We start from the raw sequence: 115,343 nt of genomic DNA, 5'->3' as shown, positions 1-115,343 counted from the left end.
GAACGGCGATCGCGCAGACATCGCCAACCTCCCCGTCCCCGACTCCTACCAAGCAGTTGTCGTACGCGAAGAGGACCAGCACATGTTCGACGGGCTGGCCAGCAAGGACAAGGATCCGCGCAAGAGTCTCCACCTCCAGGAGGTCGCCACCCCGGAACTCGGCCCCGGTGAAGCGCAGATCGCGGTCATGGCGAGCTCAGTCAACTACAACACCGTGTGGACCTCGATCTTCGAGCCGCTGTCGACGTTCAGCTTTCTGAAGCGCTACGGCAAGACCAGTGAGCTGGCTAAAAGGCACGACCTGCCGTACCACATCGTCGGCTCGGACCTCTCCGGCGTCGTCCTGCGCGTGGGGCCCGGTGTCTCGAAATGGAAGCCCGGAGACGAAGTCGTCGCGCACTGCCTCTCCGTGGAGCTCGAGGACCCGCAAGGGCACAACGACACCATGCTCGACCCGCAGCAGCGGATCTGGGGTTTCGAGACCAACTTCGGCGGGCTCGCGCACATGGCCCTGGTCAAATCCAACCAGTTGATGCCCAAGCCGAAGCACCTCACCTGGGAAGAAGCGGCCAGCCCCGGCCTCGTCAACTCCACGGCGTACCGCCAGCTGGTGTCCAAGAACGGCGCGGCCATGAAACAAGGCGACGTCGTCCTGATCTGGGGCGCCTCCGGTGGCCTCGGCTCGTACGCGACCCAAATGGCACTGAACGGTGGCGCCATCCCCGTGTGCGTCGTCTCCAGCCCGCAAAAGGCCGAGATCTGCCACAAGATGGGTGCCGAGCTCGTCATCGACCGTAATGCCGAAGGCTACAAGTTCTGGAAGAACGAGTCGACTCAAGACCAAAGCGAATGGCGCCGGTTAGGCGCCAAGATCCGCGAACTGACCGGCGGCGACGACCCCGACATCGTGTTCGAGCACCCCGGACGGGAGACCTTCGGCGCCAGCGTCTTCGTCGCCAGAAAGGGCGGGACCATCGTGACCTGCGCGTCTACCTCTGGTTTCCTGCACGAGTATGACAACCGCTACCTCTGGATGAACCTCAAGCGCATCGTCGGCTCGCACTTCGCCAACTATCGCGAAGCCTGGGAGGCCAACCGGCTCATCGACCGCGGCCTCGTGCACCCCACGCTGTCCAAGACCTTCTCGCTGGAGAACGCCGCAGAAGCCGCTTCGGAGGTCCAGCAAAACCTCCATCAGGGCAAGGTCGGCGTACTGTGCCTGGCCCCCGAGGAAGGTCTCGGCGTCAGTGATCCGGACAAACGAGATGCGGTTTACGACAAACTGAACAGATTCCGCAACCTTTAGGAATCTTTTGGCGGACCCGCCGCGCTGGACCATAGAGTGAATGCTGCCTGGGCAACTAGACTAATGGTTGCTCAGGTACCACCTTCTCGTGCGTTAAGGCAGCCAATATGAACTCGGACAACCCCCAAGATCTCATCCCTCTAGGCGCTCCTCCTATCGGCTTTGACGTAGTCATGCGCGGCTACGACCGCAATCAGGTCCAAGACGCAATCGGTCGACTCGAAGACGACCTACGGACCGTCGTCAGCGAGCGCGACCAGGCGATTTCGCGCGCTAACGACCTGCATGTGCAACTCGAACAGGCTTCGAGCGACGTGACGACGCTCAACAGCAAACTGCGTAACGCACAGGCTCCGACCTTCGAGTCGATGGGTGAGCGCATCGCGTCGATGCTGCGGTTGGCCGAAGAGGAGGCAGCCGAGATCCGCCGGGCGGCCACCGCCGATGCGGACGAGATCCGGGCCAACGCCGAGGGCCTCAAGGCCGAAGCCGACGAATACAACACCACGTCGATCGCCGCCTCTGAGCAGGCACTGGCCGAAGCGCGCGCCGAGGCCGACCGCGTTCTTGGCGAGGCCAAGTCCGAGGCCGCGAAGCACACCGAGGACCGCCATCGCGAAGCCGACGACCACCTGACCAAGGCTAAGGACGAAGCGCAGCAGTTGCGCACCTCGACGAACGAGGAGATCGCCGCTCTGGTCGCGCACTCCGAGAGCACCCGGGCACAGGCCGACGAAGACTTCGAGATCGCACTGCGCGAGCGTCGTACCGAGGCGCAGCGGATCGAGACTGAACGCGACCGCAACTCGCGCGCCGAAGCCGACAACCGGCTACGGGTGGCGAAGGAGACCGCGCACAACCTCGTCACCACCGCGCAAGATCGCTCCGCGACGCTGATCGCCAATGCCGAGGCGGAGGTACACCACATCAAGACGGTGCGAGCATCTGTCGCCGCGCACCTGGCGGAAATTCGCACCATCGTCGCCCAGGTTCCGGCCAATCTTGCCGAGTACCCCGATCCCCTGCCGCCTCGCGAGCTGACCGAACAGCGTGAGCGGGAGGCGGCCAGCGGGACCGGTGCCGATATCGAGCCGAGCACATCCCCGGCCGCGGACGAGCCAGCCCCAATCGACACCGCCGCAGGCGATGAGTCCGAAGACGCAATCGCCGACGAGCACACTGCCGACGAGGCCATCGAGCCCGACGCCAAGCCGGCCGACGTGATTGCCGAGGCCGGCGACGAGGCGGTCGCTAGCGAGACGCCGGTGCTCGACGAGACCACGAGCGCCGACGAGAGCACCGAAACCGGCGCGCCGGATGGCGTGGACGCGGCCACTGACGCCGACGAAGAGCCCTCGGAAGATGAAGCACAGCCGAAGCTACCGTCGATCGGCTCACGGATCCCGGATGAAGACATACCCGCGTCCGAACGGACCGTGCAACTGAGCACTGTGAAGGCCCGCGGACTGCGCCGCCGCTGAGCCTGGGCGCTCACTCACGACGGCCGCAGGTCGGCAAAGACCGGCCAATGGTCACTAGGCAAAATTCCCCACGGCCGGTCGAGGCGAATTCCACTGCGCACGACCGTCCATCCGGGACCGATGAAGATGTGATCGATGCGCTGCCGGTCGGTTGCTCCCGACCACCCGTGAAATGTGCCGCCGGCGGACGACGGCAGGGCGCTGCGCAGGCCGGCTTCGCGAAGCGCGGTAAGCGCCGGTGCACCGATACCGACGTTGAAGTCGCCCATCACCAACCAGCGACGCGACGCGTCCAGCCGGACGATATCGGCGATGAGCCGCGCGGACTCGTGCTGCGCCCTGGCGCCTCGATGATCGAAATGCGTGTTGATGATGCCGACGTCCCCACCACTGGCAAGGTGACGCCCACGCACTACCGTCGCCACCCTTGGGATCTTCGCGTCCCAGCCTCTCGAACCAACGGAGTCAGGGTCCTCAGCAAGCCACTTCGTCGACCAGTCATCGACGTCGATGGCGGCTCGCCGCACTACCAGTGGCGCTTGCTCACCTTCGTGAAACCCGTCCGTTCGGCCAACTCCATACCAGTCGTCATCATGTAGGCCGGCGGCAAGATATTCCCTCTGCTGGTTCATGACCTCTTGCAAACCGCACGCGTCGTAGCCGAGGGTGCGCATCAACTCGCGCACACCCCGCCGCCGAAGAGGCCAACTGTGTAGCCCGTCGCGCGCGGTTCCATAGCGAATGTTGAAACTTACAACGCGAAGGATGCCCGTCTCTCCATCTGCCACGATTAGCTACTTCGCTTATACGGGAGGTGTTCTGAGCGATTCAAGCTCGGCAACTTCCGCCGCCGTTAGGTCCCATTCGCCGGCCGCGGCGTTGGCCTTGACTTGGTCTGCCGTGCGCGCCCCAGCGATCACGCTGGACACGGCCGGTTGTTCGGCAAGACCGGCTATCGCGAGTTCGACGAGCGTATGCCCGCTGTCTTGGGCAAAGGACTCAAGCCGTTCGATCAAGTCCCAGTCGGCACCTTCATGCAGATCGGTACGCCGCTTCGCAATCCGACTGTCTGCCACGGGAGGTTCACCCCGGCGATGTTTACCGGTCAACAAACCGTTGGCGAGCGGGTAGAACGGCAGAATTCCGACGCCGTACGCCTCACAAGCGGGCGCAAGCTCGGCCTCGGCTTCGGGTTGGATCAGGCTGTAGTGGTTTTGCGCACTGATGAAGCGATTGGCGCCGGCATCTCGAGCCAGGAAATCTGCCTCGACCACCTGCCAGCTAGCGAAATTGGAGCTGCCGATGTAGCGCACCTTGCCTTCGGCGATTAACTCATCAAGCGCCCCAAGGGTTTCCTCGACCGGAGTGACACCATCTGGCTGGTGGTACTGGTAGAGGTCTATCCAGTCGGTGTCGAGCCTGCGCAGCGAGGCTTCGATCGCTTTGCGGATATAGCGCCGCGATCCGCGGGCACCCCAGTCCGGTCCGTTGGCACCCTCCATATTCATGCCGAACTTCGTGGCCAGCACGATGTCGTCGCGGCGTTTGCCGAGCACTTGGCCGAGCAGCTGCTCACTGGCGCCGCGCGTCGCGCCGTAGATGTCGGCCGTGTCGAACAGCGTGATCCCCGCGTCGATGGCCGCATCGACCACGCCGCGGGTCATCTCCAGATCCGAGTCGCGGCCGAAGTTGTTGCAGCCCAGCCCGACCACGGACACCTGCAAGCCTGAGTCACCGAGTGGCTGGTAGCGCATGTGCTCTCCTCACGTCAACGATCACGACCATAGCGCGGCGCGTTGCGGCTGCGTTGCACGCCCGGCGTACGCCGATCCCGCGACTGCCAGCAGGCCGCGTGCCAGTGGCGACGGTCGAAAACCGATGTGTCGTCCACCGGCCACACCACGACGTGCGCGAGCCCGATCGGGATCGTCTGGTCACAGCCCGGGCAACGATAGGTCTTGACTGCCGAGCTCCCGCTCATGCGCCGCACTCGCCAAGAGTCCCCCATCCATTCCTCGATCGAGCCGCTGTCGCCCAGCCGGAGTGGTGGTGCGACGGCACGTTTGGGACGGTTACGACGCCCCACGATCGCCACCTGCGCCGCGGCGTTTCTCAAGGGCAGCGCGAATGACCGAATGCGCAATCAGCCGCTGGATCTTGCCCGAAGGGGTCTTGGGAAGCGCCCCGATCGGCAGTACGACGACGACCGCAGGCCGGGCGCTAAGACGCTCGACGACCATGGTCGTCACATCATGCACGATCCGTCGTTCTGCCTCAAGATCGCCTGCCTCGCGCGACTCCACGCCAATCGCGAACGCCTCGCGCAACTGGTTGTCACCCCACCGAACGGCAACGGTGTTGCCCGCGCGCACTCCGTCGGCATCCTCGGCGATGCGCTCTACGTCGGTCGGGTAGATGTTTCGTCCGGCCAATATGATCAAGTCTTTGCGTCGGCCGCACACCACGATCTGGCGCGCGACGAGGTAGCCCTCGTCCCCGGTGTCGAGCCAACCGTCGGCGTCTTTCGTGCTCTGCGGCCCGCCGGTCGTCAGATAACTGTCGGTGATGGCTGTTCCCCTGATGTGCAGCACGCCGACTTCACGCTCGCCCAGGGAGTGCCCTTCGTCGTCGCGCACACTTACTTCGATGCCGTCGAGCGGCTCGCCCAGCATCACGAAGGTCGCTGTCCGCTCAGTCTGCTCGGTCGCGGGAACAGCCTGCCTCCGCTCACCTAGGGCGTGCGCGTCGACAACGTCGGTGCGAGCGCCGATCCCGGGTTTCGAGAAGGACACCGCCAGCGAGGCCTCTGCCATGCCGTACGCCGGAAGTACGGCGGCGGGATCTACGCCGTGCCTGGCGCCGGCATCGACGAACGCCTTTACGGCGCGCGGATCAATTGGCTCCGCACCGTTCATCGCGATCCGGAGGCGGTGCAGGTCGAGCGGTCCGGCCTTGTCCAGCGCCCGAGCGACGAGCGAGTAGGCGAAGTTGGGCGCGGCCGTTACAGATGCCTCGTAGTCGCTGATGAGCTGCATCCAGAGCAACGGTGTAGCGAGAAAGTCCGCCGGCGTTACCTTGACGAGCTTGAAACCGAAGGTCATCGGCACGGTCAAGAAGCCGATCATGCCCATGTCGTGAAAGACCGGCAGCCACGAGACCATCACATCGTCCGGGCCGAACTCACTTCGGTCGACCATGGCGCGCATGTTTTCCATCAAGCTGCGGTGCGAGATGCGCACAGCCTTGGGCTTCGAGGTCGATCCAGATGTCAACTGCAGCACGGCGTACGCGGACTCCGGCACCGTGTCGGGATCGACATTGAGGCCCGTTGTATTGGCGCACAGACGATCGACGGTAAGCGCGCGTATGCCGCCTCCGGGCGCGGCGTTACCGAAACTGTCCGCAAGCGTCGCGAACGGCTCGCCCACCACGACAACCTCGGCGCCGATCATCGCGAGCACTCCGATTGTCTCCGCGGCGTACCGACGCAGGTCGGTGCGCGGCGTCGGCTGGTGCAGCATAGTGACGCTCGCCCCGCACAACCACACGGCCTGGGCGACGACCGCGACCTCGCGCGGCGCGCCGATCAGCAGCGCGACGGCCGAGCCATTGCGCACGCCAGCCGATTGCAACGCATGCGCGCAGCGACGGGCTTCTTCGTGCACCTCGGACCACGGCCGAGTCGTCATATCGCCGGCGGCGGACTTGCTACAGAACCAGCCGTCCGCGGCCGACGATGTCGCCGACTCAACCATGGTCGCGAGGAAATCACTCATGGCGGTTAGCGGTAGTCGCGGAAGCCCTTGCGGGTCTTACGACCGAGGTATCCGGCCGTCACCAGGTGCTCAAGAAGTGGTGCCGGAGCCATCCCCGACTCGCGGAACTCCAAATAGAGTGTGCGCTCGATCGCCAGCGACACGTCAAGCCCGACAACGTCAAGGAGTTCGAATGGCCCCATCGGGTAGCCGCAGCCAACCTTCATGGCCGCATCGATGTCGTCGGAGGTTGCGTAGTGGCCCTCGAGCATCTTCACCGCATCATTGAGGTACGGGAACAGCAGCGCGTTGACGATGAAGCCGGCGCGGTCGGCGCAGTTGACCGGGTGCTTGCCGATCGCGTGCACGAGCGCGGTCGACGTGGCGATCGTCGCGTCGTCGGTGCTGACAGTGTTGACGACCTCGACGAGCTTCATGACCGGGGCCGGGTTGAAGAAGTGCAGGCCGATCACCTTCGACGGACGATCGGTGTGTGTGGCCATCTCGATGACTGGCAAGCTCGAGGTTGTCGTGGCGAGAATGGCGTCCGGGCCGACGATCTCGTCCAGGTTGGAGAACAGTGCCTGCTTGACCGTCAGATCTTCGATGATCGCTTCGACGACAAGATCGCGGTCGGCGAGGTCGTCCAGCCGCGTCGTACCCCGGATGCCTGCGAGGGCCTTGTCGCGATCGGCCTCGGCAAGTTTGCCGCGCTGGACCGCCTTTTCCAACGACTTGGAGATGCCCGCCTGTACCGTGGCAACCTTCTCCTCGCTACGCGCGACGTAGGTGACGTCGAAGCCGGACTTCGCGAAGACCTCCACGATGCCGGTGGCCATGGTGCCAGACCCCACGACGCCGATCTTGAGTGATCCGGGCGAGATCGCCGGCGTAGCTGTGGCGTCGTCCGCGGCCGGGGTGAGCCGATCCGGGACGACAACCGGCGAGCCTGGGCGGTCATAGGTGTAGAAACCGCGACCGGACTTGCGGCCCTTGAGTCCGGCGGTCATCATCTGGCGAATGATCGGCCGCGGCGCGTGCATCCGGTTGCGGCCCTGCTTGTACATCGTGTCGAGGATCTCGTACGCCGTATCCAAGCCGATCAGATCCATCAGCGCGAGTGGGCCCATGGGCAGCCCGCAGCCGAAGCGCATCGCCGCGTCGATGTCCTCGCGGCTGGCGTAGTTGTCTTGGTACATACCGACTGCGTGGTTGAGATAACCAAACAGCAGCGCATTGGCTATGAAGCCTGCGCGGTCTGACACGGTCACGTCCGTCTTGTCGATCTGCTTCGCGAGCGCCTCGACGTCCTCCACGACGCTGCGGTCGGTGACGACGGTCGAGATGACCTCGACCAGCTTCATGACCGGCGCTGGGTTGAAGAAGTGCATGCCGACTACCTTGCTCGGACGCCCGGTGGCAACCCCCAGCTCGGTCACCGACAGCGAGGATGTGTTGGTCGCGAGGATCGTGTCGCGTGGACAGATCTTGTCGAGCCGCTGGAAGATGTCGAGCTTGATGTCCATACGCTCGGGGACGGCCTCGATCACCAGCTCGCACTCGGCGAGATCATCGAAGTTGGTCGTCAGGTTGACGAGCCCGATGATCTTGTCGCGCTCGTCTTCGCTGACCTTGCCGCGCGCTAGCGCGCGTCCGGTCGAGTGCTCGATGTGTCCGCGGCCGCGCTTGAGCCCGACTTCGTCGCGCTCGTACGCGATGACGCGAATCCCGGACCGAGCCATTACCTCGGCGATGCCGGCACCCATCGTGCCGATGCCGACCACGCCCACTACTGCGAACTCACGCGCCACGAAATACTCCCAAGACTTTGGTTGACCGTTTCAGCGATCCTAGTCTGTGCCCCGAAACGCCTCCGCCGCGCTAGCCGCGAAAACGTCGGCGTACCGCACCCGCGGTAAACTTCACCGCCCACTTCGGTCGGGCGAAGCTGGTGAGCACCAACGGAATCGGGATGCGCAGCTTGGCTACCGATTGCGTGCGGGCGAACTCCCGGAGCCCGTCCTCGCCGTGGATCCGTCCAAATCCAGACGCCCCGACCCCACCGAACGGCAACGCCGGGATTCCCGCAAAGGAGATCACCGAGTTGATCGAGGCCATACCGCATCGCAGCCGCGCCACGATTTCCTCGCCGCGAGCGCGGGAGAAGACCGCCGCGGCCAAGCCGTAGGGCGTAGCGTTGGCGCGCTCGATCGCCTCGTCGATGTCGGCGACCTTGTTGACGATGAGCACCGGCCCGAACGTCTCCTCCTGCACCGCCGCGCTGTCCTCCGGTACGCCGCTGAGCACGACCGGTTCGACGTACGGGTCCTTGATCGACTCGCGGCCGCCGACGGTTGCCGTGCCGCCTCGAGTGAGCGCATCGTCGACATGGCGGCGGATTACGTCGAGCTGGCTCGGCATGGTCATCGGACCGTACGACGCATCCGGCCCGCTGCCCGCCGACAGATCCCTCGCGATCGCGCTGATCCGCCCGAGCACCTCGTCATACACCTTGGCGTGTGCGTAGACCCGTTCGGTGCCGATGCACGTCTGACCGGCGTTAGCCATGCCGCCCCAAACGGCCGCCTGCGCCGCGGCCTCGATGTCAGCGTCATGATCGACGATCATGACGTCCTTGCCGCCGCACTCGACGAGCACCGGAGTCAGGCTCTGCGCACAGGTCGCCATGACCTTTTGCCCCGTCGTGCTCGAGCCGGTGAATGCGAGCTTGTCGACGCCCGACGCACACAACGCGGCCCCGGTGTCGCCGAAACCGGTGATCAGTTGAAGGACGGGGCGTTCCGGTACGACCTCGCCGAAGGACTCGGTGATCCACTGCCCCACCGCCGGCGTGAACTCGCTCGGCTTGAATACGACGGCATTGCCGGCCGCGAGCGCATAAGCAATCGAACCCATTGGAGTGAACAGCGGGTAGTTCCAGGGACCGATGACGCCGATCACGCCGTATGGCACGCGGCGTACCGAGGCACCATGGTTGGACAGCAGCAGACCCGGTGAGACCGCCTTGCGACCGAGGACCCGCGCGGCATGCTTTGCGGCCCAGTCGATGTGCTCGACAGTGAGGGTGATCTCGAGGAGTGCGTCGTCGAGCGGCTTGCCACCTTCGCGGTGCATCAGTTCGGCGAGCTCATCCATCCGCGAGACGATAATCGTGCGCCACTTGAGCAACCGCGCCTTGCGCTCGGCGTACCCCAGCTGGGCCCACCATCCGCCGGCTTCACGGGCGTCCTCGACGACGGTGTGCACGGACCGCTCGTCCATAATCGGGAACGACGCGATCGTGTCCCCACTGGCCGGATTGAGGCTGGTAAAGGTGCTCATACGTCTCCCAAGCTGATGGCCGTGATCGACCTGTCAATCTTCGCAGAGTTCTGGTCGGTTTGCATTGCGCCGGAAGTGCCGGTCTTTGGTAGCGTCGACCCTCGTGAGAATGGTGATCGCTACGTGCGAGGTCGACTACGCCGGGCGGTTGAGTGCCCACTTACCTAAGGCGACCAGGTTGCTGATGGTCAAGGCCGATGGCTCGGTGCTCGTCCATTCCGACGGCGGCTCCTACAAACCGCTGAACTGGATGTCACCGCCATGCACGCTCATCGAGCGCGACGGCGAGTGGACGGTGAAGAACAAGGCCGGCGAGACGCTGGTCATCCGCATCGAGGAAATTCTCAGTGACTCGACGCATCATTTGGGCGTCGATCCCGGCCTGATGAAGGACGGCGTCGAGGCGCACCTGCAAGCCTTGCTGGCCGACCATCTCGATGTCATCGGAGCGGGACTTCGCCTGGTCCGGCGCGAATACCCGACACCGATCGGTCCGGTCGACATCCTTGCCCGCGAGGACGTGGGCACGGTGGCGATCGAGGTGAAACGCGTCGTCGAGATTTCGGCGGTCGAGCAGCTCACTCGCTACCTCGACCTGCTGAACCGTTCGTCGAAAATCGCACCGGTGCGCGGCGTACTAGCCGGCAACGTCGTCAAGCCACAGGCGAAGACTCTCGCCGAAGACCGCGGAATTACCTGCGTGACCACCGACTACGACGAACTACGCGGGCTGACCGACCCCACTGCCCGGCTCTTCTAACGAACCGGATCCTCACGGCGCGGTGCCGCGTCGCCCCCCATTACGTGTGACGGGCTTGTTAAACCGTGGTCAAACGTTCAAAATCATTCGTGATCGACCGTTTGCGTTATGGCCCGGGGGGTTTGGTATGCGGTACGAACACGACGACCTGTCCGATCAGCCGGTCACACCAGTAGCGAGAACCGGACCGGTGGCTGCGCCACCTCGGCCGCCCCACAGACCGTCATCGGAAGCGTCTTCTCGCGCGCCGGCCGCGACGCAGCCCGGCGATCTGAACTCGGAGTTGATCGACACAGACATCTGGACCGATGAGATGGTCGCGCGGGCGGGCATCCCGGTGATCGACGTCCCGTTCGTCACGGTGGGAGGCGGGATCGGCTCGTTCGTGACCGCCGACTATCTGCGCATCTACGGCGTACCGGCGACATCGATTGCCGTGCTGAGTGGCCTTGACGTGCCATGGCAGAGCTATGAGTACCTGACGCGCGTATCGCAGGTCCCTCGCGGTGAGCGGCTGCGCTCAGACTCCGCGTCCTGCCCGGACAACATCTGGGGCTTTCCGTCGTACGCCGTGCGGGAGGCATTCACCGCCAAGAGCCTCAAGGGTTTCCTGGACCCTCTCTGGAACATCCTTACCGAGCCGATTCTGCGCGACTACTACACGCCGCGGGCGGGCCATGTATTCAGTGCGATGGAGAAGGAGTTCGACCGGATCGGACTGCGCGATCGCACCTATAAGGGACAAGTGCGCATGGTGCGACGCCGTAACGAAGGCGGCTACTACACCATCCTCACTCCACCGGCAGGCGCGACAAGGACGAAACGAATCGCATTCCGCAGTCTTTACGCGCACATTGCAATCGGCTACCCCGGGCTGCGGCTACTGTCCGATCTGCAGCGTTACCGCGAAGAGCATCGCGACCCGTCGAAAGTCGTCAACGCCTACGAACCACACGAGCACGTCTATAAGCAGCTCGCGATCCGTCCCGGACGAGTCCTCATCCGCGGCGGCGGCATCGTCGCCTCACGAGTCCTCCAGCGACTCATCGACGACCGAGACAACCTGGGCCTTCAGACCGAGATCGTGCACGTTTTTCGCACGTATTACGCCGGACCGCATGGGAAGAACATCTTCAACCGCCGCCCAGGCTCTCACGGCTGGGCTTACCAAGGTTTCAACTATCCGAAATCCGTCTGGGGCGGACAGCTCAAATACAAGATCGCACGGCTCGAGGGCGCCGAGCGCGCCCAGGCCTACGAGGACATGGGCGGTACCAACACGCCGTACCGCCGCAACTGGCAGAAGCAGTTGAGCCGGGGCCGCAAGGGCGGGTGGTACCGCACGGTGCAAGGCAAAGTCGAGCATCTTCGCCCCGCTGGCACCCGCGGTGGGGTCATCACCACATTGACGACCGCACAGGGGCAGTTCGAGGAGTACGCCGACTTCGTCATCGACTGCACGGGCCTCGAGGCCGACATTCGCGAGAGCCGCGTGCTGGCCGATCTGCTCGATCATGGCGGTGCGGGCCGCAACCCGAAGGACCGGTTGGACGTCACTGCCGCGTTCGAGGTGATTGGAACCCGAAGCCGACCCGGGCGACTGTATGCGTCGGGAAGCTCGACTCTCGGCGGTCCGTTCCCCGGAATCGACACATTTCTGGGGCTCCAGATCGCGGCTCAGGAGATCGCCGACGATCTCAGCAAGATCGGCTTCTGCAAAAAGCTCGGTCCGCTTCGCTCCATCAGCCAGTGGTGGCTGTGGGCGAGAAACAAGAAGATCTAGGAGCCGATCATGACACCGACTCTGAGCGGGCGCATTCAGACTCGCATCTTCGTCACCCTCGTCATCGGCGCACTCTGGACGCTGATCATCACACCGCTGCTTCCCACGGGGGTCGGCGTCGGGGCGAGCTACCAGATCACCTTCATCATCCTGCTCACCGTGACCGTGCTCGGAGTCGTCTGGGAGCTGATCTACCACGCACTTCAGCAGTTCCGATGGGAGAAGGACTGGCCAACACCGTTTGGCCTTCTCAACGGCATCAACGAGGGCGTTCTGATCTGGTTCCTGATTGCCGCCGGGCTGGTTCCCGGAGTCGACGGCATCGGCGGCTGGGCGTTTGTCATCGATTTCGCAACAACCTGGGTTGTCATCTGGCTGACCGTCAACGGTCCGATGCGGATACCTTTCATCCGTTGGCGGTTCCGCGGAGGTCGGTTGGTGTGAGCGAGAACTTTGACGATATCCGCGCGGTGGTGCACGCAGGTAGCGACCTCATTGCCCGCCTGCCCGGCCTCGTCGCGTTCATCAAGATTGACCACGACACCGATCAGCCGAGTGTGAACGAGCTGCTGGAGTTAATTCGCACCGCATCCGGAACCGCGCCGCAGGCGCCAGGATCGGGCGTGGCTCGACAACTCTCGACCTGGCTGGGACGCGCTGACTCCGCCCCGGACTTCGGAACCGTGGCCGCGACCGCGGACGGTATCGCGCTTTTCCTGCATGGCAACGTCGCGGTCACCCGCATCCCTGCGGGCGGCGGACCCGGCACGACGATTAGCGGCCGCGAGGCCGCCTTCGCAGTCGACCGGATGCTGCCGTCACGGACCGACGCGCTGCTTTTGGCAGGCGGCGACCTCGACCTCAGCAGCGTGACGACGCCGATGCCGGGTATCCCCGACTGGGCTAGCTTCCAAGCCGGGATCACCGCCGGCGGCGCGGTGACCATTGGTCCGCCTGCGCCGTCCTCATTGCCAGCACCGCGCGAATCCGCGCCGTCGTCACCACCGACACCTCCGAAGCTCTCCGAACGGATCGCGGGCGGGCGTCCGGTCGAACCGCGTGAACCATTACCTGTCGCCGCGCCGCGGGCGCAGCAGAGTCAACGAGAGCGACAGGCCGAGGCGGACGAGGGAGTCAAATCACGACCCGGGGCATACGTCCGAGGCTTCAAGTGCTCGCGAAACCACCTCAACGATCCGCGAGTGTCCTTCTGCGCGGTGTGCGGCATCCGCATGGACCAGCTCACCGGGGTGCTGGTGCACGAACGGCGCCCACCCCTTGGGCTGCTCGTCCTCGACGCCGGATCGACATTCGTACTCGACGACAACTACATCCTCGGTCGCAGTCCGGAGGTCTCCACCGAAGTGCAGTCGGGTCATCACCGGCCGATCCGGGTGGATGACACCAGCGGGGCGCTGTCGCGGGTCCACGCCGAGATTCGACTGGAGGAGTGGGACGTTCAGCTGATCGACCGCGGTTCGGCGAATGGGACCTTCGTAGCAGGACCGGAACAGAAAGGCTGGACCCGCCTGGCGCCGCGCCAGACGTTCGTGCTGAGCCCGGGCACCCAGGTACGAATCGGCCGGCGCACCTTCACCTTCGAGTCCTCCGCAGCCCGGTTCTAACCACCTGCGCGCGCCGGTTTCGACACTCGCGGCCGGGCGCCGGCGGTCAGGAGGCTGGAGGGCTTGCTGGGACCAGTTTGCCCAGCGCCTCGCTCAGTTCGGCGTCGGCATCGCTCTGACCGGCCGACACCGTGATCGTCGGTGGTCGAGCCGCGGTGTCGGCCTCTGGGCCCACGGTGGACCCGTCGCCACTGTGGAATACCAGTCCACTCGTCGCCGCTGCCGATGCCACGTCCTCAACAAGGCGATAGCGCACACCTACGGCCGCCAACGGCGCTAGCGCCGCGATATAGCGCTTCGCAGCGCGACCCCCATCAGGAATGGACAGCAGCAGCTCGCTCTGGCGCGAGATCGCGGCCGCCGACGCCATCATCACGGCGCTGCGACCGTCAGCGCCGGCAGCGACGTGCACGAGCACGGCATCCCCCAGTGGTGTCGTCGAGCCAAGATCCACAACAGCAAGACTGAAGTCATGGTCTGTCCCGCGGTACCCGCCGTTTGGGGCAACGCCTGCGTACCAGTCGGTGTCCACCACGACAATCGCCGCGTCGGCCACGGCTGCTTGAGCGACGAGGTCGCTCCACGGATCGACGGAGAACCGGCACAGCACGCCGGTCCTCGCACCGGCCTCCCGGACACGGCTGGCCAGCGCGTTGAGGTCGTCCATCGTGGCGGCCATCTGGGACAAGTCCGGCGCGATGCCAGCCCCTAGCTCCACCACTGACGTGGCCCGGCGGACGAAACGCGTGAGCACCACCTTCCCAGGCCGGCCCGTCCCGATCAGGGCCGCGCCCACCGCAGCGATCCGGTCCGCGCGAGCCGGAGCATCCACCACGACAAGGACCCGATACGAATCGTCGACTCCGAGTAGTGCACGTTCTGCGGCATCGATGTCCCGTTGGATCATGCGGTCGGGATACACCGCCCGCAGCATCGGTCCGGTGACGATCGTGGTAATCAGAGCCATCAGGACCAGCAGCGTGAACAGCTCGTTGTCGAGGACTCCCAGCTCGCGACCGATCTGCAGGATGACGAGCTCCGTCAGCCCGCGAGTGTTCATGAGAGTGCCGATCGCGGCCGCCTGTCTACCGGAGACTTTCATGGCGCGCGCGGCGGCATACGCGCCGAAGAACTTGCCGCCAATTGCGACCAGCAGGATCAACCCGAGCTGCCACAGACCGGACAGCGAGATCCCGCCGACGTTGGTGCTCAGACCGGTGACGACGAAGAACAGTGGCAGCAGCAGAAGGACGCTGACTTGCTCGAGTCGTTCCAGGATCTCGCGCGTAAGCTGCTCGGCGTTCTTGCGCGGCATGACCGCACCGAAAATGAACGCGCCGAAAATGGCATGTATACCGATGATGTCGGTGATGAACGCCGATGCCATGACGCCGACGAGTACGACGGCGAGGATGTCAGGAGTCAGTCGACCGGCCGCTCGATGCCGGTCAAGCAGTTTGACGAGCAACGGTCGGACGAGGCCGAACATGAAGGCGGCGAAGACCACCGTCAGTGCAACGATCCGGATGACATCGGTAGGCCCGTTGCCTTGGACCAGCGCCACGACGAGCGCGAGGAGGGTCCACGCGAGGATGTCGTCGATGGCAGCACACGCAAGGGCGAGTACGCCGATTGGTGTGCGGTGCATTCCTCGATCGGTGAGAATGCGCGCCAGAACGGGAAAAGCGGTGATCGCCATTGCGACACCGAGGAACAGAGTCATGGCGTATAACTCGATCTCCTCGCCGTTGACGACCTTGTGATGCGGATACAGCACCACGGCAAGTAACGCTGCGAGCCCGAAGGGCAACGCCACTGAGGCCAACGAAATCGTTCCGGCGACCCTCTCGCGTCCGCGGATTAGTGCCATGTCCAGCTCGAGACCGACAATGAACATGAACAGCACAAGACCGAGTTGGGCGAGAATCTCTAGATATGGAAGGACTCTCGCCGGAAACAGAACGTCGTCGAGATCCCCTGGAAGAAGACCGAGAAGGCTTGGGCCCAGCGCGATTCCCGCCACGATCTCGCCGACGACCGGCGGCTGACCTACCGCTCTGGCGATCCTCGCGAACAGCCGCGCCGCCGCGATGATGATGGCTATATCGATGAACACGAGTGCAGCAACGTGCATCGGGATCCCCTTCCCCGCTCTACTCCCCTGCGCGACCGCGAACGATGGACTGCCACGGTAGCGTTCCGATAGTCTGTCACCCAGGTCTTCTAGGTCCAAGGTTTCTGAACCACGCGGGGTGGGAATGTCGCTTCAGGATGTGCCCGGACAACAACTGCCGCGACTTGCCGACTTCGAGGTCGTACGGCTCATCGGCGACGGCAACCACGGACGGTTCTATCTGGCTAGGCCGCCGGCCAGGCTCGGCATTGGCGACGAGTACGTCGCTGTCAAGATCTTCGCCGGAGAGTGCACCGAGGACGACTATCGTCGTGGTGCGCGCGAGCTTCGCGCCTTCGCCGCGGTGGAATCGCCGTACCTCGCCACCGTGTACGACGCCGTACTCGAGGACAGTTTTCTTTACGCGATGGAGTACTTCTCGTTGGGCTCGTTGGCCTCCCCGGCCCGCCCGTTAGAGCGTTCTGAGATCCTCCGCGCCCTCGAGCATGCGGCGCGGGCGGTCGATGCTCTGCACGAGGCGGGGCTCGCCCACGGGGATATCAAACCGGCCAACGTGATGCTCACCGACAGCGGCGCGAAGCTCTCCGACCTCGGCCTGGCGCGAGTGTTCAATGAGGGCGCCGCCATGACCGGCATGGCTCCGGAGACGTCGGTCGAGTACGTCGATCCGACCCTCCTTCTTGGAGATCCGCCGTCACGGGCGACCGACCTATGGGGGCTTGGCGCGACAATGCATCGCAGCCTGTCCGGTGCCGGGCTCTACGGCGAGATTCCCAAGCACCAGCCGTTGTTGGCGATCCGCAAGGTTCAATCGACGCCTCCCGCAATCGACAGCTCGCTGACCGATGGCGAACGCGCGATCGTCGCACGCTGCCTCGCCCCTCTCGGCGAACGCTACGAGACCGCAGGTGAGCTAGCGGACGCGATCGGCATGTTGCGCGCCTGAGCACGGCCGCACCCGACACCGCCGGAGCCCGCGTCGGTCATTTGAGCGCGATCACCAGAATCGCCACGACGACGAGCACGACCAGAATTATGATGCCAGCGGCAATGAACTTGCGATCGTTGTTAGCGGATGCGGGCTGCGGTGGTGGCAACGGAGCTGACTGTGGGTCGGCGCGCCGTAGTGGCAGCGGAGCTGACTGTGGGGCGGTGCGCGGTCGCGCCGGGGCGCGATGTCCGTCTGCGAAATGCTGGCTGACCGGAATGCTGGATAGTCGTCCCACCGGCATCGGTCCCGGAGATCGCACGCTGCCACTGTCGGGGCGCCGTCGACTGCCGATCGGCGGGATGATCTCGACCGGCGACCACGTCGACGAGGTACGCGTGGTCGGTGACGATGCCGTAGCAGGTGCGGCCGCGGTGGCGTGCCACGAGGTGATCTGCTCGATCCGAGCGATGAGCGAGTCGAGCTCGTGCGGGTGCCGCGCCCCCTGCCGCTCAAACCCGACCACTCGGGAGAGATCCCCGCTTTGCACGGTGATCTCGATAAGCACGTCGTTGTCAATCACCCGCTCGAGCGGAAGCCGCGGCGGCAGGTCGAAGAAGCGCGCTGCGCGTACCAGCGTCTCGAGGGCCCCGCGCTCGGCCGTGGATACCGTCACGGTGTCCACCGGTCCGAGCTCGAGCTTCGGTCCACCCCGCGACGCGAACTGGCGGACGATAAGGGTGTACGGCGGTCGCGGCCGTACGCCGGCCGAGTTGCGCACGACCTCATGATCGGTGTCAGCACGCAGCGGACTGGCGCGCAACGAAGGCTCGTCACTCACCTTGAGCGCTTCGCGTGCGGCGTTGCTGAGCTCACGGCACGACTGGTAGCGCTCGGCAGGGTTCTTGGCCATGGCCTTGCCGATCACCGCGTCCATGGCCTTCGGTACGCCGAAGACCTTCTCTGACGGGCGCGGAGGGTCGTCCTTCAGTTGCGCGTTCATGGTGGCGAACGGCGAGGTCGTCGGGAACGGCACTCGGCCGGTAAGCAGCTCGAACAGCACGCAGCCGAGCGAGTAGATGTCCGCACGATGGTCGACCTTCTCGCCCTCGATCACCTCGGGCGCGGCGTAGGCAAGAGTCGCGAGCAGGTTGCCTGCACCGGTGAGCGAGCTGCCCTCATGCATCGACTTGGCGATGCCGAAGTCGGCGAGCAGGACTTCTTCAGGGTCGGACCGGTCCGGCGCCGGGGCCAGCAGGATGTTGGCGGGCTTAACGTCTCGGTGCAGCAGCCCGGTGCGATGCGCGTAGTCCAGCCCCGCGGCGACTTCGGCAACGATGTGTACGGCGCGATCGGCGTGCATTGGTCCGTTGCCGTCACGCAGCGCCTTGGACGCGTCGGTGCCCGCGACGTATTGCATGGAGATCCACAGTTGATCGTCGTACGACCCACGGTCATATACCGCGACGATATTGCGGTGGATCAACTGCGCGGCGATGTCTGCCTCACGCTCGAACCTGGCGCGGTACGTCGCATCGGAGAACAGTGCCGAACTGAGCAGCTTCAGCGCGTCGCGACGCGGCAGCCGAGGATGCTTAGCCAAATAGACCGCGCCCATGCCTCCGGTACCGAGCACACCCTCAATGGTGTACCCGGCGAAGGAATCGCCCGCGTGGTAAGCCATACCTGCCCCCGCTAGTCACACTTAGCACCAACTATAGGCAGTCGCACGGCCAAACACACTCAGTTACGTTGCGCGGTGACCTGTGCTGATGCGCGAACGGCTCACCGGCGATATCCCTAGCGCGGCCAGACAGGCTTGCGCTTCTCGACGAACGCGTTGATGCCCTCTTGCGCATGATCGGTCTGCGACGCTGAGGCCATGACCTCGATCGCGTAGGTGTAGGCATCGCGCTCGGGACGATCGAGCTGGTTATAGATCGCCTGCTTGCCGAGGGCCTTGGCCGTGCGGCTTCCGCCGGAGAGGCGAGTGACCATGTCGGCGATCGCCTCGTCGAGCTTGTCGTCCGGTACGGCGTAGTTGATCAGGCCCCATGCCTCGGCGGTCTTGGCGTCGATCGTGTCACCGGTCAGCGCCAGTTCCATGAGGTGCTTGCGGCTGATATTGCGCGATACGCCGACTGATGGTGTGTGGCAGAACCATCCACCCTTGCCGCCGGGCAGCGCGAAGCCGGCGGACTCGACCGCGATCGCTAGGTCGCATGAGGCGGCGAGCTGGCAGCCACCGGCCGTAGCCAGTCCGTGGATTCGCGCGATGACGACCTGAGGCGTCATCTGGATCGTCTGCATGAGCTCGGTGCACACACTGAGCAGCCGGCGTACCTCATGCAAGTCACGGCCCTGGAGATCGGCGAAGTCGTGACCGGAGGAGAAGACCGGGCCGTCGCCGGCGAGCACGACGACCCGCGCGTCGGTGGTACCGGCGTACTCGAACCCGCGGATCAGCTCACGCATGTGATCCTCGGACAGCGAGTTGCGGCGGCGCGCGCGATCCATGGTGATCGTGATGACCTGATCGGCGCGTTCGACCCGGATGTGCTCGAACTGCGGAGCCTCGGCGGAGGCGGTATCAGCGGGGGTGGCGGCTACAGGTGCATCGGCAAGATCAGTCATACCGTCCACTGTAACCACGCGGTCACTCCTCCGCGAGTTCGACCGCCGCGAACCACTCCAGCTCGAGCTCTTCGCGCTGCCTATGGATCTCACGCAACTGCCCTTGCAGCGGCCCGAGCTTCTCGAAGTCGCTTGCGTGCTCGGCCAGTTGATCGTGCAGGCCGGCTTCTTTCTTGTCCAGAGTCGCCATCTGACGCTCGATACGGGAGGCGGTCTTGCGCGCGGTACGACGCTCCGCGGCGCTTATCTCACCCGACGAGTCAGCGTCCGGCCGTGCGTCCTCGGCATCCTGTGCGCGCGCGTCGGCCAGCACCCGCCCGGTGGTGATCGGATGCCGGGCGCGCCGGGTGAGGTACTCGGCAACCCCACCGACAAGGTGGGTCAGCTTGCCGTCACCGAGTACGGCGTACAGGTCGTCACACACCCGCTCGAGCAGAAACCGGTCGTGCGAGACGACGACCAGGGTGCCAGGCCATTCGTCGAGCAAGTCCTCGAGCGCGCTGAGGGTGTCGACATCCAGGTCGTTGGTCGGCTCGTCAAGGATTAGCACGTTGGGTTGGCGCATGAGCGTGCGGACCATCTGCAAGCGCCGCCGCTGCCCACCGGAAAGGTCGCGTACAAATCGCTTGTGCGTCGAGGCGGCAAAACCGAACCGCTCCAGCAACTGTCCGGCCGTCAGGTCCTTATCGCCGATCCGGATCAATGTCGCGAGCTCCGACACCGCCTCGATCATCCGCTGACCGGGGTCGAGCTCGGCAAGGCTCTGACTCAGATGCCCCACCCGCACGGTCTTACCGATCTCGCGAAAGCCGCTGGTCAGATCCTGATCGCCGAGCATCGTGCGCAGAAGCGTCGTCTTGCCGGCCCCGTTTGGGCCGAGGATCCCGTACCGCCCGCCGGGTGCCAGATGCCAGGTGAGCCGGTCGAGGATGACGCGTTCGTACGACGTACCGGAGTCAAAGGAGACCGTGGCGTCCTTAAGGTCGACCACGGTGCGGCCCAATCGGGAGGTCGCGGTCGCGACGAGCGAAACCCGGTCGCGTGGTGGCGGAACATCCTCGATCAGTGCGTTGGCCGCCTCGATCCGGAACCGCGGCTTCGACGTGCGTGCGGGCGGTCCGCGACGCAGCCAGGCTAGCTCCTTGCGGGCGAGGTTGCGGCGCCGCTCTTCGGTGACGTCCGCGACCCTGTTGCGCTCGGCGCGGGCGAATACCCAGTCGGCGTAGCCACCGTCGTACATGTTGATCTTCGAGTCCGTGACCTCCCAGGTGCGGTTGCACACCACGTCGAGGAACCACCGGTCGTGCGTCACGACCACCACTGCGCCGGAAAACCCGGCCAGATAGTCGGCGAGCCAGCCCACGCCTTCGATGTCGAGGTGGTTGGTCGGCTCATCGAGGATCAGCAGATCGACGTCGCTGACAAGTGCCGCGGCCAGGCCGACCCGTCGCCGCTCGCCACCGGACAGGCTGCCAACCGCGGTGTCGAGGCCGAGACCGAGCAGTCCGAGGCCCTCCACCACCTTCCGGACGCGCGGATCGCTGGCCCAGTCGTGCTCGGCGTCATGGGACGAACCCGGCACGACGAGCTCGCGGATCGTCGTACCGTCGTCGAAGTCATCAGACTGTCCGACAAACGCGATGTGCAGGCCACCCCGCATCGACACCCGGCCCGAGTCCGGCGTACTCCTACCGGAGATGACTCCGAGCAGGGTCGACTTGCCGGAGCCGTTGAGACCGACGACGCCTATCCGGTCGCCGTCGGCGATACCCACGGACACCGCGTCCAGCACCGGCGTGACGTCGTACTGGACGGTAACCGAATCGAGATTTACCTGGTTTGCCACAGAAAGACTTGGTCCTAAACGGGTTCGGGTACGTCGGCGAGCACGCCGTTGGCCTCGGCGACCACCGTGACAATGCCGTCCATGATTTCGTTGAGCTCGTAGTCCTTGGGAGTGAACACCCGGGCCACGCCCCCGGCAATCAGCGTTTTGGCATCTTCGTCAGGGATGATGCCTCCGACGATGACCGGGACGTCCTCCATACCGTTGGCGCGCAGTCCGGCGACGACCGCAGGAACCACCCCCATATGCGAGCCGCTCAGCACGGACAACCCGACCACGTCGACATCTTCTTCCACGGCGGCGGCGACGATCTGCTCCGGTGTCAACCGAATACCCTGGTAAATGACCTCGAAACCGGCGTCTCGGCCGCGGACGGCGATCTGCTCGGCGCCATTGGAATGCCCATCCAGGCCGGGTTTGCCGACGAGCAGCTTGAGCCGGCCGCCGAGCTTCTCGCTGAGCTCGTTGACGCGCTTGCGTACGGCACCGAGTGCCTCTCCGGCCTCGGATGCCGCGGACACCGACGAGACTCCGGTCGGCGCCCGAAATTCGCCGAATACCTCCCGCAGCGCCGATGACCATTCGCCGGTGGTGACGCCGGCGCGCACGCATGCGAGTGTCGCCTCCATCAGGTTGTCGGTGGTGCCGGCCGCGGACTTCAGCCGGGCGAGCGCTTTTCGCGCCGCGTCCTCGTCGCGTTCCGACCGCCATTTCTGCACAGCGACGATGGCGGCCGCCTCGACCGCAGGATCAACGGTCATGATCGCCGGCTCGGCCTCACCAGTCAGCGGGCTCGGCTCCGTGGTCTGAAACTTGTTGACGCCGACGATGACGTCGGCACCGGTCTCGATCCGGCCGCGGCGCTGGGCGAGCGAGTCGACCAGTGCACTTTTCATGTAGCCGGCCTCAACCGCGGCGACCGCGCCGCCCATCTTCTGGATCTGCTGCATCTCTTTGCGCGCACCCTCGGCGATATCGGCGACCTTCGCCTCGATCACGTGGCTGCCGGCCAGGATGTCGTCGTACTCGAGCAGATCGGATTCGAACGCGAGCACCTGCTGCATGCGCAGCGCCCACTGCTGATCCCACGGGCGTGGGAGGCCGAGCGCTTCGTTCCACGCCGGCAGCTGGATCGCACGGGCCCGAGCGTCGCGCGACAGCGACACCCCGAGCATCTCCAGCACGATCCGCTGCACGTTGTTTTCCGGCTGCGCCTCGGTGAGTCCGAGCGAGTTGACCTGCACGCCGTAGCGGAATCGGCGCATCTTAGGGTCTTCGACGCCGTACCGCTCCTTGGTGATCTCGTCCCACAGCACGCCGAACGCGCGCATCTTGCAGGTCTCCTCGATGAACCGCACGCCGGCGTTGACGAAGAAAGAGATCCGCCCGACAACCTTGCCGAACTGGTCGGCCGGCACCTGCCCCGAGTCGCGAACCGCATCGAGTACGGAGACCGCCGTGCTCAGCGCGAAGGCGACTTCCTGCACCGGCGTCGCGCCAGCCTCCTGCAGGTGATAGCTGCAGATGTTGATGGGGTTGAACTTCGGCATCTGCAGCACGGTGTAGGCGACCATGTCGGTGATCAGCCGCATCGACGGCGCCGGCGGGAATACGTACGTGCCGCGCGAAAGGTATTCCTTGACGATGTCGTTTTGCGTCGTACCGGCGAGCTTGCCGACGTCGGCGCCCTGTTCCTCTGCAACTACCTGGTAGAGCGCGAGCAGCCACATCGCGGTGGCATTGATGGTCATCGACGTGTTCATCTGCTCAAGCGGGATGTCCTCGAACAGCATCCGCATGTCACCCAGGTGCGTCACCGGTACGCCGACTCGCCCGACCTCGCCCTTGGCGAGCTGGTCGTCGGGGTCGTAGCCGGTCTGGGTGGGCAGATCGAAGGCGACCGACAAACCGGTCTGGCCCTTGGCGAGGTTGCGCCGGTAGAGCGCGTTCGACTCGGTCGCCGAGGAGTGCCCGGCGTACGTCCGCATCATCCAAGGACGATCGCGTTCGGGCGATGAGGGGTACGGCATATCGGAAAACCTCCGCAGGGATGGGAACCCTCATCGTACTGGCGAGTAGCTCGGCCGCGCGGTGGTGGTCGCCAAACCGCGTGTGGTTCTATACGTTGAAGGCCGACATCGGTTCACCAAAATGCGACAAAGGAGTTCTTATGGCAGAAGTCAAGGTATTCAACGGAGTCGACGATCTGAAGGCCAACGTCGGCATCGAGCTCGGCCCGACCGACTGGTTCGAAGTGACGCAGGATGCGGTAAACCAGTTCGCCGATGCCACCGGCGACCACCAGTGGATCCACATCGACGTCGAGAAGGCCAAGCAGGGGCCATTCGGCGGCACGATCGTGCACGGCTTCATGACGTTGTCGCTGTTGCCGATGTTCAGCCCGATGCTGTCCTCCGTCGAGAACGTGAAGATGGGCGTCAACTACGGCTGTGACAAGGTGCGTTTCCCGCACCCCACACCGGTCGGCTCCAAGGTGCGTGCCACGGCGAAGCTCGTCGAGGTCACCGATATCGCGATGGGCTCGCGCGCGACGTGGGACTGGACGATCGAGGCCGAAGGCATCGACAAGCCGGTCTGTGTCGCACGGATGCTGTCGGTCGTCGTACCGTAACCCGCTTTTAGCGCCACCTGCTTCGGCCCGCCATCACGTCGATGGCGGGCCGAAGTAGTCTTCGTCCGGTGCATGGATCCGTCGTACGTCGGCGCCCAAAGCGCTGAGCTGCTGCTCGAACCCGGGATAGCCGCGGTCGATGTGATGTACGTGCGCGACGTCGGTAAACCCGTCGGCAACCAGCCCCGCGAGCACCAGACCCGCACCGGCCCGGATGTCCGTCGCCTCCACCGGTGCGCTCGACAGCCGCTCGGTACCGCGAATCGCGGCATGATGGCCGTCAACCTGAATCGACGCGCCCAGCCGAATTAGCTCGTTGGTAAACATGAAGCGGCCCTCAAAAACGTTCTCCGTCACAATCGAGCTACCTTGGGCGATCGAGTCGAGCGCGATCGCCATCGGTTGTAGATCCGTCGGGAACCCTGGGTACGGCAGCGTCCGTACGTCGATGCTCTTGGGTCGATCATTCATCCGTACCCGGAACCCGCGCCCGTCGGTCAGATGTGTGTCGATCATTGCCCCACTGGCGCCCAACAGATCCAGCACGCGCTCCAGGTGCGCTGCGGTGGCGCCTCGCACGGTGACGTCGCCTCGCGTCATAACCGCTGCCATCGCCCAGGTACCGGCAACTATCCGGTCAGGCACCGTGTCGTGTTCGACCGGCTTCAACTGCGACACCCCGTCCACCACGAGCGTCGGGGTCCCCTCGCCTTCGATCTGCGCACCCATCTTGTTGAGGAACTGCACGAGGTCGATGATCTCCGGCTCGCGTGCGGTGTTGTCGATGACGGTGCGCCCCTCCGCCAAGACTGCCGCCATAAGGATGTTCTCGGTCGCGCCGACACTTGGGAAGTCAAGGCGGATGGTGGCGCCATGTAGCCGATCCGCCCGAGCAATGAGAAACCCGTGCTCGCTGTGCACTTGCGCGCCAAGCTGCACAAGCCCCGCAACGTGCATGTCGAGCCCGCGCGAACCGATAGCGTCGCCGCCGGGAAGCGCCACCTTCGCGTGCCCCCAGCGCGCAACGAGCGGTCCAAGAACCGCGATCGACGCGCGCATCCGGCGTACCAGTTGGTAGTCGGTCTCGGTACTGGGGTCTTCCGGCACGGCAATCGTCAAAGTGCCTCCGGAAAACCGGACCTGACAGCCCAGTCGGCGCAGCACCTCGGACATGATCGACACGTCGAGAATGTCCGGTGCACGGTTGATCGTCGTCGTTCCGGGAGTCAGCAGGGTCGCCGCCATCAGCTTGAGCACACTGTTCTTAGCGCCGCTGACGGTCACCTCGCCCTCGAGGCGCGCGTTACCGCCGACCCGGAAAATATCCATCCGACGATGATATTGGGCGGCGCGCCCGCGCGACGTACCCGGCTGCGACGATCGGGCCACATTCACCCCGGGTAACCTCAAGCGCATGGCCGTTCATCTGACGAAGATCTATACCCGCACCGGCGACGCCGGTACCACCGGACTCGGTGACTTCTCCCGAATTTCCAAGACCGACGAACGACTGACTGCGTACGCCGATGTTGACGAGACCAACTCGGTCATTGGCCTGGCGCTGTCACCGCTGTGTGCCGCGGATATCCCGGACCGGCTGCGCGAGGTACTCGTGCACGTGCAGAACGACTTGTTCGACGTTGGCGCGGACCTGTGCACCCCGCCGGCGGAAAACCCGAAGTACCCGCCGCTGCGGATCGAGCAGGACTACATCGACCGCCTCGAGGGCTGGTGCGACGAGCTCAACGAAGGTCTGGCCAAGCTGGACAGTTTCATCCTTCCCGGCGGTACGGCGGGAGCGGCCTACCTCCACCTGGCCCGCACCACGGCACGGCGCGCCGAGCGATCGATCTGGGCGGCGGTCGAGAAGTACGGCGACAAGATCAGCCCGCTGACGGCTAAGTACCTGAACCGGCTCTCGGACCTGCTGTTTATCGCGGGCCGCCTCGCTAACCCCGGCGGCGACGTGAAATGGATACCCGGCGGCGACCGCTAACCCGCCCCACAATCGGTCACGAATGTCCCGCGATCCGTCGCGTGCGACCAATTGTGGTGGCGTTCGCGCACGGCGGATCGTACATTTGTGCCATTTGACAGCAAGATTTCGCCATCAGCGCTGCAGAGCCATACATCTGTGTGCGGACGAGGTACGAAGTCACGGATCGCGCGGACTTTCTCAAGGATCGTGGAGGCTAGAAGTCGCTCAGGCCATTGCGGTAACCAGGCGGCACCGATTCCCACCACGACAGCAGACCGGTCGACGCGCTTTTGCTCAGTGCGATGGTCTGCGGGCCATGCGCCGACGTGCACTCGAAGATGACCGCGTCCGGCGGGATCCACGTCAACTCGTCCGCGCGTGGCGAACGCCGCCCGCTGATGCTGCCGTCGCTGCGGCTAAATCGCTCGGCCGGCCCAGGCCGCAGGGAAGCCAGCCGATACCACCGTAACTCGCCGCCGCTAAACGTCGCGACACCTAATGCCCATCCCCCGAATGGCCCGCGCCCGCGATGCACGCTCATCTCGATGGCACCACGGCTAGTGACCAGGACCCGCCTGCGCACGAGGAACGCGACCAGCAGCACGGCCATCACGGCGATCAGTAACAGCACATACCACGCAATATGCACTGGCCGCCCCTAAATTTGATTCTGTGGACCTGCAGATTCGATGCTGCCCGTCGGGCTCACCGGCCCGACGCTTCCCGCTAAAACAAGTTCGCACCCAGACAAATGCCTGGGTGCGAACTATTGTGAACTATCAACTTCTGGACTTCGACGCCGCGGTGAGTCTTGCGTTGGCCCGAGCGGCCGCGGCGGCCTGATCGGGGCTCTCACCGTCACCGGCCCGGTCGAGGGCCCGTTCGGCGCGTTGGACATCAATTTCGTCGGATAACTCCGCCGTCTCGGCCAGGATCGACACTCCCTCAGCGGTGACCGACAGGAAACCGCCGTGGACGGCGGCAATCAGATTCGACTCGCCGGTGCGATGAATCTGTACGACGCCTTGGTCTTCAGACAGCTGACCGAGCACCGGTGCGTGGCCCGGCATTATGCCGAGCTCACCCTCGGTGGTCCGGGCGATAACCATATCGGCCTCGCCGGACCAGATCAGCCGCTCGACAGAGACCAACTCAACCTTCAGTGGCATGAGGTTGGCGCTCCTTTCGATACCTATAAGAGTTTACTGAGCAGGTCGGAGTTACTTGAGCTTCTTCGCGTTGGCTTCGAGGTCCTCGATGCCACCGCACATGAAGAACGCTTGCTCCGGAAGGTGGTCGAACTCGCCCTTGGCCAGTCGATCAAACGCGTCGATCGTCTCGGCGAGCGGAACCACCGAGCCTTCCTGGCCGGTGAACTGCTCGGCGACGAGCAAGTTCTGCGACAGGAAGCGCTCGATGCGGCGGGCGCGTCCGACGAGGAGCTTATCCTCTTCGCCGAGCTCATCGATACCGAGAATCGCAATGATGTCCTGGAGTTCTTGGTAGCGCTGCAGGATCCGCTTGATCTCCTGAGCGACGCGGTAGTGCTCGTCGCCGACGATTGCCGGGTCGAGGATGCGCGAGGTAGAGGTCAGCGGGTCAACGGCCGGGTAGATGCCCTTTTCGGTGATCGGACGAGACAACTCGGTCGTCGCGTCGAGATGCGCGAAGGTCGTGGCCGGCGCCGGGTCGGTGTAGTCGTCGGCAGGCACGTAAATGGCCTGCATCGAAGTAATCGAACGGCCCTTGGTCGAAGTGATGCGCTCTTGCAGCTCACCCATCTCGTCCGCCAGCGTCGGCTGGTAACCCACCGCGGACGGCATCCGGCCGAGGAGGGTCGAGACCTCCGAGCCGGCCTGAGTGAACCGGAAAATGTTGTCGATGAACAACAGCACGTCCTGGTTCTGCACATCGCGGAAGTACTCCGCCATGGTCAGCGCCGACAGCGCCACGCGCATACGAGTGCCTGGCGGCTCATCCATCTGGCCGAAGACCAACGCCGTGTCCTTGATGACGTCGGCCTCGGTCATCTCGAGGAAAAGGTCGTTGCCCTCACGGGTGCGCTCACCGACACCGGCGAACACCGAGGTGCCACCGAAGTTCTTAGCGACACGAGTGATCATCTCCTGGATGAGCACCGTCTTGCCCACACCCGCGCCACCGAACAGGCCGATCTTGCCACCCTGGACATACGGCGTCAGCAGGTCGATGACCTTGATGCCAGTCTCGAGCATCTGGGTGCGGCTCTCAAGCTGGTCGAAGGCCGGCGCCTTGCGGTGGATGCCCCACTCTTCGCCAGACAGCTTCAGATCGGGTTCGTCGAGGCACTTGCCGAGGGCGTTGAACACGTGGCCCTTGACCTGGTCGCCGACGGGCACCGAGATGGCGGCGCCGCTGTCCTTGACCGGTGCGCCTCGGACGAGACCGTCGGTGGGCTGCATGGAGATCGCGCGGATCATGTTGTCGCCAAGGTGCTGCGCGACTTCGAGCGTCAACGTCTTGGCCATCGCCTCAAGGGTGATCTCGGCCGACAGCGCGTTGAACAGGGCCGGCATACCGTCGCGTGGAAACTCCACGTCGACAACCGGCCCGATAACCCGGACCACGCGGCCGACGGCGTTGCCGCCGACGTTCTTGGCCGCGGGCGCTTCAGTGGTTGCGGTCATTTAATCGTCACTTCCTGCACTGGCGAGCGCATCGGCGCCGCCGACAATCTCGCTGATTTCCTGGGTAATTTGCGCTTGTCGTGCCTGGTTAGCCTCGCGCGTGAGGTTCCTGATGAGGTCGTTGGCGTTATCCGTTGCCGACTTCATCGCCGTACGACGTGCCGCCGACTCGGATGCCGACGACTCGAGCATCGCGGCGTAGATGCGGGTGTTGAGGTACTTCGGCAACATCGCATCGAGCAGGCTGGTCGCGTCAGGTTCAAACTCGTACGACGGCGGCACCTTGCCCTCGTCGCGGGCCGCGTCGTCGGCATCGGCGTACTCGATGACCAGCGGAGCGACCCGGGTCGCCGTGGCTTCCTGGGAGAGCATCGACTTGAACTGGGTATAGACGATATGGATCTCGTCGAAGCCGACGATACCGTCCTTGCCGCCACCCTGCTCGTCGTCGTCCGCGCCTGCGACGAAGCCTTTCATCAACGCCGATGCGGCCTCGCGAGCGTCGTCGTACGAGGGCTGCTCGGAGAAGCCGGTCCACGAACCGGCGAGCTCGCGCTCACGGAACGTGTAGTAACCGACCCCACGGCGACCGGTCACGAACAGCACCGGCTCCTTGCCCTCGCTGCGCAGCAACTGCTGCAGCTCCTCCGCTGTGCGAATCGCGTTGGTGTTGTAGCCGCCGCACAGCCCGCGGTCCGCCGTCACCAGCAAGATCGCGGCCCGCTTCGGGTCGTCGCGTTCGACCAGTAGCGGGTGGTCGAGCGTCGCCGAGCCAGCCAACGCCGACATGACGCGAGTCATCTCGGAGGCGTACGGCTTAGCCGCGGCGGCCTTCGCCTGCGACTTGGAGATCCGCGTGGTCGCGATGAGCTCTTGCGCACGCGTGATCTTCTTCGTCGAGTTGACCGAGGCAAGTCGACGTTTCAGATCGCGAATGGAAGCTGCCATCTTCTACGCCGCCTACTTCTTAGCCTTGTAGACGGTGACCTTCTCCTGGCCGACATCGTCAGCGTCCATCGTCGCGGCCGGAGCGTCGTTGATCAGACGCTCACCCGCGTGCGTGACGAACCTCTTCTGGAACTCGGTGATCGCCGTCTCGAGCTCATCAGCGGCCGCGTCGGAAAGTTCGCGCGACTCCTTAATCGACCCCATGACATCGGGGTGCTGGTGCCGCAGGAACTCGTGGAACTCCGACTCGAAGCGGCTGACGTCCTCGATCGCCACGACGTCGAGATGGCCGTTGGTGCCAAGGTAGATCGAGACAACCTGCTCCTCGACCGCGAACGGCGAGTACTGCGGCTGCTTGAGGATCTCGACCAGTCGCGCGCCGCGGTCCAGGGTGGCCCGAGAGGTCGCGTCGAGGTCCGAAGCGAACGCCGAGAATGCTTCGAGCTCGCGGAACTGCGAGAGGTTCAGACGCAGCGAGCCGGCGACCTTACGCATGGCCTTGACCTGCGCCGAACCACCGACACGGGAGACCGAGATGCCGACGTTGATAGCCGGCCGAACGCCGCTGTTGAAGAGGTCGGACTGCAGGAAGCACTGTCCGTCGGTGATCGAGATGACGTTGGTCGGGATGTAGGCCGACACGTCGTTGGCCTTGGTCTCAATGATCGGAAGACCGGTCATCGAACCGCCGCCAAGCTCGTCGGAGAGCTTCGCGCAACGCTCGAGCAGCCGCGAGTGCAAGTAGAAGACGTCGCCGGGGTATGCCTCGCGCCCTGGCGGGCGACGCAGCAGCAGCGAGATCGCACGGTAGGCCTCGGCCTGCTTGGTCAGGTCGTCGAACACGATCAGGACGTGCTTGCCCTGGTACATCCAGTGCTGTCCCAGAGCGGAGCCAGTGTACGGCGCGAGCCACTTGAAGCCGGCCGGGTCGGACGCGGGAGAGGCGACGATCGTGGTGTACTCGAGGGCGCCTGCGTCTTCGAGGGCGGCGCGGACGCCGGAGATCGTCGAGCCCTTCTGGCCGATCGCGACGTAGATGCAGCGGACCTGCTGCTTCGGGTCGCCGGTTTCCCAGGCTTCCTTCTGGTTGATGATCGTGTCGATGCAGACCGCGGTTTTGCCCGTCTTGCGGTCGCCGATGATCAACTGGCGCTGGCCGCGGCCGATCGGTGTCATGGCGTCGATCGCCTTGATACCGGTCTGCATGGGCTCCTTCACCGGCTGACGCTCGACGACCGAGGCAGCCTGCAGCTCGAGAGCGCGGTCCTCTTCGGCCTCGATCTCGCCGAGCCCGTCGATCGGCGTACCGAGCGGGTCAATGACGCGGCCGAGGAACTTGTCGCCGACCGGTACCGACAGAATGCGTCCGGTGCGGCTGACCGACTGACCCTGCGCAATGTGCTCGTAGTCGCCGAGGATGACGGCGCCGATCTCGCGGGCGTCGAGGTTGAGCGCGACGCCGAGGACGCCGCCCTCGAACTGAAGCAACTCGTTGGTCATCGCCGAGGGCAGACCCTCGACGTGCGCGATGCCGTCGGCCGTGTCGCTGACTACGCCGACTTCCTCCCGCGACACGTCGGTCGTGTACGACGAGACGTAGCTGTCAAGGGCGCTACGGATCTCGTCTGAGGAGATCGTCAACTCCGCCATGGTTTTAGTCCCTGCTCTCGTTTGTTAAGAATTCTTAACCGGCGAACCGGCGTTGTGCGTCACTAAGACGGTTCGCAACCGTCCCGTCTATCAGGTCGTCGCCGACTTGCACGCGCAAGCCGCCGAGTACCGAACGATCCACATCGACCGAGATCGCGATTTCACGGCCATAAACCTTGCGCAGTGTTGCGGCCAGCCGCTGTTCCTGCTCCGCGGTCAACGGGACCGGCGAGGTCACGATCGCGACCGACCTGGAGCGCCGTTTTGCGGCCAGCTCGACCAGGCTTTCGACACCACCGAAGACGGACTGACCACGAGGAGTGGACACCGCCTTGGTCACCAATTGCTTAGTCACCGGGCTCACCTTGTCGACAAGTACGTCGTCAAGCAGCTTCACTCGAGTGTCGACGGGCTTGTTGGCGTCGCCGAGCGCCTGCTCCAGATCGCCGTTCGCCTCAAGGATACGTGCAAATCGAAACAACTCGTCCTCGACGCGGTCGATCAATTGTTCCTTCTCGGCGCCGGCCAACGCACTCTGACGTGCCGCCTCGACCACTGCGTCGACAAGGTCGCCGGGCACCGACCACGGCTGGGCCGCTGCCGACGTACTTACGTCGATCGCATTGTCGCCGACCTTGCCGGACAGGAGGCGCTTAAGGAGTTCGGCCCGCGCCGATGCCGGTGAGGCTGCATCGCCGAGAGTACGGCGTAGGCCGATCTCAGAGTCGAGCAACGATGCGACGGCGAAGAGGTCATCGGCTAGCTGGAGTGTGGCTTGCGTGTCCAGCGTGTCGACCAGCCGGTCGAGCGTGACACGCACGGTAGCCAGAGACTCGCGGCTTGTCGCCTGCATCAGTGCGGGTTGCATTACTTCTGCGCTCCTGTCGTGGCCGACATACCGTCGAGCTCGTCAAGGAACTGATCCACCGTCGCGTGCGCGTTGGAGTCGTCGGAGAGATTGGCACCGACGATCCGGCCGGCGAGGTTGACCGAAACCTGGCCCACCTGCTGGCGCAGCTCGTTGACGACCTGTTGGCGCTGCACACTCAGCGATTCCGCGCCGCGAGCGATGATGCGGTCAGACTCAACCTGCGCCTGCTGCTTCATCTCGTCGATGATGCGCTGGCCTTCGGCGCGCGCGTCCTCGCGGATCGTCGCCGCTTCGGTGCGTGCGCCTTCAAGCTGTGAGTTGTACTTGTCGAGCGCGGCCTTGGCTTCACGCTGTGCGGCTTCGGCCTTGGCGATGCCGCCCTCGATCGCCTCGGCCCGAGCGGCGTAAACCTTCTCGAACGCGGGCCACGCGAACTTCATCAGTACGAACGCGAGGATTATGAACCCAATGAGCCCGATGATGATCTCGCCAACTGGCGGGATCAGGGGGTTTGAGTTCGCCTCGGCAGCAATGAACGTCATGTTCATTCCATCCCATCTATTCTCCTGAGCCGCCCTCGCGGGTCAGGATCGAGCCAACTAACGCAGTGGTTACTTGGCTCGATTTACTTGAATACGAACGGGACGACGAAGCCGATGAGCGCGAGTGCCTCGGAAAGCGCGAAGCCCATGAATAGGTAGGTGCGGGTCAGGCCAGCCGATTCGGGCTGCCGCGCGGTCGCCGTAATGTACGAGGCGAACACGATCCCTACACCGATGCCGGGGCCAATCGCAGCAAGGCCGTAAGCGACAGCGCCAAGACTGCCGCTCATGGTGTTCGCTGCGGCGAGGACGTCAACCATCTGTGGTCTCCTTTTACGGTGTCCATGTGTATTTCACATGGATGTCGATTATGTGCGTGAGTACTTCTGGGTAATGCGGTGGTGCAAGATTGCGATGCGGCCGGTTAACACCCCAAATGTGGGGTTCTAGTGGCCACTGCCCGACGCTTCCTCAAGATAGGTAGCGGCGAGAAGAGTGAAGACATACGCCTGTAGGACTTCTACCAGTAGTTCGAAGAAGACCATGATGATCGCGAACAGAATCGCGAACGGGGACAGGACCTTAAGCCCGATGTGAGGCTGGGACAACATGTAGATACCACCCAGCGCGAACACGACCACGAGAAGGTGCCCGGCAAACATGTTGGCAAAAAGACGCACGGCAAGCGTGAACGGCCGGAAGATGAGCTTCTGAGCGGCCTCGATCGGGATCAGCATGAAGTAGAGCGGCCACGGCACGCCAGGGATGAACACGAGGTTCTTGAAGTAGGTCAGCAGACCCTGATGCTTGATGCCCACGCCGATGAACCAGACGTAGACAATGATCGACAGCAACAGCGGCAGCGCGAACTTGCCTGTGGGCGCCACTTGGGCGAACGGGATGATGCCCATCATGTTGTTCGCGAGAATGAAGAAGAAGAATGATGCAAGAAGCGGCGCGTACTTGACACCATGAGGGCCAATCACATCGCGGGCGATGCTCCCCCGGACGAATCCGTACGCCGACTCGCCCACGAACTGCAGTCTTCCGGGGACAATCTTCGGCTTGCGCGAGGCAGCCACAAAGAGAGCCACTACGGCGATGATTGCAACCCAGTTGATCAGGGTGATCCGGGTGATCGCGAACTCGATCCCGGCAATCGAGAAATCCCAGATCGGGGTCGGGTTGAATTCGTGGGTCGGATCCGGCGGTACAAAGCCCGGGTACGGGGCTGCCAGGACGGCGGCGTTCAATGCCGTCTCCTTTCACACGCTCATTTAGTCATGGTCGATTGCTCTACTGCGATGGTGCTCATTTTTTTCTGCGTCGCTCACTGATTGCCCAGTCGGGTTGCCTAGCCGGGCGCGCAGCCTTGCAGAGTGTACAAGGACGCTCTTCGCCCTTCGACACCCCCAGACCGAGGTTTTACGCGTTCGTGTGTGACTTTAATCTGGGTGTGATGTGGGTCCGGCCGCGAGCCGACAACGAGTCACTCATCCGGCAGGCCTTGCTTACGCTTGGTCGCCTCCGAGACGAATCTGCTGCGCTTCTGTCCCTTGCTGATATCCAGCAACGGTGGCGGGTCCCCGGCCTGCTTCACCACGAGGTAGACCCCGAGTGCCGCACCGAGAACCACACCGATCGGAAGGAAACCAATCCAATCGGTCCAGCGGCTCAGTAGCCACCCAATGCCGCCCCACACGACGATGCCTGCGAGGAGGGTACCGGTGGCCGTCCATCCGTCGTCCTGACCTCGAGTGGCTTGCGCTTTACGTGACCGTTTTGCCTCGGCACGGTTGATTTTCTCGGCGTCCGCCGTCGGGTCAGAACTCATGATGTACTCCGGACTCTATCAGGCAAATTTTACTTCTTTTTCACGGGTTCATCGATGTCCGCGCTTGGCGCGGCCGACTCGTCGACGACGTGAGCGGGCGGGGTGTAGTCGACGTAGAAGATCTGTTTCGACAACACGTACTTGATCTGGACGCCGGCCCACATAAGGGTGCCGACCAGCACGGTGATGGCCATCGCTCCGACATCGACCGGACCGTCCAACGGTATGGACACCAGCACGATCGCAAGGATGCCGATCTTGATGAGATAGCTGCCCAGCGCCGCCGGCAGTGTCAGCCGGTCGTCGTACTTCCCCGCTTTGACGACGGCCCACGATCCGAAGGCGAAAAAGATGGTGACAATCACCAGTCCGACAAGGACTCCGAAGGCGCCCTGCCAGCCACGGATCGCCCAGGCCAGCGGCGCACCGACGATCAGCAACACCAGTGACGCGATGAACCCGACCTTCAGGTGCGCCAGCGACCATGGGACGTCGGGACGCACCGGTTTCGGCGGATAGCGCGGGATCTGCACGAGCGGTGAGTCCTTTGTCGGGGATACGGCGGATGGTCCCGATGTGGACACGCGGGGTGTCCGATCATCTATGCGGGGCGCTTGGAGCCATCTCGTCGACGGCGCCGGGCCCGCGGGACCACACTTAGGATAATCGCAATGACGACCAGCGCTGCTGAGATACTGAGCACCAACGGGCCCTGCCCTATCGCCGCGCCGACACCGGCGAAGGCCAGCAGCGCAGACCAGAAGTACATGATCAGCACCGCGCGACGCTGAGTGTGGCCGATCTCCAGCAACCGGTGGTGCAAATGCATCTTGTCCGGGCTGAACGGCGACCGGCGTTCTCGCGCCCGGCGTACGACCGCCAACGTCATGTCGGCCAGCGGGATCGCCAGGACCGCGATCGGCAGAAGCAGCGGCATGAACAACGGGATCGCCGACGCGGCACTAGAGAAGCTTTGCGGGTCGGCATGACCGGTCGTGCTCACGGCGGCCGCCGCTAGTACGAGGCCGATCAACATGGAGCCGGAGTCACCGAGAAAGATCCGCGCCGGGTTGAAGTTATGTGGCAAGAAGCCGATGCAGGCGCCGGCGAGCACGGCGGTCATCAACGTCGGCGCGGAGAACACATCACCGTAGCCCTCGCGCGAGAACTGGTAGCTGTATATGAAGAACGCGATGGCCGCGATGATCGCGACTCCAGTCAGCAGGCCGTCCAGACCGTCAATGAAGTTCATGGCGTTGACTGCGGCAACCGTGATGAGCGTGGTCAGCAAGAACGACGTGTTGGGGTCGAGAGACACCGTCCCCAGGTCGCTGGCCGGAATGAAGATGAACGCCAGCTGCACCCCCATCAGCACCAGCACGCCAGCGCACGCGATCTGGCCAGCGAGCTTAGTGAACGGATCCAGGTCGAATCGGTCGTCGAGGGCGCCGAGTAGGCAGATCAGTCCCCCGGCCACGATGACCGCGGTCGTCTCCGACGAGCCGACGAAGGTCTGTTGAAGTCCCGGCAGCTGATGGGCGACAAGCATCGCCGCCAGCATGCCTATGTAGACACCGACGCCGCCGAGACGCGGTATCGGGATCGAGTGGACATCGCGGTCGCGCACCGCGGTCATGGCCCCGAGCTTGATCGAGGCCCATCGGACTGCCGGAGTGGCGAAGTACGACACGATTGCGGCGACGCACAGGACTACGGCGTATTCGCGCACGTGTGGACGTCTCCTGGATCGGGTCGATGCTGGCTGGGTCGGTTGCTGGGCAACGGTACTTACTGTACGTCGTACCGGGCGGGGCCAAGATGACGTTAACCAGCGGGCGTTAGTCGCGCTGGATTTGCGGTACGACGCTCGCAAGGTCGGCAAGCGTGAGCGCGCCTTCGCGTACGACGACGAGCCGGTCGCCCGTGCAGTCGACGATCGTCGAAGGTACGCCGTCCTGTATCGCCCCAGCATCGAGATAAACCGATACCGCGTCGCCAAGCTGCTCTCGCGCGGCGCTTGCGTCATGGCCGGGCTGGTTACCGTGCGTATTGGCGCTGGAGACTGCGAGCGGCCCGGTCCGGCTGAGCACGTCGAGCGCGACCGGATGGTCTGGCATGCGCACCGCGACGCTCCCCCCGGTCTGGCCGAGATCCCAGGCCAGCGTCGGCGAGTAGTGCACGATGATCGTCAACGGTCCCGGCCAGAATGCGTCGGCGAGTTTCTGCGCGTCGCCCGACACTTCCACAACCAGTCCGGCGAGTACGCCGATGTTTCCAACCAGCACAGGCACCGGGTAGTCGCGTCCTCGCTTTTTCGCGGCGAGTAACGCGCCCACCGCCTCGGGCGAGAACGCATCGGCCGCGACGCCGTAGACCGTGTCGGTCGGCATCACGATCAGCCGGCCGTCCCGGATCGCGCCGACCGCGGCGTCGATGCGTTCGCGGTACTCCCCCGCGGAATGGTCGGTATGGGAGACGTCGTAGATCGGTGTATCGCTCACAGGGGATGATGGTGCCATGAGCGCCGAGACCGATTGTCAGAGCCCGCCGCCAAATATCGATACGTCGACGTTGTTGCGCGCGGCGGCGCGCGCTGTCGACGGGCTGGACCTGACTGTCGAGTCCGCGCCGCGCGGCTCGACGCTGCAGTCGCTGACCGACGATCCGGCCGCTCTAGCGAGCGTTGTCGACCTCTACCACGAATATCACCTAGACACCTTCGGTCCGGACACTCGGCGCGACATCTCCGCACTGTGGCTGTTGCAGGACATCGCGTGGTTACACGCGATCATGGTTATCGGCCTGATCCCGTCCGCCGGCGCGTCCCTCGTGCCGAGTACGACGGCGATCGGCATGCATTTTCCTCGAGACTTCGCGTTTTCCGTGGAGGTCAACCCGGGCGGGATCGGCGTACGCCGGATCGACCCGGCTCGCCGCTACGCCGAACCACGGCGTGCACTGACCTCACTCCTCGCGCCGTTTGTGTCTGCGATGGCGGGCCACCTCCACGCCGGGCCGCGCGCGGCATGGGCATGCGTCACGGACATGGCCAGTAGCGCCCTGTCCACTGCCGCACAGCGGGCCTGCCTACAGGTGACCCACGAGCTGCAGGAGTTCAGCTCGTGTCCCGCAACGGATGCGGATCGGCTGCTGCACGGCCTCACGATGCGGTCGAGCCCGTCCGGACCTATCCGCCGGCGGCACGGCTGCTGCCTGCTGTACGCGATCGGCGGCATGGACGTGTGCTTCAGCTGCCCGCGGCTCCCCGACTCCCCCGCTTCGTAAGGTCGCGTGCACCCCAAAAACTACGCTTTGTAGAATTCCCGCCGTGATAGCAGTGCATCATTCTCCTGGCTGGCCGACGTACACAGGCGGTTCGATAGCGCAGGCCACACCGCGGAATCGTTCATTAGCGCGCCTGCTCGTCACCGCGACGGCTTTATGGTCTGCTCGCCGTGGTCGTACTGCATCTCCTCGGCGCGGCCCTCGTGTGGGTCGATGTGATTCGAGTGCTGGTGGATGCGCATTCCGCCGAACCGCGCACGAGCGAGCTCAGTGAGCGCGAGGAGCCCACACGGCGGAGGCGAACCGCGGTCGGCCAGCGAGGTCTCGATGGCCGCGCACCGACGAAAAGCCCGGCACCGTTTCGATAAGCGCGAGGAGTTCGGGCTGATGATCGTCATGATGCTCAATCAGGACCAGCCCACCGGGCACCAGTAGCGCCGCGATCACCGGCAACAGGCGGCGGATCACGTCGAGGCCATCTGCCCCGCCCCACAGCGCCAGTGCCGGATCATGGTCGCGCACCTCGGCGGCGACCGGTACGCCGATCGGCACGTACGGCGGGTTGCACGTCACGACATCGACCGGCCCGAGCGCGCGGACGGCTGCGAGATCCGTTGCGTCGTCGCACCGAACAGTCACGTCGAGGCCGAGCTCCTTGGCGTTACGCCGTGCCCACGATGCAGCCACCGGATCGATCTCGACCATCGCCACGTACGCCGCAGGGAGCCGATTCTTCAGTGCCAGCGCGATCGCGCCGCTACCGGCGCACATATCGACGACGCGGGGCCGATCGACTGCCGACAGCCTCTTTGCCGCGTACTCGACGATCAGTTCCGTCTCCGGACGCGGGGTAAACACGCCCGGCCCGACCGCGATCTCGAGACCGTCGAAATAGGCCACGCCGAGGATGTGCTGCAGCGGCTCGCGCGCCTCGCGGCGTACTAACAGTGCTTCGTACGCCGCGGCCTGCTCGGCGTCGAGATCGGCGGCCATCGGCAGCCGCAACGCCTCGGTGTGCAACACCTGCGCGAGCAACTCAGCGGCGTCGTACGCCGCACTCGCTACCCCTGCCGTAGCTAACCTGCGGGCGCCCTGGATCCGCGCGTGGTGCGGCGAACCCGGTTCGATCACTCCGAGTCGCCACGCAGGAGTTCGGCGGTCTCCATCTCGATCAGCGAGTCGACAACCGGATCCAAATCGCCGTCGAGTACGACGTCGAGGTTGTAGGCCTTGAATCCACTGCGGTGATCAGAGATGCGATTTTCCGGGTAGTTATAGGTTCGAACCCGCTCCGAACGGTCGACCGTGCGCACCTGCGAACGGCGTACGTCGGAGGCTTCGGCGTCGGCCTTCTCCTGGGCGTTTGCGAGCAACCGAGCACGCAGGATCCGCAGGGCAGACTCTCGGTTCTGGAGTTGGGACTTCTCGTTTTGACACGACACCACTATGCCGGTCGGGACGTGCGTGATCCGGACCGCGGAGTCGGTCGTGTTAACGCTCTGTCCGCCGGGACCGGAGGAACGGAATACGTCGATGCGCAGCTCGTTGGGGTCGATCGTGACGTCGATCTCTTCGGCCTCGGGAAACACCAGTACCCCCGCGGCCGAGGTATGAATGCGGCCCTGCGACTCGGTGACCGGCACTCGCTGCACCCGGTGCACACCGCCCTCGTGCTTCAACCGCGCCCAGATACCGTGCTCCTGCGACGCCCTCGCCTTGATCGCGATGGAGACGTCCTTATATCCGCCCAGATCCGACAGCGTCGCGTCGATCATCTCGAATTTCCAGTGTTGACGTTCGGCGTAACGCTGGTACATCCGAAACAGATCCGAGGCGAACAGCGCAGACTCCTCGCCGCCTTCTCCGGCCTTGATCTCCATGATGATGTCTTTGTCGTCGTTGGGGTCGCGCGGCAGCAACATGGTGCGCAGCTTTGCTTCCTGCTCGCCGATCGAGACTTCCAGGTCGGCGGCCTCCGCGGCGAAAGACGCGTCCTCGTCGGCGAGCTCTAACGCGGCCTCATGGTCGTTACGTGCCTGCGCAAGTGCCTTGGCGGCCGCGACAATGGGGCCAAGCTGAGCGAATCGCTTGCCGAGCTCGCGGGCTTTCGCCTGGTCAGCATGGACCTGAGGATCGGACAATTGCTTTTCGACGTCGGCGTACTCGGCCATCATCGAGCTCAGTGTGTCCAGGCCGTTGCCAGACTCGTTGGTCGCCATGTGCCACTCACCTTTCGAGGCTCCTCAGAAGTCCCTTGAATCAACAGAAAACGGCGCCCATCGGATTCCGACTGGAATCCGATGGGCGCCGTCTGAACAGCTAAGCGTCTGCTTTTGCCGTCTTCTCGCGCTTGCCGAAGCGGCGCTCGAAGCGGGCGACACGGCCGCCGGAGTCGAGGATCTTCTGCTTGCCGGTGTAGAACGGGTGGCATGCCGAGCAAACTTCGGCGCTCACCGAGCCGGCGGTGATGGTGCTACGAGTGGTGAACGAGTTGCCACAGGTGCACGTCACCTGGGTCTCGACGTACTCGGGATGAATGTCTTTTTTCACGGTGTGGCTTCTTTCGTTTTCGGCCGCCGGGTCGCCATGCGGGTGCAAGACGTGAACCGGTGCCAGAGGTCAACCTGTTAAGTGTGCCAGATGAGCACGGGTGGTGGAACGCCAAGCCGGTGTGATCTATTCCGGCTCGACGCGCCAACCCAACTTAGTCGTCCTGACCAGGCGTCGACTTTGCGATCTGCATCAAGAACTCGGCGTTGCTGCTCGACTTCTTGAGCTTGTCGATGAGCAGGTCGATGGCCTCGATCGGATCCAGCGCATGCAACACCCGGCGCAGCTTGATGATGATGCTGAGCTCGTCGTGCGACAGCAGGATCTCTTCCTTGCGGGTGCCCGATGCATCGACGTCGACGGCCGGGAACACTCGCTTGTCCGCGATCCGGCGATCGAGCTTGAGCTCGGCGTTGCCGGTGCCCTTGAACTCCTCGAAGATCACGGTGTCCATCGTGGATCCGGTCTCCACCAGTGCGGTGGCGATGATGGTCAGCGACCCGCCGTTCTCGATGTTGCGCGCCGCGCCGAGGAAACGCTTCGGTGGGTAGAGCGCGGTCGAGTCGACACCACCGGACAGGATGCGTCCGCTGGTCGGCGCGGCCAGGTTGTAGGCGCGACCAAGCCGGGTGATCGAGTCAAGGAGTACGACGACGTCGTGACCCAGTTCGACCAGGCGCTTGGCGCGCTCGATCGACAACTCCGCGACCGTCGTGTGATCCTGCGGCGGACGGTCGAAGGTCGAGGCAATGACCTCGCCTTTCACCGAACGCTGCATGTCGGTTACCTCTTCGGGACGCTCGTCGACGAGCACGACCATCAGGTGGCATTCAGGGTTGTTGGTCGTGATCGCGTTGGCGATCGACTGCAGAACACTGGTCTTGCCGGCCTTCGGCGGGCTGACGACCAGCGCGCGCTGGCCCTTACCGATCGGCATCACCAAGTCGATGATGCGGGTCGTGAGGATGTTGGGTTCGGTCTCCAGGCGAAGGCGCGTCTGCGGGTACAGCGGCGTCAGCTTCATGAAGTCCGGGCGACTCTTCGCCTCTTCCGGATCTAGCCCGTTGATCGTGTCCAGCCGTACGAGTGCGTTGAACTTCTCGCGGCGCTCGCCCTCGCGAGGCGCCTTGACCGCACCGGTAATCGCGTCGCCGCGGCGCAGCGAGTAGCGGCGCACCTGCGACAGCGACACATAGACATCGTTCGAACCGGTGAGATATCCGGAGGTCCGCACGAACGCGTAGTTGTCCAGTACGTCCAGAATGCCCGCGATCGGGACGAGGACGTCGTCCTCGTTGATCTGCGGCTCGTCGTTCTGGTACCGATCGTTTCGGTTGTTGTTGTTATTGCGACCGCCACGGTCGTTGCGGTCACGGAACCGATCGCGCCCGCGCCGGCGACGACGCCCACCGCGGTCGTTGCGATCATCGTCGTCGAAATCGCGGCTGTTGTTCTGGTTTTGGTTGCCGCGGTTGTTCTGGTTGTCGCGGTTGTTGTTCTGGTTTTGGTTGCCGCGGTTGTTCTGGTTGCCGCCGTTGTTCTGGTTGCCGTCCGTGTTGCGATCGTTGTTGTTGCGATCGTTGTTGTCGCGGCCGTTGTTCTGGTTGTTGTTGCGATCGTTGTTGTTGCGATCTGCCCGATTGTCGCCGCGCTCGTTGTTGTCGCGATTGTTGTTGTCGCGATTGTTGTTGTCGCGATTGTTGTTGTTGCGGTTACCTCGGTTGTCTTGACGAGTGTCGCCCTTGGCCGCCGCATCATCGCCCTTGGCCGCCGCCTCGTTGGCCGTGGCCGTGGATTCCTGGTCAGTCTTGGGTGCACTATCGGTCTTGGGTGCACTGTCGGCCTTGGGTGCACTGTCAGTCTTGGGTGCACTATCGGTCTTGGGTGCACTGTCAGTCTTGGGTGCACTATCAGTCTTGGGCGCACTGTCAGTCTTAGTCGCGCTGTCAGCCTGCGACGGCGCGGACTTCTGCTGGGCGCCACCGGCGCCTTGCCGCTCCTGGATCGCGGCGATCAGATCGCTCTTGCGCATCTTCTTGGCACCGGTGATACCGATGCCGCCAGCGATGCCTTGGAGCTCGGCAAGCACCATGCCGGCCAGCCCGGTCCCTTTACGGGCCCGCTTAGCTGGCGCCTTGGCGCCGTCAGCCTGGTCAGCGCCAGACTGCCCAGTCCCAGGTTGCCCAGTCCCAGACTGCTCGTTCCCGGGCTGGGAAGCGCCATTAGCGGCGCCTGTTGATTCACTCTGCGCGGAGTTCTTCGGCGCACCGGAAGCGGTGTTATCACCCGAGAACGGCGAATTGGCAGAGTTGGCTTCCACCGCAATAGTGGTGTCAGTCAATGGGGATTCCTTCCCACAGTTGGCATGCGAACTTGTGCGTTTGCCATGGATTTAGTGATTTAGCCGGAGCAGCGATAACTGCGTGAGACGTGTCGTCGATCAAGATCGGCGCCGAACTCCATCGCCTCGCACAAGTCGAGACACAGGTGGTTCGAACATCTGCGGCGTTGCCAGCGGGAGCGAGGATCAAATGGATTTGATTCGAGTCAGCCAGTCAAGCCCATCTACAGGACCTAATGGTTGATTCACTACGAGCTGAGAATGTCGCACTGCACGCTTAATGGGGAACACCCCGTGCGGCGGCTAATACACACATCGTAGACGCTTATTGCCGCTCGTAGCAAGGGAGGTCGCTTTTTCCTCGCCAGCGTGTCGTGGCGTGGCCCCGAACCGGCCATATCCGTGGCCGCATGCGCCGGCCTAAAGCACCCGGGCACCGGTGGTGTTGATCTGCGTGTGCGTGACCTGAAATCCGTGCGGATCCGACCTGGCGACGTCGGCAAGCACATCAACCGGGTCAGTCGTACTGAAGACAATCACCGCCGGACCGGCGCCAGACACCGCCGCCGCTAGTCCCCGTTCGCGCAGTTCACACACCAGCCGGTACGTGCGCGGGTAGGCCTCTCTGCGGTAACGCTGGTGTAAAAAGTCTTCTGTGGCAGGCAAAAGCAACGACGGATCCGTGGTGAAGGCATGTACCAGCAACGCGGTGCGCGCCGAGTTTCGCACCGCGTCCTTGTGCGCGATCATCGCTGGAATCAAGTCCCGAGCCGTCCGCGTCGACAGCACCGTGTCAGGTATGGCGAGAGTGACTCGGATGTCCGGGTGTGGAAGCAACTGCGCAAGATTCCAGCGACCGTCCTCATCCCACGAAATGTTCATACCGCCAAAAACGCACGGCGCGACGTTATCGGGGTGACCTTCCATATCGGACGCGATTTGGAACACATCGATACCGGAGACGTCCGCGCCCTGCCGCTGTGCGAACGTCTTGCCCGCGAGTAGCGCCGCAACGATTGCCGATGCCGAGGAGCCGAGGCCCTGACCATGGGGTATCTGGTTGACACACGACAGATGAAGCGGGCCAAAGTCCAGCCCCTCATCTCGGTACAGTTGCCGGATCGTGCCGAGGACGAGATGCGAGTCGTCCCGGGGCACACTGTCTGCGCCGGCCCCGACGACATCGATAAGGTCCGACGACCCTTCCGATCGTCCGCTCAGTGTCACTCGGTCGGTCAGACCTAGCGCCAGACCGACGCTGTCGAATCCGGGCCCGAGGTTGGCGGTCGTCGCGGGCACCTCGACGGTGACGGCCGCGTCTTGAACGTCCATCTACGCGAGGTCGAGCTGCGCAGCCGCCGCCTCGGCGTCGACCGGGATGACTTTGGGAGTGGGCGCGCCTGCGAGCGCGTTGTCGGGATCCTTCAGACCGTTGCCGGTCACCGTGCACACAATTCGCTGGCCGGAGTCGATGAGCCCGGCGGCGGCCTTCTTGAGCAGACCTGCGACGCTCGCCGCCGAGGCAGGCTCGACAAACACGCCCTCGGTCGCGGCTAAGAATCGGTATGCCTCAAGAATTTCCTCGTCAGTGACGGAGTCGATCAGGCCACCGCTGTCATCGCGCGCCGCGATGGCCTTCGTCCACGACGCGGGGTTACCGATTCGGATGGCCGTGGCGATCGTCTCCGGTTCGGTGACAACGTGGCCGAGCACTAAGGGCGCCGCGCCAGCGGCCTGGAAGCCAAACATACGGGGCTTCTTAGTCGATTTGCCGGCTTCGGCGTACTCGACGTAACCCTTCCAGTATGCGGTGATGTTGCCGGCGTTGCCCACCGGAAGGCAGTGGATGTCAGGCGCATCGCCAAGGTTGTCGACGATCTCGAACGACGCCGTCTTCTGCCCCTCGATCCGATCGGGGTTGATCGAGTTGACCAACGCCACCGGGTAGTCCTGAGTGAGTTTTTCGGCGAGTGCGAGACAGTCATCGAAGTTGCCGTCCACCTGCAGGATGCGCGCACCATGCACAATCGCCTGTGCCATCTTGCCCAGTGCGATCTTGCCTTGCGGGACGAGTACAGCGCAGGTCATGCCGCCGCGAGTCGCGTACGCCGCCGCCGACGCGCTGGTATTGCCGGTGGAGGCACAAATGACGGCCTTCGCGCCGGCCTGCTTGGCCTTGCTCATGGCCATTGTCATGCCGCGGTCCTTGAACGAACCGGTGGGATTGGCGCCCTCCACCTTGAGGTAGACCTCGCAACCGGTACGCCGAGAGACCTCGAGCGCCGGCACCAGCGGCGTACCCCCCTCAAGGAGAGTCACGACCGGAGTGTCCGAATCCACAGGCAACCAGTCGCGGTATTCCTCGATCAGCCCCCGCCAGGTTGGCGTTGCCATCAGGAGTCCTTTCCTTCTACGCGCATGACGCTGACGACCGCGCGGACGTATTCCGACGCGTGTAACTGCTCCACCGTCGCCGCCAACGCCTCGTCCGCGGCGGTGTGGGTGACAAGAACCAGAGTTGCCTCGTCGCCTCGTCCTTCCTGTCGCACCGTCGAGATCGAGACGTCGTTGCGTGCGAACTCGGTAGCGACGGCGGCGAGCACCCCTGCCTTGTCCGACACATCGAGGCTCACGTGGTAGCGAGTGGGCGTCTTGCCCATCGGTCGGATTGGGAGAGCGGCGTACGTCGACACGCCACCACCGGTGGTGGTCGCGACCTTGTTGCGCGCGACGGCGACGAGATCACCGAGCACGGCAGAGGCGGTCGGGTCGCCTCCGGCGCCCTTGCCGTAGAACATCAGCGGACCGGCGGCCTCAGCCTCGACGAACACCGCGTTGAAAGCGTCGCCGACGCTTGCCAGGGGGTGAGTACGCGGAATCATTGCCGGATAGACCCGGGCGGACACCGCGTCCTCGGAGGGGTTGTCAGGGTCGCTGACCCGCTCGCAGATCGACAGCAGCTTGATGGTGCAGCCCATGTCCCGGGCACTGGCGAAGTCACCAGACGTCACTGCCGAGATCCCCTCGCGGTAGACGTCATCGGTCGTCACCGGCGTGTGGAATGCAAGCGCAGCGAGGATCGCGGCCTTGGCAGCTGCGTCGAAACCGTCGACGTCGGCCGTCGGATCAGCCTCGGCGTACCCGAGATCAGTTGCCTCGGCGAGCGCTTCCGAGAAGCTACTGCCGGTCTCGTCCATCCGGGACAGGATGTAGTTGGTCGTGCCATTGACTATTCCCAGCACCCGGGTGATCCGGTCGCCAACCATGGACTCGCGTAGCGGTCGCAAGATCGGGATGGCCCCGGCGACGGCCGCCTCGTAGTAAAGATCGGCACCCGACTCGGCTGCGGCGGCGTGCAGCAAACCACCCTCCTCTGCGAGCAGGGCTTTATTGGCACTGACAACGGATTTGCCGCTGCGCAGCGCATCCACCAGCAGTCCCTTGACCGGGTCGATACCGCCGATGACTTCAACGACGATGTCGGCGTCCCCGTCAACCAGGCTCTGCGCATCGGTCGTCAGGAGCGATGCCTTTATGTCGGGATGCTTATCGGGGCGGCGTACGGCGATTCCAACAATTTCCAGCGGCGCGCCGATGCGCGCGGTCAGGTCTTTCGACTGTTCCTCGATCAGCCGCACGACCTCCGTGCCGACGGTGCCACAGCCAAGCAGGGCGACGCGGATTGGCGCGGCGCCGCGGGGAAGCGTATTGCTCACGCGAGTGATTCCTTTCCGCCGAGAGGCGATTCGACGGCCAGCGTCGTATCCAAAGCAAACAGATCGTCAAGGGTCTCACGACGTACCAGCACTCGCATGCCGCCGTCCTTGACCGCGACGACCGGTGGCTTGCCGAGCATGTTGTAGTTGCTGGCCATGGCGCGGCAGTAGGCTCCGGTTGCGGCGACCGCGATCAGGTCACCGGACTGGACGTCACCGGGCAGCCACACGTCTCGAACGACAATATCGCCGCTCTCACAGTGCTTTCCGACCACGCGAGCCGGTACCGGCTCAGCCGTTGAAAGCCGCGAGGCGAGCACACATGTGTATTCCGCGTCGTACAGTGCGGTGCGAATGTTATCGCTCATGCCGCCGTCAACGCTGACGTAGAGTCGGGCGGCGCCCTGCCCGACCTCAACCGGTTTGACGGTGCCGACCTCGTAGACGCTGATGGTGCCGGGACCGACAATGGCCCGGCCCGGTTCGACCGATACCCGTGGCACCTGCATGCCGTACGTCGCACACTCGCGATTCACGATTTCGCGCAGCGACGACGCCACATCATGCGCGCTCGGCGGATCGTCGTGCGGCAGGTAAGAAATGCCGAGACCGCCACCGAGATCGAGCTCGGCAGGTACGACGCCGTACTCCTTGTATATCTGCGCGGCCAGTTCGACCACGCGATGCGCGGCCACCTCAAAACCGGACGTGTCGAAAATCTGCGAGCCGATGTGGCTGTGCAAACCCAGGAACTTCAGCGCGTCTGAAGAGAGAACCTCGCGCACGGCCTCGATTGCCTTGCCTGCAGCGAGCGAGAACCCGAACTTCTGGTCCTCGTGTGCGGTCGCGATGAACTCGTGGGTGTGGGCCTCGACTCCAACGGTGACGCGCACCAGCACCGGCTGTACGACACCATGCTCCGCCGCGATTTGCTGCAGCCGGGCGATTTCCTCGAACGAGTCGACTACAACCCTGCCGACCCCAGCCGTAACCCCGTCCGTCAGCTCCGCGACCGACTTGTTGTTGCCGTGCATCGCGATCCGGGCCGCCGGGAACCCCGCCCGCAACGCCAGCTGCAACTCTCCCCCGGAGCAAACGTCGAGCCCGAGTCCGTCCTGGTCGAGCCACTGGACAAGCGCGCCGCACAGGAACGACTTGCCCGCATAGAAAACGTCCATACCGTCGAACGAACTCTGAAAGTCCCTGCTGCGGCCCCGGAAATCGTCCTCGTCCAGCGCGAAGAGCGGCGTACCGTGCGCTGCCGCTAGATCGTTGACCGAGACGCCGCCGATCGCCAGTGCGCCATCGACACGGCGCGCGCCCGTGGGCCACACGTTGGGCGCGATCGCATTGACGTCGTCGGGCCGGGCGCCGATATCTTCGGGAATCTGCAGGCCGCCGTGCAACGGGCCGGCCGGATGCGCTCTCACATCTGCTCCGGGGCCGAGACGCCCAGTAGCGCCAGCGCGTTAGCGAGTACGACGCGGGCCGCCTCGCTCAACCACAGTCGCGCGGTTGTCAGATCGGTCGCCGGCTCGTCGCCCATGGGCAACACCCGGCAGCTGTCATAGAACTTGTGGTACGCCGCAGCCAACGACTCGGCATACCGCGCGACCCGGTGCACCTCGCGCAGTTCCGCTGCCGAGGACACCACCCGCGGGAACTCGCCAAGCACCCCCAGCAGCGCCACCTCTCGCTCGTGAGTGAGCAGCGATGCGTCGTACGACGTGCCGCGCTTCAGCCCGAGGTCGGCGGCGTGCCGGGCCAGCGAAGCGAGCCGGGCATGCGCGTACTGGACGTAAAAGACCGGGTTTTCGTTGGACTTCTGGGTCCACACATCGAGGTCGATCTCAAGGGTCGAGTCCATGCTGGAGCGCGCAAGCGCATAGCGGCCGGCGTCGGCGCCGACTGACTCGACAAGGTCGTCGAGTGTGACGAAGTTGCCTGCGCGCTTGCTCATCTTGACCGTCTCACCGCCGCGCACCAGGTTGACCATCTGGCCGATCAGGATCTCCAGTGTCGCGTCCGGGTCATCACCGGTGCAGGCCACCATGGCGCGCATCCGGCCGATGTAACCGTGGTGGTCTGCGCCCAGAATGAGTATCGCCTTGTCGAAACCGCGTTGACGCTTGTTGACGTAGTAGGCGACATCGGCAGCGAAGTACGTCGGCGCGCCGCCACCTCGAATCAACACCCGGTCTTTGTCATCACCGAAGTCGGTCGTCCGCAGCCAGATCGCGTCGTCTTTCTCGTAGATATATCCCTTGGCACGCAACTGGTCGATCGCCGTGTCGACGCCTCCGGAGGTGTGCAAGTCCCGCTCGTTGAAGAACACGTCGAACTTGACGCCAAAATTCTCGAGCGTCGCACGCACTCCGGCAAACATCTTCTCGATACCAAGCACCCGGAACGTCTCGAGCGCTTCTGGTTCAGGCTGCTGGAGTACGTCGGGCGCTTCGCCGACTACGGCGCGCGCCACGTCACCGACGTACTCCCCTTGGTAACCGTCCTCCGGGACCGGGCGACCGTGCGCGGCGGCGTACAGAGACGACGCGAAACGGTCGATCTGAGAGCCGGCGTCGTTGAAGTAGTACTCCGCTGTCACGTCCGCGCCGCACGCGCGCATGATCCGCACGAGCGCATCCCCGACGGACGCCCAACGACCGGACGGCAGCGTTACCGGGCCAGTGGGGTTCGCCGAGACGAACTCGAGGTTGAGCTTCTGGTCGGCCATCGACTGGTTGGTGCCGTACGCCTTATCGGCCTCGACGACGGTCTTGGCCAGGCCGCCCATCGCCGCGGCCTGCAGGGTGATGTTGAGAAAACCGGGGCCGGCAACCTCGACGCGCTCGATCTGACTGTCTTTGGTGAGTTCCTCCGCGACAAGACTGGCCACCTCACGGGGTGGCCTGCCTGCGGGCTTCGCCAGCCGCATGGCCACGTTTGTCGCGTAGTCACCATGTCCTGACTGCTTCGGTCGTTCGACGGTAATGTCGCTCGGGACATCGACAGTCAACCTGCCGTCGCCGACCAGAGCGGTGAGGGCATGAGTAATGGCGGACGAAAGTTCTGCGGGAGTCACTAGTCAATCGTAGGAGAAGGCGCCAGAGTTTATTACGGTGGATGAGCTACACGGCCTGTGCGTCTGCGCACTTTGCGCACCGGGCCGACCGCCTTTGTTTATTTAGCAACTATTCTGGATCACCGAGTAGTGCCTCTGTCTGGGTGGCGCTCTGAGCACGTTGTCGTAGAACAAGCTGTCACCGAGTCGAACGGATACCGCACACCCGATGAGCAACAGCAAGAAAGCCGGCGGTTCAAGGCCCACTGCAAAGTCGTCCGAGAAGTCGGGCAGCTCCTCCAAGAAGTCCGCGAAGGTTGATTCGGCGATTCGCGGGGCACGCAACTCATCGGTCGTGTCCAAGTCGGGTCGGCCGTGGGCCCTGATCGGCGCGACCCTGGCCGTTGTACTCTTCGCGGCGTTTGCGGTGTTCTATGCCGTCAAGGCGACCAGTGACAAGACGGCCAAAGACGCCGCCAACGACCCCACGAAGATCTCGGGGCTACAGACGTTCGACTACACCAGCGCACAAGGCGCACACAGCAACGATCCGGTCACCTACAAGGAGACCCCACCCGTCGGCGGTACGCACAATCCCGAATGGGCCGACTGCACAGGCACCGTCTACTCGGTGCAGATCAAGAACGAAAACGCGGTGCACTCTCTCGAGCACGGAGCCGTCTGGATCACCTACGACCCAGCACTTGTCGACGCCGACGTGATTGCCCAGCTTGAAAAACTGGCCTCCGGTAAAGACTTCACCCTCCTGAGCCCGTATCCCAACCAGGGATCGCCTATATCGCTGCAGTCATGGGGACACCAGCTCAAGGTCGACTCCCCCACCGACAAACGCGTGAAGAAGTTCATCGACGGTTTCCGCCTCAATGCCGAGTTCACGCCGGAACTCGGTGCGAGCTGCCAGAACCCGACGTTCAAGGCCGATCCGAAGGTGCCCTCTGACACCGGCGTACCGGATCAGTCCGCGCCGATGGACCCGACCAGTACCGGGACTCAGGGCTAACGTATGCCCGCTGTCAGTGACGTCGCTCCACAGCGGCCGAAGTGGCTGTTAGCTCTGACCGCCGCGATCGTCGCCATCTCGCTGTTGGTCGCCGGCGGGGCACTTGCCGTCATCTTCCATCTCGGCACGAATACCGCGCAGCAGCCGCCTGGCGAAGGATCGGTGGACGTTGGTTTCGCTCGCGATATGAGCGCGCATCATCAGCAAGCCTCGGAGATGGCCAGCTACGTGCGCGACAACTCTGACGACCCGACGATCCGCCTGCTCGCCTTTGACATCGACACAACGCAGCTCACCCAGATCGGGCAGATGCAGGGAATGCTGCTGTCCTGGGGCCGGCCTCTTTACGGCGGCGTACCGATGTCGTGGATGCCGGCCGATGCCGGCCACGGATCTCACTCGAGCGATGGTCTAATGCCAGGGATGGCCACCAAAGATGAGATGGCGAAGTTGAAGTCGCTGACGGGTACGGCCCTCGACATCTACTTCTTGCAGTTGATGCTGCGCCACCACATCGGCGGCCTGCCCATGGCCCAGTACGCCGCAGACCACGCGCAAACCAAGGCGGTTCGCGCCGTCGCTAAGGGAATGGGCAAGGCACAGGCCAAGGAAGTCGTGCTCATGGAGCAGATGCTTCGCGACCGCGGCGCCGCCCCTCTCCCGACCAAATAACCGCACCATCCCTGGTACGCACCTACCGGCCGTGGCGACGGCGGCGCCGGAGCCCGACGTGGTTACTTCTGGAGCGGCGCCTTGTAGTCCTTGGCCTCGGGTGACTCGGTCAATTCCTGAACGATCTTCAGTCCGCCCTTGGCGTTCGGATCAGCCTGTTCGACGTACGTCGAGCGCGTCGACGGCTCCCCCGGATTGGAGAAGTCGAGCGGGCCGGTCAGCCCCTGCATATCGACCTTGACGCCCTGTGCTGCTTTCACGATCCCCGCGCGCGTCAAGTCCTTTGCCTTGCAGGCCTTCTCGAGCACTGCCTGATACGCGAGGCCAAACGCGTAACCGACATTGACGTTATCGCTCGGCAGGTCCGTGTACTTCGCGTCATACGCCTTCGCCATCTTCTGCACGATCGGCTTGTCGGCCGAGTACGGCGCAAACGACACCGACCGGTAGTAGTTGCCAAGCGCGTTCTTGGCCGGTGTATCGAGCATTGTCGGATCGAACGTCGGGTTATTTCCCAGAATCGGTAGGGCACCTAGACCCTGCGCCGCCATCGCGGTCGCCGCGGAGCTCGCCTGCGCCTCCGTCGTTGTGAGGACTACAGCCTTGACCCCCTGCGACTTGAGCTGCGTTATCGCCGGCGTCATATCGTTGTCCGACGCGGTGACCTTTACCTGGACAACGGTCTGGTTGTGCTTCTTGGCGTACGCGTCCGAACCGAGCAGCCCGCCCTTGCCGTACTCGCTGTCGATATAGAGATGCCCAATCTTGTCGCCGTCCTTGATCAGACCCTTCCCCTGCAGGTACGAGAGCCCGTTGAGGATCTCGATGTCGTATGTCGCACCCACCATGAAGACCTCTGGGGCGTCGAGGTTGGTGGACGCCCACGATGCCGGGATACTGAGCATCTTGTCCGAGACCAATGACTGTTTGAGTGCAGCGAGCGGTGGCGACCCGTCCAATTGCACAATTCCCGCCACTTTGTCCTTCATCGACGCATACAGAGTCACGGCCTTGTCAGCTTGATACTGCATGTCCTTGATGTCGAGCTTGATCTGCCGTCCGCATATCCCACCGCTTGCGTTGACCTCATTGGCCCAGATCTCGTTTCCTGCGGTATAGGCGATTCCATTCACCTTGAAGACACCGGACAGGTCAGGCAGAGCGCCCAGGGTAATCGTCTTGTCCGTGACGCCGAAGTCGGTCTTGACTCCGCCGGCACCGGTCTTCGCCGCGCCGCTCGTCCCACCTTTGGTGCTACACGCGGCGAGCGTCAATGACGCCGCAACTGCCGTGACAAGTACTGCCCTGCTCAGTCTGTGCATTAATCGTCCCCTTTAACAGATGTTGATCGGATGTCGAACGTTACCGGCGGTGCCGTGAACTGCCAGCAAGTTCCCGCCGAAGCCGCTGCACGGGGTTACCGGCGTACGTCGCCTCGCACCCTACTGCTAATCTTTACCGGCTTATCCGCCCTCATAGCTCAGGGGATAGAGCGTCTGCCTCCGGAGCAGAAGGTCGTAGGTTCGATTCCTACTGAGGGCACCAGAGATCACGTCTGTGATGGCGACTGAGGCGGAAGCTCATTTCATGCCGTACGGCGAGCACCCCGAGCCGACGTTTCCGGCCGTTGGCAAGATATAAGCATGAGCCATACCTATCGCGCCGTCCTGTGGGACTTTGGCGGCGTCATCCTGTCCAGTCCATTCGATGCGTTCAACACATATGAGCAGGAGCACGGACTGCCGCATGACTTCGTACGGTCGGTGAATACGCGCAATCCAGACACCAACGCTTGGGCGCACCTGGAGCGCGGCGACCTGACTCACGAGGAATTCGATCGCGCGTTCGCCGCGGAATCGGCCGAACTCGGACATGAGATCCCCGGTCGCGACGTCCTCGGCCTACTTGCCGGGAAGGTACGGCCGCAGATGGTTGCCGCACTCGACGCGGTAATAGCGGCCGGCTACAAGACCGCATGCTTGACCAACAACGTCGCCAGCTCGGGCGAGCATTCACCTACCGCCAACGAACGGCCGGACACCAAGGCCATAATGGCGAAGTTCGATGCCGTCGTCGAATCCAGCAAGGTCAACGTGCGCAAGCCTCAACCGGAGTTCTACCGACGCGGATGCGCGCTCATTGGCGTGGAACCGGCCGAATGCATCTATCTCGATGATCTTGGAATCAATCTCAAACCCGCGCGCGAGATGGGAATGACCACGATCAAGGTCGCCGACCCCGATGCTGCGATTAAAGAGCTCGGCAGTCTCCTCGGCCTGGATTTACAACCTTCTTCGAGCCTCGCGCGCTAAAGGCATCGGCGCGAGCCGGCCGCCCGTCGCGGCTCACGACATCTCGGTCCGGCTGACGAGCTCCAGCCGGCGGGTGGCTAGATCGCCTAGTCGCTCGTCGTACGTCGCCAGCACTACCGCCGCCCCACCGGCAACCTGCGCCCGCACGGATTCGATCACCCATTCAACGGACGGCCGGTCCAGGCGGCGCTCCGGCTCGTCTAGGACCAGCAGCTTCTTCGGCACCGAAAATGCGAGTTCGAGCGCGATCCGCCGGTACTCCCCGGCCGACATCGCCCACGGTTCGTGTTCCGCGCGGTGCGTGAGCCGTACCCGCTCCAGCAGCTGCACCGCGGCGGCGACTGGGTCCGCGGCGTAGTCGGCGAGGACCCGTTGGAGGTGCACGGCGACCGGCTCGTCCTGCGGGAATCCCTCGTCGTGCAGCACGCTCGCAACCTGACCCGCGAGTCCGCCGCCTACCGGCGCGCCGTTGACCGCGATGGAACCCGTCGTCGGCATCGTAATGCCGGCGACGAGCTCCAAAAACGTCGTCCGCGCGAGCTCGATCTCCGACTCCACGACGAGTACGACGCCCGGTTCGAGGACGACGTCCACACCGGAAAACAGCGCTATATCTCCAAACCGCGCGCCCAGATTCCGGACCTCAAGAAGCACCGACGGACCTACGACAAGTCGTTCGGCGCTTCGGGCCACCGATCCCATGCAAATGGGTAGTCGTTCTTGATTGTCGAGGTGAACACGGGCTGCCGCTTCTCCTTGAACGCCTGCGCTCCTTCGAGCCCATCCGGTCCGCCGACGAGACGCTGAACACCCTCAGACTCCTGCCGATGCCCGTCCCAGGGCGAGCTGAACCCGAGCGCGCGCCACAGCATTTGGCGGGACGCCGCGACCGATACCGGCGAGGTGTTGTCCACGATCTCCTTGGCAATCTCGCGAGCCTTCGGCAAAACCTGGTCGGTCGGTACGACGTAGCTGAACAGCCCGCCCTCTTTACCCTCTGCTGCGCGGAAAGTACGACCGGTAGAAATCCATTCGAGCGCCTGCGTGATGCCCACGATTCGCGGCAAAATCCATGACGAGCACGCTTCGGGGACGATCGTACGACGCGTGAACGGGAAGGCGAACTTCCCATCTTCGGTGGCGATTCGCACGTCGGCGCCGAGCGTCATCGTCATGCCGATGCCGGCCGCGGAACCGTTGATCGCCATGATCACCGGCTTATATAGGGACAGGATTCGCAACGCGACCATGCCACCGCCGTCCCGGGTGTATCCGCCGATCTGCGCGCGATCCGTCTCACCGAGGTCACCGAAGGCGTCGATGTCCATACCTACGCAGAAATACTTGCCGGCGCCGGTGACGATCACGGCGCGCACATCGTCGTCCTCGTCAGCCAGGTCAAGCGCCTTGATCGTTTCTTCGGCCATGTCCCAGTTGTAGACATTGCCTCGGTCGGGCCGATTCAAGGTGATCGTGGCGACACGGTCGGCGACTTCGTAGGTGACGTTTGTGAGCTCGTTAGAACTGTCGGAATTTGTCATGGGACCTATCTACCAGGCCGCGTCCTCTTCAACCACAGCAGGCCAAGGACAGGGAGCACCAGTGGCACAAATCCGTAGCCGGCGCCGTACCACGACCAGACGGTGGCCCTCGGGAAGTCGGCCGAGAACGCCAGGCTCGCCGTACCTATCACGAGCACGCCGACCAGTTCCGTGAGGCACGCAATCCGCGCGACCTTCCAGCCCCCGATTCCCTTACGCGCCAACGAAACCGTCGCGACGATGTAGACAGCGGCGGCGAAGGCCGACAGCAAGTACGCGAGCGGCGCCTCGTGAAACTGGGTCGTGAGCTGCACGCTGGCACGCGCAGTTGCGGCAACCGCGAAGATCGCGTAGACGGCGACGAGGACGCGACCGGGGCCGGACGTGCGGTCGGGCGCTCCGCCGGGCGCTCCACCGTTCGGACCGCCGGACGCGGACTCGCCGTCGGACGAGTCGCTGGGCGGTGACTGAGTCATGCCGGCGCCACCCACAGTTGTTGCAGCCGCGCCGTCAAGACAGCAACCACCAGCCCAGCGACTACAACAACTACCGCGCCCCACTTGGATTGTTCGAGTCTGGACCACCACCACGCGGCCGGCAGCAGAATTACCAGGGTGCTCAAATAACCGATGATTGTTGCCGGCTCAGCGACGTGACGCCCGGTTGCCAGCTTGACCGCGACTACAACGGTCTGGGCGAGGACTAACGCCTCGGTAGCGACGCTGAGGAGCAGGCATATTCGCCCGGGTGCCGTATTCGAGCGCCATCCGAAATATGCCGAGATCGCGACGAGTACACCGCCGGCCATCAAGGCGTACCGCAGCCAGTCAACCACCTGTGTTGCGCCTTTCCGCCGATCCTGGACAGTCGAACCCGGGCATACGAGCCCGGGCAGCCGAGCCCGGACACACGCGAGATTCTGCTCATCGGCCACGAAATCCTATGCCATTGCCCGCCGCCGGCGGCTACCGTGTCCGCATGGAAACCAACAGCGGAGCGCTCGATCTGCAGGGGCGACGCGCACTCGTCACAGGTGCGGGCGCGGGAATCGGCAAGGCCACGGCAATACGGCTCGCGGCCGCCGGCGCGCATGTCACGGTGCTGGACCTCAACGTGGACACGGCCACCCAGGTCGCGGATGAAATCGGCGGCGCACCGATGAGCTGCGACCTCTCAGACCTGGACTCGATCGACCGTCTCGATCCGCGTATCGACATCCTGGTCAACAACGCCGGCTTACAGGTTGTCGCACCGATCCATGAGTTCCCCGTCGACAAGTTCCACTTGATCCTCACGGTCATGTTGGAGGCACCGTTCCGGCTGGTACGACGGGCACTGCCGCACATGTACGAAAACAAGTTTGGCCGGGTCGTCAATATCTCGTCCATTCACGGGCTACGCGCCTCGCCGTTCAAAAGTGCATATGTGACAGCGAAACACGGTCTCGAAGGTCTTTCCAAAGTCACCGCGCTAGAGGGCGCCGAGCACGGCGTCACGTCCAACTGCATCAACCCGGCGTACGTCCGCACCGCGCTTGTGGAGGGCCAGATCGCCGACCAGGCCAAGGCCAACAACCTCGATGCGGAGCAGGTTGTCTCGCAGGTCATGCTCCAACGAGCCGCTATCAAACGGCTCATCGAGCCCGAAGAAGTGGCCGAGCTCGTTGCCTACCTGTGCGGACCGGCCGGAACGTTTATCACCGGCGCGTCGCTACCAATAGACGGTGGATGGACGGCGCATTGATCCCCCACCAATCCCACAACGTCGTACGCCCCGGCGGCAAGAACGACCACGTCGTATGACGTCCGCGTGCGACGTCGCGATCATCGGCGCCGGTCACAACGCACTGGTCGCGGCCGCCCTCCTCGCCCGCGCCGGCTTGACGGTCACCGTCATCGAGCGGGACGACGTCCTCGGCGGAGCATGTCGCACCGAGTACCCGTTCGCGCAGGCGCCGCGCCTTGCCGCGTCCACCGGTGCCTACTTGTTCGGACCGTTCCCGCCCGAACTGCTGGTCCTGCTAGATATCGTCCCCGGCCGCGACCTTGAGCTGACTCGGCGCGACCCGCACTACTTCATGCCGACCCTGGACGGTCGTCATCTGCTGCTCGGCAGCGACCAGACCGAGTCACGCCGACAGTTCGCGCAGTTCTTCACCACGCGGGATGCCCGCGCCGCAGAGGCACTCGCCACAGAGATCGGCGACATCGTGAGCGACGTCGGCCCGGCGTGGCTGCAGCCGGTTCAAAGCGTCGAGGACACCGCTGAGCATTTTGTCCGCCCGACGCTTCGCGAAGCGTTCGTCGATCTCGTGCGCGGCAACGTCGTGGACTACCTCAGCAAGTTCGAGTTCGCGACAGAGGATGTGCTGGCCATGTATGCCGTCACCGACGGGATGCCAGGCCTGACCGGATCACCGTGGACGCCGGGAAGCGGGCACAACTTCCTCGTGCACAACATGTGCCGGCTCCCGGGTGCCGGCGGCACCTGGATGGTCGCTATCGGAGGGATGGGTTCGGTCACCGCTGCCCTCGCCCGCACGGCCCGGCACGCCGGCGCCCGCATTGTCACCGGCCAGCGCGTCGAGCGGATCCTTGTGGAGGACGGCGCGGCGAACGGCGTACTACTTGACAGCGGTCGGCACCTCAACGCAAAGGTGGTGGTCGCCGGTTGCGATGCCTTCCGGATCCCCGGGCTGCTCGGCGACGACTGCCCGCCCGCGCTGAGCACCCAGGTGTCGGAGTGGGCCAAGATCTCGGCAGGTCAAACCCTGAAGATCAATCTTGCCCTGTCCGGGCTGCCGACGTTTTCTGCTCTCGCCGACCGCCACGGCCAGCACGGTACGACGGTGCATTTGATGCCCGAACACGATGGCTCAATTCTCGAGACGCTTCGCGCCTGTTTCGATGGCGCCGCGGCAGGAAGCCTCGCACCCACCCCGCCGTTGGAGTGGTATTTGCACTCGACCCTCGACCCGTCCCTGCGTGACGAAGCCGGCCGTCACTCCAGCGCGCTATTCGTGCAGGGAGTGCCGCATATGCCGGCGGGTTCGGACTGGGCCACCGAGGGTCCGGCGTACGTCGAGCGGATCCTTGACTTGACCGAGCGCTACGCGCCGGACATTCGCGACCTGCTGGTCGAGGCGCAGGTCCTCACGCCGACCGATATCGAGTCCCATTTCGGCATCACCCACGGCAACATCCACCACGTCAACCCGACGGTCTCCTTCGACGACCGGCTGGCCTACGCCCTCGACCTACCGGGTGTCTATGCGGCGTCCGCCGGATGCTTCCCGAGCGGGTCAGTGATCGGTGCGGCCGGTCACAACGCAGCGCGGCAAATACTGCAAGACCTGCAGATCACCGTAGATTGGTGAGTGTTGTTTCGAGTATCGATCGAAAGGTTCCCATGCCCCAAATGACGGACGACGGTTCCGGACGAATCGTGGTCAGTGGACTGACTAAGACCTACGGACAACTTCGTGCGGTCGACGACTTGAGCTTCAGCGTGGAGCCCGGATCCATCACCGGCTTTCTCGGGCCCAACGGCGCCGGCAAGAGCACCTCGCTGCGGATGGTGCTGGGACTGTCCGAGCCGACCAAAGGGACCGCCACCATCAACAGCGTGCCCTACAGCCACCTCAACGCGCCGATCAAGACGGTCGGCGCCGTGCTGGACACGACATTCCACCCGGCGCGCAGCGGACGTAACCATCTGCGTGTCTACGCCGCCGCGGCGGGCATCGACGACAAGCGCGCCGACGAGGTGCTTGACCTGGTCGGACTCACGAAGGCGGCGCGACGCAAGGCCGGTGGCTACTCACTCGGTATGCGTCAGCGCCTCGGGCTCGCTACCGCCTTGCTGGGAGATCCGAAGGTCCTCGTCCTCGACGAGCCGGCGAACGGCCTCGACCCTGAAGGCATCCAATGGCTGCGCCGGTTCTTGCGTCACCTGGCATCCGAGGGCCGCACGATCCTGATCTCCAGCCATCTGCTTCAGGAGGTCGAGCAGACGGTCGACAGAGTCGTCATCATCGCGAAGGGCAAGCTCGTGCGGGCCGGCACGATCGCTGAGCTAGCCGGGTCGTTGGAAAAGGCGGCCCTCGTGCGCGGTCCCGACCTGAGCGCCCTGCAAGCTGAGCTCAGAAGCTCCGGGTACGACGTACAGGCTCACGGCGAGGGATTGCGCGTACTCAATGCGCCCATCGCAGAGATCGGCGAAGTCGCGTTCGCGACTCGCACCGTGCTCCACGAACTACGCGAGGACACCAAGGACTTGGAGTTCATGTATTTCCAGCTCACGGAAGGACAGGGCGACTACTCGGGCACTGACCAGACCGATGGCACGGCCGCACCGGATGGCAGCCCGACCAACCCCAGGCACGCTGCGAGCGACCAGAACCCTTCTAGCAGCCAGGGTGGTGTGGCGTGATGCGACTGATCAAGGCTGAACTGCGTAAGTTCTTCTCCACCAAGACCTGGCTCTTGCTCCTGATCGGGACCGTGCTGTTCTCATTGGTCCCGGTCGTCATCACGCTGTCCTTTGCTGGCCGGGATGCCGGCAATGGACAGGCTCCGCTGCCGAAGATCACCGCTCCCCAAATCCAAGAGCTCGTGCTGAGCGGTCCATCCAGCGCCACAATCTTCATCGCGATCCTCGGCGTCATCGGCATCACTCAGGAGTACCGCCACCGCACCGCGACGCCGACATTCCTGACGACTCCGGCGCGCTGGAAGGTCATCGTCGCCAAGCTCATCACGTATCTCGGACTCGGCGTCGTCTACGCGGCGATCGCAGCGGTGTTTGTCATCGCGCTGTCCGCCCTTTGGATCAACGGTGCCGGTGGGTCGTTCACCCTGGCCGGCAACAACTGGAAAATTCTGGTCGGCGCGGCGATCGCCGCCGCGCTCTATGGCATCGTCGGCGTTGGGTTCGGCGCATTGGTCCGCAACCAGATCGGCGCGGTCGTGGGACTCCTCGCCTACATGTTCGTCATTGAGAACATCTTGGCCGGAATCCCTGCTACACGGGACATCTACCGGCTTCTACCCGGCGGCGCGTCGTCCGCGCTCTATACCTACGCCGACCGTCCGGGCGCTGTTATTCACCTGCTGACTCCAGTGCAGGGCGGCATCTTGCTGGCCGCGTACGGCATCGTCTTCGCGATCATCGCGCTCTTTGTGTCGACGCGCCGAGAAGTTAGCTGATTCGGTGGCGCACACCATTGCTATGTAGGTTTAATCACGTTACGAATTGGCGTAGCCTGAAGGGTATTGTCCGCGACAGTTTGTGGGCAAGATCTCGTAACCCACATCGACCATGAGAAGGCGATCTGACCACCGTGTCGACACAGCAGGATTCATCCACTGGCCCCTCACACAGCGGCGCCGATTTCGGCGCCAACGAATGGCTAGTGGAGGAGATGTACCAACGATATTTAGAAGCCCCTAAATCAGTCGACCCGGCATGGCACGAGTTCTTCGCCGACTACAAGCCCGACGCGCCGCACGCCGGCAACGGCGACGCCGGGCAGGCCAACAACAAGCCGGCCAGCGCACCGGCGGCCGCGGCCTCTGCACCGTCGAAGTCTGATTCGGCACCCGTCGCCAGCAAGCCTGCCGAGGCGTCCTCACCCGAGCAGTCCGCGCAGAAGAAAAGCACCGCGAATGCGCCCAAGCCCGCGGCGGCGCAGTCCAAAGCTGCCACTTCGGCACCAGTGAAGGAGTCGGCCAGCGCGACCCCCAAGGCTGCACCTAAAACGGCGGCGCAGTCCGACGACTCGGTTGTCAGCCCGATTCGGGGTGCTGCCAAGGCGATCGTCGCCAACATGGAAGCGTCGCTCCACCTGCCTACCGCGACCAGCGTTCGCGCGGTCCCGGCCAAGCTGTTGGCGGACAACCGCATCGTCATCAACAACCATCTACGGCGAGCCCGCGGTGGCAAGGTGTCATTTACCCACCTGATCGGTTTCGCGATCGTCAAGGCGCTGCACGAGTTCCCGGACATGAACAACAGTTTCAAGGAGACCGACGGCAAGCCGACGTTGGTCCGACCCGAGCACACCAACCTCGGGCTGGCGATCGACTTGGCCAAGCCGGACGGCAGCCGCACCCTGGTCGTCGCGTCGATCAAGGCCTGCGAGTCGATGGAGTTCGGCCAGTTTCTCGCGGCGTACGAGGACATCGTGCGACGGGCTCGCAACAACAAACTGACCATGGACGACTACGCCGGTACGACGATCAGCTTGACCAACCCGGGCACCGTCGGGACAAACCACTCCGTACCGCGCCTGATGAGCGGCCAGGGCACTATCGTCGGCGTCGGCGCGATGGCCTACCCCGCGGAGTTCGAGGGGATGAGCGAGGCGACGCTGACCGAGCTCGCGGTCAGCAAGACCATGACCCTGACCTCGACGTACGACCACCGCATCATCCAGGGCGCCTACTCCGGTGACTTCCTGCGCCGGATCCACGAGCTACTGCTCGGCGGTGACGAGTTCTACGACGAGATCTTCAAGTCGCTGCGGATTCCTTATGAGCCGGTACGCTGGCTCGCTGACCGCACCGTCAGCCATGGTCGGCAAATCGACAAGGGCGCGCGGATCATCGAACTCATCGATGCCTATCGCACCAAAGGCCACCTCATGGCCGACACCGATCCGCTCAACTACAAGCAGCGCACTCACCCCGACCTCGACGTGATCACACACGGCCTGACGCTCTGGGACCTCGACCGCGAGTTCCCGGTCGGCGGCTTCGCCGGCAACAGCGTGATGAAGTTGCGCGACATCCTCGGCGTACTGCGCGATGCCTACTGTCGCACGGTCGGCGTGGAATACATGCACATCACCGATCCCGAGGAGCGCGCCTGGATTCAGGAGCGGATCGAAGGGGTCAACGAGAAGTTCCCCATCGAGTGGCAGAAGCACATCCTCAGCCAGCTCAACGCGGCCGAGGCGTTCGAGACGTTCTTGCACACCAAGTACGTCGGCCAGAAGCGGTTCTCGCTTGAGGGCGGCGAGACGGTCATCCCGCTACTCGATGCGATTTTGCAGCGCGCTGCCGAGCACGAGCTCGATGAGGTCGCGATCGGCATGCCGCACCGTGGCCGCCTCAACGTGCTGGCCAATGTGGTCGGCAAGTCTTATGGACAGATCTTCCGCGAGTTCGAGGGCAACATCGACCCCACCTCCGCGCACGGCTCCGGTGACGTCAAGTACCACCTCGGCGCGAGCGGCCAGTTCACCCACCCGGTGACTGGACACTCGACGACGGTGTCACTGACCTCCAACCCTTCGCACCTGGAGACCGTCGACCCGGTTCTCGAAGGCATCGTGCGAGCCAAGCAGGACAAGATCAACAAGGGCGAGTCCGGGTTCACGGTGCTGCCGTTCCTGATGCACGGTGACTCCGCGTTCGCGGGGCAGGGCGTCGTTGCCGAGACGCTCAACCTCTCGCAGCTGCGCGGCTACCGTACCGGCGGCACCGTGCACGTCGTGGTCAACAACCAGGTCGGGTTCACCACCTCCCCCGCCGCCGCGCGCTCAAGTCTCTACTGCACCGACGTAGCCCGGATGGTCAGCGCGCCTATCTTCCATGTCAACGGCGACGATCCAGAGGCCTGCGTACGAGTTGCACGTCTCGCCGTCGAATACCGTCAGGCGTTCAAGAAGGACGTGGTGATCGATATGGTGTGCTACCGCCGCCGCGGTCACAACGAAGGCGACGACCCGTCGATGACCCAGCCGGAGATGTACGACATCATCGACGCGAAGCGCTCGGTCCGCAAGCTCTACACCGAAGCCCTCATCGGACGTGGTGACATCACCCTCGATGACGCGCAAGAAGCGCTACAGGACTACCAGAAGAAACTCGAACAGGTCTTCATCGAGACCCGCGGGTCCAAAGCCCCAACCGGCCAGCCGGTGCCGCGCGCGAGCCAGGAATCGACGTCTGTGCAGACCGCGACGACCGAAGAGACCATGCGCATCATCGGCGATGCGCATGTCAACCAGCCAGACGGCTTCACCGTCCATCCCAAGCTCAAGAAGCTCATCGAACGTCGCCAGAAGATGGCGATCGACGGCGGGATCGACTGGGGCATGGGCGAAACGCTCGCCCTGGGTTCTCTGCTGCTCGACGGGGTCCCGGTCCGGATGGCCGGCCAGGACACTCGCCGCGGCACGTTCGTGCAGCGGCACGCGGTGCTCATCGACCGCAATGACGGCGAGGAATACACCCCGCTGCTGCATCTGGGCCACGGTCAGGCGCGGTTCTGGATCTTCGATTCGCTGCTGTCGGAGTACGCCGCGATGGGCTTCGAATACGGCTATTCGGTCGAAAACAGTGAGGCACTGGTGGTGTGGGAGGCGCAGTTCGGCGACTTCGCCAACGGGGCGCAGTCGGTCATCGACGAATACATCAGCTCCGGCGAGGCGAAGTGGGGACAGCGCTCTGGCGTCGTTCTCATGCTGCCGCACGGACACGAGGGTCAGGGACCGGACCACTCCAGCGCACGCATCGAGCGATTCATGGCGATGTGCGCCGAGGACAATATGACCATCGCCAACTGCTCGACCCCGGCCAACCATTTCCATGTACTGCGCCGGCACGCGCTGGACAACATTCATCGCCCGATGGTGCTGTTCACGCCGAAGTCGCTGCTTCGCGCGAAGTTCGCCACGTCCGAGGTGAAGGACTTCACCGAAGGCGGTTTCCAGCCTGTAATCGGCGATCCGGACGTCGATCCGCAGAAGGTCACTCGGGTCTTGCTCGCTAGCGGCAAGGTCAACTACGACCTGATCTCCGCCAAGGAAAAGGCCGGCCGCGACGATGTCGCCGTCGTCCGCGTCGAGCAGCTCTATCCCCTGCCGTCGGCGCAGATCGCCGACGAGCTCGCGAAGTACAGCAACCTCAAAGAACTGCGCTGGGTCCAGGAGGAACCGGCCAACATGGGCGCGTGGTCGTTCATGGCGATGCACCTGCCAGGAGAGCTCCCGGCCGGTACCCCCGCTCTCGTCGGAGTGTCTCGGCCCGCATCGGCCAGCCCGGCGGTCGGCTCGCATAAGGTCCACGAGATCGAGCAGGCTGACCTGCTCGATCGCGCACTCGCCTAGGCGCGCGCGGTGTACTTTACGGATCGGGGCATTGAGGAGCTCGCGGCGCGACGCGAGGACGAAGACGTCAGCATCGAGTGGCTATGTGACCGGCTACGCGTTTTCGTCGACCTTAATCCCGAGTTCGAGAACGCCACCGACCGGATCGCAACATTCCTGGCACGCGACGATGAGCTCGACGATCTGGACGACTAGCTAGCACATACCAAAAGAGGCACCTACGACGCGATCGCGTTGTTGGTGCCTCTTTTGTGTGTAGCTGTTGTTGGTTAGACCAGCACTAGCAAATGGCCCAGTGCTAGCGAATAATCCAGTGCTAGCGAATAATCCAGTCCGCGCCGTCGGTCCACGCCTTGGCCACGGCCGCCGTAACCGCCGGTACGACCCGCGGGTCGAACGGGTCCGGAATGATTCTTTCCGGCGTGAGCTCGTCAAGCACGACGTCCGCGATCGCCACAGCAGCGGCGATCTTCATGTCTTCGGTGATCGCGGTTGCCCCAGCCTGGAAGGCACCCTTGAACACGCCCGGGAACGCGAGCACATTGTTGATCTGGTTGGGGAAGTCGCTGCGACCGGTAGCAATCACCGTCGCGTACTTCTTCGCCAACTCTGGGTGTACTTCGGGCGTCGGGTTGGACAACGAGAAAATGATCGGGTCCTTCGACATGGTCGCGATCGCACTCTCGTGAATCGTTCCACCGGACAGTCCGATGAAGCAATCCATTCCGTCAAGGATTTCTTCGGTGCTGCCTGTGAGGTCGTCCTTGTTGGTCCACGAAAGCAGTCCCTGCTTCACCGGGGTCAAGTCCGGGCGACCCTTATGGATCGCGCCCTTGGAGTCGGTTAGCACGATATCGGTGACGCCGGTGCTGTAAAGCATCTTTGCGCAGGCGATGCCCGCGGCGCCCGCGCCGGCGATCACGATCCGCAGGTCGCCGTCACTCCGGCCACTGAGAATCCGCGCATTTCGCAGGGCGGCGGTGACAACGATCGCGGTGCCATGCTGATCGTCGTGCATGATCGGAATTTTGAGGTCTTCCTTGAGCCGATCCTCGATCTCGAAGCAGCGCGGCGCGGAAATGTCCTCGAGGTTGATCGCGCCGAACGATGGCGCCATCGCCTTGACGATGTGGATGATCTCGTCCACGTCCGTGGTGTTGAGCACGATCGGGAACGAGTCGAGCCCGCCGAACTGCTTGAACAGGCAGGCTTTGCCTTCCATGACCGGCAGTGCGGCGTCCGGCCCGATGTCGCCTAGACCGAGTACGGCGGTGCCGTCACTGACCACGGCAACAATGCCCGGGGCGGCGGTGTACTTGGCCTTCTCAGTGGGATAATCGGCGATGCGCATGCATACCTCGGCAACACCCGGCGTGTAGACCTTCGAGAGGTCGTCCGCGTCTTTAATCGGCGCCTTGAGATTGACCTCGATCTTGCCGTGGTCGTGCGCGTCGTAGATGGGTTGCAGGGCAGCGTCAATTGGTGGTGGCTCGGGATTTTTCACGTGTCTCCTCGACAACGAAAAGAAGATGGCTACGGGGGTGGCCCGGCAAAGTTGACGTACGGGGGTGGCCCGCGCTCCCGTCCATATTCCCACAGCTGACGACGTCGACCGCACCACGTATGCGGTGAGTACTCCCACACTCCGAGACGGTATTTTGATTTCCATGGACGTACGCGAGCTGAAAATCCCAGGAGTACTCGAGTTCACCCCCAAAGTCTTCCCTGACGAGCGGGGCGTCTTTCTTGAATGCTTCCGCGCCGAACCGTTAGAAGAAGCGCTCGGACACCGGTTGGACCTGGTACAAGCCAATCACTCGGTCTCGAAGAAGGGCACGGTCCGAGGAATCCACTATGCGCTGGTGCCGCCCGGCCAGGCGAAGTACGTCTACTGCCCACAGGGCTCGTTCCTCGACATCCTCGTCGACATCAGAGACGGCTCTCCCACCTTCGGTCAGGTCGACTACGTCGAGCTCAACGGGGATACGCGACGTTCGGTATACGTCTCGGAGGGAGTCGGACACATGGTCGTGGCGCTCGAGGACGACTCATCCCTTATCTACCTTTGTTCGGCCGGCTACAACCCCGAGCGTGAAAAGGGCCTTAATCCTCTCGATTCCGCATTAGACCTCCCGATTCCGGCCGATTTGGAGCTTCTGCTCTCGCCTAAGGACCAGGCCGCGCCGACCCTCAGCGAGGCGAAGGATCAGGGACTGCTGCCGTCGTACGATGAGTGCCAAAAGTGGTACGCGCAACTGCGCGGCTAAATCCAGGAGCTGACGATGAGGTTTGCGACATACGAGTCCGCGGACGGGCGCGATCGTGTCGGCGTGCTCAGCGACAACACGCTGCACGGACTCGACACCGAGAAGTCTCTCGTCGACCTGCTCACCGCCGGTGACGACGCGCTTATTGCGGCCGGCACGGATGCACTCAACCCGCCGCACGAGACGATCGCGTGGGAGTCCGCTCGCATCAAAGGACTCCTGCGGCCGCCGTCCATGCGTGACTCCATGTGCTTTCACGAGCACATTCGCAATGCGCGCGGCTCAGATATCGACGAGCGTCACAGCCGCTACCCGGCGTTCTACTTCTCGAATCCGGCGGGTGTCATCGGGCCATACGACGAGGTCGCGATTTCTCCTGGCTGCGAACAGTTCGACTACGAACTCGAGATCGCGGCCGTCATCGGCACTGCCGGCAGCAACATCCGCCCGCAAGACGCCGCCGCTCACATCGCGGGCTACACGATCTATTGCGATTGGAGCGCCCGGGACATCCAGATGGATGAGATGGTGGTCGGGCTCGGGCCTGCTAAGGGTAAGGACGGCGCGACAACCCTCGGCCCGGTGCTGGTGACCGCTGACGAGCTGGAGCCCTTCCGCAAAAACAAAGGCTTCGACCTCGCGATGACGGTGGCGATCAACGGGCAGCCGTTCAGCGCCGGCAACTGGTCGACGATCGACTGGTCGTTCGACGACGTCGTTGCGTACACCTCGCGGGGCACTCATCTGGTCCCCGGTGACGTACTCGGGTCGGGCACCGTCGGTCGCGGCTGCCTGCTCGAGCACTTCCGGATGGATCCCGATGGCTTCCGCGGCTGGCTCGCTCCGGGCGACGAGGTCGTCCTCGAGGTTGAGCGGATCGGCCAGCTGCGACAGAAGGTCGTCGCTGCGCCCGAACGTCACCCGCTCAGCTCGGGCCACTGAACGAGCACCGTCCATCACATCATCGGAGAAGAGAAGCAATGAGCTCGTCACCCCAAAGTCACGCACCGCTCGGACCGCCGGAACTGCACGAGGTCAGTGACGGCGTCTTCGCCTACATCCAGCCCGATGGCACGTGGTGGATCAACAACATGGGCGTCCTCGTCGGTAAGAAGCACACCGTGGCTGTCGACTCCACATCGACCGTAGCGCGCACTCGAGCGTTCAAGGACGCGATCGCCGGCCTGACTGGCAACCCGGTCCACACTCTGATCAACACCCACCACCACGGCGACCACACCAATGGCAACTTTCTGTTCGACACTGCCACCATCGTCGCGCATGAGCGGTGCCGTGACGCGATCCTCGCGGACGGCAAGGAAGGCATCAAGCGCCTCCAGTCCGCCGGGATCTTCGTCAACCCCGATGGTGGACCGGACTGGGGCGACATCGAGCCTGCCCCGCCGTTCTTGACCTACACAGAAGGCGTCAACGTCTTCGTGGACGATCTTCGCTGCGAGGTCAGCTATGCCGGCACGCCGGCGCACACGACCAACGACTCCGTGATCTGGCTTCCCGAGCGCAAGCTGCTTTTCGCGGGCGACCTCGTCTTCAACGGGGGCACACCGTTCCTGCTGATGGGCTCGGTGGCTGGCGCACTTGAAGCGGTGGCAAGCCTGAAGAGATTCGGTGCCGAGACGATTGTGCCGGGGCACGGCCCGGTCGCCGGCCCCGGTCTCATCGATGACGTACTGGACTACCTGACATTTGTGATGGAGCTAGCCAAGAAGGGGCATGCCGACGGCGTGCATCCGCTCGAGCTGGCACGCGGCACCGACCTCGGAAAATTCGCCGAGCTTTCGGACTCCGAACGCATCGTGGGCAACTTGCACCGCGCATATTTCGAGCTCGACGGCGCCGAGCGGGGCGCCGAGATCGACGGGGTCCGCGTCCTGCAGGACATGATGACCTACAACGGCGGCCAGCCGTTGACCTGTCTGGCGTAACGGGATCCCTTTAAGCGATCATCTTCTGCGGTCAGCGGCACGGATCGATCAGAGCTTTCGTGGATGGGGCCAGTAGCGAGCGAACACGACCCCGAGCGGTGCGGCGTACCCGTATTTCTCACTCGCGTCGCTCTGCGCGGAGTTGTCTCCGACTAGCCACAACCCGTTGTCATCGACCGACACCACGCGTTTGATCACAATGAAGTCCGGCTTTAGCTCGAATTCGGCAAGCACGACCTGACCGGGTCGGACCGTGCCGCCTCGGCGGACCATCACGTAGTCGCCGTGGTTAAGCGTCGGGGCCATGGACTGCCCACTTACTGCGGCGCGAAACCAGCGGCTCTTTCCGGTCGTCATTGTTCCATCTTCGCGCATTAGCCTTATTGCCAACTTGTGGCATCACGATCGCCGTTCTATATGGACTTTTTCTACATCGCGAATTCATCCGCCGCCGTACGCCGGACTGTTTGACGCCGGGCATCGGGGGTAAGGTCATTGACGTACGCAAAAATGGCAACAACCACTGCCATCACATACTTACGGAGGTCCATATGCGCTTCTCGTTACGCCCCAAGGTCATTGCCCACGCCCACTGCGATCTTCCTTGCGGTGTCTACGATCCGGCCCAGGCACGCATCGAAGCTGAGTCCGTCAAGGCGGTCCAGCAGAAGTACCAGGACAACGACGATCCCGAGTTTCGCACCCGCGCGATCCTGATCAAGGAACAGCGTTCCGAGCTCGTCAAGCATCACCTGTGGGTGCTGTGGACCGACTACTTTAAGCCCGAGCACCTCGAGAAGCACCCCCAGATCCACGACCTGTTCTGGAAGGCCACCAAGGCTGCCGGGGCCGGTGGCGCCAAGGGATCGATGGACCCGGCCAAGGGCCAGGAGTTGCTCGACCTGATCGACCAGATCGCGGAAATCTTCTGGGAGACCAAGAAGGCGTGACTCGGCCGGTCGCGTCCACGGACGCAATTGATGCCAAGGCGCCGACCTCAACCGAGGTCGGCGCCTTTGTCATCGTGCGGCACGGTCAGACTGAATGGTCCGCCTCCGGCCGCCATACCGGCGTGACCGACATCCCGCTCACGCCCGAGGGGGAACGTCAGGCCGCGTCCCTCCGTGGCGCGCTCACTCAGTTCGACTTCGGCTACACCAGCGCAAGCCCGCGACGGCGCGCCTGGCGCACGGCCGATCTTGCCGGCATCGCCGATCCGCAGATCGACCCCGATCTTGCCGAATGGGACTACGGCACTTACGAGGGCATGACGCGCGAGGAGATCCGGCGTGCCCGCCCCGACTGGACCATCTGGACCGGCACTCCCGTCGGCGGCGAGAGCGCCGAGGAGGTCGAGGCCCGCGCTCGCCGCGTCATCGAGCGACTATTGCCCACCTTGCGCGCCGGTAAGGACGCCATCGTCTTCACGCATGGGCACTTCAGCCGGGTACTCGCCACCGTCTGGCTGGCGCTACCCACCACGGCCGGCGTACATCTTCTGCTCGACCCAGCCACCGTGAGCATCCTCACCGAGGATCGCGGCGATCGAGTCGTCGCCCGCTGGAACAGCCCATCCGCAGAGGCCCGCGCCGCCACCGACTGATCATCATCGTCGGCCCTGACGCCCGCCGATTACGTGTTCCGGGGCCGCGTACCCCCGCAGGTCGCGCGGATTACGCCGCACACCCACTAACATCAGTGGACCGGCCGCTCAAGGGCGTCCGCCGCCGGCTGGGCGCACTAAAGTCCGCCGACAATAGAACCGAACAACAAGCATCGCTGCACTTCGTGCAAGCGCTCGATACCGAATTGTGAGAAGTGACCACAGCACTGTGAAGATCGATAGAGCCGGAATCCCGTTCATCGCCGCGGCCGCACTACCGGCGACGCTCGCGCTTGTCGCCCGCAAGAAGCGCACCGCGCTGGCACTGGGCGCGCTGAGCGCCGGTGTAACCGCGTTTTTCCGTGACCCGGAACGCTATCCCGACCTGCCGGTCGATATCGACTCGGACATCGTCGTCGCCCCGGCCGACGGCAAGGTCATGCACGCCGGTCCGCCCGAGCCCGGCGTAGCGCCTCCCGGGGACTGGCAGCAGGTGAGTATCTTCCTGTCACTCGCCGATGTACACATCAATCGCACGCCGTACGGTGGCACCGTCACCGACGTGACGTACCACCCTGGCAAGTACCTCGCCGCATTCACGAAAGAGAGCGCCGTCGCCAACGAACGCACCGACATCACCGTCGAGAGCCGCCATGGTGACGCGACGCGGACGGTGATCTACCGACAGATCGTCGGGCTACTGGCACGCAGGATCGTCACTCGTATCAGCGTCGGCGACCACATCAAGACCGGCCAGCGGATTGGTCTCATGAAGTTCGGTTCGCGCATGGATATTTTCCTCCCCCCGGAGGTGCCGCTACTGGTCGCCAAGGGTGAACGGGTTGTCGCGGGCGAGAGCACGCTGGCTCGCTGGCCGGTGCACAGCGCCGATCAAGCCCTCGGGTTCGCCGAGGACGCGCACTGATGCACGCCGAACCGCATGGGCGGATCCGCGGCGCGATGCGCCGACGCAGACGCCGCCGCGGCGGCGGCTTCCAACTTGTCTCGGTCACCGGAGCCCAGGTAGTACGCCCTCACAAGCTCGACGCGAAAACACGCTCCAAGGCGATGCTGCCGAGCTTCCTGACGCTGCTCAACATGATGTGTGGCTTCGTGTCCGTACTTCTCGCATTCGAGGGCAAACACTCCCTAGCGGCCGTTCTCATCGGGGTCGCCGTCGTACTTGACATCTCCGACGGCGCCGTCGCACGCGCCGTGGGCTCGATCACGCCCTTCGGATTGCAGTTCGACTCGCTGTCGGACTTGATTTCATTCGGTTTCGGCCCCGCGGTCCTGCTGTTCACCTGGGGACTGCATCCGCTCGGCGTGTGGGGATGGGTGTTGTCCGGGCTCTGGCTCGGCTGCGCGGCCGTGCGCCTCGCGCGCTTCAACGTGACGATCGACCCGCTTGCCGACAAGCGCTACTTCACGGGCTTGCCTAGCCCTGGGGCGGCCGGCGTCGTACTGGCCACCGTGTTCGCCTTCCGCGGCCCGTTCGACGGATTCGAGTACGCCGTACCGATCTGCGCGGCCGTGGTCCCGGCCATCCTCATGGTGACGTCTTACCGGTTCAAGTCCTTCCGCGCCCTCATCTCGCCGTCTAAGCGCGGGATCTGGTTGTCGGTAGCGCTGGTCGTCGTACTAGCGGTCGGGTTCACTTTCATCCCGGCCATCACCGGCTGCCTCGTCGCCTACGGATACGTGGCCGTAGCGCCACTCGGATGGCTAACCGGACCGATTCGCCGCCGGTTGTTCGGTCCGGACTCCGTCGCGCCTCCTCGCCACAAGCTGCCCTCGGTCTTCCTCCCGATCGACGACGATGACGAGGACGATGACGAGGACGACGAGGACGACGAGGACGACGAGGACGAGGACGAGGACGACGAGGACGACGAGGACGAAGCGAACGAGGACGACTTAGGTACCGCGGGGCGGCATGGTCCTCCAGACGCCGACCCTAACGACCACTACAAAGGATCACGCAGATGAGCCACCACGATTCCGCGCAGCTCCCCCACGGCACCGACCCGCGCGTGCGACAAGTCGCCGATCAGGATCTCGACGCCATCATCACCCTCGTGCGCGGGCTCGCGATCTACGAGAAGGCCGAACACGAGGCGCTGATGACCACCGAGCAGCTCCGGGCGGCGCTGTTTGCCGACGACCCCGCCGTGTTCGGTCTGGTGGCGAGCGAGTCGCCCAACGATCACGTCGTCGGCTTCGCGCTGTACTTCCTCAACTTCTCAACGTGGCGCGGCGTACACGGCATCTACCTCGAAGATCTCTTTGTTGAGGAGGCACATCGGGGCACCGGACTCGGTAAAGCGCTGCTCCAGACGCTCGCAAAGATCGCCGAGGACCGCGGCTACGCCCGAGTCGAGTGGTCGGTCCTGAAATGGAACACGCCCTCGATCGACTTCTACCGCTCGATAGGTGCGGTCGCGATGACAGACTGGGACACCATGCGCCTGACCGACCAAGCCCTGACCGACTTCGCCGCCGACCGCGGGCAATTGCCCTAGCCGCGTCCGGACCTGCGCGAAGCGCCGGTAATCGCGGCTCTAGTCCTCCGGCTCATCCGGGTCGACGACCCGGTCGAGGATCGCGCTTACCGGCTTCGAGAGCAACAGATAGATCAGCGCCGCGGCGACCGCGAGCACCGGAATGCCGTAAAGCTTGTTGCCACCCTGAAACGTCAACGCCCAGCCGACCGGCAAAAACAAGATCTCGAGGGCGATAACCGGCGCCCGCGCCCACTGTCGCTGCCCACGCAGTGCCACGCCCAGCCTGATCACCAGCAATCCGCCGGCGATGCAGAACGCCGCTCCCGCGAGTGACCCGCCAAGGTTGTCTGGCTTGTCGGTGATGCTACGAACACCCCAGATCAAACCACCGACGATCACCGCCGCTCCTTGAAGCCACAAAATGAGCCACGCAAGAATCAACTGCATCGGAGCCGGCGGCCGGGTTCGGGCCTGGCCGGGCTGGTCGGCGAAGTTAGGTTGGTCATGGGGCGGTTGCTGTGGCACGAGGCCAGCGTACCGAGCGGTAGTGTGGACGACTATGCGCGCTCTGCTTCTGTCCAACCCGAAAGCCACCGCAACGTCCGGTCGAGTGCGAGAAGTCATCACTAGCGCGCTCGCTGCGGACCTCAAGTTGGACATTGTCCACACCACGCACCGCGGGCACGCGATCGAACTTGGCACCCAAGCGACCCAGGACGGTTATGACTACGTCGTCGTCGTCGGCGGCGACGGCACCGTAAACGAGGTCGTCAACGGGATGCTCGCGGGCGGCCCGGGCGCGCATGTGCCGACGCTCGCGGTCGTACCGGGCGGCTCAGCCAATGTCTTCGCCCGTACGCTCGGCCTGTCCAACAATCCGATCGATGCGACCGGCCAGATCCTCGAGGCGCTTCAGGAGGGTCGCAGCCGGTCGATTGGACTAGGCAATGTCGACGGTCGCTGGTTCGTCTTTGCCGCGGGGTTCGGATTCGACGCCGAGGTCATCCACAAGGTGGAGCTACGACGCGGCCGTGGCAAGAAGGCGACGCCGCACCTCTATGCGCGAACTGCGGTAAAGAACTTCTACCGGAGCGGGCTGCGCAAAGAGCCACCGATGGCGCTGCACGTCCCAGGTCAGGATCCAATCGACGGGCTGTATCTCGCCGTCGTCTCGAACACCACGCCATGGACCTATTTCAACTCGCGTCCGGTCCAGGTCTCACCCGAGGCGCGGTTCGAGACGGCCCTCGACGTGTTCGCCCTCAAGCGCACTCGCACGCCCTCGACGTTGCGCACCCTGTGGCAGATCACTCGCGTCGACCCCCAGCCACGCGGCAAGAAGGTGCGTTCCTTCCACGACCTCGGCGCGTTTACGATCACCTCGACCGAGCCTATAGAACTCCAGGTTGACGGCGACTTCGCCGGCCTACGGGAAATCGCGCACTTCACCGGCGTACCGAACGCGTTGCGAGTAATCGCCTGACAACGGCCGTCTCGACTCGGTCCGGAAGTTCTACAGCCGCGTGAAGTTGCTCACCGGCGCAGGTCTAAACGTTAATTGCACTTGACTTTACGGCCGCTCGTGAAAGCATTCACAAGATAGATCGTTGCGCAACTGACAAAGTGTCCAGCGTCCATCGCGCATTTTGCACCGCGTGTCAAGAGCCCGGGTCTTGGGCTATCTCACAGGTGTGGTAATGCGAAATTGGACGCAATCACTGGCAGTACGGCGATGGTCAGGCCACAATAAATAGTCAGCACATTGGTTGGGACATGCGCACTCCAAAGCGGATGCACTCATAGCCGTACATTGAGGAGAAAACATGGATTGGCGTCACCGCGCGATCTGTCGAGACGAGGACCCGGAGCTGTTCTTCCCGATCGGCAATACCGGCCCAGCGCTGATGCAGATCGAAGACGCGAAATCCGTGTGCCGCCGCTGCCCTGTCACTTCACAATGCCTCTCGTGGGCGTTGGACAGTGGCCAGGACTCCGGCGTATGGGGCGGCTTAAGCGAAGACGAGCGGCGCGCACTCAAGCGTCGCCGCGCGCGGGCTGCTCGCTCGGCGTAACAGCGACAAGTCGCCGCCGTACGCGGCACACTGATAGATAAACGTTCAAGGATGCGGTCCGCTCAGGCGGGCCGCATCTTTTGCTGTCCACCCGGCTCTGAGGGCGGCCGGCTGTCGGTGCGGCGCCGCAGGGGGATTTCCAAGGTCGCGGTCGTACCGTGGCGTTCGCTGTTGGTCTGCACCGAGATACTCCCACGCAACTCACCAGCGACCAGCGTCCGGACAATCTGCAAGCCCAGTCGATCGGAGTTCTCCAGCGAAAAGTCCGCGGGTAGGCCGGAACCGTTATCGGTCACCGACACCGTCAGTTGTCCTGGCCTGCGGGAGCACTGAACGACCACCTGACCGAACTCCCCGACCGGGGTGGACTTGAAGGCATGCTCGACGGCATTCTGCAGCAGCTCAGCGAGCACCATCACCAAGGGGGTCGCGGTGTCGGCCGGCAGGATGCCAAACGACGAGCCGCGCCGTACGGTCACACCCGACCCCGCCGCGGCCGGTGAGGCCACATCCGTGACCATCGGGATAAGGCGATCCACAATGCCGTCGAAGTCGACCGTTTCGTCCAACGACATCGACAGGGTCTCGTGCACAAGCGCGATCGACGACACGCGACGAACCGACTCGTTAAGCGCCGCCTTCCCAGCCGGGGTACTCACTCTTCTGGCCTGCAGACGAAGCAGTGCGGCCACGGTCTGCAAGTTGTTCTTGACGCGATGATGGATCTCACGGATCGTCGCGTCCTTGCTGAGCAGCTGACGGTCGCGGCGACGAATGTCGGTGACGTCGCGCAACAGCACGAGCGCGCCGGATGGCCGCCGATGTGTGCTCAGGGCCAGCGCGCGGTACAGGACCGTGGCGCCCTGCACATCGACCTCGATCCGTAGCGGCGACAGCCCGTCCAGCGCGGCGCGCAGTCGATGTTCCATCTCTTCGGAGTCGAACCGGTCATGCACGAGCGAACGGGTCAGGCTGATAAACGCCGCGCCCTTCAGGTCCGTCGTGACCCCCATCCGGCGGTACGCCGACATCGCATTGGGGCTGGCATACTTCACCATCCCGGTCTCGTCGAGCAGGACGAGACCATCGCCGGCCCGCGGCCCGGTCAGTAGTTCCGTTGAGGCGTTATCCGGCGGAAACGAGCCGTCGGCAACCATCGACAGTAGCGTGGTCGCACTCTCCAGATATGCCACCTCAAGCTGGCTTGAAGACTGCTGTTCGCGCGTGGAACCCTTACGTGACACGACGGCGATGACCTCGCTGTCCGGCGCGCGCCGTACGGGAAAGAACGTCACCCGGTCGCGGATCGGAGCACCGGTGCGGCGCACTCGCTCGCAGGTCGCGGTGTCGGCGGCGCTGGCGTAGCTGCCGACAAGATCGTCGGGGTACACCGTAGGCGCGGTGGTCGCACGCACCTGCGCAAGACAAATCATCCGCCCGTCAGCGGTAGGCGCCAACAACAGAAGGTCCGAGAACGACAGATCCGCCAGGAGCTGCCATTCTCCGACCAGCAGCTGCAGATGCTCGCTCGACTCGTGATCGAGTCCGGTATGTGCGACAACGAGCTCGGTCAGGACTGACATGAGAAGACGACCCGATGCGGGCGCGGCCTAGGGGATCGGCCGTTGCTAGTCGATGACCGCGATCAGGTCACCTTCTTGTACGACGTCGCCCTCATTGACGGCGAGCTTGCTCAGCGTGCCCCCGGACTCCGCGACAACGGGAATCTCCATCTTCATCGACTCGAGGATGACCAGCTCGGTGCCGTCTTCGACAGCGTCACCTTCTTTGGCGACTACCTTCCAGACGTTCGCGACCATCTCCGCGCGGATTTCCTCGGCCATGGATTATGCCTCCGATGTGTTGTTGTCCAAATTCGTGGTGCCCGACCAGAGTTCATGTACGTTCCGGTCAGGCGTGCGGTACCTATTGCACACGTTACTGCGCCCGCGCGCTACTTCTTCGCACGCATTCGATCGATGATCGCCGTGTCGAAATCGCCGGTCACGAAACCCTGGTCCGACAGCAGTTCCGCGGCGAGCGGAAGGTTGTTTTTCGGCCCGCTGATCGCGAAGTCAGCGGCGGCCTCGCGCAGCCGCTTGATCGCGGTGTCGCGGTCCTGACCCCATGCGCACAACTTGGCCATCAGGGGGTCGTAGTACGGCGTGACGACATCGCCTTTGCGATAGCCTGCGTCGATCCGGATGCCCTCGCCGGTAGGTTCGCGCCACTCGCTGATCTTCCCGGGCCCGGGAAGGAAGCGCTGCGGATCCTCGGCGTACACCCGAAACTCGATCGCATGCCCGTTCGGAGCCGGTGGCTGTCGTACGTCGAAACTCAGCTCCTCGCCGGCCGCGATTCGGAACTGCTCGGCGACGAGGTCGAGACCCGTGACCAACTCGGTTACGGGGTGCTCCACCTGCAGTCGAGTATTCATTTCCAGGAAGTAGAACTCGCCGCTCGAGCGATCGAGCAGCATCTCAACGGTGCCCGCACCGCGGTACCGGACCGCCTCGGCGGCCTTGCGTCCGGCCTCCAGGATCTTCGCGCGCAAATCGTCGTCGATCGCGCTCGACGGCGACTCTTCCAGCACCTTCTGATGGCGTCGCTGCACCGAGCAGTCCCGCTCGCCGAGTGCGACCGCCCGGCCGTCACCGAGGCCGAGGACCTGTACTTCAATATGCCGGGCGCTGGCAACGTACTTCTCGATGAAGACCGCGCCACTGCCAAAGAAGCGCTCCGCTCGGGTGCGTGCGGTCTCGAGTGCCGCGACGACCTCGTCGGGGCCGTGTACGACCGACATGCCGATTCCGCCGCCGCCCGCCGACGCCTTCACGATCACCGGGTAGCCGATCTGTGCGGCCGCCTCCAGCGCTACGTCGGGATCGGTGATCGCCTCGCGGGTGCCCGGAGCCACTGGTACGCCGGCGTCCTGCATCAGGTTGCGCGCGGCGATCTTGTCGCCCATGGTCTCGATCGACTCGGGCGCGGGACCGATCCAGGTGATGCCCGCGTCCTCAACCGCACGCGCAAACTGCGCGTTTTCGGACAAGAACCCATAACCCGGGTGAATCGCGTCGGCATTGGTCAGCCGTGCGGCCTCGATCACTTTTTGCGCGGCGAGATACGACTCGGCCGGGGCGGCCGGCCCAAGGAGCACCGACTCGTCGGCACTGCGCACATGAAGCGCGTCAGCGTCCGCCTCGGAGTAAACGGCAACACCCTTTATGCCCAGTTCGTGACACGTCTTCAGCACCCGGCACGCAATCTCGCCGCGGTTGGCCACCAACACGGTCTCAAACATCTTCAACACCCTTCGTTTGCGCCGTCCGGTCGCGATTTCCGCACCAGCCGGACCGGCGTCGCATATCGCCGCCAGTGCCCAATTCACGCCATCTCAGACCACATGAGACACTATAGGTTCGTCATAACCGGTGATCGGAGTACCACGACATGAGCAAGCGCGGACGCAAGCGTCGCAGCCGTAAGAAGAGCGGCGCCAACCACGGCAAGCGCCCCAACGCGTAGTACGGCGCAGGTGAGCGCCCCCTAGGAGCGCCGCCGCAGAATGCCCGGTGAGTCTTGGACTGCCCGGGCTTCTTCATGTCGCTATCGGCGCCACGGGCCACGCTGCCCGCGTCGCTCAGTCGGCGAGGTCGAGTTGCTTGGCGAGGTGTTCGAAGCTGTGTAGCCGAGGTCCTTGCTCGCCCAGTGGGCAGACCACGACCAGTTCGTCGGCTTCGGTGTCTGCCACGAGCCGGCGTAGCCGCTCGGCGACCTCATCCGGCCGGCCGGCAAAGACCCGCTCCAGCTGCGCCTGCCTGCGGCCGTTGAACTCGTCAGTGCGCGCGAAATCGAGTGCCTCATCAAGGCTGGCCCGCGGGCCTCGCTCCCCCCGCTTCAGCCGGTCACCGAACATCATCCAGGTAGCGATCGCGGCGTCCACCACGTCCGGCTCCTCCGACGCGAACGCCAGCGCGGAGACGATCGACCTCGGCTCCGCGAGGTACTTCGAGGGCTGGAATCGTGCCCGATAGTCCTGTAGCGCGAGCACCGCGAGATCGGGACTCATGTGATGGGCGAATACCGCGCTCAGCCCGTTGACCGCCGCGAACCGTGGTCCGTATTCGCTTGAGCCGAGCATAAAGATTTCCGGCGGTTGCTCGCTGAGTGGCGCCGCGACGACCTGCCGGTACGGATGATCTGCCGGGAAGTCGTCGTACAGAAACGCAAACAGCTCGCCCGCCTGCTGCCCGAAATTATCGACCTCGTCGCCGCGGCGAAGCGCGTACGCCGTCAAGCCGTCCGTGCCGGGCGCCCGGCCAAGGCCTAAGTCGATCCGTCCCGGGTGGATCGCCTCCAGCGTGCGAAAGACCTCTGCCACCTTCAGTGGCGCGTGGTTAGGGAGCATCACGCCGGCCGCACCGACTCGAATCCGCTCGGTAGCCGCCGCCAGGTGCGCGATCATGACCTCAGTAGAGGTAAATGCCAACCCGAGATGGTTGTGGTGTTCGGGCACCCAGTAGCGCTTGTACCCCAGCCGTTCTGCCAGTTGCGCGACCTCGACGGTCTGCGCGATGGTCTCGCGAGGGGTGTGCGTACCGCTGATCGCGACAAAATCGAGAATCGAGACGGGAAACGATGCCGGCATCTAGCTATCGGGGTCGTTCGTCGGGCGGCGGCTCGATCAGCCGGGACTCGTAACGGATCGTCGTACGCGAGGCCCGAATGTACGACGAGCCATCCGTCATCAGTGTCTCCGCGCGGTCGATCGACACCGCGCTGCGGATCTGCGCCTGCACCCGGCTACGAAGGTTTTCGGGAGCCCGCTCGCCGCCGCAGCAGCGACCGACGAGGGCCTTAATATCGCGTTCGAGGCCGTACTTGTCCAGGCAACCCGGGCACTGCTCCATATGCTTCTGCAGTTGGGCGCGACGGGCCTCGTTGCACTCGGAATCCAGGTAGAGATAGACCTCGCCAAGAAACTCTTCACATTCGAGGTCGTGTGAATCTCCGGGCCCACAAGGTGAGGGCGACATCATCGGGATTTCACCGCCGAATCTTTATTTGACTTCTTAGGAAGCAGGCCGCGATCGCGCGCGTAGTCGGCGAGTAGAACCTGCAGTTGTTTGCGGCCGCGATGCAGACGCGACATGACGGTACCGATTGGTGTATCCATCATCTCGGCGATCTCCTTGTAGGGAAATCCCTCTACGTCGGCGAGGTAGACCGCGACCCGGAACTCTTCGGGAAGCTCTTGGAGCGCTTGCTTGACGTCCGAGTCGGGCAACCGGTCCAGCGCCTCGACCTCGGCCGAGCGAAGCCCGGTAGAGCTGTGCTGCTCGGCCGCGTAGAGCTGCCAGTCCTCGACACCCTCGGAACTGCTCTCCAGGGGGCGACGCTGCGCCTTGCGGTAGTTGTTGATGAAGTTGTTGGTCAGAATCCGGTAGAGCCAGGCGCGCAGATTGGTTCCTTCACGGAACTGGTGGAACTTAGCGAACGCCGCGGCGTAGGTCTCCTGGACCAGGTCTTCCGCGTCAGCCGGATTATGGGTCATCCGAAGTGCCGCGGAATACAGCTGATCTAGGAAGGGCAGGGCGTCTGCTTCGAAGCGCGCTGCGCGCTCGGCGGACGTCTCTTCACTCATCGATACCTTTTCGTTGGGTCGACCGCCCGATCGCAGATCCGGCTGTCCCAGCTTGGTGGATGGCCCTGACAATACGCGCGAGCGCATGGGAGTCCGAGTGAGAGTCATTGAGGTCATGGTTTTCTAACGCCGACGCGTGTCGGATTCATTCCGAAGCGGCCGCGATCGACCTTAGAACAGCGCCGTCGCGGTCGGCTCCTGACGCTCGATAAGCGCCGCACCGTTATTGGCGACATTGCCGACCTCGCGGCCGACCGGGCGGAGCTCTAGTTGTTCGGCACGTGGCAGGTCTGGACGGGACAGTACGGCGGCCGGGTCTCCCGCACGCACGTCCAACCAGGTCGTGATGTCATCTCGTCCGAGAATGAATGGCATCCGGTCGTGAATCTGCATCAACTGTCCCTGCGAGGGCATGGTCAGGATCGTGAACGTCGTTAGCCGCTGGTCACCGTCGTGCCAGATTTCCCACAGACCGGCCAGCGACAAAGAATGCCCGTCCGGTGCGGTCATATAAAACGGCTGCTTGCCGTTGCCGTCCGGGTTAGGGCGCCATTCGTACCATCCGTCGACCGGCACGATGCAGCGCCGGCGACGATAGGCGGTGCGGAACGCCGACGTCGAGGCGACCGACTCGATACGCGCGTTGATCATCCGCGCGCCGATCTTGGTCTCTTTTGCCCACGATGGGATCAGGCCCCACCGCATCAGGACAAGCTCGCGGCCTAGATCCTCGCTGCTCACCTCGGCATTTTCCTCGGTGCGTTTGCGGGCTCGGACGATCGGCACGGTCTTGGTGGGCGCGACGTTGTAGTCCGGCTCGTAGGCATCCTCGGCGACCCGGTTGTCCGCGTCGTAGTCCTCCGCGATCTCCACCGGGTTCTTCTTCGCCGTATAACGCCCGCACATACAGCCCAGCCTACGGCGCCGTACTGACATCCTGGCGTACCAGTTGCGACATCGACCTCCGCGAGTAGGTGTACCCGATTACGTGTGCCCAATAGATGTGCCCAAATAGATGTGCGGAGAGTCATCACAAGTTACAGGCGGTGAACAGGCATGGAACAATCGACACCATGACCGCCGAGCACGCGACCGCCGCGAACCTATGGAACGCGCCGTACGCCGCGACCCCTGTCGATGGGCACGTCGAAATCCCCGGTTCCAAGTCGATCATGGCCCGCGAACTCATCCTCTCCGCGCTCGGCGCCACTCCGAGCCGCCTACGGGGCCCACTTCGGTCCCGGGACTCGTTGCTCATGCGCGATGCGATCTGCGCACTGGGCGCTCACGTGGACGAATCCGGTGCGGGCTGGCTCGTCACCCCGGGCACGGCGAATGGCGACGTCACGATCGACTGCGGCCTCTCTGGGACCGTGATGCGCTTCGCCCCCGCACTCGCCGCGCTGAGCACCGGGGCATTCACCTTCGACGGCGACGAACACGCACGCACCCGCCCCATGTCCATCCTTCTTGACGGTCTGCGTAAGGCCGGAGTGGACGTCGCGGACGATGGACGCGGCACGCTTCCGTTCACGGTGCACGGGACCGGCGCCGTACCCGGTGGGGTCGTCGACATCGACGCATCCGCGTCGTCTCAGTTCGTCACTGGGCTGCTGCTGAGCGCACGCCGATTCGAACGTGGGATCACCGTCCGCCATTTCGGTACGACGTTGCCTAGCCTGCCGCATATCCTGATGACCGTCGAGGCGTTACGCCGTCGCGGAGCACAGGTCGACACATCGACCGCGGAGCAATGGAGCGTCGCACCCGGCACACTCGACGGAATCGACCTGCTCATTGAGCCGGATCTCTCCAACGCCGCGCCGTTTCTAGCCGCTGCGCTCGTCACTGAGGGGACCGTAACGATCCCGCACTGGCCGGCCATGACGACGCAGCCAGGCGACGCGCTGCGCGGCGTCCTCGCACAGTTCGGCGCGGACGTCACGCTGACCGACGAGTCCTTGACCGTCAAGGGAAACAATCTGGTCGGCGTCGACCTCGACTTGTCTGCGACGGGCGAACTTGCGCCGGTCATTGCCGCGATCTGCCTATTCGCGTCAGGGCCTTCGCGGTTGCGCGGGATCGGCCACATCCGCGGGCACGAGACCGACCGGCTGCGAGCGCTGGCCGACGAGTTCAATTCGCTCGGCGGCGACGTACGCGAAACACCCGACGGCCTTGAGATCACGCCGAAACCCCTGCATAGCGGCGTTTTCTCGACGTACAGCGACCACCGGATGGCGCATGCGGGCGCCGTGATCGGGCTCGGAGTCGACGGTATCGCCGTACAAAACATTGAGACCACTGCGAAGACCATGCCGCAGTTCGCGACGCTATGGACACAGTTGGTCACCGGAAACATTCTCGATACGCCTGCAGTGTCGGAGATGGCCCGCTGAGCGCGCGCAAACTATCGGATTACGACGAGGGCGATGCCAAGATCCGCCCATCACGTCGCGGATCCCGGCCGCGCAGCAAGGATCGCCCCACCCACGAGTCGGCGATCGACGCGATGGTGATCGCTGTGGACCGTGGCCGCTATACCTGCCTCTTCGACGGTGGCACCGCGACCTCGCGGCAGGTTCACGCGATGCGCGCACGTGAACTGGGGCGCAAGTCCGTGGTGGTCGGCGACATCGTCGGCGTCGTCGGCGATACTTCGGGCGCGGCAGGTTCGCTCGCCCGCATAGTGCGAATCAACAAGCGCGACAGCGTGTTACGGCGCTCCGCCGACGACACCGATCCGGCCGAACGCGTCATCGTTGCAAACGCCACGCACCTGGTGATCGTGTGCGCGGTGGCCAATCCGGAGCCACGGACCGGGTTCGTCGACCGTGCGCTGGTCGCCGCGTACGCCGGCAACCTGTCGCCTGTTCTGTGCCTGACCAAGATTGATCTCGCCGACCCTGAGCCGTTTGCCGCGCCGTACCGCGCGCTGGGCGTCACCGTACTCACGCGCCATCGAGACGAACCGGTGGATGCGATCGCCGACTACCTGACCGGGAAACTGTCCGTATTGTTCGGGCATTCCGGGGTCGGCAAATCGACCTTGGTCAACGCACTGGTGCCTGAGCAGCATCGACAGACCGGCGACGTCGCGGACCTCACGGGCAAGGGTCGACACACCTCGTCGTCGGCGGTGGCGCTGGCGCTGCCCGATGGCGGCTTCGTCATCGACACCCCCGGAGTGCGCTCGCTCGGCCTCGCGCATGTCGAGCCCGACCAGGTAGTGGCCGCGTTCCCCGATCTCAACGAGGGCGCGCAGCAGTGCCCCTCCGGATGCACGCACCTGGCCGACGCAGGCGAATGCCATCTCGACACCTGGGTACGCGAGGGGCACGGAAACCCGGTCCGACTGGCCTCGTTACGCCGTCTGCTGGCCTCCAGACTCGGACAATCCACAGCGACCTAACCGAGCACCGGTAACGTGTCGGCCATGCCCGCCGAATATAACGACGACCTCAGACTCGCCCATGTGCTCGCCGACCAGGTCGATGCGTTGACGATGGCGAAATTCAAGTCCATGGACTTCACGGTCGAGACCAAACCCGACCTGACGCCGGTCACCGACGCGGACAAAGATGCCGAGGATCTGATTCGTGCTCTGCTTGGCCGTCACCGTTCACGTGACAGCGTGCTGGGCGAAGAAGGCGGAACGACGGGCCACGGTCCCCGCAAGTGGGTGATCGATCCGATCGACGGCACCAAAAACTTCGTTCGCGGCGTGCCGGTGTGGGCGACCTTGATTGCCTTGATGGACGGCGACGACATCGTGATGGGCGTCGTCTCGGCCCCCGCGCTGGGCAAGCGGTGGTGGGCCGCAAAGGGCTCTGGGGCCTGGACCGGCAAAAGCCTGTCGGCGGCATCTCGCATCTCGGTGTCGTCGGTAGCTACGCTCGCGGACGCTAGCTTGTCCTACGCGAGCCTTGGCGGCTGGGGCGAGCGGGGTCAGTTCGAACCCTTCATCACCCTGATGTTGCGATGCTGGCGCAGCCGCGCCTATGGCGACTTCTGGTCCTACATGCTCCTGGCTGAGGGCGCGGTCGATATCGCGGCCGAACCCGAGTTGAGCTTATGGGACTTTGCCGCTCTCGTGCCGATCGTGACCGAAGCCGGCGGCCGGTTTACCGGTATTGGTGGTGGATCGCCCTTAACCGAGCTCAATGCGGTCGCGACCAATGGCCATCTGCATGACGAGGTCATCGAGGCATTGAAGATTGCGGATGAACCGGACGCGCACGAGGAGAAGCGCGGCGGCTACCTGTAGCGCTACTGCCGGGTGGCGACGGACGCGATGTGCTTGCCAATCTCCAGCGATGCGGTGGCGGCCGGAGACGGCGCGTTGAGCACGTGGACGTTGCGGCCCCGCTCGACGATCAGGAAGTCGTCGATGATCGCGCCGTCGCGCTGCAAGAGCTGCGCACGCACGCCGGCCTTCGACGGCACGATGTCCTGCTCGCGGATCGCCGGCACCAGCTCAGCGAGGCTCGCCGCGAACCTCTTCTTGGACAGCGAGCGGCGCACCTCCATGACACCTGTACCGAGGTTCTTGCGTGCCATGCGCCAAAATCCTGGATATTTAAGGGAATCGGCCAAGTCACTCGGCTTGATCGTCTTCCAGTCATAGCCCTCTCGTGCCATAGCAAGGACCGCATTCGGACCCGCATGCACGCCGCCGCGCACCATCTTGGTCAAGTGCACACCGAGAAACGGCAGCTCGGGGTTCGGCACCGGGTAGATCAGGCCGTTAACCAGATATTCGCGCTCCGGTGTCAGCTCGTAGTATTCGCCACGAAACGGCACGACCTTGTAGTCGAGCGGCTCATCGGACTCGTCGCTGCGCGCGAGACGATCGGCTTGCAGCCCACCGCACGAGACAACGACGTCGGTGATGATCGGCCCCTGGGTGGTCTGCACGATTGTCTGACCGCCACGATGATGCATTCCGGTGACCTCGGTGTCGAAGCGCACTTCCCCACCCCGGTCGACGACCATTTTCGCCAGTGCCCGGCAGACACCGACGAAGTCGACGATTGCCGTACTCTCGACACGGATCGCGCCCACGGTGTTGATGTGCGGTTCGTACTCGCGGGCTTCGACCGGGTCGAGCAGCCGGACCGGGATCTGATTTTCCAGGCCTCGCTCATAGAGTGCCTCGAGCCGAGGCAGCTCTTCGGCCTCTGTGGCGACGATGAGCTTGCCCGTCTTTTCAAGGGCGATTCCGTTTTCCTCGGCGAAGCGCACCATCGAGGCCGCGCCGGCGCGACCCATCTGCGCCTTCTTCGAGCCCGGCTTGTAGTAGATGCCTGAATGGATGACACCGGAGTTGCGGCCAGTCTGATGCGCGGCTACGTCGGACTCTTTGTCGAGTACGACGATCTGTGCGGCCGGTTCGCGGGTGCCGATCGCCTCAGCCGTTGCCAGTCCCACGATTCCGGCGCCGATCACGGTGTAGTGCGTCATCCAGGGTGCTCCATCCTCGACCTCATTGCTGTCCACACATTACTGTCCGCACGGTACGGTCCGCACACGGTAGCGACTTGGCCTGTGGTGACGACGGGTGCGCCGCTTCGGCTTTGTGCTGGCCCGAGTAGGTTGTCATCGAGTCCCGTCCCGATGAAAGGTGCCATGTGGCCGCCTCGGCCCCTCCTGAACGCCGTACCGGATTTTCCGGGATTGTTATCGCGCAGTTCGTGGCACTGGCCACGCTCTGGGGCGGCAGTTTCATGTTCATCAAGATCGGTCTCGAAGGGATCTCGGTCGCACAGGTCGTCTGGGCTCGGGTGGTGTTCGGCGCAACCACGCTGGTGATGCTCAGTCTTGTTACGCGACAGCGGTTTCCTCGCGATCTTGCCGTCTGGCGCAAACTCGTGGTCGTCTCGATTTTCCTGACTGTCATACCGTTTTCGCTGTTCTCCTGGGCAGAGTTGCACGTAAGCAGTGGCCTAGCCAGCATCATGAACGCCACTACGCCGTTGATGACGTTGCTCGTGGCCCTCATCGCGTTGCCCGAGGAACGGCCGACGCGCACCAAGCTCGTCGGACTCGCACTCGGATTCATCGGCGTTGTGACCGTGCTCGGCCCGTGGCGAGAGCTGAACGGTCAGAGCAGCCTGATGGGCCAACTCGCCTGCCTCGGTGCCACACTTTGCTACGGCATCGGATATGTGACGCTGCGCAGGATCATCCGGGACCATGACGTACCGTCGCTGCCACTGGCAACTATGCAGGTCGGCTTCGGAGCCATCATTATGCTGCTGGCGACCCCGTTTATTGCCTCCCCAATGCATCTGACCGCGCGAGTCGTCATCTCGATGATTGTCCTCGGTGCGCTGAGCACCGGCATCGCTTACGTCGCAAACACCAATATCGTGCACGCGGTTGGAGCCACCAACGCCTCAACAGTCACTTACGTGACTCCGCTGGTCGGCGTCGTACTCGGCATTCTTGTCTTGCACGAGTCGTTTGTATGGAATCAGCCCGTTGGCGCGGCTTTGGTGATCACTGGAATCGTGGTAGGCCAAAACCGACTGCGCCGGAACCGATCTAGGATCTAGCTCGCCGCGCCAACGGATCGAAGTGCCTAGTGAACGCGGATCGTGCCGCCGTCGATCGTGTAGATCTGCCCGGTGATCCAGTCCGCCTGGTCGCTGGCCAGGAACGCCGCCAACCACGCGACATCCTTGCCCGTGCCAGCCCTGCCGAGCGGAACGCGGGTCTGGATGAACTTATTCCAGGACTCGTCCCGGCCGAGATCATCCATACGACTGGTGTCGATGATTCCTGGAGCGATGGCGTTGACCCGGATCTGATGCTCACCGACTTCGGCGGCCAAGCTACCGGTCAAAGCATGCACACCGGCTTTGCTCGCTTGGTAGGCCGACACCTCGGGTTGCATCTGACGACCGGCGATCGACGAGATGTTGATGATCGATCCGCCCTTCTTCCCACGGATCATCAACGGGAGCAGTGCTTTAGTGCAGTAGAAGGTACCGACGAGGTTGACCTCGATGACCTTGGCCCACACATCCGAGTCGACGTCCAGGACGGACTTGCGATCCTCCCCTTTCGCCGTACTCGCGTTGTTGACGAGGATGTCGAGCCGCCCGTATTCGGAGTCGACGGCGTCCGCCAACTCAGCCATGCTGTCGCGGTTGGCGATGTCCGAGACGATCGTCATTGCGCGGCGACCGAGTCCACGAACTTCTTCGGCGACCGACTCGATATCACGCCACCCCGCGGCTCTCTCGTCTTCCGGGTAGTTTTCTGGCGAGCGTCCACTACCGGTAAGCACAAGGTCACATCCGGCCTCAGCGAGGCGTACGGCGATCTCTCGACCGATGCTGCGCATCCGGCCGGCGCCAGTCACCACCGCAACCTTGCCCTCGAACCCGGTCAACGTGCTGCCTGAATCTGTCATCTGCGACATTCCTTAGCCCTCGGCGTCCGACCCATAATGGACGCGACTGCTCTGAACGCTACATGCACCCCGAGAATCGGAAGAAGCCATCGAGGTGGGCGCTCAATGCATCCATCAGGCATCAAGCGAACGACGACGCACCGACCACAACTCTGGGTCGGACGAGCACACTCCCATAGCCCCAAGCTCAAGCGACCGCGCACAGGCGGCACGATCGGTGACGAAGCCGGCGGCGACGTACGGAGTCATTGCCTTTCGGTCGGCCGCGGTCATCTGCGAGATGACAATCGCGGGCATCAACTGAACGAGATCGGGACTCGACCTCGCGACCCCGTCCAGACTTCGCTGAAGGGTGGATCGATCGGTGACGAACACCTTTTGCATGGTGAGCATGGGGGTGGTCCCTGCTCGCTCGACCACGGCTGCTCGAGTTGAGCAGACGCCGGGCGCGCCGATATCGAGAAGAAACTCAAGCGCGCCAGCATCGTGACCGAGGCCGGGGCTCGAGTCAAGGTTGACGAATGCGATCTTGCGACGGTCGACCACCGCACGGCACACGCGCTCGAGATCACGAACGCCTATCCCGGCGAGCATGCCAATCGGAGCGTCGGACTCGACGAACCTGGCCGCGCTCGCAATTCCAGTCGCAGAAGCGATCACCGGCCACTCGGCCAACGCGGATACTAGCCGCGAGTCCACGGTGTTCGCGCCCTGTCGCAACCGCCTACCTCTAATCCCGAGCTCCCGCTCGATTGCCTAACCAAAGCTGGTCCAAACCTAGCTCAGTCGAGCGGCCCGGCTCCAAAAGGACTCGGCAGTCCGAGCTTGCCGGGATTCATGATGCCCTTCGGATCGATCGCATTCTTCACCGCGACAAAGGAGCCGAAACCCGCGCCGAGCGACTCTTGTAGGTACGGACCGCGCAAAAGCCCACATCCATGATGGTGGCTAAGCGCGGCGCCGTTCTTGATGAGGGCCCCATTCGCGGCATGCCAGGCAGCGCGGTACCACGAGAATCGGTCCTCGCGAGCAACGTCGCCACGTAACGTGAAGTAGACGCAGGCGCCGTCCGTGTATGCGTGTGACTGGTGCGCCGAGGCCTTGAGCGTGCCTGGAACGCTCTCGATTGCGGCGACCACATCGTCGTAGATTTTCGACAACTTCGACCAGGGCGCGGCGATTTCACATGTGTCGGCGACAAATCCGGGGCCGGGTTTGTAACCTTGACCGGACTTCCCGGTCACCATCCGGTCATCGAGCCACATCTCGAACACCTTTTGACCGTCGAGTTTGACGCCGGTCGCCGCGCACTCCTCATCGCTCACCGTGAGCATCGCGTCCACCAAGATCGGATCTCCCTCGTCTGCGATCAGCAACAAGTTCGTCTCAGGGTGGCCGAAGTGCGCACCGCTCTCGTGCTTGTCGTAGAGCCGCAGCACCGCAGGTGTTGCGCCCCGCTGCATGATCGCGCGGCAGGCATCGAGGCCCTCGTCGAACGTCTCGAACCCGTACGCAGAAGCCTTCGCATAGTCGGGCAACTTGTGGGTGCGGATCCGCAGGCCGGTGATGATGCCCAGAGTGCCCTCGGACCCGATGAACAGCTGGCGTAGATCCGGCCCGACCGCGGCACGTGGGTATTCGCCGTAACTGGCCATCGTGCCATCCGGTAGGACGACGTCGAGACCGACGACCATGTCCTCGATTTTCCCGTAGCGGGTTGAAAGTTGACCCGCACCACGGCACGCCGCCCATCCACCCACGGTGGAGATTGCAAACGCCGAGGGCCAATGTCCGGTAGTCGCGCCGTAGGTCTCCTGAAGCTCCTTCTCGAACAGGTCGCCGAACATTCCCGCTTGTACGTTTACCGTCATCGACTGCTCGTCGAACCCGATTATCTTGTCCAGTCGACACACATCAAGGACGACGCCGCCGAATATGGGTAACGCCGCGCCCGTCACGTTGCTACGTCCGGCAGACACCGTCACGGGAATCGCGTTGTCGTAGCAAATCTTCACGATTGCCGCGACCTGATCAGCGTCCGCAGCCTCGACGATGACGGCGTCTGGAGTAGCCGGACGACCGTCTGTCTCGCCGATCATCGATCCTGCCCACCAGTCACGCGTACGCAGCACGACCTCGTCATGATCGGTGTGCACGACGGCGGCGACGGACCGTAGGTGCTCCAGGACCGCTGCCGGCACGGCGACTACCGAGCGCTGCAACGATGCCGTTCCGGTTCCCGGTGGCGTCGACGCGGCGTACCTCGGTGGGTTCGGCGCGCCGCTGATGTAGTTACCGTGATTGAACGGGAAGGTTATCGTCTGACGACTGATCATCGTGCATCCTCCAGCAGGATCGACTTTTCGTGGTTGACGGAGTCGCGGTAGTCCGCGATCTGTTGTGCAATAGCAGAGTCGGAGAGGCCTAGTTCCTTCTGGATGAGCGCACCAACCACTGGGGCAGCCTCGACTGAAAGGTCACGCGCGAACAGCCGCAACCGGGTACGACGCGAGAGCACGTCGTCGATCGATCGCGCCATCTCGCATCGTGCGGCGTACACGACTTCCGCTTTGGTGTAGGCCGTCCCCGCGACAATCGGATCGCCCAACGCAGGGTCTTCGGCGATGATCGCGCTGACAAACCGCGATTCGTTGCCGTAGCGCTCGCCTAGGTGCGCGGCAAGCCCACCGGTCGCCGAGGTGGCTTCGGCGTCGTAACCGGCGCCGCCGAGCAACGGCAAAGAAACGGTGCGGCACTTGGCCTTCCGGCCCAGAATCGTCAGGACCGTATCGGTCACCAACTCTCCCATGTGCCGACTGGTCGTCAACTTCCCACCGGTCACCGTCACCATCCGGGCGCCATCGACCGTGATGTTGTGGTCCCGGCTCATGTCGAGAGTCGCGCCCTCTTTCTTGCCCACGAGTGGGCGCAGGCCGCCAATGCTGCCGACGACATCGTCCGGAGTGAGGTCCGCGGTGAACGCCGAATTGGCGCCGTCGAGAAGGAACTGCATCTCCTCCCGGGTGCAGTGCACGTCCTCGAGGGAGCCTTCGTAATCGGTGTCGGTCAATCCAATGATCACTACGTCGCCCCAGCGAGTGCAGGTCGCGCGACGGGACCGACCAGGGACGGGAACCGTTATGGTGCAGTCGATCCGCAGCCTCGACCACGGTACGACGATGTGCACGCCCTTGGCCGGACGAACGCGGTTGTCGTGTACCGGATCGGCGAGCCGATCCACCTGGTCGGCCCATACGCCGGTCGCGTTGACCACGACCTCTGCCCGGACATCAAACCGCTTGCCGTCCGCCTCGACGGCCGCACCGCGAATACGTCCCTGTTCGTGGATTAGCTCAACCGCGCGGGCACCGTTAGCAACGGTCGCACCGAAGTGAGCCGCCGTCCGCACAATCGTGAGATTCAGCCGCGCGTCGTCGGTACGACTGTCGTAGTAGATGAACCCGCCGGTGAGATGCTCCGCGCGCAGCAAGGGCGCGCGGGATAGCACTTCGTTGACGCTCAGGCGTTGATGGAGCCGTCCGATCCGCCATCCACCGATGAGGTCATATGTCCACAGGAGACTCTCGAATCCCTTAGCAAGGCGGGAATCGAACACGCCATCTTGCGACAGAACCGGAAACATAAACGGTAGTCGCTGCACCAAATGCGGTGCATTCTTCCGGAATCGTTGCCGTTCCAGTAGCGAATGCCGCACAAGGTTGACGTTGCCCTGCTCGATGTATCGCAGACCGCCGTGCACCATTTTCGAGGACTTGGACGACGTACCGGAGGCGAAGTCATCCTTCTCCACCAGCGCGACCCGCAGGCCACGCGATGCCGCATCGAGTGCGGCATACGCTCCGGTAACCCCGCCCCCGATCACAAGCACGTCGTATCTAGTCTGCGCCATCGCGGTTAGAGCCGACGCGCGGTCCATCAGCAATGGCGTGGACCGGATCGAGTTGTCCTGTTCCGAACGCGCCCGGCGTCCGGGCAATCTCAGCATCCTCTATCCCTCTCCTTTTAGGTTCGTGGAACCAGCACCCGATGCGGACTGGCGAACTACCGCGGTATGTCTGTCGATCACCGAGGCCCAATGAGCACGTAATTCGTCACGCCCACTCGTCGGTAGCACCGGCTCGAACCAGTCACCCGATTCTTGGGCACGAACAACATCCTCGGGCGCCGCCCACATCCCAAGTCGCACACCACCCAGGTAAGCCGCACCACGCAAGCTGGCGGTCGGGTAGTCGCTGACGCGCTCAAGTGGTACGCCCAGCAAGTCCGACTGCGCCTGCATCAGCACATTGCTGGTCGCCAGCCCCCCACCGATCCGAGCGACGCTGACGGGCACGGGGAGCACCGTCTGCAAGCCGTCGAAAAGGTCGCAGACCGTGTGCGCGATACCGTCCATGACGGCGCGAGCGATCTGCGCGCGGGTCGTGGACAGACTCAAGCCGGTGAGCGCGCCGGTTGCCTCGGGCCGCGCGGTCGGCGTACGAATCCCCGCCAGCGCGGGGACAAACCATGCACCCGAGCCCATCGGCTCCTCGGCCGCGAGTTCGCTGATCTGCGCGGCGGAGGAAAACAGCTGCAGTTCCTCGCAAAGCCACCGCAGTGCGGCGCCGGTCGTGGTCGCGTGGGCTTCAAGACTGAAGATGCTCGCGCCCCGCGATCGCCATCCCACCAACGTGAGTACGTTGTCTACCGAGCGCGGCACAGTGTCCGGTTCGGGGCCGAGTATGGCAGCGGCAAACGTGCCCGTTCCATGCACGCAGCTGGCCTCGCCAGGCTCGATTGCGCCGAGTGCGATCAGCGCCGAATGCTGGTCGCCCATGGAGGCGACGATCGGCAACGCGGCGCCGAGGACTCGGGAGTCGGTCGTACCGAACAGCGCATCATCGTCGAGTATCGGCGGCACCAATTCCCGTGGGCACCCCTGTGCCGCTATCCACTTGTCATCCCAATCGCCCAACCGCAGCGCATACCCGCCGAGCCCGACCGCGTTTGTCGCGGAGATCGCGTGGGTCGCACCGGACGTGAGGTTCCAGATGAGCCAGCTGTCAATCGTGCCGAACATCAACCTCCCGGACCGATATGCCTCACGGACCTCGGGCTGGTCGCGAATCACTCGAGACAGCCATAGAAATGCCGATCGAGCGCCAACGGGACGGCCAGTGCGCTGCACAAGATAATCGTCCCAGTCCGCGGCGTACTCCGTGAGGTCTTCGCTGTAGCGCAGGTCCTGCCACGAAATAGCGGGTGCCAGCGGCACGCCGGTGACCTTGTCCCAAATGACCAAGGTCGCGCGTTGCGTGCAGATCGAGACACCAACGACGTCGACGTCGTGCGCGCGCGCCCACGCAATCGCGTCTTTCGCTGTGGCCAGAGTGTCGGCCCAGATCTGCGCCGCGTCATGCTCAACCCAACGAGCGCGGGGAGAACTGATGGAAACGGCCCGGTAGAAGATCTCGCCCGTCCGGCCGTCCTCGAGGACTATGGCCGATCTAGTTCCCGTAGTGCCCTCATCGATGCTGAGCAGACCGCGGACGTGCACGTTAGTCATCTTCGCCGCCCTTCACGCCGCTGCCTTACCTCCCGCAACGGTCCAAGCGCACAAAAAAGGCACAGAAGAGAAGACCGCTGATAGGAGGTCTTCGTCTGTGCCCATCAAGTGAGTATGAATCTAGGCGGTCAATCGCGGCCGGTCAAGTAAACCCAGGAAAGTCACAGGAGCCGCTCTCCTGCTGGTGAGCGGCTCCTATGCCTTTGGCGTTAGCTGTTGCTTAAAGCTTTGCTGCTACTTCGGCGGGATTGTCATGCTCTTGGCCTCTTTGGAGGCCTCGGCCGGAGCGACGATCTTGACGCCACCGGGAAGCGCCGCATCGACCTGTTCGACGTACGTCGCACGAGTGGCCGGCTGCCCGAACTTAGAGAAGTCAAGCGGTGCGGTAAGACCCTGCGTGTCGACCTTGACCTTGCGCGCCGCGCTCATGATGCCGCTGCGCGTCATGTCCTTGTCTTTGCACGCTTGCTCCAACACTGCCTGGTAGGCGATGCCAGAGACATAGCCGATGTTCACACCGTCCTGAAGAGGATCGGTGTACTTGGCATCGGCGAAGTCCTGCGTGACCTTCTTGACGATCGGCGTGTCGGCAGACATCGGAGCGACGAAATGACCGCGGTAGAAGTGCGAGAGTGCGTCCTTCGCCGGCGTATCGAGCATCGTCGGAGCGAAGGTCGGATTAACGCCGATGATCGGCAGGTCAGCCATTCCTTGTGCAGCCATCTGAGTCGCCACCGAACCGGTCTGGACCGGAGTCGTCGTGACCATTACGGCCTTCACGCCCTGGCTCTTCAGTTGCGTGACCGCGGCGCTCATATCCTGATCGGTGCCGGCAATCTGCACCTTAACGAGTTCCTGCTTATGCTCATCCGCGAAATGCTGGGCTCCGAGCAGTCCATCGTTGCCGTACTCGCCGGTGATGTAGATGATGCCGAGCTTGTCGTTGTCCTTGATCAGTCCCTGCTTCTGGACGTAGGCCATGGCATTGATCATCTCGATCGCGTAGGTCGCGCCGACCTGCAAAATTGCCTTGCTGGAGAGGTTGCCGGTTGCCCAGGACGTGGGTATCGACAGCATGTTGTCACTCTCGATCTGCGATTTGAGCGCGGCCACGATGGGCGAGCCCAGCAACTGCAGCATTCCGGCAACGTCGTTCTTCATGCCGGCGTACAGCGTGAGTGCCTTGTCTGCGCTGTAGCCATCGTCACGAACCTCGAGCTTGATCTTGCGCCCGCAAATCCCGCCGCTTTTGTTGATGTCATTCGCCCACAGCTGGTTGCCCTCGGCCTGCGCGAGCCCGGTTACCTTGAATACCCCGCTCTCGTCAACGAGTACGCCGAGACTGATCGTGTCGTTAGTGACGCCGTAGTCCGTCTTCACCCCGCCGGCGCCGGCCTTCGCTTCTCCGCTCGATCCGCCTTTGGTGCTGCACGCTGCGAGTGACATGGTCACGGCCACAGTCCCCACGATTAACGCACGATTAATTCTGCGCATCCTTGTGTCCCGCCTATCCGAACCCTGCGGTTCGTGTCGATTAATTCTTTCGAACAGCAATTAGATTTACACCCCAGACGACTGAGGAGACAAGGATCGCGCGCCGTTGTATACAAATCGCAACACTTCTCAGTGTCCACCCGCCTCGCCCGCGTGAACTCCCGGCAAAAGGCGCCCGACGGCACCTTGTAGATTCAGGTGAAGCCTCGCGAGTTCGGCTTCGAGGCTTGCGCATCCAGACCGAAAAAGGGGCCGACCAACATGACCGAAGAGATTGTCAAGGGCTGTCCGTCGACGCTGGGCGACGACGTCCAGCTCAACACGACCACCCTGATCCGCCATGCCGCGCGGACACACTCCGAGCAGCAGATCGTCTATCGGAAACCCAATGGGGACTGGGATCGCTACTCCTACGCCGACTGCTACGCGCGAATCAAGCGGGCCGCCAACGCATTGCGTGGCCTAGGCGCGCAACCGGGCGATCGTATCGGCGTACTGGACTGGAACAGCCACCGACACTTCGAGCTCTACTGGGCGATCCCTGGCATCGCAGCGGCAATGCTCCAGATGAACCTGCGGCTCGCCCCCGAAGATCTAAGCTTCGTGGTCAACCACAGCGAGACGTCGTACATCGCCGTCGACGAGTCGCTGCTGTCCGTTGCCGAAGCGATCGCCCCAAAACTCAAGCACATCCGTGGTTGGGTGATCATGTCCGACAAGCCGTTGTCGCAGATCGACACGACACTGTCGCCGATCCATCACTACGAGGACCTCCTGGCCGAAGCCGAACCGGAGATCGACTGGCCGCAGATCGACGAGCGTTCGGCGTACAGCGCGTGTTATACGACCGGCACCACCGGTGCTCCCAAGGGCGTGTACTACTCGCATCGATCGATCTATCTGCACGCCTATTCCCAGGCGGCAAATCTCGGCATGTCGATCAACGACTGCACCATGCTCATCACCCCGATGTTCCATGGAAACTGCTGGGGACTTCCGCAGTCGGCCGTTCTGATGGCCAACAAAATCGTCCTTCCCGGACGGTTTTTGGCCGACGAGATCGCGCCGTTGACCGATGCCCTGATCGCCGAAGGTGTGACGATCGCGAACGGCGCCCCCGCGATCTTCCAGCCGATGCTGCAGCATATTGCTTCTCTCAAGGAGAAGCCGGACCTGCGCAACGCGCGGCTGCTCTCCGGGGCCACCGAACCACCACTGTCGATGATGCGTGGGTTCAGCGAACTGACCGGCGCGCAGGTCGTCCACGCGTACGGTGCCACGGAGACGTCGCCGATGGTCGCGATGAACTTCCCCAAACCCTCACTCAAAGAGACCCTCACCGAGGACGAGCGCTGGGACCTCATGCGTAAGCAAGGGCTCCCCTTGTCCGGTGTCGACTTCAAGATCCTTGATGCGGCGGAAAAGGAGATGCCCTTCGACGGAACGTCGGTGGGCGAGATCTGCGTGCGCGGCCCATGGATCAGCACCAGCTATCACGATCTTGCCGACTCTGCCGAGCGATTCACTGCGGACGGCTACTGGCGCAGCGGCGACGTAGGCGCGATCGACACCAACGGCTACCTCAAGGTGACCGACCGGATTAAAGACGTGATCAAGAGCGGCGGTGAATGGATCTCCTCGATCGACATGGAAAACGCGATCGTCGGGCACCCATCCGTCGTGGAAGCCGCCGTCGTGGGGATACCGCACGCGAAATGGCAGGAACGCCCGCTCGCACTGGTGGTCACCGCGCCCGGAGTAACACTCACTAAAGATGACATCTACGAACTGCTCGATACGTCGTTCGCCAAATGGCAGCTGCCGGACCAGGTGTTGTTCGTCGATGAGATCCCCAAAACGAGCGTCGGCAAGTTCGACAAGAAGCACATCCGCGCCGACCACGCCGACGACTACGCCGGCGCTTAGCACCCAATCCCTACCCCACACCGGATCTACGGAGGCCCGATGCCGTCAGTACAGCTCAGCAAGCCCGCCGAGGGAATAACTCAGATCACGCTCAACCGGCCGGACAATCTCAACACGATGAACGCCGAGCTCGTCGGTGAGCTTGGCGACGCGCTCACCGAAATCAACGCCGACCGCGACTGCCGCGTGGTAATCCTCACCGGCGCAGGTCGCGGGTTCTGCGCCGGGCTAGACCTCAAGGGGTACGGCGACGATCCGGAGCTGCGCGCCGGCAACCCGGTGATGACGGGCCTCGACCGGCAACGCGAAATCGCGGCGTTAGCTCTGCAGTTGCATCAACTACGTCAGCCGGTCATCGCCGCCGTCAACGGTCCGGCAGCCGGCGGCGGGCTCGCGCTCGTCTGCGCTAGCGACATCCGGATCGCCGCGGACCCGGCGATCTTCGCCGTATCCTTCATCCGCGCCGGCTTCTCGGCCTGCGATATCGGCGTCTCATGGCTGCTCCCCCGGATCGTCGGTGCGGGTCACGCGCACGAGCTAATGCTCACCGGCCGACGTTTTGACTCCGCTGAAGCCCTGCGCATCGGCTTGGTGACCGAGGTCGTGGGCCCGGACCTGCTCCTGGAGACCGCGATCGAGAAGGCAAAGGAAATCATGCTCAACCCGCCGTTCTCGGTCGAGCTCACGAAACAAGGCATGTGGCTGGCGGTGGAGAACCCCTCCTTCGCCGCGGCCGTGGAGTTGGAGAACAGGCAACAGATCCTCACCTCAATGACTCAAGACGCCAAGGAAGCCTCGGCCGCGTTCCTGGAGAAGCGGGCTCCGACGTACCACCGCAAGTGAGGTCCGCCCAAGTTAGAAGCCGCCGCTCGGACCCTCGGACTCGGCGAGACCGGCGATGCGCAACGCGGCGCCCTTCGCCGCGGCCAGATCGTAATGCTTGCGGGTGACGATTCGCTGGGCGTATAGGCCACCGCCGGCCTGCACGTTGGTGACCTGCTTCCAGCCGCCATAAGCATCCGCCGTCAGGTCGCGGATCGTGTGAAACAGCCTCGTACGGTATTCGCCGTCCACGTCACCTCGAGTGGACATGTACTTGCGCGCCAAGTCGCCCACTTCCGGGTTCTCGAGGTCCGCACGCGAGGGCGCCGTCACGATCGCGCCTCCGGCTATATCGTGCAGATGCCGCACCATCAGGTTGTAGTTCGCCGCACCGGTGTATTTCCCGGCGTTCGTGTAAAGCTCATTCGGGAACACCGCGCCGAAGATCCCGGTCTCCGCGTTGGTCAGGGCCGCTTCAAGACAGGCCCGCACCACGGTCGCATGGATGATCATCTCGGAGATCTTCTCCTTGACATGTCCGACGCGATCCAGTCCATTGGCCTCGGCGATCAACTGTGCGAGGCCAACCAGTACGTCAGAGCCGTCCGCCATAGAGCTCAGTCCGCCGAGCCGTTCCCACAGCCCGAGCGAATGCGCGAACACAGATGCGCTCTCGACCTCGCCGTCCAGCAGGATCCGCTCGGTGGGAACGAAGACGTCATCGAAAATGACGAACCCTTCGGGGAAGTGCTCAATGCCAGAGACCGGGAAGTCTCGCAGATCGTCGTGCCTGGGTGCGTACGTCGTATTGATGATCTTGACACCAGGTGCATTGACCGGAATGACTGCGGCGATAGCGTAGTCTTCCTCTCCGGCTCGCATAGCCTTGGTCGGGATGGTCATCAGCTCATGCCCAAATGATGCAGCGGTGATGTGCAGTTTGGCACCGCGGATCACGACCCCGTCCGAACGCCGTTCCACGACGCGGACGTAGGAGTCGGGGTCGTCTTGTTTACTAGGCGACAGCGACCGATCACCTTTGGCGTCGGTAATGCACTGCGTAACGCGCAGGTCCCGACGCTGCGCGTCCTCGACGAAGGCGTTGATCCTGTCGACGTACTGCGGCGCGCTTTTCGACAACCGGCTGGCCGCTGTCGTCAGGGTCATCAGCGACGTGTAGGTCACGTGCGCCATCATGCCGGCCTTGTGCACGAGGTCGACCTTGTCGCGGAGGTCCTGAGGCGACGTCGGAATCCCGCTCAGCGGGCTCTGCCCGTCGACCGCTTGGGTGGCGAGCCAGTCGTAGCCGTCGGCGACGTTTTGCACTGCCGGCCCCAGGATCGGATGAGAGACGAGGTCCTCGACTCTCTCCCCTTCGAAGTAGGTGGCCCGTCCGTCAGAGAGCGATGCCTTGTATTGGTCTCCGGTGAGCATGTGTACGTCCTTTCCAATGGCCTGCGGGACGTTCCCGTCAAGTCGTCTGTGCGCGTCCCCTGTCACGGATGCCTTCGCGGCGGCGTTCTACCTCCGCAGGGTCGAAGCCACGGGCTAGCCAGTCGCGGCCGGTGCGGCCCTCGACCTGGTAACCGTCGCCGATTTGCTGCAGCTCAATATCACGATAGGACGCCAGCAGGGTGCGGACCGCGTCCTGCTCGTTGCTGACGATCGAGGCTGCTATCCGGCCGGCGGCCGACAGCAGGTCCTCGTGGGCGACCACTTCAGTTACCAACCCGGCCCGGAGCGCATCCTGCGCGGTCAGAAAGTCGCCGGTCAGGCTCATCCGTCGGGCCAACCCGCGGCCGACCAGCAACGGCAGCAGCACCGATAGCCCCCAGCCCGGCAGCACGCCGACGCGCGTGTGGGTGTCGGCGAAGCGGGCGCGTTCGGACGCGATCAGGATGTCGCAGTTCAGGGCAATCTCGAAACCACCCGTGACGGCGACCCCATTGATCGCGCCGATAACCGGTTTCGACAACACCGGCCACGGGTACGGCGACGCGGACTCGGATGCCGAACCGGCGCCGAGGTTGGCGCCCGTGCTCCCAAGTTCCTTTAGGTCAAGGCCCGCGCAGAAAGCCGGGTCGGCACCGGTCAGAATGACCACGTCGGCATCCGCGTTGGTGTCCAGGTCCGACATCACGCGCGCGAGCTCATCTTTCAGCTCGCGGCTGATGGCGTTGCGCGACTCGGGACGGTTAAGCGTCACCGTCGCTACACGATCCGCTACGTCAACGGTAACTACCGAGCTAGACATTCAGATCTCCTTACGAGGCTGCATCGAGTACGCCGGCCGCGAGACGTTCACTTGCCGCCGCTCGTCCGCCGAGTAGTGCCGCATCGCTCGCGGCCCGCTTGTAGTAGAGATGCGTGGGATGTTCCCAGGTGAAGCCGATCCCGCCGTGCACCTGCACGGTGTCCTTGGCGACCCGGCGATAGGCGTCTGCGGTGACCACCGTCGCGAGGTCGACCGCGACGCGCGCGTCGTCAACGCTGTCATCGTCAAGGGCCCACGCCGCGTGGTACGCCGTCGACCGTGCGTCCTCGACGGCGACGAGCATGTCGGCACAGCGATGTTTGACGCCCTGAAACCCACCAATGGGCCGGCCGAACTGTAGGCGTGTCTTCGCATATTCGACGGAGATGTCCAGCAGTCGCTGCGATCCGCCGACCGCCTCGGCCGCTAGGACGACGGCACCCACGTCGCGGGCCTTCGCCACTGCCTCGTCACCGCCGCCGACAGCGCCGACAACGGTTCCTGGCGCGTCGCGCAACGTCACGACGGCCATTCGCCGGGTCTGATCCAGAGTCGTCTGTGGCTCGCGGGTAACACCCGGTGCGGACGGGTCGACCAAGAACAGTGTCGGGCCGCTAGGTGTCTGCGCCAGTACGAGCAGTGCATCCGCCGCCGCACCATCAATCACGTGAGACTGTGCGCCAGTCAGCGTCCAGCCATCGGACACCTGAGCGGCCGTGACGGATCCATTAGCCGGTTGCCACTGGCCGGAGGCATCGGTGGCCGCGAGTGCGACGACCTTCTGCCCAGTGATGATCTCGGTAAGGAGGGCCTTCCTAGGTCCCTCGTCCGCGCTGTGTAGCAGTGCCGTCGCCGACAGGGCGACGGTGCTCAAGAAGGGACTGCAGGCAACCACACGTCCACACTCTTCAGCAATAATCGCCAAATCCACGATCCCCCGGCCCTCACCGCCGTACTCCTCCGGCACCGCCAGACCGAGAATCCCGAGGTCGCCACCGAGCCTCCGCCATACTTCGCGGTCGAAACCCTCGGGGGTGTCCATGAGCCGACGTACCTCGGTCTCTGGCCACGCATCGGCGCAGAATGTCCGCACCAATGCACGCATGTCGCGCTGTTCCTCGGTGAACTCGAACTCGGCCACTTTTCCTCCACGTCGTTCAGTTAGCGATTGGTTGTTGGTGGGTCAGCCGCGCGGGATGTCGCGCCAGGCCTTTCCGATGTCTACTCGAATGTCTCCGGAGAGCCCAAGCAGTCGTTCGCCGATGACGTTGCGCAGCACCTCCGAGGTGCCACCTTCGATGGTGTTAGCCCTCGAACGAAGGAATTTGCGCGCGAAGTCCTCGCCATCGGTCGGTTCCGGCGTACCGTCCGGCCGCGGCTGGTAACCGCTGTAGATAGTCCCCTCGATGCCGAGCATGTCCATGCAGAACTCGTAGACGTCCTGGTTGAGCTCGGCACCCACCAACTTGCCGATCGAGCCGCGCGGGCCGGCGGCGGCATCGCCTCGTTCGGCGCGGTGCCGCTGCCCGGTCAGCCGCGAACTGTCGGCGCGGGCAAACAGCGACAGCAGCCGTTCGCGGAGCGCCGGCGTACGCAAGTCCGGCCGGTCCTTCCACAATCGCAGCGCCGACCCAATCGAGCCGCTGCCGCGCAGGCTCGAGCCACCACCGATGGCATTGCGCTCATTCATGAGCGTTGTCATCGCGACCCGCCAGCCTTCGCCGACGTCACCGAGCCGGTGGGCATCAGGAATATGGGCGTCGCGGATGTAGACCTCGTTGAACTCGGCCTCGCCAGTCATCTGACGCAGCGGTCGCACCTCGACGCCGGGATCGTGCATGTCCAGTACGAAGTAGGTCAGGCCGCGATGCTTCGGCGCGCCGGGGTCGGTGCGCGCCAGCAGTAGTGCCCGCCGCGCCTTGTGCGCTGCACTGGTCCAGACCTTCTGTCCGTTGATGACCCATTCGCCGTCCGCCTGGACCGCGCTGGTCGCCAGGCCCGCCAGGTCCGAGCCCGCGCCGGGCTCGCTGAACAGCTGACACCAGATCTCGTCACAGATGTAGAGCGGGCGCAGCAACTGTCGCTTAAGGTCCTCGCTGCCGTGGGCCTCGACCGTCGGCCCGGCCATGCCATAACCCATCGGGTTGAGCGCAAACGGCACGGGCCCACCGGCCCCCTGCAAGATGCGGTCGACATCTGCCTGTAGGCCCGGTTCGAGGCCCAGACCGCCAAGCCCTTTAGGGAACTGGATCCAGGCAAGACCGGCATCAAAGCAGGCTTCCATGAACTCACGTCGCGGTGTCGTTGTCGGAGGATGCTCGGCGACCACCCGGCGGGCGGTCTCGATGGCGATTGCCCGGCCGGCGGACTGCTGCGCGGGTTCGGAATCTGCAGTGGTTAATGCGCTCATCAATTCCCCAATGTGTCGATATGCCCGATATATGTCGATATGTGTGTCGAAGCAATCAAACCTCGGATCCGGTCAGGCGACAACGCCCGCGGCGCGCAAATCCTTGATCGCATCGTCGTCGTACCCTGCCTCGCGAAGTACGTCGTCGCTGTGCTGTCCCAGAGTCGGCGCCATCGTTGGCCGTGCCTTCTCGGTGCCTGCGACAGTCAATGGGCTGTCCACCGTCATGTATTCGCTATCGACGATGGGCACCAAGTAGCCGTTGTCGATCAGCTGTTGGTCGTTCGGGATGTCTTCGGCACTGGCGACTACTTCGAAGACAAGCCCGGCGTCCAGCAGGATCCGCTGCCACTCGGACCGGTCCTTAGTCGCGAAGACTTCATCGAGGATGCCGATCAGCTCCGGCCCGTGGCCGAACCTGTCCTTCTGGGTCACGAACCGCGGATCCTCGGCAAGCTCTGGGCGCGCAATGCAGTCGACCAGAATCGGCCATTGCTTCGTCTCGTTGAGGATCGTCAGCACGATCCACTTATCGTCGCGGCACCGGTAGTAGCAGCTCAGTGGCCGGCCACCCTGGGCCCGCGGCGGACGCGGCTCGAACTGCGCCCCTACCAAGGCGGCCTGCGCATTGAACCCATTCGCCCAGACACCACTGGAGACCAGCGACGATCGAACCAGCGAACCCTTCCCCGTCACGGTGCGTTCATAAAGTCCCATCATGATCGCCGAGAAGAACGACATGGCGGAGGGATGGTCCCCCATTCCGGGCAACGAGCGGACAGGCTCGGCATCATGATGCTCCCGAACGGCATCCATGAGCCCTGAACGCGCCCACCACCCGGTCATGTCAAATCCCGGCTTGGTCGCCTCGGCGCCGGTCTCGCCAAATCCCGTGAACGACGCGTAAACGAGCCGGTCGTTCAGCAGCGCGAGCGTGTCGTAGTCGATCGCGAGCTTGTCGCGCACCGGGAGCGGATAGTTGGTGAGAAAGACGTCCGCGTCCCCTACCAACTTGTGGATCACTGCCTGACCTGCCGGCTTTGTCAGGTCCAGCGCCAGGCCCCGTTTGCTGCGGTTATCCATCATCCAGCTGTAGTTGAGTTCGCTTTTTGGCATGCCGGGGAAGGTATAGAGCTGACGACCCGGATCGCCCGCACCGGGCGGCTCTATTTTGATTACGTCGGCACCGAAGTCGGACAACACGGCCGCCGCGGCCGGGGCGGCGATGAAACTCGCGCAATCGATGACCTTGAGACCTTCAAATATCTTCTTCAACCGCGCACCTCGTTCATCGTGACAACTTGTCCGGCTCCTTATCTGACCACACCCCGCCAAATGCCTACACGCCCAGCCTCGCTCGGCCTCGTCTGCTCCAAATGCGCTCCGGTAGCGTGGGAGCCATGGCTGATCGCGAATACGGATTCAAAACAAGAGCGATACACGCGGGCAACATTCCGGACGCCGTTCACGGCTCTCGGGCATTACCGATCTACCAGACGACAGCGTTCGTCTTTGACGACACGGACGATGCCGCCGCTCGTTTTGCATTGCAGAAATACGGCAATATCTACTCCCGGCTCGGCAACCCGACCGTTGCCTCGTTTGAGGAGCGGATCGCAAGCCTCGAGGGCGGGATCGGCGCCGTCGCCACGTCGAGTGGGCTCGCCGCGCAGTACATCACGTTTACCTCACTCGCTGGAAGCGGTGATCACATCGTCGCATCGGCAGGTCTGTACGGCGGATCGATCACGCAACTCGACGTGACGCTGGGCCGGTTTGGCGTCAAGACCACGTTTGTGCAGAGCGACGATCCGGCAGCGTACGCCGCCGCGATCACCAACGAAACGAAGCTGCTGTTCGCTGAGTCTATCGCGAACCCGTCCGGCGAGATCGCGGATATAGAAGGACTCTCAGAAGTGGCACACGCCGCCGGGATCCCGTTGATCATCGACTCGACGATCGCGACGCCGTACCTTTGCCGTCCCATTGACTGGGGTGCCGACATCGTCACACACTCGGCCACCAAGTTCCTCGGCGGCCACGGCACGACGCTGGGCGGCGTTGTCGTGGAGTCCGGCCGTTTTGACTGGTCCAGCGAGAAGTTCCCCCTGTTCCACGAGCCGGTGGCGTCGTACGGCGGATTGACCTGGGCGGACAACTTCGCTGAGTATGCGTTCCTCACCCGGCTGCGTGCCGAGCAGTTGCGCGACATCGGCCCTACCCTCGCGCCGCAATCGGCCGCACTACTCGCACAAGGCGTCGAGACACTTCCGATTCGGATGCAGTCCCACATGGACAACGCTCGTGCCGTCGCAGAATGGCTGGACGCGGACGACCGGATCGAATACGTCAACTGGGCCGGGCTGCCTTCGCACCCTCATCACGAGCGCGCTAAGAAATACCTACCAAAAGGGCCAGGCGCGGTGTTCAGCTTCGGCGTGAAGGGCGGACGAGAGGTCGGTCGCGGCCTCATCGAGGCGGTCAACTTGGCCAGCCATGTCGCCAACATTGGTGACACCAAGACGCTCATCATTCACCCGGCCTCGACCACGCACGCACAACTCACCGAACAGCAGCTGATCGATGGCGGCGTGCAGCCGGGACTCGTGCGACTTAGTGTGGGTATCGAGGACGTCGAGGACATCATCTACGACCTCGACCAAGCGCTTGCCAGTGCAACGGAGGCAACATCATGACACCAACTGTGACCACAACCCTGCCAAACGGGCTGAGCTTCGAGGTCCCCGCGGACTCTCCGCTGGCGAAGTTGCACAACCCGGAGCGCAGCTGGGATGGACCGAGCGCCACAGACCGCATCAAGTTACTGCGTTCGGCGAAGTCGATCGCAGTGGTCGGCGCCTCCGCAAACCCGGCCCGCTCGAGCTACTTCGTCGGCACCTACCTGTTGCAGTCCACCGATTACAAGGTGTACTTCGTCAACCCGAACGCCGACACGATCCTCGGCCAAAAGGTCTACCCGGACCTCGCTTCATTGCCCGAAGTGCCCGACATCGTTGACGTTTTCCGTAAGGCAGCCGACGTACCGGCAGTTGTCGAGGACGCCCACGCGGTCGGCGCCAAAGCAATCTGGGTCCAGCTGGGCATCTGGAACGAAGACGCTGCACGCCGCGCTGAACAACTCGGAATGAGCGTCGTCATGGACCGCTGCATCAAGATCGAACACGCCCGCTTCCACGGCGGGCTGCACCTAATGGGCTTCGATACCGGCCAGATCACCAGCCGACGTACCGTCCGTTGAGCGCTTAGAATCCAGGCAGATCGACTTGAGTCAGCATCTGGTGCATGATGGACGGCTTCGTGTCTGATGCGTGCGGCAGCTTCGCCTGAACGACTCCGTCGCTCAGGACTGTCACGCTGGAGCCCTCGAAGTAGTCGGCGTACTTCTTGCCGTTCGCCGTGTCGCCAGAGGCAAGATCGTCCTTGACTTTGCCTTCAAGGTCTTTCGCGGCAGCGTCATCGTCGGTCTTCACGCACAACATCGAGGTGACACCTTTGCCAATCGCGCGAACGCCCACGGCAACTAGGTGATCGTCGGTGCCGATATCTGTGATGAACGCCGCGACAACGTCACCGAGGCAATCGCTAACCGCGACAATTTCGGCGTCGTCGGCGAGGCTGTCGTCCTTCGAATCGACGAGCGCCATGTCCGCGTCCGCAGAACCAAGCACGATGTCGTCGCCCTTCGGCTGCACCTGCGCGATCTGGACCGTGATCGGCTTGGTGACGTCCATCTTCTGGCTCAGCACGTCGTCGCCCTCGTATCCAAGGGACCCGGCCGCGGACTTGACCTCCTCACCGTCCTGCCCACCCGCGATGAGCGTGACCATAGCTGGCGCGGGACCCGCCGAAATCGCGTAGTCGGCAGCGTTGAGACTTAGAGCGAGCTTCTCGGCAACTCCGGGGCCCGTCTGCAAAGATGTGGCACCGAGTTGGGTCATGATATTCCAAGCGCCTTTATCTTGATCCGCGAGAACGGCCAGCCGCTTTGACTCACCAAACTCGATGTACCTGGTCTTCTCGACCGCATTGGCGCTGATTCGGCTCAGTCCTACGCGCAACAGCTGGTTTGGCGCGGCCGGTGTGGACGGCGTACTACTACTGCTACTCGACTCGGCGTCGCCGTGTTGGAGGTCAATACCTCCCGAGCAGGCAGTGAGAAGCAGTGCCCCCACAACGGCTGTCGAAATTTGGATACACAGTCGGCGAGAACTCATTAATGCAGGTTACCGCGCGTCATTCCAGTCCTCATGCTGACGGCGCAACTCGCGCTTGAGAAACTTGCCAGCGCCGGACATCGAGAACTCCTCAACAATATCCAGACTCCGAGGACACTTGTAGCCGGCAATCTCCGTCCTCCCCGGCCCCGACCGCTGCTACGCGGCTAGTAGCCGGGGAGCGCCGGAAGATCGCGGGAGAGGACCATTTGCAGGATAGTGTTCGCCTGGCCATTGGCGGTGTTGTCAGCCGTCATCTTGACAACACCGCCTGCCGCGACAACGTCGACATTCTCGAAAAACTTCGTGTAGGGCTGGCCGTTGCTCATCGTGCCGTTCTTCAGCGCATCCGCGACATCTGTCGCAATGCCCTTCGCTTCGGCGGGGCTCTTGGGTTTCACGCACATCACCGACTGGGCGCCTCTGTCCACCGAACGGACCCCAACACCCAACAAATCAATGTTTTCGCTGTTGGGCGCGATCTGTGCCGCCACGACGTCGCCCAGGCACTCGACTACCGCGGCTACCTCATCAAGGTCGGTGAGACTCTCGCCGTCCGGGTCGACCGATTCGAGTTTGGCGCCAGGCCCACCGACGACCAAATCGTCGCCCTTCGGCTCGACTTGTGCCACCGTGACCGTGAGGGGATTCTCCAGATCGAGTTTCTGGGAGAGCACACCCGCGCCTTCGTAACCTGCTTTCTTGGCCGCGCTCGTTATCGTGTCGGCGTCCTGGCCGCCGGCGACGAGAGTGAGCCGGCCCGGCGGCTGGCCTATCGAAATCGAATATTCGGCGGCAGACAAGTCGGCGCCGATAGTCGCGGCTTGCTTCGGCCCTGTCGCGAAGGCGTCTATCGAACCGCTCAGCGCCAGTAACTTCCACGTCTCAGTTTCCTTGGCCGCCAGTACGGAGAGCGCTGCAGTATCACCGAAGCTCGCGAAGAGATCCTTCGCCGCGAGAGAGGAGTCGAAACGACTGAGTGCCAGGTGCAGCGTCGAATTATCAGCGGTCGATCCGCTCCTCGTGGCCCCGCTGCCACCGCCAGTATTGCTGGTGCCGCGAGTCGACAGGTCGCCACCGCCCGAGCACCCCGCGACTAATAAGAGCCCGCTGATGACACAGACAGCCGAAAGAGAAATCCCCGCCCTATTCATGTCGAGATCATACGCATACATAAAGTAGAGGTGAATAGATCGCCTACATTCTCAGGGTCACCACTGAGTTATCCGTCGTACTGGCGACGAAGTTCGCGCTTGAGAATCTTGCCAGCGCCGGACATCGGGAACTCCTCAACAATATCCAGACTCCGAGGACACTTGTAGCCGGCAATCTGCGCTCGACAGTGTTCGCGTAGCTCGTCGATGGTCAGACTCGCATCCGGCACAAGGATCACGACGGCATGAACCCGCTCGCCCCAATCCTGGTCAGGAACTCCGATCACCGCACAAGCCGCAACCGAAGGATGCCTGGCAATCACGTTTTCGACCTCAATCGAATAAACGTTTTCGCCGCCAGTGATGATCATGTCCTTGATCCGGTCGGCGATGTACACGTAGCCGTCCTCATCCATCCAGCCGCCGTCACCGGTGTGCATCCAGCCGTCACGCAGCGCGTGCGCCGTCTCGTCGGGTTTCTTCCAGTAGCCCAGCATCACGTGGTCGCCGGACACGCAGATCTCACCGACAACGCCGCGGTCGACCTCGTTGTCTTCTGCATCAACGATTTTGACCAGAGAATAGGGCGCGGCGCGGCCTGCCGATCTGCTCCGCTTGGGGTCGCGGTGATCGACGTCCGGAAGGATGGTCGCAATCGGTGAAAGCTCGGTCATTCCATAGAGTTGAGTGAATTGCGCCTTCGGGAAGGCCTTGCGCGCTCGACCCAGCAACGCATCGGAAATAGGCGAAGCGCCATAAGCAACGTGTGTCACCGACGACAGGTCGTAGTCCCCGACGTGCGGGTCGTCGACGAGCATCTGGATCATCGTCGGCACCAGTAGCACCGCGTCGACCTGATGTTGCGCGATTGCTTCGAGCACCACGACCGGCGCGAACGCCGGAATCATGACGTGGCAGTTACCCAGGGCCGAGCCGGCCGTCCACGCGGCGAGATCCGCCAAGTGGAACATCGGCGCCGCATGCAAGAGCCTGCCGCGATGCGGCAGCCACGAGGACGTTGACGCGCCAATCGCGGAGGTCATCAGGTTGCGGTGGCTGAGCATCACGCCCTTCGGCGTACCGGTCGTACCGCCGGTGTAGAACAGCGCCGCCAAGTCGTCCCCGGATCGGTGCGCGTCTTCGACCGGTTCGCTGCTGTCAATGAGTTCTTCGAATCCGAGCATGTCGTCGGGTACGGCGTCCTCGCCGCAGTAGATAACATTCTTGAGCCCGCCATATGCCTCTCTCAACGCGGGTACAAGGCCTTTGAAGGTCTCGTCGACGACGATGGTCCTGGCTTCCGCCTCGTCGAGCGAATACGCGATCTCGCTGACGCTCCAGCGGACGTTGACCGGCACGATCACACCGTCCGCCCATGGAATTGCGCACAAGATCTCGTGAAAGTAGTCCGAGTTGAGCGAAAGAATCGCGACCCGGTCACCTGGTCCCACACCCAGCCCTTGAAGTCCACCGGCAAGTCTCGCGACCCGGTCGATCGACTCCCGGTGTGTCCGAACGCGATCGCCGAATATCGTCGCCGGACTATCGGGCTGCTGTTGAACGTTACGGTGTAACGATTGAGTGAGGTACATCTGAATCGCCTCTTCCAACCCACGCGTCTAGATTTTGCGGTTGCCGGTCCAGTACTGGTCTCGCAATCGACGCTTGAACATCTTGCCGGAGTCCTCACGCGGCAACCGCTCCTCGAAGACGACGACCCTCGGAGTCTTGTACTTCGCAAGATTCGTTGTGACATAGGACTTGATGTCCTCTTCGCTGACCGTGGCGCCGTCCTCAAGTTCGACGTGTGCGGCGAGTACTTCGCCAAGGTCTGGATCGGGAATCCCGAAGACCGCCACGTCCGCGACCCCGTCCATGCCGAGCAGACTTCCCTCGATCTCGGCCGGGTAGATGTTCACGCCCCCGGAGATCACCATGTAGTTGGCGCGATCACTTAGATAAAGGAAGCCGTCCTCGTCGAGGTAACCGATGTCACCGACCGTGACGAAGCCGTCCTGCTCGATCGACCGGCGCTTCTCATCGTCGTTGAGATAGGTGAAGTCCGGCCACGCATCGAACGGTTTCATGTAGACCATCCCGGACTCGCCAACCGGCACGGGCTGATTGTCGGCACCCAGGATCCGCAATTGCGCACCTGCGAATGCGCGTCCAACAGTTCCCGGATGCGCGAGCGCCTCCTCGCTGCTGCACAGGACGACAGCGCCGGTCTCCGTGCCGCCGTAGTACTCCCAAATGATTGGGCCGAACCACTTGATCATTTGCTCCTTGACGTCGGCCGGGCATGGCGCAGCCGCGTGAATGACGGCCTCGAGAGAGGAGACGTCGTACTTCTCGCGGACCTCCTTGGGCAGCTTGAGCAGCCGGATAAACATCGTCGGGACGACTTGCACCTCGTCAATACGATGCTTTTCAATCAGGGCCAGGAACTCTTCTGGATCAAACTTCGGCATGATCACGGTCTCTATTCCCATAGCGACGGCGAACAGCGCCAGGACATTCGGCGAAGAGTGATACATCGGAGCTGGCACCAGGGTCTTACCGCCGGGCTTCAGCTTCATTAAGTCAACAACTACCCCTGCGATCTCTTCGGACTTCCCCTCCGCGACGGGATTGCGGCGAATGCCCTTGGCGAGCCCCGTCGTACCGGACGAGTAGATGACGCTCATCGGTGGGTCGTCGGTAGGCGGCGTCACGAGCTCCGAGGTCGCCAGCTCATCCAGAGTCCGATAGCGGCCGGTCAGTGGCACGTCGCCAAGGCCATAAGCTTCGCGAATTTCGGGCGGGGTCTCTACCTCGACGATCGTGGCACCCTCAGGCAGGAATTTCTCGACGGCCGGCAGCAGATCGGTGTGCGCGATCACGACCTTGGCCCCACTGTCGGTGAGCACATGCTGCAGATCCTCACCGGTCCAGTGCCAGTTCACCGGAATCGGCACGGCGCCGATGGCCGACGCCGCCATGTTTGCCTCCAGAAAAGCGATCTCGTTACGCAGAACGAACGCGTAGTGATCGCCAGGACCCACTCCGAGCTTGCCGAGTCCGGCGCCGATGCGCGCCGCGCGCTCCTTGACCTCTGCAATCGTCCGTGATCGCTTGCCTGAAATAACCTGTGGATCACTCATGTGTCCTACCCCTCCGGTCGTCACGTGAGATATGCGTACCATCTCACCGACCATTTGAGAACCGGCTGAACCGAATTCGGCACCCTTACAACGCATCCGCCTACCGCGCTCAGGAAACAGACTGTTCTGCGCGGGATTTGTTTGCCATCCGAAGACGTCTGGGATGATCGGCGTATGCCAAGTTCTGTGGAGTTGATTCGCGCCTCGACGCTCGCCAGCGTCGCCGAGTATGCGTATGCCGCGACCGCGCCGAAGGATGCGCGACTGATCTTCCTGGCTGGCGCGTGCCCGCTCAGCGAGGATGGGACGACCGTAGCGGTCGGTGATTACGCGGGCCAGGCCGCTGCGTGCGTCGAGACGATGACACGCGCGCTGGAGGCCGCCGGAGCGACGATCGAGGACGTCATCAGCACTCGTGTGCTTGTCGCATCGTCTAATCAGGCGGACCTCGTTGCTGTCTGGGAGATCGTGCGCGACGCGTTCGATGGGCATGACGTTCCGAGCACACTCATGGGGGTCACGGTGCTGGGCTATGACGATCAGTTGGTGGAGCTCGAATCGGTCGCCGCTGTCGTTGACTGAGCCAGTAGACGCGCCTGTTGCCGGCCACATTTATGCTTGGACGAATTCCGATGTCCGTTGGGTAAGCGTTGGATTCGTGCCTATGAACGGTGCAAAGCAAAGGACCCTGGCCAGCATCTAGGCTGGCCAGGGTCCTTCTTTTAGTAGCGGGGGCAGGATTTGAACCTACGACCTCTGGGTTATGAGCCCAGCGAGCTACCGAACTGCTCCACCCCGCGGCGGAAACATAAGACTACATCAGGTTCGATCCGGCTGCACACGGGGGTCCCGCGCGCAGCCGGATCACTCTGGCGGCGGCCTTAACCTCCACCGGAAGAGCTTGCCGGGCTCGACGGCGTAGCTGAGCCGCTACCCGAGGCACCTGACGATCCAGTAATTCCAGCAAGACCATCTACCTTGTTGGAGGCGTCATTGACCTTCGCCGCCGCATCGACCAGTTGCTGCTGTGCCACGCCCATCGCGGCATAGTCGCCAGCCTTGGCGGCGGTGTCGAACGCCTTGACAGCCGCCTGAAGCTCCGAGTTGGCGTTGGCTAGTTGCTGCTTGGCCGCGGTCAACGGATCGCTTGAGGACGTAGTCCCCTGATCCGCGCCTGGGGCCGTTGGAGTCCCTGCTGCATTCCCAGGCGGCGCTGCCGACTCGTCCGCGGCGCCGTCTCCGAAGAGCTGGTTGAGCCCCTCCGCAAGCGTGTTCGCGTAGGCGATCTTTGTGCCGAAGTTCAACAGCACTTTCTGCAGGGTCGGGTACGCCGACGAAGCGTTACCCTGCACGTAGAGGGGCTCCACATAAAGCAGACCTCCCGCCAACGGAAGGGTCAGCAAGTTTCCGAAGATAACCTTTGACCCGCCTTGATCAAGCAGCGCAATGTCCTTGGAGATAATGGGATCACCCTTGAACTGCGACTGCACCTGACTCGGTCCATAGATATTCGAGTCCTGCGGCATTTGAAGTACCGTGATTTTGCCATACGTCTTCGGATCGCTCGACGCCGAGACGTACGCCGTCAGGTTCTCCTTCTTCAGTGCCGACAACGCGGACGTGAGCTTGAATGTCGCCGTCTCCTCCCCCGGTCCTTGTGACAGCAGATAGTACGGCGGCTGATCTCCTTCCACAGTCGTCGTTGGATCGGCTGGTACCTTCCAGAAGTCCTGTGCCGAGTAGAACGCCTGCGGATCGGTCACGTGGTATTTCGCCAGCAACGACCGCTGGACCTTGAACAAATCCTCGGGATAGCGCAGGTGTGCGGCAAGTTCCTTGGAGATGTCGGACTTCGGCTTGATAATTCCGGGGTAGGTCTTCATCCAAGTCTTGAGGACCGGGTCTTTGGTATCGAACTGGTACAGAGTCACCGTGCCGTCGTAGGCGTCGACTGTCGCCTTGACCGAGTTACGAATGTAGTTGACCGTCTCATCGGGCAGTGCCGCTGTGCCGGTACCGGTCTGGGAGTCACTGGCCGCACTGCCGAGCGACTCTTGCTGAGAGTAAGGATATCCCGGCGAGGTGGTATAGCCGTCCACGATCCACTTGATCCGGCCGTCTATGACGGCGGGATACGGGTCGCCGTCCGCAGTGATGAAGGGGGCGGCCTTCTCGACGCGCTGGCGGGGATCTCGGTTATAAAGGATTTTTGAGTTGGCGCCGATACCGCTGTTGAGAATGAAGTTGCGTTCGGCGTACTTGATAGCGAACACCGTCTTACGGAACAGGCTGTCGATCGGCACGCCACCCTTGCCGCTGTAGGTGTTCTTCACCTCTCCGTCACCGCTCGCGTTGCTGGGACGGTCAAACTCCTTGTCGGCGCTGTCCTTGCTCTTTCCAACGATCGCGTAGTCGTTGTTGAGCTCGCCGTAGTAGATCCTCGGCTGGGTGACCTTAATCAGTCCGTCCGTAAAGCCAGTGTTGACGAACACCGGCAATCCGGCCGCGTCCACCTCATTCGCCGGCGCAGCGATGAACCCATAACCGTGCGTATAAACGGTATGCAGGTTGATCCAGTTGCTCTGGCTCTCAGAAAGGTTGTTGGGATCGAGCTCGCGTACCGCAACGATATAGTCCTGCTCCTTGCCATCGATCGTGTAGCGATCTATGGCGAGCCTGTTCGGGAACGAGTAGACGTTGCGCACCTGCTGCGTCTGCTGGACGACGTCGGAGATCACGTTGGGATCTAGTAGCCGCGCATTAGGGATCGTCTGAGTGTCGTTGCGTATCTCCGCCGCCGGCGCTGTCGATACCGCCGCGTACTTGTCGATGGTCACGTTGTTATCGCCGATGCCGTACGCGGCCTTCGTAGCCGCGATATTGCGCGCGATGAACTCCGCTTCCTTCTGGTTGGCGCTGGGTTGTACGACGAAACGGTCGTAGATGGCCGGATACGCCGTACCAATGACCAAGCTCGCGAGGATCAGCAGTGCGAGTGACATAGCCGGGAGCGCAAAGTTTTTGAAGATGATGTTGGCGAAGAACGCGATGGCGCAGATGATCGCGACTATTGCCAGGATCGACTTCGCCGGCAACATCGCGTTGACGTCGGCGTTAGACGCTCCAGTGACCGGGCCGCGATCGGAGAAGTCGAGGTCATACCGGTCCAGCCAGTAACCACCAGCCTTAAGCAGCACGAAGATGCCGAGCAGCACGGTCAAATGCACCCGCGCCGCATTGGTGAGTCGCTGCCCCGGCATGTTGATGCGCAGCCCGCCGTACAGGTAGTGCACGGCGGCCGCGGCCGCCGCGGCGAGCCCGACAAGAACGAAAAGGAACGTGAGCACGAAGCGGTAGAACGGAAGATCGAAGGTGAAGAACGAGATATCGAGACCGAACTGCGGATCTTTAACGCCGAAGTTCGTGCCATTGCGCCATTGCAAGTAGACCTGCCACATGCCCTGTGCGGCGTATCCCGCGAACAACAGAACGACGATCGCAGCGACAACCACCATGAGCCGGCGACGCGGCTCGAGCGCAACGCGGTAGCGCTCCAGATTCTGCTGCTCGGCGGTCATCGGGCGGAACGCCGGGCGGAGGCGGTAGGCGAGTACGGCGTTGCCCACAACGATCACCGCGGCGATGAAGCCGAAGATCGTAAACATCAACGCTCGAGTGCGCCAGGTAGTCCAGAACACCTCTGAGTAGTGGGTCTCCTGATACCACCAATAATCGACCAGGATGCTCGAGAAGATGCCAAGCACGCCAACGATGACCGCGAGAGCTACCACTACCGAGATGATGATTTTTGCGCGCTTACTTAGCCCCGGGGGCAGTTTCGCGGGTGGCCGCACCGCCACAGGTCACGCTCCGTTCACTGGTGAGTCACGATTTACCGCGTCACCGTTGCACTTGCCAAGTCAGTTCAGGGCCGAATTTCGATATACCAGAGCCCACATTCCTGCCCAACTGTATAAGGGCTTGGAAAGTTCCGCCCGTCCTGTCCAGCACCTATGCCCGAGGGCCAATTCGGTCCGCTCCAAACACCGACCCACCAGCGGTCATCGCGTCATACCCACCGCGCGCGCCCTCCTATCCCGCGGTACGTGACGCCGCACCCGTCGGCCCGCGAGTTCGTACCCTTCGGCCGGTGACGTCGTACGACGCTTGGCTCTCGTGATCGGACTGGCGTGCGCTCTCTCGTTGATCGAGCGAGCCTGCGTTGATCGAGCGAGCCTGCGAGCCGAGATCCCGCAAGCCGGGGATGTTCCGGCAGCGGCACGTGAACCGAGATGCCGAGGCCGCTGGCAGACGGCGATTCCTGAATCATCCCGCGTTGTGGACAACTCCAGAATTGTCGTACACGTGTCCTACCATAATTGACATGACCACGACCCAGGACCCACCACCCACCGGCACCACCACCGGTCACGGCGGTCCCGGTCCCGGTCGCGCCCGGCCCGCTGCCGTCGGGCAGGAAATACCGCGCCACTACCGCCTCGATCACACCACCGAAGCGTTCGCACTACACATCTTCGACCAACAACTCAC

Annotated in this window: 105 protein-coding genes and 2 tRNA genes (1 of these 107 running past the window's edge); 40 read left to right on the top strand and 67 right to left on the bottom strand. The window is 63.5% G+C overall.

Annotated elements, in window-relative coordinates:
- Both ccrA and CLV47_RS03345 read left to right on the top strand, forming a co-directional pair.
- A protein-coding gene (gene ccrA / locus CLV47_RS03350; RefSeq protein ID WP_106347589.1) for a crotonyl-CoA carboxylase/reductase crosses the window boundary here: on the top strand, positions 1 to 1,306 show its 3' portion. Its footprint begins 26 nt before the window's first position; the window shows 1,306 of its 1,332 coding nt (coding positions 27–1,332); the start codon falls outside the window, past its left edge; its stop codon occupies positions 1,304 to 1,306.
- Positions 1,307 to 1,413: 107 nt separating this feature from the next.
- Positions 1,414 to 2,787 carry a coiled-coil domain-containing protein gene (locus CLV47_RS03345; RefSeq protein WP_106347588.1) on the top strand — a complete coding sequence of 458 codons (1,374 nt, stop codon included), beginning with the start codon at positions 1,414 to 1,416 and terminating at the stop codon, positions 2,785 to 2,787.
- Between the two features lie 14 nt (positions 2,788 to 2,801).
- On the opposite strand, the gene CLV47_RS03340 is transcribed toward CLV47_RS03345, so the two are convergent.
- From CLV47_RS03340 to CLV47_RS03315, 6 genes are all read right to left on the bottom strand, one after another.
- Positions 2,802 to 3,575, bottom strand: a complete 774-nt coding sequence (locus CLV47_RS03340; RefSeq protein ID WP_170110941.1) for an endonuclease/exonuclease/phosphatase family protein — start codon at positions 3,573 to 3,575, stop codon at positions 2,802 to 2,804.
- A 15-nt stretch (positions 3,576 to 3,590) separates the two neighbouring features.
- On the bottom strand, positions 3,591 to 4,541 hold the full coding sequence (locus tag CLV47_RS03335) for an aldo/keto reductase (RefSeq protein ID WP_106347586.1): 951 nt from the start codon (positions 4,539 to 4,541) through the stop codon (positions 3,591 to 3,593).
- 14 nt (positions 4,542 to 4,555) lie between these two features.
- Positions 4,556 to 4,873: a hypothetical protein gene (locus tag CLV47_RS03330; RefSeq protein WP_106347898.1), complete on the bottom strand. Its 318-nt coding sequence runs from the start codon at positions 4,871 to 4,873 to the stop codon at positions 4,556 to 4,558.
- The gene (locus tag CLV47_RS03325) at positions 4,860 to 6,563 is read right to left on the bottom strand and encodes a fatty acyl-AMP ligase (RefSeq protein ID WP_106347585.1); all 1,704 of its coding nucleotides are present in this window, start codon (positions 6,561 to 6,563) and stop codon (positions 4,860 to 4,862) included. The genes CLV47_RS03330 and CLV47_RS03325 overlap by 14 nt, the downstream gene beginning before the upstream one ends.
- A gap of 5 nt (positions 6,564 to 6,568) precedes the next feature.
- A complete protein-coding gene (locus CLV47_RS03320; protein ID WP_106347584.1) occupies positions 6,569 to 8,353 on the bottom strand; it encodes a 3-hydroxyacyl-CoA dehydrogenase family protein in 1,785 nt (594 codons plus the stop codon).
- A 70-nt stretch (positions 8,354 to 8,423) separates the two neighbouring features.
- The gene (locus tag CLV47_RS03315) at positions 8,424 to 9,884 is read right to left on the bottom strand and encodes an aldehyde dehydrogenase family protein (RefSeq protein ID WP_106347583.1); all 1,461 of its coding nucleotides are present in this window, start codon (positions 9,882 to 9,884) and stop codon (positions 8,424 to 8,426) included.
- A gap of 109 nt (positions 9,885 to 9,993) precedes the next feature.
- Here CLV47_RS03315 and nucS point away from each other — a divergent pair, with 109 nt between their 5' ends.
- The 4 genes from nucS (at position 9,994) to CLV47_RS03295 (ending at position 14,052) form a co-directional block, all read left to right on the top strand.
- Entirely contained in the window at positions 9,994 to 10,644 is a 651-nt protein-coding gene (gene nucS, locus CLV47_RS03310; protein WP_272946777.1) for an endonuclease NucS, read from the top strand.
- 283 nt (positions 10,645 to 10,927) lie between these two features.
- Positions 10,928 to 12,427, top strand: coding sequence for an FAD/NAD(P)-binding protein (locus CLV47_RS03305; protein ID WP_202862362.1), 1,500 nt, complete (start codon positions 10,928 to 10,930; stop codon positions 12,425 to 12,427).
- 9 nt (positions 12,428 to 12,436) lie between these two features.
- Positions 12,437 to 12,871: a hypothetical protein gene (locus CLV47_RS03300; RefSeq protein WP_106347581.1), complete on the top strand. Its 435-nt coding sequence runs from the start codon at positions 12,437 to 12,439 to the stop codon at positions 12,869 to 12,871.
- Positions 12,868 to 14,052 carry an FHA domain-containing protein gene (locus tag CLV47_RS03295; protein WP_106347580.1) on the top strand — a complete coding sequence of 395 codons (1,185 nt, stop codon included), beginning with the start codon at positions 12,868 to 12,870 and terminating at the stop codon, positions 14,050 to 14,052. Before CLV47_RS03300 ends, CLV47_RS03295 begins: the two co-directional genes overlap by 4 nt.
- A gap of 46 nt (positions 14,053 to 14,098) precedes the next feature.
- Here the strand turns inward: CLV47_RS03295 and CLV47_RS03290 are convergent, their stop codons facing one another.
- Entirely contained in the window at positions 14,099 to 16,186 is a 2,088-nt protein-coding gene (locus tag CLV47_RS03290; protein WP_106347579.1) for a cation:proton antiporter domain-containing protein, read from the bottom strand.
- A 124-nt stretch (positions 16,187 to 16,310) separates the two neighbouring features.
- Between CLV47_RS03290 and CLV47_RS03285 the strand changes: the two genes are divergently transcribed.
- Complete coding sequence (locus CLV47_RS03285) at positions 16,311 to 17,132, top strand: serine/threonine-protein kinase (RefSeq protein ID WP_106347578.1); 822 nt, start codon at positions 16,311 to 16,313, stop codon at positions 17,130 to 17,132.
- Between the two features lie 37 nt (positions 17,133 to 17,169).
- Here the strand turns inward: CLV47_RS03285 and CLV47_RS03280 are convergent, their stop codons facing one another.
- The 4 genes from CLV47_RS03280 to CLV47_RS03265 all read right to left on the bottom strand — a co-directional run bounded on the left by CLV47_RS03280 (position 17,170) and on the right by CLV47_RS03265 (position 23,642).
- Complete coding sequence (locus CLV47_RS03280; protein ID WP_106347577.1) at positions 17,170 to 18,798, bottom strand: serine/threonine-protein kinase; 1,629 nt, start codon at positions 18,796 to 18,798, stop codon at positions 17,170 to 17,172.
- Positions 18,799 to 18,914: 116 nt separating this feature from the next.
- The gene (locus CLV47_RS03275) at positions 18,915 to 19,748 is read right to left on the bottom strand and encodes an enoyl-CoA hydratase-related protein (RefSeq protein ID WP_106347896.1); all 834 of its coding nucleotides are present in this window, start codon (positions 19,746 to 19,748) and stop codon (positions 18,915 to 18,917) included.
- 22 nt (positions 19,749 to 19,770) lie between these two features.
- Entirely contained in the window at positions 19,771 to 21,594 is a 1,824-nt protein-coding gene (locus tag CLV47_RS03270) for an ABC-F family ATP-binding cassette domain-containing protein (RefSeq protein WP_106347576.1), read from the bottom strand.
- 14 nt (positions 21,595 to 21,608) lie between these two features.
- Positions 21,609 to 23,642 carry a protein meaA gene (locus CLV47_RS03265; RefSeq protein WP_337589557.1) on the bottom strand — a complete coding sequence of 678 codons (2,034 nt, stop codon included), beginning with the start codon at positions 23,640 to 23,642 and terminating at the stop codon, positions 21,609 to 21,611.
- Positions 23,643 to 23,764: 122 nt separating this feature from the next.
- On the opposite strand from CLV47_RS03265, the gene CLV47_RS03260 reads away from it, so the two are divergent.
- Positions 23,765 to 24,226 (top strand): MaoC family dehydratase, encoded by a 462-nt coding sequence (locus CLV47_RS03260; protein ID WP_106347895.1) that lies wholly within the window; start codon positions 23,765 to 23,767, stop codon positions 24,224 to 24,226.
- A 33-nt stretch (positions 24,227 to 24,259) separates the two neighbouring features.
- Here CLV47_RS03260 and murA read toward each other — a convergent pair whose 3' ends face one another.
- A complete protein-coding gene (murA, locus tag CLV47_RS03255; RefSeq protein ID WP_106347574.1) occupies positions 24,260 to 25,555 on the bottom strand; it encodes a UDP-N-acetylglucosamine 1-carboxyvinyltransferase in 1,296 nt (431 codons plus the stop codon).
- Positions 25,556 to 25,640: 85 nt separating this feature from the next.
- Between murA and CLV47_RS03250 the strand changes: the two genes are divergently transcribed.
- On the top strand, positions 25,641 to 26,222 hold the full coding sequence (locus CLV47_RS03250) for a cob(I)yrinic acid a,c-diamide adenosyltransferase (protein WP_106347573.1): 582 nt from the start codon (positions 25,641 to 25,643) through the stop codon (positions 26,220 to 26,222).
- A 196-nt stretch (positions 26,223 to 26,418) separates the two neighbouring features.
- Here the strand turns inward: CLV47_RS03250 and CLV47_RS03245 are convergent, their stop codons facing one another.
- The 13 genes from CLV47_RS03245 to CLV47_RS03185 all read right to left on the bottom strand — a co-directional run bounded on the left by CLV47_RS03245 (position 26,419) and on the right by CLV47_RS03185 (position 37,216).
- Entirely contained in the window at positions 26,419 to 26,853 is a 435-nt protein-coding gene (locus CLV47_RS03245; RefSeq protein WP_146135266.1) for a DUF2550 domain-containing protein, read from the bottom strand.
- A 130-nt stretch (positions 26,854 to 26,983) separates the two neighbouring features.
- Positions 26,984 to 27,373, bottom strand: a complete 390-nt coding sequence (locus tag CLV47_RS03240; protein ID WP_106347571.1) for a F0F1 ATP synthase subunit epsilon — start codon at positions 27,371 to 27,373, stop codon at positions 26,984 to 26,986.
- 51 nt (positions 27,374 to 27,424) lie between these two features.
- Positions 27,425 to 28,870, bottom strand: a complete 1,446-nt coding sequence (atpD, locus tag CLV47_RS03235; protein WP_106347570.1) for a F0F1 ATP synthase subunit beta — start codon at positions 28,868 to 28,870, stop codon at positions 27,425 to 27,427.
- Entirely contained in the window at positions 28,871 to 29,818 is a 948-nt protein-coding gene (locus CLV47_RS03230; protein WP_106347569.1) for a F0F1 ATP synthase subunit gamma, read from the bottom strand.
- Between the two features lie 12 nt (positions 29,819 to 29,830).
- Entirely contained in the window at positions 29,831 to 31,468 is a 1,638-nt protein-coding gene (atpA, locus tag CLV47_RS03225) for a F0F1 ATP synthase subunit alpha (RefSeq protein ID WP_106347568.1), read from the bottom strand.
- Positions 31,469 to 31,502: 34 nt separating this feature from the next.
- Positions 31,503 to 32,336, bottom strand: a complete 834-nt coding sequence (locus CLV47_RS03220; RefSeq protein ID WP_202862361.1) for a F0F1 ATP synthase subunit delta — start codon at positions 32,334 to 32,336, stop codon at positions 31,503 to 31,505.
- The gene (locus tag CLV47_RS03215) at positions 32,336 to 32,881 is read right to left on the bottom strand and encodes a F0F1 ATP synthase subunit B (protein ID WP_106347567.1); all 546 of its coding nucleotides are present in this window, start codon (positions 32,879 to 32,881) and stop codon (positions 32,336 to 32,338) included. Before CLV47_RS03215 ends, CLV47_RS03220 begins: the two co-directional genes overlap by 1 nt.
- Positions 32,882 to 32,964: 83 nt before the next feature.
- Positions 32,965 to 33,201, bottom strand: coding sequence for an ATP synthase F0 subunit C (gene atpE / locus CLV47_RS03210; RefSeq protein ID WP_106347566.1), 237 nt, complete (start codon positions 33,199 to 33,201; stop codon positions 32,965 to 32,967).
- A gap of 126 nt (positions 33,202 to 33,327) precedes the next feature.
- A complete protein-coding gene (gene atpB, locus CLV47_RS03205) occupies positions 33,328 to 34,134 on the bottom strand; it encodes a F0F1 ATP synthase subunit A (RefSeq protein ID WP_106347565.1) in 807 nt (268 codons plus the stop codon).
- Positions 34,135 to 34,370: 236 nt separating this feature from the next.
- Positions 34,371 to 34,715, bottom strand: a complete 345-nt coding sequence (locus CLV47_RS03200; RefSeq protein WP_177557473.1) for an AtpZ/AtpI family protein — start codon at positions 34,713 to 34,715, stop codon at positions 34,371 to 34,373.
- 29 nt (positions 34,716 to 34,744) lie between these two features.
- Positions 34,745 to 35,248, bottom strand: a complete 504-nt coding sequence (locus CLV47_RS03195; protein WP_106347564.1) for a Cg1360 family ATP-synthase-associated protein — start codon at positions 35,246 to 35,248, stop codon at positions 34,745 to 34,747.
- A 68-nt stretch (positions 35,249 to 35,316) separates the two neighbouring features.
- A complete protein-coding gene (locus tag CLV47_RS03190) occupies positions 35,317 to 36,444 on the bottom strand; it encodes an MraY family glycosyltransferase (RefSeq protein WP_106347563.1) in 1,128 nt (375 codons plus the stop codon).
- A gap of 109 nt (positions 36,445 to 36,553) precedes the next feature.
- Positions 36,554 to 37,216, bottom strand: a complete 663-nt coding sequence (locus CLV47_RS03185) for an L-threonylcarbamoyladenylate synthase (protein WP_238145194.1) — start codon at positions 37,214 to 37,216, stop codon at positions 36,554 to 36,556.
- 16 nt (positions 37,217 to 37,232) lie between these two features.
- On the opposite strand from CLV47_RS03185, the gene CLV47_RS03180 reads away from it, so the two are divergent.
- Positions 37,233 to 38,000 (top strand): hypothetical protein, encoded by a 768-nt coding sequence (locus CLV47_RS03180; protein ID WP_106347561.1) that lies wholly within the window; start codon positions 37,233 to 37,235, stop codon positions 37,998 to 38,000.
- A gap of 267 nt (positions 38,001 to 38,267) precedes the next feature.
- Here the strand turns inward: CLV47_RS03180 and prmC are convergent, their stop codons facing one another.
- From prmC to argS, 9 genes are all read right to left on the bottom strand, one after another.
- Positions 38,268 to 39,131, bottom strand: coding sequence for a peptide chain release factor N(5)-glutamine methyltransferase (gene prmC / locus CLV47_RS03175; protein ID WP_238145193.1), 864 nt, complete (start codon positions 39,129 to 39,131; stop codon positions 38,268 to 38,270).
- A complete protein-coding gene (prfA, locus tag CLV47_RS03170; RefSeq protein WP_106347560.1) occupies positions 39,128 to 40,219 on the bottom strand; it encodes a peptide chain release factor 1 in 1,092 nt (363 codons plus the stop codon). Before prfA ends, prmC begins: the two co-directional genes overlap by 4 nt.
- A gap of 100 nt (positions 40,220 to 40,319) precedes the next feature.
- Positions 40,320 to 40,550: a 50S ribosomal protein L31 gene (rpmE, locus tag CLV47_RS03165; RefSeq protein WP_106347559.1), complete on the bottom strand. Its 231-nt coding sequence runs from the start codon at positions 40,548 to 40,550 to the stop codon at positions 40,320 to 40,322.
- 154 nt (positions 40,551 to 40,704) lie between these two features.
- Positions 40,705 to 42,891, bottom strand: a complete 2,187-nt coding sequence (rho, locus tag CLV47_RS03160) for a transcription termination factor Rho (RefSeq protein ID WP_238145192.1) — start codon at positions 42,889 to 42,891, stop codon at positions 40,705 to 40,707.
- A 420-nt stretch (positions 42,892 to 43,311) separates the two neighbouring features.
- Positions 43,312 to 44,223 carry a homoserine kinase gene (gene thrB / locus CLV47_RS03155; RefSeq protein ID WP_106347557.1) on the bottom strand — a complete coding sequence of 304 codons (912 nt, stop codon included), beginning with the start codon at positions 44,221 to 44,223 and terminating at the stop codon, positions 43,312 to 43,314.
- Positions 44,224 to 45,285, bottom strand: coding sequence for a threonine synthase (thrC, locus tag CLV47_RS03150; RefSeq protein ID WP_106347556.1), 1,062 nt, complete (start codon positions 45,283 to 45,285; stop codon positions 44,224 to 44,226).
- Positions 45,285 to 46,607, bottom strand: a complete 1,323-nt coding sequence (locus tag CLV47_RS03145; RefSeq protein WP_106347555.1) for a homoserine dehydrogenase — start codon at positions 46,605 to 46,607, stop codon at positions 45,285 to 45,287. The genes thrC and CLV47_RS03145 overlap by 1 nt, the downstream gene beginning before the upstream one ends.
- A complete protein-coding gene (lysA, locus tag CLV47_RS03140) occupies positions 46,604 to 48,037 on the bottom strand; it encodes a diaminopimelate decarboxylase (protein WP_106347554.1) in 1,434 nt (477 codons plus the stop codon). Before lysA ends, CLV47_RS03145 begins: the two co-directional genes overlap by 4 nt.
- Entirely contained in the window at positions 48,034 to 49,689 is a 1,656-nt protein-coding gene (gene argS, locus CLV47_RS03135) for an arginine--tRNA ligase (RefSeq protein WP_106347553.1), read from the bottom strand. Before argS ends, lysA begins: the two co-directional genes overlap by 4 nt.
- Positions 49,690 to 49,897: 208 nt before the next feature.
- On the opposite strand from argS, the gene CLV47_RS03130 reads away from it, so the two are divergent.
- Together CLV47_RS03130 and CLV47_RS03125 are read left to right on the top strand one after the other, a co-directional pair.
- Positions 49,898 to 50,689, top strand: a complete 792-nt coding sequence (locus CLV47_RS03130; protein ID WP_106347552.1) for a DUF3105 domain-containing protein — start codon at positions 49,898 to 49,900, stop codon at positions 50,687 to 50,689.
- Between the two features lie 3 nt (positions 50,690 to 50,692).
- Positions 50,693 to 51,361, top strand: a complete 669-nt coding sequence (locus CLV47_RS03125) for a DUF305 domain-containing protein (RefSeq protein ID WP_106347551.1) — start codon at positions 50,693 to 50,695, stop codon at positions 51,359 to 51,361.
- Positions 51,362 to 51,423: 62 nt separating this feature from the next.
- Here CLV47_RS03125 and CLV47_RS03120 read toward each other — a convergent pair whose 3' ends face one another.
- A complete protein-coding gene (locus tag CLV47_RS03120; protein WP_106347550.1) occupies positions 51,424 to 52,683 on the bottom strand; it encodes an ABC transporter substrate-binding protein in 1,260 nt (419 codons plus the stop codon).
- 147 nt (positions 52,684 to 52,830) lie between these two features.
- Between CLV47_RS03120 and CLV47_RS03115 the strand changes: the two genes are divergently transcribed.
- Positions 52,831 to 52,906 (top strand) — tRNA-Arg (locus CLV47_RS03115).
- Positions 52,907 to 53,004: 98 nt separating this feature from the next.
- Positions 53,005 to 53,673 (top strand): HAD-IA family hydrolase, encoded by a 669-nt coding sequence (locus CLV47_RS03110; protein ID WP_106347549.1) that lies wholly within the window; start codon positions 53,005 to 53,007, stop codon positions 53,671 to 53,673.
- A 33-nt stretch (positions 53,674 to 53,706) separates the two neighbouring features.
- Here the strand turns inward: CLV47_RS03110 and CLV47_RS03105 are convergent, their stop codons facing one another.
- The 4 genes from CLV47_RS03105 to CLV47_RS03090 are packed head-to-tail and all read right to left on the bottom strand — an operon-like array spanning position 53,707 to position 56,049.
- Complete coding sequence (locus CLV47_RS03105; protein ID WP_170110940.1) at positions 53,707 to 54,366, bottom strand: ABC transporter ATP-binding protein; 660 nt, start codon at positions 54,364 to 54,366, stop codon at positions 53,707 to 53,709.
- Positions 54,336 to 55,214 carry an enoyl-CoA hydratase-related protein gene (locus tag CLV47_RS03100; RefSeq protein ID WP_106347547.1) on the bottom strand — a complete coding sequence of 293 codons (879 nt, stop codon included), beginning with the start codon at positions 55,212 to 55,214 and terminating at the stop codon, positions 54,336 to 54,338. Before CLV47_RS03100 ends, CLV47_RS03105 begins: the two co-directional genes overlap by 31 nt.
- A gap of 5 nt (positions 55,215 to 55,219) precedes the next feature.
- Positions 55,220 to 55,690 carry a hypothetical protein gene (locus tag CLV47_RS03095; protein ID WP_238145191.1) on the bottom strand — a complete coding sequence of 157 codons (471 nt, stop codon included), beginning with the start codon at positions 55,688 to 55,690 and terminating at the stop codon, positions 55,220 to 55,222.
- A complete protein-coding gene (locus CLV47_RS03090; protein ID WP_106347546.1) occupies positions 55,687 to 56,049 on the bottom strand; it encodes a hypothetical protein in 363 nt (120 codons plus the stop codon). Before CLV47_RS03090 ends, CLV47_RS03095 begins: the two co-directional genes overlap by 4 nt.
- Positions 56,050 to 56,192: 143 nt before the next feature.
- Here CLV47_RS03090 and CLV47_RS03085 point away from each other — a divergent pair, with 143 nt between their 5' ends.
- The 6 genes from CLV47_RS03085 to CLV47_RS03060 all read left to right on the top strand — a co-directional run bounded on the left by CLV47_RS03085 (position 56,193) and on the right by CLV47_RS03060 (position 64,524).
- Positions 56,193 to 56,957 (top strand): 3-hydroxybutyrate dehydrogenase, encoded by a 765-nt coding sequence (locus tag CLV47_RS03085; RefSeq protein WP_106347891.1) that lies wholly within the window; start codon positions 56,193 to 56,195, stop codon positions 56,955 to 56,957.
- 55 nt (positions 56,958 to 57,012) lie between these two features.
- Positions 57,013 to 58,590: a phytoene desaturase family protein gene (locus CLV47_RS03080; protein ID WP_106347545.1), complete on the top strand. Its 1,578-nt coding sequence runs from the start codon at positions 57,013 to 57,015 to the stop codon at positions 58,588 to 58,590.
- A 41-nt stretch (positions 58,591 to 58,631) separates the two neighbouring features.
- Entirely contained in the window at positions 58,632 to 59,645 is a 1,014-nt protein-coding gene (locus CLV47_RS03075; RefSeq protein ID WP_106347544.1) for an ABC transporter ATP-binding protein, read from the top strand.
- Positions 59,642 to 60,421, top strand: coding sequence for an ABC transporter permease (locus tag CLV47_RS03070; RefSeq protein WP_106347543.1), 780 nt, complete (start codon positions 59,642 to 59,644; stop codon positions 60,419 to 60,421). Before CLV47_RS03075 ends, CLV47_RS03070 begins: the two co-directional genes overlap by 4 nt.
- 134 nt (positions 60,422 to 60,555) lie before the next feature.
- Entirely contained in the window at positions 60,556 to 64,329 is a 3,774-nt protein-coding gene (locus CLV47_RS03065; RefSeq protein WP_238145190.1) for a multifunctional oxoglutarate decarboxylase/oxoglutarate dehydrogenase thiamine pyrophosphate-binding subunit/dihydrolipoyllysine-residue succinyltransferase subunit, read from the top strand.
- A gap of 9 nt (positions 64,330 to 64,338) precedes the next feature.
- Entirely contained in the window at positions 64,339 to 64,524 is a 186-nt protein-coding gene (locus CLV47_RS03060; RefSeq protein ID WP_106347541.1) for a DUF6104 family protein, read from the top strand.
- Between the two features lie 121 nt (positions 64,525 to 64,645).
- Here CLV47_RS03060 and CLV47_RS03055 read toward each other — a convergent pair whose 3' ends face one another.
- On the bottom strand, positions 64,646 to 65,833 hold the full coding sequence (locus CLV47_RS03055) for an NAD(P)-dependent malic enzyme (RefSeq protein ID WP_238145189.1): 1,188 nt from the start codon (positions 65,831 to 65,833) through the stop codon (positions 64,646 to 64,648).
- Between the two features lie 124 nt (positions 65,834 to 65,957).
- Here CLV47_RS03055 and CLV47_RS03050 point away from each other — a divergent pair, with 124 nt between their 5' ends.
- Genes CLV47_RS03050 through CLV47_RS03040 form a run of 3 tightly spaced genes read left to right on the top strand, consistent with a single transcriptional unit; the run spans position 65,958 to position 68,542 of the window.
- Entirely contained in the window at positions 65,958 to 66,596 is a 639-nt protein-coding gene (locus tag CLV47_RS03050) for a dTDP-4-dehydrorhamnose 3,5-epimerase family protein (protein WP_238145188.1), read from the top strand.
- A gap of 15 nt (positions 66,597 to 66,611) precedes the next feature.
- Entirely contained in the window at positions 66,612 to 67,538 is a 927-nt protein-coding gene (locus CLV47_RS03045) for a fumarylacetoacetate hydrolase family protein (RefSeq protein WP_106347538.1), read from the top strand.
- A 38-nt stretch (positions 67,539 to 67,576) separates the two neighbouring features.
- Positions 67,577 to 68,542 (top strand): MBL fold metallo-hydrolase, encoded by a 966-nt coding sequence (locus CLV47_RS03040; protein WP_106347537.1) that lies wholly within the window; start codon positions 67,577 to 67,579, stop codon positions 68,540 to 68,542.
- 48 nt (positions 68,543 to 68,590) lie between these two features.
- Here CLV47_RS03040 and CLV47_RS03035 read toward each other — a convergent pair whose 3' ends face one another.
- On the bottom strand, positions 68,591 to 68,899 hold the full coding sequence (locus CLV47_RS03035; RefSeq protein WP_202862360.1) for a S24 family peptidase: 309 nt from the start codon (positions 68,897 to 68,899) through the stop codon (positions 68,591 to 68,593).
- Between the two features lie 194 nt (positions 68,900 to 69,093).
- Here CLV47_RS03035 and sodN point away from each other — a divergent pair, with 194 nt between their 5' ends.
- The 5 genes from sodN to CLV47_RS03010 all read left to right on the top strand — a co-directional run bounded on the left by sodN (position 69,094) and on the right by CLV47_RS03010 (position 72,667).
- Entirely contained in the window at positions 69,094 to 69,492 is a 399-nt protein-coding gene (sodN, locus tag CLV47_RS03030; protein WP_106347535.1) for a superoxide dismutase, Ni, read from the top strand.
- A complete protein-coding gene (locus tag CLV47_RS03025; RefSeq protein WP_238145187.1) occupies positions 69,489 to 70,145 on the top strand; it encodes a histidine phosphatase family protein in 657 nt (218 codons plus the stop codon). The genes sodN and CLV47_RS03025 overlap by 4 nt, the downstream gene beginning before the upstream one ends.
- A gap of 229 nt (positions 70,146 to 70,374) precedes the next feature.
- Positions 70,375 to 71,070, top strand: coding sequence for a phosphatidylserine decarboxylase (locus CLV47_RS03020; protein WP_106347534.1), 696 nt, complete (start codon positions 70,375 to 70,377; stop codon positions 71,068 to 71,070).
- Positions 71,070 to 72,134: a CDP-alcohol phosphatidyltransferase family protein gene (locus CLV47_RS03015; RefSeq protein ID WP_202862359.1), complete on the top strand. Its 1,065-nt coding sequence runs from the start codon at positions 71,070 to 71,072 to the stop codon at positions 72,132 to 72,134. Before CLV47_RS03020 ends, CLV47_RS03015 begins: the two co-directional genes overlap by 1 nt.
- The gene (locus CLV47_RS03010) at positions 72,131 to 72,667 is read left to right on the top strand and encodes a GNAT family N-acetyltransferase (RefSeq protein WP_106347533.1); all 537 of its coding nucleotides are present in this window, start codon (positions 72,131 to 72,133) and stop codon (positions 72,665 to 72,667) included. Before CLV47_RS03015 ends, CLV47_RS03010 begins: the two co-directional genes overlap by 4 nt.
- Before the next feature lie 39 nt (positions 72,668 to 72,706).
- On the opposite strand, the gene CLV47_RS03005 is transcribed toward CLV47_RS03010, so the two are convergent.
- Positions 72,707 to 73,174: a hypothetical protein gene (locus tag CLV47_RS03005; RefSeq protein WP_146135265.1), complete on the bottom strand. Its 468-nt coding sequence runs from the start codon at positions 73,172 to 73,174 to the stop codon at positions 72,707 to 72,709.
- 34 nt (positions 73,175 to 73,208) lie between these two features.
- Between CLV47_RS03005 and CLV47_RS03000 the strand changes: the two genes are divergently transcribed.
- Entirely contained in the window at positions 73,209 to 74,132 is a 924-nt protein-coding gene (locus CLV47_RS03000; protein ID WP_106347531.1) for a diacylglycerol/lipid kinase family protein, read from the top strand.
- A gap of 340 nt (positions 74,133 to 74,472) precedes the next feature.
- A complete protein-coding gene (locus CLV47_RS02995) occupies positions 74,473 to 74,721 on the top strand; it encodes a WhiB family transcriptional regulator (RefSeq protein WP_106347530.1) in 249 nt (82 codons plus the stop codon).
- 62 nt (positions 74,722 to 74,783) lie between these two features.
- Here the strand turns inward: CLV47_RS02995 and CLV47_RS02990 are convergent, their stop codons facing one another.
- From CLV47_RS02990 to CLV47_RS02980, 3 genes are all read right to left on the bottom strand, one after another.
- Positions 74,784 to 76,304, bottom strand: a complete 1,521-nt coding sequence (locus tag CLV47_RS02990; RefSeq protein ID WP_106347529.1) for a sensor histidine kinase — start codon at positions 76,302 to 76,304, stop codon at positions 74,784 to 74,786.
- A gap of 45 nt (positions 76,305 to 76,349) precedes the next feature.
- Positions 76,350 to 76,565, bottom strand: coding sequence for a biotin/lipoyl-binding carrier protein (locus CLV47_RS02985; RefSeq protein WP_106347528.1), 216 nt, complete (start codon positions 76,563 to 76,565; stop codon positions 76,350 to 76,352).
- Between the two features lie 110 nt (positions 76,566 to 76,675).
- Positions 76,676 to 78,025 (bottom strand): acetyl-CoA carboxylase biotin carboxylase subunit, encoded by a 1,350-nt coding sequence (locus tag CLV47_RS02980; RefSeq protein WP_106347888.1) that lies wholly within the window; start codon positions 78,023 to 78,025, stop codon positions 76,676 to 76,678.
- Between the two features lie 149 nt (positions 78,026 to 78,174).
- Here CLV47_RS02980 and CLV47_RS22725 point away from each other — a divergent pair, with 149 nt between their 5' ends.
- Positions 78,175 to 78,249, top strand: coding sequence for a 50S ribosomal protein bL37 (locus CLV47_RS22725; RefSeq protein ID WP_106347887.1), 75 nt, complete (start codon positions 78,175 to 78,177; stop codon positions 78,247 to 78,249).
- 115 nt (positions 78,250 to 78,364) lie between these two features.
- Here CLV47_RS22725 and CLV47_RS02970 read toward each other — a convergent pair whose 3' ends face one another.
- From CLV47_RS02970 to CLV47_RS02955, 4 genes are all read right to left on the bottom strand, one after another.
- A complete protein-coding gene (locus CLV47_RS02970; protein WP_106347527.1) occupies positions 78,365 to 79,372 on the bottom strand; it encodes an LLM class flavin-dependent oxidoreductase in 1,008 nt (335 codons plus the stop codon).
- Between the two features lie 4 nt (positions 79,373 to 79,376).
- On the bottom strand, positions 79,377 to 79,763 hold the full coding sequence (gene rsrA, locus CLV47_RS02965; RefSeq protein WP_238145186.1) for a mycothiol system anti-sigma-R factor: 387 nt from the start codon (positions 79,761 to 79,763) through the stop codon (positions 79,377 to 79,379).
- Positions 79,760 to 80,368, bottom strand: coding sequence for a sigma-70 family RNA polymerase sigma factor (locus tag CLV47_RS02960; protein ID WP_106347885.1), 609 nt, complete (start codon positions 80,366 to 80,368; stop codon positions 79,760 to 79,762). The genes rsrA and CLV47_RS02960 overlap by 4 nt, the downstream gene beginning before the upstream one ends.
- Before the next feature lie 171 nt (positions 80,369 to 80,539).
- Complete coding sequence (locus CLV47_RS02955; protein WP_170110939.1) at positions 80,540 to 81,274, bottom strand: SOS response-associated peptidase; 735 nt, start codon at positions 81,272 to 81,274, stop codon at positions 80,540 to 80,542.
- A gap of 167 nt (positions 81,275 to 81,441) precedes the next feature.
- Here CLV47_RS02955 and aroA point away from each other — a divergent pair, with 167 nt between their 5' ends.
- From aroA to CLV47_RS02940, 3 genes are read left to right on the top strand one after another with little or no spacing between them, the layout of a single operon-like run.
- Positions 81,442 to 82,767, top strand: coding sequence for a 3-phosphoshikimate 1-carboxyvinyltransferase (gene aroA / locus CLV47_RS02950; RefSeq protein ID WP_106347525.1), 1,326 nt, complete (start codon positions 81,442 to 81,444; stop codon positions 82,765 to 82,767).
- Positions 82,704 to 83,780 carry a ribosome small subunit-dependent GTPase A gene (gene rsgA, locus CLV47_RS02945; RefSeq protein WP_106347524.1) on the top strand — a complete coding sequence of 359 codons (1,077 nt, stop codon included), beginning with the start codon at positions 82,704 to 82,706 and terminating at the stop codon, positions 83,778 to 83,780. Before aroA ends, rsgA begins: the two co-directional genes overlap by 64 nt.
- Positions 83,781 to 83,804: 24 nt before the next feature.
- Positions 83,805 to 84,635, top strand: a complete 831-nt coding sequence (locus CLV47_RS02940; RefSeq protein WP_106347523.1) for an inositol monophosphatase family protein — start codon at positions 83,805 to 83,807, stop codon at positions 84,633 to 84,635.
- A gap of 2 nt (positions 84,636 to 84,637) precedes the next feature.
- Here the strand turns inward: CLV47_RS02940 and lhgO are convergent, their stop codons facing one another.
- Positions 84,638 to 85,831, bottom strand: coding sequence for an L-2-hydroxyglutarate oxidase (gene lhgO / locus CLV47_RS02935; protein WP_106347884.1), 1,194 nt, complete (start codon positions 85,829 to 85,831; stop codon positions 84,638 to 84,640).
- A gap of 167 nt (positions 85,832 to 85,998) precedes the next feature.
- Between lhgO and CLV47_RS02930 the strand changes: the two genes are divergently transcribed.
- On the top strand, positions 85,999 to 86,925 hold the full coding sequence (locus CLV47_RS02930) for a DMT family transporter (protein ID WP_202862358.1): 927 nt from the start codon (positions 85,999 to 86,001) through the stop codon (positions 86,923 to 86,925).
- A 26-nt stretch (positions 86,926 to 86,951) separates the two neighbouring features.
- On the opposite strand, the gene CLV47_RS02925 is transcribed toward CLV47_RS02930, so the two are convergent.
- From CLV47_RS02925 to CLV47_RS02900, 6 genes are all read right to left on the bottom strand, one after another.
- Positions 86,952 to 87,788 carry an SDR family NAD(P)-dependent oxidoreductase gene (locus CLV47_RS02925; RefSeq protein ID WP_106347882.1) on the bottom strand — a complete coding sequence of 279 codons (837 nt, stop codon included), beginning with the start codon at positions 87,786 to 87,788 and terminating at the stop codon, positions 86,952 to 86,954.
- A gap of 114 nt (positions 87,789 to 87,902) precedes the next feature.
- Positions 87,903 to 88,487 (bottom strand): glycerol-3-phosphate responsive antiterminator, encoded by a 585-nt coding sequence (locus tag CLV47_RS02920; RefSeq protein ID WP_106347881.1) that lies wholly within the window; start codon positions 88,485 to 88,487, stop codon positions 87,903 to 87,905.
- A gap of 83 nt (positions 88,488 to 88,570) precedes the next feature.
- Positions 88,571 to 90,124: an FAD-binding oxidoreductase gene (locus CLV47_RS02915; protein WP_106347522.1), complete on the bottom strand. Its 1,554-nt coding sequence runs from the start codon at positions 90,122 to 90,124 to the stop codon at positions 88,571 to 88,573.
- Positions 90,121 to 91,794: a glycerol-3-phosphate dehydrogenase/oxidase gene (locus CLV47_RS02910; RefSeq protein ID WP_106347521.1), complete on the bottom strand. Its 1,674-nt coding sequence runs from the start codon at positions 91,792 to 91,794 to the stop codon at positions 90,121 to 90,123. The genes CLV47_RS02915 and CLV47_RS02910 overlap by 4 nt, the downstream gene beginning before the upstream one ends.
- A 3-nt stretch (positions 91,795 to 91,797) precedes the next feature.
- Positions 91,798 to 93,354 (bottom strand): FGGY family carbohydrate kinase, encoded by a 1,557-nt coding sequence (locus CLV47_RS02905; RefSeq protein ID WP_106347520.1) that lies wholly within the window; start codon positions 93,352 to 93,354, stop codon positions 91,798 to 91,800.
- A 234-nt stretch (positions 93,355 to 93,588) separates the two neighbouring features.
- Complete coding sequence (locus CLV47_RS02900) at positions 93,589 to 94,800, bottom strand: ABC transporter substrate-binding protein (protein ID WP_238145239.1); 1,212 nt, start codon at positions 94,798 to 94,800, stop codon at positions 93,589 to 93,591.
- Between the two features lie 309 nt (positions 94,801 to 95,109).
- On the opposite strand from CLV47_RS02900, the gene CLV47_RS02895 reads away from it, so the two are divergent.
- On the top strand, positions 95,110 to 96,774 hold the full coding sequence (locus tag CLV47_RS02895; RefSeq protein ID WP_106347518.1) for a long-chain-fatty-acid--CoA ligase: 1,665 nt from the start codon (positions 95,110 to 95,112) through the stop codon (positions 96,772 to 96,774).
- Between the two features lie 39 nt (positions 96,775 to 96,813).
- Positions 96,814 to 97,617 carry an enoyl-CoA hydratase/isomerase family protein gene (locus CLV47_RS02890; RefSeq protein ID WP_106347517.1) on the top strand — a complete coding sequence of 268 codons (804 nt, stop codon included), beginning with the start codon at positions 96,814 to 96,816 and terminating at the stop codon, positions 97,615 to 97,617.
- A 12-nt stretch (positions 97,618 to 97,629) separates the two neighbouring features.
- Here the strand turns inward: CLV47_RS02890 and CLV47_RS02885 are convergent, their stop codons facing one another.
- The 5 genes from CLV47_RS02885 to CLV47_RS02865 all read right to left on the bottom strand — a co-directional run bounded on the left by CLV47_RS02885 (position 97,630) and on the right by CLV47_RS02865 (position 103,535).
- On the bottom strand, positions 97,630 to 99,030 hold the full coding sequence (locus CLV47_RS02885) for a 4-hydroxyphenylacetate 3-hydroxylase N-terminal domain-containing protein (protein ID WP_106347516.1): 1,401 nt from the start codon (positions 99,028 to 99,030) through the stop codon (positions 97,630 to 97,632).
- Between the two features lie 37 nt (positions 99,031 to 99,067).
- A complete protein-coding gene (locus tag CLV47_RS02880) occupies positions 99,068 to 99,850 on the bottom strand; it encodes an enoyl-CoA hydratase (protein ID WP_106347515.1) in 783 nt (260 codons plus the stop codon).
- A 10-nt stretch (positions 99,851 to 99,860) separates the two neighbouring features.
- Positions 99,861 to 100,991 carry an acyl-CoA dehydrogenase family protein gene (locus tag CLV47_RS02875; RefSeq protein ID WP_202862357.1) on the bottom strand — a complete coding sequence of 377 codons (1,131 nt, stop codon included), beginning with the start codon at positions 100,989 to 100,991 and terminating at the stop codon, positions 99,861 to 99,863.
- Between the two features lie 42 nt (positions 100,992 to 101,033).
- Entirely contained in the window at positions 101,034 to 102,260 is a 1,227-nt protein-coding gene (locus CLV47_RS02870) for an acyl-CoA dehydrogenase family protein (RefSeq protein ID WP_106347514.1), read from the bottom strand.
- Between the two features lie 72 nt (positions 102,261 to 102,332).
- On the bottom strand, positions 102,333 to 103,535 hold the full coding sequence (locus CLV47_RS02865) for a CaiB/BaiF CoA transferase family protein (RefSeq protein WP_106347513.1): 1,203 nt from the start codon (positions 103,533 to 103,535) through the stop codon (positions 102,333 to 102,335).
- Positions 103,536 to 103,660: 125 nt separating this feature from the next.
- Here CLV47_RS02865 and CLV47_RS02860 point away from each other — a divergent pair, with 125 nt between their 5' ends.
- Positions 103,661 to 104,956 (top strand): O-acetylhomoserine aminocarboxypropyltransferase/cysteine synthase family protein, encoded by a 1,296-nt coding sequence (locus CLV47_RS02860; protein WP_106347512.1) that lies wholly within the window; start codon positions 103,661 to 103,663, stop codon positions 104,954 to 104,956.
- Positions 104,953 to 105,519 carry a CoA-binding protein gene (locus tag CLV47_RS02855; RefSeq protein ID WP_177557471.1) on the top strand — a complete coding sequence of 189 codons (567 nt, stop codon included), beginning with the start codon at positions 104,953 to 104,955 and terminating at the stop codon, positions 105,517 to 105,519. Before CLV47_RS02860 ends, CLV47_RS02855 begins: the two co-directional genes overlap by 4 nt.
- Before the next feature lie 4 nt (positions 105,520 to 105,523).
- On the opposite strand, the gene CLV47_RS02850 is transcribed toward CLV47_RS02855, so the two are convergent.
- The 4 genes from CLV47_RS02850 to CLV47_RS02835 form a co-directional block, all read right to left on the bottom strand.
- Positions 105,524 to 106,495, bottom strand: a complete 972-nt coding sequence (locus tag CLV47_RS02850) for a hypothetical protein (protein WP_146135264.1) — start codon at positions 106,493 to 106,495, stop codon at positions 105,524 to 105,526.
- 167 nt (positions 106,496 to 106,662) lie between these two features.
- The gene (locus tag CLV47_RS02845) at positions 106,663 to 107,649 is read right to left on the bottom strand and encodes a hypothetical protein (protein WP_146135263.1); all 987 of its coding nucleotides are present in this window, start codon (positions 107,647 to 107,649) and stop codon (positions 106,663 to 106,665) included.
- Positions 107,650 to 107,717: 68 nt separating this feature from the next.
- Positions 107,718 to 109,241, bottom strand: a complete 1,524-nt coding sequence (locus tag CLV47_RS02840) for a long-chain-fatty-acid--CoA ligase (protein WP_106347879.1) — start codon at positions 109,239 to 109,241, stop codon at positions 107,718 to 107,720.
- A gap of 27 nt (positions 109,242 to 109,268) precedes the next feature.
- A complete protein-coding gene (locus CLV47_RS02835; protein ID WP_106347878.1) occupies positions 109,269 to 110,792 on the bottom strand; it encodes an AMP-binding protein in 1,524 nt (507 codons plus the stop codon).
- Between the two features lie 174 nt (positions 110,793 to 110,966).
- Here CLV47_RS02835 and CLV47_RS02830 point away from each other — a divergent pair, with 174 nt between their 5' ends.
- Entirely contained in the window at positions 110,967 to 111,374 is a 408-nt protein-coding gene (locus CLV47_RS02830; RefSeq protein WP_106347508.1) for a RidA family protein, read from the top strand.
- Between the two features lie 144 nt (positions 111,375 to 111,518).
- Here CLV47_RS02830 and CLV47_RS02825 read toward each other — a convergent pair.
- Both CLV47_RS02825 and CLV47_RS02820 read right to left on the bottom strand, forming a co-directional pair.
- Positions 111,519 to 111,592: transfer RNA gene (locus tag CLV47_RS02825), tRNA-Met, on the bottom strand.
- Between the two features lie 81 nt (positions 111,593 to 111,673).
- A complete protein-coding gene (locus tag CLV47_RS02820) occupies positions 111,674 to 114,646 on the bottom strand; it encodes a UPF0182 family membrane protein (RefSeq protein WP_272946781.1) in 2,973 nt (990 codons plus the stop codon).
- Positions 114,647 to 115,343 lie beyond the last annotated feature (697 nt).

Source organism: Antricoccus suffuscus, from assembly GCF_003003235.1.
Classification (GTDB): Bacteria; Actinomycetota; Actinomycetes; order Mycobacteriales; family Antricoccaceae; genus Antricoccus; species Antricoccus suffuscus.
This window is presented reverse-complemented; position numbering and strand designations above follow the sequence as displayed.

Coding starts and splice junctions, on each gene's coding strand:
- CLV47_RS03345 (WP_106347588.1), top strand. CDS start 1,414: ATGAACTCGGACAACCCCCAAGATCTCATCCCTCTAGGCGCTCCTCCT.
- CLV47_RS03335 (WP_106347586.1), bottom strand. CDS start 4,541: ATGCGCTACCAGCCACTCGGTGACTCAGGCTTGCAGGTGTCCGTGGTC.
- CLV47_RS03325 (WP_106347585.1), bottom strand. CDS start 6,563: ATGAGTGATTTCCTCGCGACCATGGTTGAGTCGGCGACATCGTCGGCC.
- CLV47_RS03315 (WP_106347583.1), bottom strand. CDS start 9,884: ATGAGCACCTTTACCAGCCTCAATCCGGCCAGTGGGGACACGATCGCG.
- nucS (WP_272946777.1), top strand. CDS start 9,994: ATGGTGATCGCTACGTGCGAGGTCGACTACGCCGGGCGGTTGAGTGCC.
- CLV47_RS03300 (WP_106347581.1), top strand. CDS start 12,437: ATGACACCGACTCTGAGCGGGCGCATTCAGACTCGCATCTTCGTCACC.
- CLV47_RS03290 (WP_106347579.1), bottom strand. CDS start 16,186: ATGCACGTTGCTGCACTCGTGTTCATCGATATAGCCATCATCATCGCG.
- CLV47_RS03285 (WP_106347578.1), top strand. CDS start 16,311: ATGTCGCTTCAGGATGTGCCCGGACAACAACTGCCGCGACTTGCCGAC.
- CLV47_RS03280 (WP_106347577.1), bottom strand. CDS start 18,798: ATGGCTTACCACGCGGGCGATTCCTTCGCCGGGTACACCATTGAGGGT.
- CLV47_RS03275 (WP_106347896.1), bottom strand. CDS start 19,748: ATGACTGATCTTGCCGATGCACCTGTAGCCGCCACCCCCGCTGATACC.
- CLV47_RS03260 (WP_106347895.1), top strand. CDS start 23,765: ATGGCAGAAGTCAAGGTATTCAACGGAGTCGACGATCTGAAGGCCAAC.
- murA (WP_106347574.1), bottom strand. CDS start 25,555: ATGGATATTTTCCGGGTCGGCGGTAACGCGCGCCTCGAGGGCGAGGTG.
- CLV47_RS03250 (WP_106347573.1), top strand. CDS start 25,641: ATGGCCGTTCATCTGACGAAGATCTATACCCGCACCGGCGACGCCGGT.
- CLV47_RS03240 (WP_106347571.1), bottom strand. CDS start 27,373: ATGCCACTGAAGGTTGAGTTGGTCTCTGTCGAGCGGCTGATCTGGTCC.
- atpD (WP_106347570.1), bottom strand. CDS start 28,870: ATGACCGCAACCACTGAAGCGCCCGCGGCCAAGAACGTCGGCGGCAAC.
- CLV47_RS03230 (WP_106347569.1), bottom strand. CDS start 29,818: ATGGCAGCTTCCATTCGCGATCTGAAACGTCGACTTGCCTCGGTCAAC.
- atpA (WP_106347568.1), bottom strand. CDS start 31,468: ATGGCGGAGTTGACGATCTCCTCAGACGAGATCCGTAGCGCCCTTGAC.
- CLV47_RS03220 (WP_202862361.1), bottom strand. CDS start 32,336: ATGCAACCCGCACTGATGCAGGCGACAAGCCGCGAGTCTCTGGCTACC.
- CLV47_RS03215 (WP_106347567.1), bottom strand. CDS start 32,881: ATGACGTTCATTGCTGCCGAGGCGAACTCAAACCCCCTGATCCCGCCA.
- atpE (WP_106347566.1), bottom strand. CDS start 33,201: ATGGTTGACGTCCTCGCCGCAGCGAACACCATGAGCGGCAGTCTTGGC.
- CLV47_RS03200 (WP_177557473.1), bottom strand. CDS start 34,715: ATGAGTTCTGACCCGACGGCGGACGCCGAGAAAATCAACCGTGCCGAG.
- CLV47_RS03180 (WP_106347561.1), top strand. CDS start 37,233: ATGAGCGCCGAGACCGATTGTCAGAGCCCGCCGCCAAATATCGATACG.
- prfA (WP_106347560.1), bottom strand. CDS start 40,219: ATGGCGACCAACGAGTCTGGCAACGGCCTGGACACACTGAGCTCGATG.
- thrB (WP_106347557.1), bottom strand. CDS start 44,223: ATGGACGTTCAAGACGCGGCCGTCACCGTCGAGGTGCCCGCGACGACC.
- thrC (WP_106347556.1), bottom strand. CDS start 45,285: ATGGCAACGCCAACCTGGCGGGGGCTGATCGAGGAATACCGCGACTGG.
- CLV47_RS03130 (WP_106347552.1), top strand. CDS start 49,898: ATGAGCAACAGCAAGAAAGCCGGCGGTTCAAGGCCCACTGCAAAGTCG.
- CLV47_RS03125 (WP_106347551.1), top strand. CDS start 50,693: ATGCCCGCTGTCAGTGACGTCGCTCCACAGCGGCCGAAGTGGCTGTTA.
- CLV47_RS03120 (WP_106347550.1), bottom strand. CDS start 52,683: ATGCACAGACTGAGCAGGGCAGTACTTGTCACGGCAGTTGCGGCGTCA.
- CLV47_RS03110 (WP_106347549.1), top strand. CDS start 53,005: ATGAGCCATACCTATCGCGCCGTCCTGTGGGACTTTGGCGGCGTCATC.
- CLV47_RS03100 (WP_106347547.1), bottom strand. CDS start 55,214: ATGACAAATTCCGACAGTTCTAACGAGCTCACAAACGTCACCTACGAA.
- CLV47_RS03095 (WP_238145191.1), bottom strand. CDS start 55,690: ATGACTCAGTCACCGCCCAGCGACTCGTCCGACGGCGAGTCCGCGTCC.
- CLV47_RS03085 (WP_106347891.1), top strand. CDS start 56,193: ATGGAAACCAACAGCGGAGCGCTCGATCTGCAGGGGCGACGCGCACTC.
- CLV47_RS03080 (WP_106347545.1), top strand. CDS start 57,013: ATGACGTCCGCGTGCGACGTCGCGATCATCGGCGCCGGTCACAACGCA.
- CLV47_RS03075 (WP_106347544.1), top strand. CDS start 58,632: ATGACGGACGACGGTTCCGGACGAATCGTGGTCAGTGGACTGACTAAG.
- CLV47_RS03045 (WP_106347538.1), top strand. CDS start 66,612: ATGAGGTTTGCGACATACGAGTCCGCGGACGGGCGCGATCGTGTCGGC.
- CLV47_RS03040 (WP_106347537.1), top strand. CDS start 67,577: ATGAGCTCGTCACCCCAAAGTCACGCACCGCTCGGACCGCCGGAACTG.
- CLV47_RS03035 (WP_202862360.1), bottom strand. CDS start 68,899: ATGACGACCGGAAAGAGCCGCTGGTTTCGCGCCGCAGTAAGTGGGCAG.
- sodN (WP_106347535.1), top strand. CDS start 69,094: ATGCGCTTCTCGTTACGCCCCAAGGTCATTGCCCACGCCCACTGCGAT.
- CLV47_RS03015 (WP_202862359.1), top strand. CDS start 71,070: ATGCACGCCGAACCGCATGGGCGGATCCGCGGCGCGATGCGCCGACGC.
- CLV47_RS03010 (WP_106347533.1), top strand. CDS start 72,131: ATGAGCCACCACGATTCCGCGCAGCTCCCCCACGGCACCGACCCGCGC.
- CLV47_RS03000 (WP_106347531.1), top strand. CDS start 73,209: ATGCGCGCTCTGCTTCTGTCCAACCCGAAAGCCACCGCAACGTCCGGT.
- CLV47_RS02995 (WP_106347530.1), top strand. CDS start 74,473: ATGGATTGGCGTCACCGCGCGATCTGTCGAGACGAGGACCCGGAGCTG.
- CLV47_RS02990 (WP_106347529.1), bottom strand. CDS start 76,304: ATGTCAGTCCTGACCGAGCTCGTTGTCGCACATACCGGACTCGATCAC.
- CLV47_RS02985 (WP_106347528.1), bottom strand. CDS start 76,565: ATGGCCGAGGAAATCCGCGCGGAGATGGTCGCGAACGTCTGGAAGGTA.
- CLV47_RS02980 (WP_106347888.1), bottom strand. CDS start 78,025: ATGTTTGAGACCGTGTTGGTGGCCAACCGCGGCGAGATTGCGTGCCGG.
- CLV47_RS02970 (WP_106347527.1), bottom strand. CDS start 79,372: ATGCCGGCATCGTTTCCCGTCTCGATTCTCGATTTTGTCGCGATCAGC.
- rsrA (WP_238145186.1), bottom strand. CDS start 79,763: ATGATGTCGCCCTCACCTTGTGGGCCCGGAGATTCACACGACCTCGAA.
- CLV47_RS02960 (WP_106347885.1), bottom strand. CDS start 80,368: ATGAGTGAAGAGACGTCCGCCGAGCGCGCAGCGCGCTTCGAAGCAGAC.
- CLV47_RS02955 (WP_170110939.1), bottom strand. CDS start 81,274: ATGTGCGGGCGTTATACGGCGAAGAAGAACCCGGTGGAGATCGCGGAG.
- aroA (WP_106347525.1), top strand. CDS start 81,442: ATGACCGCCGAGCACGCGACCGCCGCGAACCTATGGAACGCGCCGTAC.
- rsgA (WP_106347524.1), top strand. CDS start 82,704: ATGGACACAGTTGGTCACCGGAAACATTCTCGATACGCCTGCAGTGTC.
- CLV47_RS02940 (WP_106347523.1), top strand. CDS start 83,805: ATGCCCGCCGAATATAACGACGACCTCAGACTCGCCCATGTGCTCGCC.
- lhgO (WP_106347884.1), bottom strand. CDS start 85,831: ATGACGCACTACACCGTGATCGGCGCCGGAATCGTGGGACTGGCAACG.
- CLV47_RS02925 (WP_106347882.1), bottom strand. CDS start 87,788: ATGACAGATTCAGGCAGCACGTTGACCGGGTTCGAGGGCAAGGTTGCG.
- CLV47_RS02915 (WP_106347522.1), bottom strand. CDS start 90,124: ATGATCAGTCGTCAGACGATAACCTTCCCGTTCAATCACGGTAACTAC.
- CLV47_RS02910 (WP_106347521.1), bottom strand. CDS start 91,794: ATGCTGAGATTGCCCGGACGCCGGGCGCGTTCGGAACAGGACAACTCG.
- CLV47_RS02905 (WP_106347520.1), bottom strand. CDS start 93,354: ATGACTAACGTGCACGTCCGCGGTCTGCTCAGCATCGATGAGGGCACT.
- CLV47_RS02900 (WP_238145239.1), bottom strand. CDS start 94,800: ATGTCACTCGCAGCGTGCAGCACCAAAGGCGGATCGAGCGGAGAAGCG.
- CLV47_RS02895 (WP_106347518.1), top strand. CDS start 95,110: ATGACCGAAGAGATTGTCAAGGGCTGTCCGTCGACGCTGGGCGACGAC.
- CLV47_RS02890 (WP_106347517.1), top strand. CDS start 96,814: ATGCCGTCAGTACAGCTCAGCAAGCCCGCCGAGGGAATAACTCAGATC.
- CLV47_RS02885 (WP_106347516.1), bottom strand. CDS start 99,030: ATGCTCACCGGAGACCAATACAAGGCATCGCTCTCTGACGGACGGGCC.
- CLV47_RS02880 (WP_106347515.1), bottom strand. CDS start 99,850: ATGTCTAGCTCGGTAGTTACCGTTGACGTAGCGGATCGTGTAGCGACG.
- CLV47_RS02870 (WP_106347514.1), bottom strand. CDS start 102,260: ATGAGCGCATTAACCACTGCAGATTCCGAACCCGCGCAGCAGTCCGCC.
- CLV47_RS02860 (WP_106347512.1), top strand. CDS start 103,661: ATGGCTGATCGCGAATACGGATTCAAAACAAGAGCGATACACGCGGGC.
- CLV47_RS02855 (WP_177557471.1), top strand. CDS start 104,953: ATGACACCAACTGTGACCACAACCCTGCCAAACGGGCTGAGCTTCGAG.
- CLV47_RS02850 (WP_146135264.1), bottom strand. CDS start 106,495: ATGAGTTCTCGCCGACTGTGTATCCAAATTTCGACAGCCGTTGTGGGG.
- CLV47_RS02845 (WP_146135263.1), bottom strand. CDS start 107,649: ATGAATAGGGCGGGGATTTCTCTTTCGGCTGTCTGTGTCATCAGCGGG.
- CLV47_RS02840 (WP_106347879.1), bottom strand. CDS start 109,241: ATGTACCTCACTCAATCGTTACACCGTAACGTTCAACAGCAGCCCGAT.
- CLV47_RS02835 (WP_106347878.1), bottom strand. CDS start 110,792: ATGAGTGATCCACAGGTTATTTCAGGCAAGCGATCACGGACGATTGCA.
- CLV47_RS02830 (WP_106347508.1), top strand. CDS start 110,967: ATGCCAAGTTCTGTGGAGTTGATTCGCGCCTCGACGCTCGCCAGCGTC.